The organism is Streptomyces sp. RPT161, assembly GCF_027533845.1.
In the GTDB taxonomy this organism is placed as follows: Bacteria; Actinomycetota; Actinomycetes; order Streptomycetales; family Streptomycetaceae; genus Streptantibioticus_A; species Streptantibioticus_A silvisoli_A.
The window spans coordinates 1-114,883 of sequence record NZ_JAPZVN010000007.1 but is presented as its reverse complement, the minus strand read 5'-3'; the positions used below and the strand labels follow the sequence as shown (position 1 = coordinate 114,883).

Annotated in this window: 100 protein-coding genes (1 of these 100 cut by a window edge); 36 read left to right on the top strand and 64 right to left on the bottom strand. The window is 71.5% G+C overall.

The window, feature by feature from the left end; translation table 11 throughout:
* The 4 genes from O5O46_RS16690 to O5O46_RS16675 form a co-directional block, all read right to left on the bottom strand.
* A protein-coding gene (locus O5O46_RS16690; RefSeq protein ID WP_269856405.1) for a DUF6397 family protein crosses the window boundary here: on the bottom strand, positions 1-837 show its 5' portion. Its footprint begins 78 nt before the window's first position; the window shows 837 of its 915 coding nt (coding positions 1-837); it begins with the start codon at positions 835-837; the stop codon falls past the left edge of the window.
* Positions 838-1,174: 337 nt separating this feature from the next.
* Entirely contained in the window at positions 1,175-1,519 is a 345-nt protein-coding gene (locus O5O46_RS16685) for a DUF742 domain-containing protein (RefSeq protein WP_333482388.1), read from the bottom strand.
* Between the two features lie 63 nt (positions 1,520-1,582).
* A complete protein-coding gene (locus tag O5O46_RS16680; RefSeq protein ID WP_269856224.1) occupies positions 1,583-2,008 on the bottom strand; it encodes a roadblock/LC7 domain-containing protein in 426 nt (141 codons plus the stop codon).
* Positions 2,005-4,473 carry a sensor histidine kinase gene (locus O5O46_RS16675; protein ID WP_269856223.1) on the bottom strand — a complete coding sequence of 823 codons (2,469 nt, stop codon included), beginning with the start codon at positions 4,471-4,473 and terminating at the stop codon, positions 2,005-2,007. The genes O5O46_RS16680 and O5O46_RS16675 overlap by 4 nt, the downstream gene beginning before the upstream one ends.
* A 305-nt stretch (positions 4,474-4,778) precedes the next feature.
* Between O5O46_RS16675 and O5O46_RS16670 the strand changes: the two genes are divergently transcribed.
* From O5O46_RS16670 to O5O46_RS16660, 3 genes are all read left to right on the top strand, one after another.
* Positions 4,779-5,381, top strand: coding sequence for a class I SAM-dependent methyltransferase (locus O5O46_RS16670; RefSeq protein WP_269856404.1), 603 nt, complete (start codon positions 4,779-4,781; stop codon positions 5,379-5,381).
* Between the two features lie 322 nt (positions 5,382-5,703).
* Entirely contained in the window at positions 5,704-6,429 is a 726-nt protein-coding gene (locus O5O46_RS16665; protein ID WP_269856403.1) for a hypothetical protein, read from the top strand.
* Positions 6,430-6,759: 330 nt separating this feature from the next.
* Positions 6,760-7,194 (top strand): ribonuclease, encoded by a 435-nt coding sequence (locus tag O5O46_RS16660; protein WP_269856222.1) that lies wholly within the window; start codon positions 6,760-6,762, stop codon positions 7,192-7,194.
* An 81-nt stretch (positions 7,195-7,275) separates the two neighbouring features.
* Here O5O46_RS16660 and dmpI read toward each other — a convergent pair whose 3' ends face one another.
* Positions 7,276-7,458, bottom strand: coding sequence for a 4-oxalocrotonate tautomerase DmpI (gene dmpI / locus O5O46_RS16655; RefSeq protein WP_269856221.1), 183 nt, complete (start codon positions 7,456-7,458; stop codon positions 7,276-7,278).
* 116 nt (positions 7,459-7,574) lie between these two features.
* Positions 7,575-8,486, bottom strand: a complete 912-nt coding sequence (locus O5O46_RS16650) for a LysR family transcriptional regulator (protein WP_269856220.1) — start codon at positions 8,484-8,486, stop codon at positions 7,575-7,577.
* 120 nt (positions 8,487-8,606) lie between these two features.
* Between O5O46_RS16650 and O5O46_RS16645 the strand changes: the two genes are divergently transcribed.
* Positions 8,607-9,155, top strand: coding sequence for an NUDIX domain-containing protein (locus O5O46_RS16645; protein ID WP_269856219.1), 549 nt, complete (start codon positions 8,607-8,609; stop codon positions 9,153-9,155).
* 5 nt (positions 9,156-9,160) lie between these two features.
* Here O5O46_RS16645 and O5O46_RS16640 read toward each other — a convergent pair whose 3' ends face one another.
* Positions 9,161-10,288, bottom strand: coding sequence for a HoxN/HupN/NixA family nickel/cobalt transporter (locus O5O46_RS16640; protein WP_269856218.1), 1,128 nt, complete (start codon positions 10,286-10,288; stop codon positions 9,161-9,163).
* Positions 10,289-10,441: 153 nt separating this feature from the next.
* Positions 10,442-11,158 (bottom strand): FadR/GntR family transcriptional regulator, encoded by a 717-nt coding sequence (locus tag O5O46_RS16635; RefSeq protein ID WP_269856217.1) that lies wholly within the window; start codon positions 11,156-11,158, stop codon positions 10,442-10,444.
* Between the two features lie 116 nt (positions 11,159-11,274).
* On the opposite strand from O5O46_RS16635, the gene O5O46_RS16630 reads away from it, so the two are divergent.
* Both O5O46_RS16630 and O5O46_RS16625 read left to right on the top strand, forming a co-directional pair.
* Positions 11,275-11,769 carry a gluconokinase gene (locus tag O5O46_RS16630; RefSeq protein ID WP_269856216.1) on the top strand — a complete coding sequence of 165 codons (495 nt, stop codon included), beginning with the start codon at positions 11,275-11,277 and terminating at the stop codon, positions 11,767-11,769.
* Positions 11,770-11,806: 37 nt separating this feature from the next.
* Positions 11,807-13,207 carry a GntT/GntP/DsdX family permease gene (locus tag O5O46_RS16625; RefSeq protein ID WP_269856215.1) on the top strand — a complete coding sequence of 467 codons (1,401 nt, stop codon included), beginning with the start codon at positions 11,807-11,809 and terminating at the stop codon, positions 13,205-13,207.
* A 36-nt stretch (positions 13,208-13,243) separates the two neighbouring features.
* Here the strand turns inward: O5O46_RS16625 and O5O46_RS16620 are convergent, their stop codons facing one another.
* Entirely contained in the window at positions 13,244-14,575 is a 1,332-nt protein-coding gene (locus O5O46_RS16620) for an enolase C-terminal domain-like protein (RefSeq protein ID WP_269856214.1), read from the bottom strand.
* Between the two features lie 81 nt (positions 14,576-14,656).
* On the bottom strand, positions 14,657-15,421 hold the full coding sequence (locus tag O5O46_RS16615; RefSeq protein ID WP_269856213.1) for an SDR family NAD(P)-dependent oxidoreductase: 765 nt from the start codon (positions 15,419-15,421) through the stop codon (positions 14,657-14,659).
* Positions 15,422-15,583: 162 nt separating this feature from the next.
* On the opposite strand from O5O46_RS16615, the gene O5O46_RS16610 reads away from it, so the two are divergent.
* Positions 15,584-16,612 carry a phosphotransferase family protein gene (locus O5O46_RS16610; protein WP_269856212.1) on the top strand — a complete coding sequence of 343 codons (1,029 nt, stop codon included), beginning with the start codon at positions 15,584-15,586 and terminating at the stop codon, positions 16,610-16,612.
* 5 nt (positions 16,613-16,617) lie between these two features.
* Complete coding sequence (locus O5O46_RS16605; protein ID WP_269856211.1) at positions 16,618-17,826, top strand: acyl-CoA dehydrogenase family protein; 1,209 nt, start codon at positions 16,618-16,620, stop codon at positions 17,824-17,826.
* A 129-nt stretch (positions 17,827-17,955) separates the two neighbouring features.
* Here O5O46_RS16605 and O5O46_RS16600 read toward each other — a convergent pair whose 3' ends face one another.
* The 4 genes from O5O46_RS16600 to O5O46_RS16585 are packed head-to-tail and all read right to left on the bottom strand — an operon-like array spanning position 17,956 to position 22,058.
* Entirely contained in the window at positions 17,956-18,942 is a 987-nt protein-coding gene (locus O5O46_RS16600) for an NADPH:quinone oxidoreductase family protein (RefSeq protein ID WP_269856210.1), read from the bottom strand.
* An 18-nt stretch (positions 18,943-18,960) separates the two neighbouring features.
* Entirely contained in the window at positions 18,961-19,557 is a 597-nt protein-coding gene (locus O5O46_RS16595) for a TetR/AcrR family transcriptional regulator (protein ID WP_269856209.1), read from the bottom strand.
* Between the two features lie 60 nt (positions 19,558-19,617).
* Positions 19,618-21,279, bottom strand: coding sequence for an AMP-binding protein (locus tag O5O46_RS16590; RefSeq protein WP_269856208.1), 1,662 nt, complete (start codon positions 21,277-21,279; stop codon positions 19,618-19,620).
* On the bottom strand, positions 21,276-22,058 hold the full coding sequence (locus O5O46_RS16585; RefSeq protein WP_269856207.1) for an SDR family oxidoreductase: 783 nt from the start codon (positions 22,056-22,058) through the stop codon (positions 21,276-21,278). Before O5O46_RS16585 ends, O5O46_RS16590 begins: the two co-directional genes overlap by 4 nt.
* A gap of 198 nt (positions 22,059-22,256) precedes the next feature.
* On the opposite strand from O5O46_RS16585, the gene O5O46_RS16580 reads away from it, so the two are divergent.
* On the top strand, positions 22,257-23,462 hold the full coding sequence (locus tag O5O46_RS16580; RefSeq protein ID WP_269856206.1) for a hypothetical protein: 1,206 nt from the start codon (positions 22,257-22,259) through the stop codon (positions 23,460-23,462).
* Positions 23,463-23,529: 67 nt separating this feature from the next.
* Here the strand turns inward: O5O46_RS16580 and O5O46_RS16575 are convergent, their stop codons facing one another.
* Complete coding sequence (locus O5O46_RS16575) at positions 23,530-26,346, bottom strand: penicillin acylase family protein (protein WP_269856205.1); 2,817 nt, start codon at positions 26,344-26,346, stop codon at positions 23,530-23,532.
* Positions 26,347-26,554: 208 nt separating this feature from the next.
* Between O5O46_RS16575 and O5O46_RS16570 the strand changes: the two genes are divergently transcribed.
* The 3 genes from O5O46_RS16570 to O5O46_RS16560 all read left to right on the top strand — a co-directional run bounded on the left by O5O46_RS16570 (position 26,555) and on the right by O5O46_RS16560 (position 28,485).
* Positions 26,555-27,166, top strand: coding sequence for a hypothetical protein (locus tag O5O46_RS16570; RefSeq protein WP_269856204.1), 612 nt, complete (start codon positions 26,555-26,557; stop codon positions 27,164-27,166).
* Positions 27,167-27,348: 182 nt separating this feature from the next.
* Positions 27,349-27,810 carry a MaoC family dehydratase gene (locus O5O46_RS16565; protein ID WP_269856203.1) on the top strand — a complete coding sequence of 154 codons (462 nt, stop codon included), beginning with the start codon at positions 27,349-27,351 and terminating at the stop codon, positions 27,808-27,810.
* Positions 27,811-27,873: 63 nt separating this feature from the next.
* A complete protein-coding gene (locus O5O46_RS16560) occupies positions 27,874-28,485 on the top strand; it encodes a TetR/AcrR family transcriptional regulator (protein ID WP_269856202.1) in 612 nt (203 codons plus the stop codon).
* A 25-nt stretch (positions 28,486-28,510) separates the two neighbouring features.
* Here the strand turns inward: O5O46_RS16560 and O5O46_RS16555 are convergent, their stop codons facing one another.
* A complete protein-coding gene (locus tag O5O46_RS16555) occupies positions 28,511-29,662 on the bottom strand; it encodes an acyl-CoA dehydrogenase family protein (protein ID WP_269856201.1) in 1,152 nt (383 codons plus the stop codon).
* Positions 29,663-29,723: 61 nt separating this feature from the next.
* On the opposite strand from O5O46_RS16555, the gene O5O46_RS16550 reads away from it, so the two are divergent.
* Positions 29,724-30,356 carry a TetR/AcrR family transcriptional regulator gene (locus O5O46_RS16550; protein WP_269856200.1) on the top strand — a complete coding sequence of 211 codons (633 nt, stop codon included), beginning with the start codon at positions 29,724-29,726 and terminating at the stop codon, positions 30,354-30,356.
* A gap of 116 nt (positions 30,357-30,472) precedes the next feature.
* Here O5O46_RS16550 and O5O46_RS16545 read toward each other — a convergent pair whose 3' ends face one another.
* Both O5O46_RS16545 and O5O46_RS16540 read right to left on the bottom strand, forming a co-directional pair.
* On the bottom strand, positions 30,473-31,555 hold the full coding sequence (locus O5O46_RS16545; protein ID WP_269856199.1) for a zinc-binding dehydrogenase: 1,083 nt from the start codon (positions 31,553-31,555) through the stop codon (positions 30,473-30,475).
* A 47-nt stretch (positions 31,556-31,602) separates the two neighbouring features.
* The gene (locus O5O46_RS16540; RefSeq protein WP_269856198.1) at positions 31,603-33,021 is read right to left on the bottom strand and encodes an aldehyde dehydrogenase family protein; all 1,419 of its coding nucleotides are present in this window, start codon (positions 33,019-33,021) and stop codon (positions 31,603-31,605) included.
* Positions 33,022-33,228: 207 nt separating this feature from the next.
* Between O5O46_RS16540 and hmgA the strand changes: the two genes are divergently transcribed.
* The 3 genes from hmgA (at position 33,229) to O5O46_RS16525 (ending at position 36,657) form a co-directional block, all read left to right on the top strand.
* A complete protein-coding gene (gene hmgA / locus O5O46_RS16535; RefSeq protein WP_269856197.1) occupies positions 33,229-34,575 on the top strand; it encodes a homogentisate 1,2-dioxygenase in 1,347 nt (448 codons plus the stop codon).
* A gap of 32 nt (positions 34,576-34,607) precedes the next feature.
* On the top strand, positions 34,608-35,357 hold the full coding sequence (locus O5O46_RS16530; RefSeq protein ID WP_269856196.1) for a GntR family transcriptional regulator: 750 nt from the start codon (positions 34,608-34,610) through the stop codon (positions 35,355-35,357).
* An 88-nt stretch (positions 35,358-35,445) separates the two neighbouring features.
* Positions 35,446-36,657 carry a type ISP restriction/modification enzyme gene (locus O5O46_RS16525; RefSeq protein ID WP_269856195.1) on the top strand — a complete coding sequence of 404 codons (1,212 nt, stop codon included), beginning with the start codon at positions 35,446-35,448 and terminating at the stop codon, positions 36,655-36,657.
* 315 nt (positions 36,658-36,972) lie between these two features.
* On the opposite strand, the gene O5O46_RS16520 is transcribed toward O5O46_RS16525, so the two are convergent.
* Both O5O46_RS16520 and O5O46_RS16515 read right to left on the bottom strand, forming a co-directional pair.
* Positions 36,973-37,233 (bottom strand): hypothetical protein, encoded by a 261-nt coding sequence (locus tag O5O46_RS16520; RefSeq protein ID WP_269856194.1) that lies wholly within the window; start codon positions 37,231-37,233, stop codon positions 36,973-36,975.
* Positions 37,234-37,396: 163 nt separating this feature from the next.
* On the bottom strand, positions 37,397-38,194 hold the full coding sequence (locus O5O46_RS16515; protein WP_269856193.1) for an SGNH/GDSL hydrolase family protein: 798 nt from the start codon (positions 38,192-38,194) through the stop codon (positions 37,397-37,399).
* Positions 38,195-38,369: 175 nt separating this feature from the next.
* Between O5O46_RS16515 and O5O46_RS16510 the strand changes: the two genes are divergently transcribed.
* From O5O46_RS16510 to O5O46_RS16485, 6 genes are all read left to right on the top strand, one after another.
* Positions 38,370-38,744: a hypothetical protein gene (locus tag O5O46_RS16510; RefSeq protein ID WP_269856192.1), complete on the top strand. Its 375-nt coding sequence runs from the start codon at positions 38,370-38,372 to the stop codon at positions 38,742-38,744.
* On the top strand, positions 38,741-39,841 hold the full coding sequence (locus O5O46_RS16505) for a GNAT family N-acetyltransferase (protein WP_269856191.1): 1,101 nt from the start codon (positions 38,741-38,743) through the stop codon (positions 39,839-39,841). Before O5O46_RS16510 ends, O5O46_RS16505 begins: the two co-directional genes overlap by 4 nt.
* A 550-nt stretch (positions 39,842-40,391) precedes the next feature.
* Positions 40,392-41,240, top strand: a complete 849-nt coding sequence (locus O5O46_RS16500; RefSeq protein ID WP_269856190.1) for a glycosyltransferase family 2 protein — start codon at positions 40,392-40,394, stop codon at positions 41,238-41,240.
* Positions 41,237-42,289, top strand: coding sequence for a glycosyltransferase (locus O5O46_RS16495; protein WP_269856189.1), 1,053 nt, complete (start codon positions 41,237-41,239; stop codon positions 42,287-42,289). The genes O5O46_RS16500 and O5O46_RS16495 overlap by 4 nt, the downstream gene beginning before the upstream one ends.
* Positions 42,286-43,098: a polysaccharide deacetylase family protein gene (locus tag O5O46_RS16490; protein ID WP_269856188.1), complete on the top strand. Its 813-nt coding sequence runs from the start codon at positions 42,286-42,288 to the stop codon at positions 43,096-43,098. The genes O5O46_RS16495 and O5O46_RS16490 overlap by 4 nt, the downstream gene beginning before the upstream one ends.
* A complete protein-coding gene (locus O5O46_RS16485; protein WP_443072550.1) occupies positions 43,091-46,753 on the top strand; it encodes a lipopolysaccharide biosynthesis protein in 3,663 nt (1,220 codons plus the stop codon). The genes O5O46_RS16490 and O5O46_RS16485 overlap by 8 nt, the downstream gene beginning before the upstream one ends.
* 14 nt (positions 46,754-46,767) lie before the next feature.
* On the opposite strand, the gene O5O46_RS16480 is transcribed toward O5O46_RS16485, so the two are convergent.
* The gene (locus O5O46_RS16480; RefSeq protein WP_269856187.1) at positions 46,768-48,156 is read right to left on the bottom strand and encodes a xylan 1,4-beta-xylosidase; all 1,389 of its coding nucleotides are present in this window, start codon (positions 48,154-48,156) and stop codon (positions 46,768-46,770) included.
* A gap of 125 nt (positions 48,157-48,281) precedes the next feature.
* On the opposite strand from O5O46_RS16480, the gene O5O46_RS16475 reads away from it, so the two are divergent.
* On the top strand, positions 48,282-49,403 hold the full coding sequence (locus tag O5O46_RS16475; RefSeq protein ID WP_269856186.1) for a DUF5925 domain-containing protein: 1,122 nt from the start codon (positions 48,282-48,284) through the stop codon (positions 49,401-49,403).
* 35 nt (positions 49,404-49,438) lie between these two features.
* A complete protein-coding gene (locus O5O46_RS16470) occupies positions 49,439-50,851 on the top strand; it encodes a CoA transferase (protein WP_269856185.1) in 1,413 nt (470 codons plus the stop codon).
* Between the two features lie 6 nt (positions 50,852-50,857).
* Here O5O46_RS16470 and O5O46_RS16465 read toward each other — a convergent pair whose 3' ends face one another.
* The 3 genes from O5O46_RS16465 to O5O46_RS16455 are packed head-to-tail and all read right to left on the bottom strand — an operon-like array spanning position 50,858 to position 53,824.
* Positions 50,858-51,229, bottom strand: a complete 372-nt coding sequence (locus tag O5O46_RS16465; RefSeq protein WP_269856184.1) for a GntR family transcriptional regulator — start codon at positions 51,227-51,229, stop codon at positions 50,858-50,860.
* The gene (locus O5O46_RS16460; RefSeq protein WP_269856183.1) at positions 51,226-52,245 is read right to left on the bottom strand and encodes an NUDIX domain-containing protein; all 1,020 of its coding nucleotides are present in this window, start codon (positions 52,243-52,245) and stop codon (positions 51,226-51,228) included. The genes O5O46_RS16465 and O5O46_RS16460 overlap by 4 nt, the downstream gene beginning before the upstream one ends.
* Positions 52,246-52,294: 49 nt before the next feature.
* On the bottom strand, positions 52,295-53,824 hold the full coding sequence (locus O5O46_RS16455) for a carboxyl transferase domain-containing protein (protein WP_269856182.1): 1,530 nt from the start codon (positions 53,822-53,824) through the stop codon (positions 52,295-52,297).
* A gap of 235 nt (positions 53,825-54,059) precedes the next feature.
* Between O5O46_RS16455 and O5O46_RS16450 the strand changes: the two genes are divergently transcribed.
* Positions 54,060-55,007, top strand: a complete 948-nt coding sequence (locus tag O5O46_RS16450; protein WP_269856181.1) for a lytic polysaccharide monooxygenase auxiliary activity family 9 protein — start codon at positions 54,060-54,062, stop codon at positions 55,005-55,007.
* A 40-nt stretch (positions 55,008-55,047) separates the two neighbouring features.
* Here the strand turns inward: O5O46_RS16450 and O5O46_RS16445 are convergent, their stop codons facing one another.
* From O5O46_RS16445 to O5O46_RS16435, 3 genes are all read right to left on the bottom strand, one after another.
* Positions 55,048-55,899: an esterase/lipase family protein gene (locus O5O46_RS16445; RefSeq protein ID WP_443072556.1), complete on the bottom strand. Its 852-nt coding sequence runs from the start codon at positions 55,897-55,899 to the stop codon at positions 55,048-55,050.
* A 211-nt stretch (positions 55,900-56,110) separates the two neighbouring features.
* Positions 56,111-57,202 (bottom strand): DNA polymerase Y family protein, encoded by a 1,092-nt coding sequence (locus tag O5O46_RS16440; protein WP_269856180.1) that lies wholly within the window; start codon positions 57,200-57,202, stop codon positions 56,111-56,113.
* Positions 57,199-60,627 carry a DNA polymerase III subunit alpha gene (locus tag O5O46_RS16435; protein ID WP_269856179.1) on the bottom strand — a complete coding sequence of 1,143 codons (3,429 nt, stop codon included), beginning with the start codon at positions 60,625-60,627 and terminating at the stop codon, positions 57,199-57,201. The genes O5O46_RS16440 and O5O46_RS16435 overlap by 4 nt, the downstream gene beginning before the upstream one ends.
* Positions 60,628-60,843: 216 nt before the next feature.
* Between O5O46_RS16435 and O5O46_RS16430 the strand changes: the two genes are divergently transcribed.
* Positions 60,844-61,350, top strand: a complete 507-nt coding sequence (locus O5O46_RS16430; RefSeq protein ID WP_269856178.1) for a GNAT family N-acetyltransferase — start codon at positions 60,844-60,846, stop codon at positions 61,348-61,350.
* Positions 61,351-61,403: 53 nt separating this feature from the next.
* Entirely contained in the window at positions 61,404-61,904 is a 501-nt protein-coding gene (locus O5O46_RS16425) for a GNAT family N-acetyltransferase (RefSeq protein WP_269856177.1), read from the top strand.
* Here O5O46_RS16425 and O5O46_RS16420 read toward each other — a convergent pair.
* The 9 genes from O5O46_RS16420 to O5O46_RS16380 form a co-directional block, all read right to left on the bottom strand.
* Positions 61,878-62,510, bottom strand: coding sequence for a cytochrome b/b6 domain-containing protein (locus O5O46_RS16420; RefSeq protein ID WP_269856176.1), 633 nt, complete (start codon positions 62,508-62,510; stop codon positions 61,878-61,880). The genes O5O46_RS16425 and O5O46_RS16420 overlap by 27 nt on opposite strands.
* Positions 62,494-63,210, bottom strand: a complete 717-nt coding sequence (locus O5O46_RS16415; protein ID WP_269856175.1) for a molybdopterin-dependent oxidoreductase — start codon at positions 63,208-63,210, stop codon at positions 62,494-62,496. Before O5O46_RS16415 ends, O5O46_RS16420 begins: the two co-directional genes overlap by 17 nt.
* A gap of 182 nt (positions 63,211-63,392) precedes the next feature.
* Complete coding sequence (locus tag O5O46_RS16410; RefSeq protein ID WP_269856174.1) at positions 63,393-64,466, bottom strand: S1 family peptidase; 1,074 nt, start codon at positions 64,464-64,466, stop codon at positions 63,393-63,395.
* Positions 64,467-64,799: 333 nt separating this feature from the next.
* Entirely contained in the window at positions 64,800-65,777 is a 978-nt protein-coding gene (locus O5O46_RS16405) for a slipin family protein (RefSeq protein WP_269856173.1), read from the bottom strand.
* A 154-nt stretch (positions 65,778-65,931) separates the two neighbouring features.
* Positions 65,932-67,023 (bottom strand): S1 family peptidase, encoded by a 1,092-nt coding sequence (locus O5O46_RS16400; protein ID WP_269856172.1) that lies wholly within the window; start codon positions 67,021-67,023, stop codon positions 65,932-65,934.
* Between the two features lie 161 nt (positions 67,024-67,184).
* Positions 67,185-68,522, bottom strand: a complete 1,338-nt coding sequence (locus tag O5O46_RS16395) for an NtaA/DmoA family FMN-dependent monooxygenase (RefSeq protein ID WP_269856171.1) — start codon at positions 68,520-68,522, stop codon at positions 67,185-67,187.
* Positions 68,519-69,541, bottom strand: a complete 1,023-nt coding sequence (locus O5O46_RS16390; RefSeq protein ID WP_269856170.1) for an LLM class flavin-dependent oxidoreductase — start codon at positions 69,539-69,541, stop codon at positions 68,519-68,521. Before O5O46_RS16390 ends, O5O46_RS16395 begins: the two co-directional genes overlap by 4 nt.
* A gap of 79 nt (positions 69,542-69,620) precedes the next feature.
* Positions 69,621-71,585 (bottom strand): FAD/NAD(P)-binding protein, encoded by a 1,965-nt coding sequence (locus O5O46_RS16385; RefSeq protein ID WP_269856169.1) that lies wholly within the window; start codon positions 71,583-71,585, stop codon positions 69,621-69,623.
* 401 nt (positions 71,586-71,986) lie between these two features.
* A complete protein-coding gene (locus O5O46_RS16380; RefSeq protein ID WP_269856168.1) occupies positions 71,987-73,261 on the bottom strand; it encodes a DUF5685 family protein in 1,275 nt (424 codons plus the stop codon).
* Positions 73,262-73,682: 421 nt separating this feature from the next.
* Between O5O46_RS16380 and O5O46_RS16375 the strand changes: the two genes are divergently transcribed.
* Complete coding sequence (locus tag O5O46_RS16375) at positions 73,683-74,126, top strand: cell division protein SepF (RefSeq protein ID WP_269856167.1); 444 nt, start codon at positions 73,683-73,685, stop codon at positions 74,124-74,126.
* Between the two features lie 209 nt (positions 74,127-74,335).
* Here the strand turns inward: O5O46_RS16375 and O5O46_RS16370 are convergent, their stop codons facing one another.
* Together O5O46_RS16370 and O5O46_RS16365 are read right to left on the bottom strand one after the other, a co-directional pair.
* Positions 74,336-75,571, bottom strand: coding sequence for an acyl-CoA dehydrogenase family protein (locus O5O46_RS16370; protein ID WP_269856166.1), 1,236 nt, complete (start codon positions 75,569-75,571; stop codon positions 74,336-74,338).
* A 60-nt stretch (positions 75,572-75,631) separates the two neighbouring features.
* Complete coding sequence (locus O5O46_RS16365) at positions 75,632-77,272, bottom strand: MFS transporter (RefSeq protein WP_269856165.1); 1,641 nt, start codon at positions 77,270-77,272, stop codon at positions 75,632-75,634.
* 541 nt (positions 77,273-77,813) lie between these two features.
* Between O5O46_RS16365 and O5O46_RS16360 the strand changes: the two genes are divergently transcribed.
* Positions 77,814-78,854, top strand: a complete 1,041-nt coding sequence (locus O5O46_RS16360) for a phosphatase PAP2 family protein (protein ID WP_443072549.1) — start codon at positions 77,814-77,816, stop codon at positions 78,852-78,854.
* Between the two features lie 85 nt (positions 78,855-78,939).
* Here the strand turns inward: O5O46_RS16360 and O5O46_RS16355 are convergent, their stop codons facing one another.
* The 4 genes from O5O46_RS16355 to O5O46_RS16340 all read right to left on the bottom strand — a co-directional run bounded on the left by O5O46_RS16355 (position 78,940) and on the right by O5O46_RS16340 (position 82,392).
* Positions 78,940-79,155 carry an I78 family peptidase inhibitor gene (locus O5O46_RS16355; protein WP_269856163.1) on the bottom strand — a complete coding sequence of 72 codons (216 nt, stop codon included), beginning with the start codon at positions 79,153-79,155 and terminating at the stop codon, positions 78,940-78,942.
* A 317-nt stretch (positions 79,156-79,472) separates the two neighbouring features.
* Complete coding sequence (locus tag O5O46_RS16350) at positions 79,473-79,883, bottom strand: DUF779 domain-containing protein (protein WP_269856162.1); 411 nt, start codon at positions 79,881-79,883, stop codon at positions 79,473-79,475.
* A complete protein-coding gene (exaC, locus tag O5O46_RS16345; RefSeq protein ID WP_269856161.1) occupies positions 79,883-81,406 on the bottom strand; it encodes an acetaldehyde dehydrogenase ExaC in 1,524 nt (507 codons plus the stop codon). The genes O5O46_RS16350 and exaC overlap by 1 nt, the downstream gene beginning before the upstream one ends.
* Before the next feature lie 293 nt (positions 81,407-81,699).
* Positions 81,700-82,392, bottom strand: a complete 693-nt coding sequence (locus O5O46_RS16340; protein WP_269856160.1) for a LysM peptidoglycan-binding domain-containing protein — start codon at positions 82,390-82,392, stop codon at positions 81,700-81,702.
* Between the two features lie 511 nt (positions 82,393-82,903).
* On the opposite strand from O5O46_RS16340, the gene O5O46_RS16335 reads away from it, so the two are divergent.
* Together O5O46_RS16335 and O5O46_RS16330 are read left to right on the top strand one after the other, a co-directional pair.
* Positions 82,904-83,707, top strand: a complete 804-nt coding sequence (locus O5O46_RS16335; protein WP_269856159.1) for a hypothetical protein — start codon at positions 82,904-82,906, stop codon at positions 83,705-83,707.
* Between the two features lie 157 nt (positions 83,708-83,864).
* Positions 83,865-84,197: a hypothetical protein gene (locus O5O46_RS16330; RefSeq protein ID WP_269856158.1), complete on the top strand. Its 333-nt coding sequence runs from the start codon at positions 83,865-83,867 to the stop codon at positions 84,195-84,197.
* A gap of 27 nt (positions 84,198-84,224) precedes the next feature.
* Here the strand turns inward: O5O46_RS16330 and der are convergent, their stop codons facing one another.
* From der to O5O46_RS16310, 4 genes are all read right to left on the bottom strand, one after another.
* Positions 84,225-85,682, bottom strand: a complete 1,458-nt coding sequence (der, locus tag O5O46_RS16325) for a ribosome biogenesis GTPase Der (RefSeq protein ID WP_269856157.1) — start codon at positions 85,680-85,682, stop codon at positions 84,225-84,227.
* Between the two features lie 43 nt (positions 85,683-85,725).
* Complete coding sequence (locus O5O46_RS16320) at positions 85,726-86,313, bottom strand: lysophospholipid acyltransferase family protein (protein WP_269856400.1); 588 nt, start codon at positions 86,311-86,313, stop codon at positions 85,726-85,728.
* 68 nt (positions 86,314-86,381) lie between these two features.
* Positions 86,382-87,065 carry a (d)CMP kinase gene (gene cmk / locus O5O46_RS16315; RefSeq protein WP_269856156.1) on the bottom strand — a complete coding sequence of 228 codons (684 nt, stop codon included), beginning with the start codon at positions 87,063-87,065 and terminating at the stop codon, positions 86,382-86,384.
* 86 nt (positions 87,066-87,151) lie between these two features.
* Positions 87,152-88,237, bottom strand: a complete 1,086-nt coding sequence (locus O5O46_RS16310) for a prephenate dehydrogenase (RefSeq protein WP_269856155.1) — start codon at positions 88,235-88,237, stop codon at positions 87,152-87,154.
* A gap of 88 nt (positions 88,238-88,325) precedes the next feature.
* On the opposite strand from O5O46_RS16310, the gene O5O46_RS16305 reads away from it, so the two are divergent.
* Positions 88,326-88,688, top strand: coding sequence for a DUF952 domain-containing protein (locus tag O5O46_RS16305; RefSeq protein ID WP_269856154.1), 363 nt, complete (start codon positions 88,326-88,328; stop codon positions 88,686-88,688).
* 82 nt (positions 88,689-88,770) lie between these two features.
* On the opposite strand, the gene O5O46_RS16300 is transcribed toward O5O46_RS16305, so the two are convergent.
* The 9 genes from O5O46_RS16300 to O5O46_RS16260 form a co-directional block, all read right to left on the bottom strand.
* Complete coding sequence (locus tag O5O46_RS16300; RefSeq protein ID WP_269856153.1) at positions 88,771-89,796, bottom strand: pseudouridine synthase; 1,026 nt, start codon at positions 89,794-89,796, stop codon at positions 88,771-88,773.
* On the bottom strand, positions 89,796-90,437 hold the full coding sequence (scpB, locus tag O5O46_RS16295) for an SMC-Scp complex subunit ScpB (RefSeq protein ID WP_269856152.1): 642 nt from the start codon (positions 90,435-90,437) through the stop codon (positions 89,796-89,798). The genes O5O46_RS16300 and scpB overlap by 1 nt, the downstream gene beginning before the upstream one ends.
* On the bottom strand, positions 90,430-91,584 hold the full coding sequence (locus O5O46_RS16290) for a segregation and condensation protein A (RefSeq protein WP_269856151.1): 1,155 nt from the start codon (positions 91,582-91,584) through the stop codon (positions 90,430-90,432). The genes scpB and O5O46_RS16290 overlap by 8 nt, the downstream gene beginning before the upstream one ends.
* A 128-nt stretch (positions 91,585-91,712) precedes the next feature.
* Complete coding sequence (locus tag O5O46_RS16285) at positions 91,713-92,318, bottom strand: hypothetical protein (RefSeq protein WP_269856150.1); 606 nt, start codon at positions 92,316-92,318, stop codon at positions 91,713-91,715.
* The gene (locus O5O46_RS16280; protein WP_269856149.1) at positions 92,303-93,376 is read right to left on the bottom strand and encodes a ParA family protein; all 1,074 of its coding nucleotides are present in this window, start codon (positions 93,374-93,376) and stop codon (positions 92,303-92,305) included. The genes O5O46_RS16285 and O5O46_RS16280 overlap by 16 nt, the downstream gene beginning before the upstream one ends.
* A 437-nt stretch (positions 93,377-93,813) precedes the next feature.
* On the bottom strand, positions 93,814-94,929 hold the full coding sequence (ald, locus tag O5O46_RS16275) for an alanine dehydrogenase (protein ID WP_269856399.1): 1,116 nt from the start codon (positions 94,927-94,929) through the stop codon (positions 93,814-93,816).
* A 221-nt stretch (positions 94,930-95,150) separates the two neighbouring features.
* Positions 95,151-97,199, bottom strand: coding sequence for a tetratricopeptide repeat protein (locus O5O46_RS16270; protein ID WP_269856148.1), 2,049 nt, complete (start codon positions 97,197-97,199; stop codon positions 95,151-95,153).
* A 222-nt stretch (positions 97,200-97,421) separates the two neighbouring features.
* Positions 97,422-98,051 carry an NUDIX domain-containing protein gene (locus O5O46_RS16265; RefSeq protein WP_269856147.1) on the bottom strand — a complete coding sequence of 210 codons (630 nt, stop codon included), beginning with the start codon at positions 98,049-98,051 and terminating at the stop codon, positions 97,422-97,424.
* 89 nt (positions 98,052-98,140) lie between these two features.
* On the bottom strand, positions 98,141-99,847 hold the full coding sequence (locus O5O46_RS16260; protein ID WP_391858257.1) for a CTP synthase: 1,707 nt from the start codon (positions 99,845-99,847) through the stop codon (positions 98,141-98,143).
* A 560-nt stretch (positions 99,848-100,407) separates the two neighbouring features.
* Between O5O46_RS16260 and O5O46_RS16255 the strand changes: the two genes are divergently transcribed.
* Complete coding sequence (locus O5O46_RS16255; protein ID WP_269856146.1) at positions 100,408-102,228, top strand: glycoside hydrolase family 15 protein; 1,821 nt, start codon at positions 100,408-100,410, stop codon at positions 102,226-102,228.
* A gap of 42 nt (positions 102,229-102,270) precedes the next feature.
* Here O5O46_RS16255 and O5O46_RS16250 read toward each other — a convergent pair whose 3' ends face one another.
* The 7 genes from O5O46_RS16250 to O5O46_RS16220 form a co-directional block, all read right to left on the bottom strand.
* Positions 102,271-103,404 carry a glycosyltransferase family 4 protein gene (locus tag O5O46_RS16250; RefSeq protein ID WP_269856145.1) on the bottom strand — a complete coding sequence of 378 codons (1,134 nt, stop codon included), beginning with the start codon at positions 103,402-103,404 and terminating at the stop codon, positions 102,271-102,273.
* Positions 103,405-103,667: 263 nt separating this feature from the next.
* Positions 103,668-104,489: a hypothetical protein gene (locus O5O46_RS16245; RefSeq protein ID WP_269856144.1), complete on the bottom strand. Its 822-nt coding sequence runs from the start codon at positions 104,487-104,489 to the stop codon at positions 103,668-103,670.
* 301 nt (positions 104,490-104,790) lie between these two features.
* On the bottom strand, positions 104,791-106,509 hold the full coding sequence (gene recN, locus O5O46_RS16240) for a DNA repair protein RecN (RefSeq protein ID WP_269856397.1): 1,719 nt from the start codon (positions 106,507-106,509) through the stop codon (positions 104,791-104,793).
* Between the two features lie 302 nt (positions 106,510-106,811).
* Positions 106,812-107,723: an NAD kinase gene (locus tag O5O46_RS16235; RefSeq protein ID WP_269856143.1), complete on the bottom strand. Its 912-nt coding sequence runs from the start codon at positions 107,721-107,723 to the stop codon at positions 106,812-106,814.
* A complete protein-coding gene (locus O5O46_RS16230) occupies positions 107,720-108,535 on the bottom strand; it encodes a TlyA family RNA methyltransferase (RefSeq protein WP_269856142.1) in 816 nt (271 codons plus the stop codon). Before O5O46_RS16230 ends, O5O46_RS16235 begins: the two co-directional genes overlap by 4 nt.
* Positions 108,536-108,542: 7 nt before the next feature.
* Positions 108,543-108,959, bottom strand: a complete 417-nt coding sequence (locus tag O5O46_RS16225; protein WP_443072548.1) for a hypothetical protein — start codon at positions 108,957-108,959, stop codon at positions 108,543-108,545.
* Positions 108,952-109,740, bottom strand: a complete 789-nt coding sequence (locus O5O46_RS16220; RefSeq protein WP_269856141.1) for a histone — start codon at positions 109,738-109,740, stop codon at positions 108,952-108,954. The genes O5O46_RS16225 and O5O46_RS16220 overlap by 8 nt, the downstream gene beginning before the upstream one ends.
* 240 nt (positions 109,741-109,980) lie before the next feature.
* Between O5O46_RS16220 and O5O46_RS16215 the strand changes: the two genes are divergently transcribed.
* Complete coding sequence (locus O5O46_RS16215) at positions 109,981-110,328, top strand: sterol-binding protein (RefSeq protein ID WP_269856140.1); 348 nt, start codon at positions 109,981-109,983, stop codon at positions 110,326-110,328.
* 15 nt (positions 110,329-110,343) lie between these two features.
* Here O5O46_RS16215 and O5O46_RS16210 read toward each other — a convergent pair whose 3' ends face one another.
* Positions 110,344-111,375, bottom strand: a complete 1,032-nt coding sequence (locus tag O5O46_RS16210; protein ID WP_269856139.1) for an HAD hydrolase-like protein — start codon at positions 111,373-111,375, stop codon at positions 110,344-110,346.
* A gap of 99 nt (positions 111,376-111,474) precedes the next feature.
* On the opposite strand from O5O46_RS16210, the gene O5O46_RS16205 reads away from it, so the two are divergent.
* Positions 111,475-112,803 carry a DUF1015 domain-containing protein gene (locus O5O46_RS16205; protein ID WP_269856138.1) on the top strand — a complete coding sequence of 443 codons (1,329 nt, stop codon included), beginning with the start codon at positions 111,475-111,477 and terminating at the stop codon, positions 112,801-112,803.
* 56 nt (positions 112,804-112,859) lie between these two features.
* Here the strand turns inward: O5O46_RS16205 and O5O46_RS16200 are convergent, their stop codons facing one another.
* The gene (locus tag O5O46_RS16200) at positions 112,860-113,777 is read right to left on the bottom strand and encodes a tetratricopeptide repeat protein (protein ID WP_269856395.1); all 918 of its coding nucleotides are present in this window, start codon (positions 113,775-113,777) and stop codon (positions 112,860-112,862) included.
* Positions 113,778-114,110: 333 nt separating this feature from the next.
* Here O5O46_RS16200 and O5O46_RS16195 point away from each other — a divergent pair, with 333 nt between their 5' ends.
* Positions 114,111-114,881: a hypothetical protein gene (locus O5O46_RS16195; RefSeq protein WP_269856418.1), complete on the top strand. Its 771-nt coding sequence runs from the start codon at positions 114,111-114,113 to the stop codon at positions 114,879-114,881.
* The last annotated feature ends 2 nt before the right edge of the window (positions 114,882-114,883 follow it).

Below are 114,883 nucleotides of genomic sequence, written 5' to 3'. Positions count from 1 at the left end.
CCGCAGCCATGGCCTACGCGACGAACCCGCGCGCTCCAGCGGCGCCGGCCCGTCCGGCGGCAAAGGCACCGGGGGTGCGGTGCGCGCCCTGTCCAGCGCATGCCCCAGGCAGAGCCTGGCGAACAGGATCTCCTCTGGGTCGTCGGCCGTCAGATGGGACTCGATCACCGCACGCGGGGCGTAGATCCCCGGCCTGCCGGGCGACAGAGTCGGTAGCAGTTGGCGCAGACGCTCCCGCTCCCGGCGATCCGGCACCTCCCGCGCCGTTTGCTCCGGGCCGAGCAGCGCCGCCCACACGGCCGCCTCCTGCCAGGCATCGGTGGCATCGGCGACCAGCCGTTCGACACACCGGGACCGCCAGCCGCGCGCCCGTAGATCACCGCCCGTCTCGATACGCGCCCGCAGTTCAGCTGGCAGCCGTCGCCCCAGCAGGTGGCGGTTGAGCGCACCGAACTCCGCTACCTCGCAGGCGAGGTAGAGCCACACCACGACCTGGTACCGGTTGACGTACCAGCGCGCCGGACGGAAACAGCCCGCTCTGGCCAACTTGCCGAACCGGTCCCGGCTGACGCCCAGCAACTCCGCGCCCGCTTCCGTTCCGACCAGGCGCAGCCTGTCACGCAACGTGTCCGGAAAGCCGTCCTCGGCGCGCAGACGCTCCAGTTCCGTCCGGCTCACCATCCGGTGTTCGCCCAGCGCTCCGCGATGCTCGCCCGGCACCGTACGTACCTCACCAAGCTGCACCGCCAACTCGAACTCCCTTTGGTTCAGGCCCAGTTCATCTCGTGCGACGGAAGGACCACACACGGTATCCGGCCACTCCCCCGTGATCCCCATCTGCTGCCCAGCGACGCCCATGACGAATCCCCCTTTTGTCGGCCGTTCCCCAACGACCCCTCGATCACTGTCGGTAACCACGATAGCCCCGTGCGTGGACAGCGCGGCGAGCCTGTGGATAACTCGAATCCGGCGCGCGACGTCGGTGCGTTCACGCGTCACGCGCACATCGATCGGAGCGGCGAGGGGCCACGTCGAGTACGGGCAGCGTCGCGGCCCAGCGAGCGGTCACCCGAACCACCGCACACGGCGCTCCCAAGGCGACAGCGGCCTGGCAGGGCGAAACGGACTGGAGGAAGCACGGAGAGCCCGCTCCCTCGGCTGAACTCGCCTACGTCTAGAGGGACTTCAGCCCATCGATGACATGCCGCAGCACGCCGACATCCGGCTGCTCACCCGAGATGTCCGGTGGGACCACATGGATGCGCCCCGCATCCAGCAGGTCGCCGAGCAGAACACGGACCACCGCTACCGGAAGGTCCGCCTCGGAAGCCAACTCGGCGACCGAGCGCGGCTGCCCCACACACCGTTCCAGCAAGGCGAGGTGGTCCTCGCCGAGGGCATCGCCGCACGCCTCGGTCCCGGTCCCGGGATCGGCGGCCAGGACCGTGATCAGTTCGATGTCGGCCGCCGCCGCGTCGGGCTGGGTGCGCCCGCGGGTGACGGTGTAAGGGCGGACCATCGGCCCTGCCTCGTCGTCGTACCAGAGCGCGCCCGATTCACCCGGCAGCCGGTCCACCTCGGGTCACGTCCCGGCGGGGTCGTCGGTGGCTCGGGGGGCGACGCCGAGGTGTTCGCCGACTCGGTGCACCAGCAGCGTCATCTCGTAGGCTATCTGCCCCACATCGGCCCCGGCGCCGGTCAGGACGGACAGACAGCTTCCGTCGCCAGCGGCGGTGACGAAGAGGAACCCGTCGTCGAACTCGATCATCGTCTGACGCACCACCCCGGCCCCGAAGTGCAGCCCGGCGCCCTTGGCCAGACTGTGGAAGCCGGCCGAGACTGCCGCCAGATGCTCAGCGTCCGCTGCCTCCAGATCGCGGCTGGCGCCCGTCACCAGCCCGTCACTGGACAGGACCAGGGCGTGCTTGACGGACTCGACACGATCGGTCAAGTCGTCCAGCAGCCAACCGAGTCCGGCCCGGTCCCCCGAGGTGGTGGCACTGTTCACGGTGATCCCCCGTCTTCTTCTCTCGACTTCTGTACGGCGGCCAGCCCCGAGCGCCCACGGGCGAGGCCTCGTGCGTAGGCCGCGTAAGTGGAACGAGCCGCCTCTGGCGATCGTTCCCTGTCCGTCCCGACTGTCACGTCTTTCCCGTCCACCCCAACTGTCCTGTCTGTACCGTGCCCCTGGGACTCCTCGCCGGTGAAACCAGGGTGGTCGTGCACGGTTCGCTCATGAGTGGGCGGCTCGTCGTGCAGACGCCGCGCCGGACCGCCCTTGGGCACCCGTCCCCTGGGTACCCGTAGCGGCAGCCCGGCCGCGGTGGTGGTGCGGGTGTCCGGTGCGCTGGCCCTCGCTGCGGCTGGCACGGCCACAGGCTGACGGCCCCTGCCCTCGCGCGCGCCGTCCCTGACGCGGCTCGTGCGATCACCCTCCCCGCCGACGCGTTCGCCCTCCCGTACGACAACTTCCCCCGCGCCACGCTCTTTCACACGACCCGCGCGCACACCGACCGTTTCCAGCCGTTGCTCCGTACCGTCCGGGCTCTCCCGATGCTCCTCGGCCGGAGCCAGCAGTTCCAGGGGCAGCAGGACGACGGCGGCCGTGCCCTGTTCCTCGGTGCGGTGCAGCGCGACCCGCACACCATGGCGGGCCGCGAGCCGTCCCACGGTGAACAGGCCGAGCCGGTCGGTCTCCGGCAGGTCAACGGTGTCGGCGGCGATGCGCAGTTCCTGGTTGGCCTCGGCGACGCGCTCCACGCTCATGCCCAGACCGTGGTCCTCGATCCGGATGGCCAGCCCGTCGGAGACCTCCTCGCAGCCGACCTCCACGCTGGTGTTCGGCGGCGAGAAGGCGGTGGCGTTCTCCATCAACTCGGCCAGCAGATGCAGCACATCGGCGACCGCGGCACCCGCCAGGGCCGTCCTGGGCAGCCTGTGCACCACGATCCGCCGGTAGTCCTCCACCTCGCCGACCGCCGCCTGGACGACCTCCACCAGCCGTACCGGCCGCCGCCACGCCCGCCCAGGAGCGTTACCGGAGAGGATCAGCAGCCCCTCCGCGTGCCGCCGCATGCGCGTCGTCATGTGGTCGAGCCTGAACAGGTCGGCGAGTTCCGCCGGATCCTCGGTGCGCCGCTCCATGGCGTCCAGCAGCGTCAACTGCCGGTGCAGCAGCACCTGGCTGCGCCGGGCCAAGGTGGTGAAGACCGCGGAGATCCCGCGCCGCAGCCGGGCCTGCTCGACCGCCGCGCCCACCGCCGCCCGCTGTGCCACTCCGAACGCCCTTCCCACCTGGCCGATTTCGTCGTCGCCGAGTTCGTCGTCGGTGAACTGCCCGGTGTCGTCGGCGCCGGTCACGTCATCGACGGGGGCACCCTCCCGCAGCCGCCGCATCACCTCGGGCAGCCGCCGCCCCGACAACTCCTGGGCGGCGTCCCGCAACGCGGTGAGCCGTCCGGCGATCTGGCGGCTGATCCGCAGCGAGATCAGCAGTGAGCCGACGACCGCGCCGAGCCCGGCGAGGCTGACGCCCGCGGCCCTGGCCAGTACGGTCATGCCCTGGGTGTGCGCCTCATCGCCGACGTGCCGGGCGGCCTGGTCGTCGATGGTCTCCAGTTGCGCCAGCGCGGCGTCCGCGGTCTGCCGCCACTGCTGGACGCCGAACCCGGTGGCGACGGTCAGCGGGGCCGCGGTACGGGCCGACTCCTCCAGGGAGTACAGCGACCAGCCGACACTGCCGTTCTCGAACTCCTGGAGCTTCGCGCTGTCGGCGGGCGGCAGTTCGGGCGCGTAGATCTCGTGCAGCAGTTTGCGGCCGTCAATGGTGCCGATCAGGTCGCGGTACTGCCCGTCGGTCATGCCGTTGGCGGCGCGACCGCCCGCGACCATGGCGTCCTCCTGGGAGAGCAACTCACGGGCCCTGGCGAGTTCGACCACCACCGCTCCCATCCGGGCCACTTCACCGGTCTGGAGCTCGGTAAGGGACCCGCACAGCCGGAACCCCGGGTCGATCAGCGCCGAGTAACGGTCCAGGATCTGCGACCAGTTGGTGCGCCGCGCGGTGACCTGTTGCCGTAACCGGCCGAGTCCGTCCACCCCGTTGAGCAGGTCGTCGACGCGCGCCTTCTGGTCGGCGGTGAGGGTGGGACTGTGACGGCGCCACCGGGTGTGGTCGCGCAGCACCGCGAGGCGCTGATCCGTCGCCCGCTGCGCAGCGACCAGTTGGCGGGCTTCCCTGGTGCCGCCGGACGCCACGTACTCAACGGCGGTGCGGCGCTCCTGTTCAAGCCCCTCCACCAGCTCGGTGGTCGGCGTGCCGTAGTAGTGGTACGCCGCGGAGACCCGGATGAGCGCCCAGGCACCGCGTACGGTGGTGAAGGAGCTGTACGTCCACAGCGCGGCGAGCGAGACCATGGGCACCAGGAGCAGTACCAGGAGCTGCGTGCGGATGGTGCGGGGGCGCAGGCGCATGGTCGGGAGGATCCTCGGTAGCTGGCGGCGCGCGGAACGAGCGGAGCCGCCGCCCCACGGGTTCTTCGCGGGTTCATCACAGACCCGCCACAGGCCGGGGTGCCGCGTGCGGTACCGGGTCCGTGCGGGACCCGCACAGTCTGGTACGGACTTCCCCTTGGAACCCCGTGACTGTGACATGTCACAACTGATCGTCTCGTCGGCGGGACTCGTCACACTCGTCCGAACACGTTCGGCCGTCGCCTGATCATGGCAGCATGAGGCCCGCAGCCGACCGCGAGGAGCCGACCGCCATGCCCCACGACATGAACAACGACCCGGCGAGCGTCCGGGCGTTCTTCGGCGGCAAAGCCGACACCTGGGACAGCAAGTACCCGGACGACACGCCCGTTTACGAAGCGGGCGTCGCCGAACTGGGGCTGCGCACCGGGCAGTCGGCTCTCGACGCGGGCTGCGGCACCGGCCGGGCACTGCCCGCACTGCGCGCCGCCGTCGGCGCGAGCGGCGTCGTCATCGGTGCCGACCTCACTCCCGAGATGCTGAGCGCCGCAGTACGGGCCGGACGCGACCGCGTCGCGCTGCTCGTGGAGGCGGACGCGGCCCGGCTGCCGCTGCGCGACGGCCGCCTCGACGCGGTCTTCGCCGCCGGGCTCGTGCACCACCTGCCCGATCCGGCGGCGGGGCTGCATGAGTTCGCCCGGGTGTGCCGCCCCGGGGCGCGGCTCGCCCTCTTCCACCCCATCGGGCGCGCCGCACTAGCCGCCCGCCGGGGACACTCCCTGTCCGACGACGACGTACGCGCCGAACCCAACCTGCGCCCGCTGCTGGCCGCCACGGGCTGGCGGCTGACCAGGTACGACGACGCCGAGGACCGCTACCTCGCCCTGGCCGTCAGGCTGGACGGCTGACCCTGCCCGGCTCGCGGCAGGCAAGCCTCGGCCACCGGAGTACCGGGGGCGGCGGCATGGGCGCGCCGGGCCCGGCGTCCCCTTGACGCGGACCCCGCGGAACAGGCGGACGAAGTGACCACGGCGCGGCACGGCCAGCAGGCCAGCTGTGGCGGGGCTCGGGGATGAACGGTTCCCCCCGGAGTGGAGTCGGCGGCTCATTAACCCTCGACTCCGCTGTTACCTGCTGGTTAAGGTGCGCGGACGACTCTGGCGGACGGACCACGACCGGGAGACTCAGGTGTCCGGAGACGACGACGCGCTCTATGTGCTGACGGCCGTGATGTTGACGCCCGCGCAGTTCCCCGGCGCGCTTGGCGACGACTATCCGGCGGCCTGCGCGGCACTCGGTCTCCGGCCGGTCACCAGAGGGTACGGGCTGGTGCTGGGCCAGGACGGCAACGGTGCGCGGTGGACGGTGGTGACCCGTGACACCGCGCTGGTCGCGCTGGCCATCGCCACCTGGGACTGCGGGATGGCGTACGACCTGTCTCCCGGCGATCGGGACATCGTCGTCTCACTGCCCGGCTGGCCGCTGACCCTGGCCGTCTCGGCGCCGGGGCTGGCCGAGCCGCACGACCCGCCTCAGGAGGAGGGTGACCGTCCGCCGCTCGTACCGCCGGACACCGAGCAGTGGGGGCCCGCCCAACGTCGCCTGGGCGCCGACGAGATCGCGTTGCGGTGGCACACCTGGCGGTCGCAGGTCGACGACGAGGACTTCGCGGCACCCGGCGAGGGGCGCAATCCCGCGGTACGTCGTGTGCTCGCCGAGGCCCAGGCGTACACGGACGACCCTCCGCCGCCGGGCCGCATACGGTCCTCCTACGCGGAGGGCGGGGCGCGTTCACTGCGCGCGGACGGCCCGGGGTGGAGCATCGTCGCAAGGACGGACGACATCGCCTTCGTACTGCTGGACGACAAGCCGGGCGAGGTACTGCCCGTCGGGCGGGGGCCCGAACTGCCCGCCCTCCTTGAGGCGTTGGACAAGCTGGCGGTTCGAATCGACTGAGTGGCGAGCTCTCCGGGGCCTCGCCCCCGGAACCGGCCTCGGTGCCCGCATCCTCAACTTCCTGCAACGCTTGCCTGGCTGACTTGGCATCACCTGTGCGCCGACAACATCAGCCGCGCCGATCCGCAATGCAATGTCCGAATCGGTGTACGTTCGCCACGGCTCAACCGGAGCCGTTTGATTCGCCTTACCGGCACGTTGCCCACCCGACACCTGGTCAACACCCGCTCTACACAAGTCCATCACACCGCAGACTTGTCAGGTAAACGTCAAGTGAATCCTCACGCGAGACACTTTTACGCCACCCATACGCCACTCCACACTGGCCATATGCGAATGCCTCTACGCGCGTTGCTTTCCCGCGGTTCCGCGATGATCCTCGCCGGAACGATCATTCTCGGCCCCACCACCGTGCTGGCCGGACCCGCGCAGGCGGCCACCGCCGCGCCCGCCGCCTCGACCGTGGCGGTGCAGCCCTTCGACGTCGGCACGGTGTGCCAGTCCGCCCTGCCCAGCCAGGCCGACGACACGCTCAACCTGATCGCCCAGGGCGGGCCGTACCCGTTCTCCAAGGACGGTGAGGTCTTCGACAACCGGGAGGGCGTCCTCCCGTCGGAGTCGTACGGCTACTACCACGCGTACACCGTGATCACCCCCGGCGCGAGCACCCGCGGTGCCCGCCGCATCGTCACCGGCGACGACGGCACCGACTACTACACCGCCGACCACTACGCCTCGTTCAGCCAGATCGACTTCAGCTGCTGAAGTACCTGTCCCCCCACACGCCCGAACGGGTCTGTCCGACTGATGAGCATCAGGCGGCCAGACCCGTTCTGATGAGCGGCCTCACTTGTCGGCGGTGAGTTTTCCGCCCGAGCCCCAGCTGTCGGCGGGCGTCTCCTGGATCCAGACGGACACGGTGTCGGCCGGAACCTGGTAGGCGTCGACGAACGCGTCCGTGATCCGGCGCACCAGGTCGCGCTTGAGCTCGACGCTACGGGGACCCTGCTGCACGATGACGTTGGGCATGGCGTGCTCCTTCAACTCCCCCGGTGGCTTCCGGCTGTTCCGGGCCGCTCACCGGCATGGCCCCAGTTCATCGCGGCGGACGACCGGCACCAAGGCGCATCCGGCACTCACCGCGATCAGTGGACGTGATCGTCCGTCCAGCGCACACGCGCCCGTGCGCACGCCTCCAGCAGGGCCTGCGCATGCCGTGGCGGCCGGGCGCGGGGCAGCACGAGTCCGGTGGTGATGGTCAGCCCCGGTGACCTGAACGGCACGAACGCCACCCTTGGTGCCCTCAACTGGGCGGCGTGCGCGGCGTACACCACGGTCCACATGGGGGTCCCGGAGCCGATCGCCGCCAGGGTGTCCTGCAGCGCGGTGCTGGGTGGCCCGGGGATCGGCTCGAACCCGGCGTCCCGGCATGCGGAGAGCACCAGGTCCACCAGGGGCGGGTTGTTGCGGCGCGCGGTGAGCCGCAACGGCAGCGCGGCCAGTTCCTCCCACGGCAACTCGTCGCGGACGGCGAGCGGGTGTGCCGCGGGAAGCACCGCGACGAGCGGCTCCTGCCAGACCGGGACGATCCGCAGCCGCTCGTCCTCCTCCTGCTCACCGCGCACGAAGGCGGCGTCCAACGCGCCCTGCGCCACCTGTTCCAGGCGCTCCCTGGTGGGCACGTAGCGCAGGTCGACACCGGCTTGCGGAACGAGTTCGCCAAAGGCGGTCAGCACATCGTCCAGCCGCTCCCCCATACCCGTGCTGGTGCCGATCCGCAGGCTGTCCCGCTGGACCGCCAACTCCTCGGCCACGACCGCCCGCGCCCGCTCTGCTGCGGCCAGCACCGCCCGTGCCTCCGGCAGCAGTCGGGTACCGGCCGGAGTCAGCCGTACGTGCCGGGGCGAGCGGTCGAAGAGTTCGACGCCCAGTTCACGTTCCAGCCGCCGGATCAGCTGACTGACCGCGGGCTGCCCGATGTGCAGCCGTTCCGCCGCGCGACCGAAGTGCAACTCCTCGGCGACGGCGGTGAAGTACTGGAGCTGGCGTATTTCCACTGTCGGTTCCTCTGGTCAACGGCTGGTCGGCGCTGGTGTCCTGGTGGGTGTGCCGGACGCCACCGACCGTACGTGCCGAGGTTGCGCCAGCCGCGGGGGCCGCTCTGCTTGGATGGCGTCATGGCTGTTGAGGGACGCTCGGCGGACGAGTTGCTGGACATCGTGGACGAGAACGACCGTGTGACGGGGCAGGCGCCGCGCGGTGAGGCGTACCGGAAGCGGTTGCGGCACCGCTGCGTCTTCGTGCTCGCCCGCGACCCCCAGGGGCGGATCTTCGTCCATCGCCGCACCCCGAACAAGCTTGTCTTTCCGTCGCGTTACGACATGTTCGTCGGTGGCGTGGTCGGCGCGGGCGAGAGCTACGACGAGGCGGCGCTGCGTGAGGCCGAGGAGGAGCTGGGCGTCCAGGGGCTGCCGCAGCCGTCGCCGGTGCTGCAGTTCCTGTACGAGACCGCCGAGCACACCTGGTGGTCGAGGGTCTACGAGGTGGAGTGCGCCCTACCTGTTCATCCGCAGGCCGAGGAGGTCTCCTGGCACACCTTCCTCACCGAGGAGGAGTTGGAGCGCAGGCTTCCGGAGTGGGAGTGGGTGCCGGACGGCCTGGAGGCCTACCTCCAGCTCCAGGCCGTACGCAGCGGAGAGGGCGCGGTCGGCGGCAGCGCCGACTGAGCCGGCTAGTGCGCGGGCTCCTCGGCGGCGCGCATACCGTGGTCCCACTTCTCCTCGATGCGGGCGAACTTCCATACCGCGAGCGCCACGACCCAGGTGACCACGAACAGCCCGACGATCCAGAAGCCCACGGTGTTGAGGTCGACCGAGCCGACCCAGTCCCAGAACGGGCCGGTCAGCGAGAGCTTGTCGCCGAGCAGGCCGAGCAGTTCGACGCCGCCGATGATCAGCGCCACGGCGATCGACAGGCCGGTGATGGTGAGGTTGTAGTAGACCTTGCGGACTGGCTTGGAGAAGGCCCAGCCGTAGGCGAAGTTCATGAACGAGCCGTCGATGGTGTCCAGCAGCGACATCCCGGCCGCGAACAGCACCGGCAGGCAGATGATCGCGTACCAGGGCAGCCCGGAGGCGACCGAGCCCGCGGCCATCACAAGGAGGCTGACCTCGGTGACGGTGTCGAAGCCGAGGCCGAACAGGAAGCCGATCGGGTACATGTGCCAGGGCTTGCGGACCGCGCCGGTGGTCTTGCCGAGGATCCTGTTCATGAAGCCGCGCTTGTCCAACTGCGCTTCCAGTTCGGCCTCGTCGTACTCCCCGCGCCGCATGCTGCGGAACACCCTGACCAGGCTCATCAGGACCACCAGGTTGATGGCGGCGATCAGCACCAGGAAGAAGCCGGAGACCAGGGTGCCGATCAGGCCGCCGACGTTGTGCAGTTGGGAGTTGTCGTCGGCCAGGCCGGTGCCGACGGCCTTGATGCCCAGTGCGAGCAGGAAGGTCAGCCCGAAGACCACGGAGGAGTGGCCGAGGGAGAACCAGAAACCCACCGACAGCGGCCGCTGGCCGTCGGCCATCAGCTTGCGAGTGGTGTTGTCGATGGCCGCGATGTGGTCGGCGTCGAAGGCGTGCCGCATGCCGAGGGTGTACGCGGTCAGCCCGGTGCCCAGTCCGAAGGCGCCGGTGCCGAGCTTGTAGTGCTCCGGAGCCACGAAGGCGGTCAGGATGCCGAAGCCGACGATGTGCAGCAGCAGGATGAACCCGGCCATGCCGCCGAGTCGCGCCCACTCGGCGCGGGTCAGCGACTGGCGTATTCGACTCAGGGACGGGGCTGGCTGGATACCGGTCGTGGCCATGGGTCGGTCCCCCTGTGCGTCGGTGCGTACGGTGCGCGAGCGCGGCTCCTGCACAGCTCGGCTGCCGTCAGGGCGCTGTCGACATTGAATCGCTGCTGCACATTACCTGCAATAACGAGCTACTGGCAGCACCGGGGGCGCGTTGGGGCGCTGTCAGGGCGCGAGGATGTCCAGTTCACGCAGTGCGCCGACACAGATCTCCCGCATCAGCCGCTCCGCGACCTCGGCGTCCCTGGCCCGTACCGCCTCGGCGACCTGGACGTGCAGGGTGACGGCCGCCGGGTCGGGGGCGCTGAACATCACATGGTGCTCGGTACGGCCGGTGAGCACCTCGGCGACCACATCGCCGAGGCGGGCGAACATCTCGTTGCCGGATGCCTCAAGCACCACCCGATGGAAGGCCACGTCGTGCACCAGGTACTCGCGCAGGTCCCCGGCCCGGCCCGCGGCGGCCATCTCAGCGGCGAGCGCGGTGAGGCTGCCGCACTGGCCGGGGTCAGCGGCCACGGCAGCGAGCCCGGCGGCGACCGGTTCCACGGCGGTGCGCAGCATGGTCAGTGAGCGCAGTTGGCGCGGCCGGTCGGGTCCGGCGAGGCGCCAGCGGATGACGGCGGGGTCGAAGACGTTCCACTCCTCGGTGCGGCGCACGGTGATACCCACCCGGCGCCGGGTCTCGACCAGGTGCATCGCCTCCAGGACCCGGACGGCCTCGCGGACGACGGTGCGCGAGACGCCGTAGCGCTGTTCCAGTTCGTCGATGCGCAGCACGGTGCCCGGCGGATACTCCCCGGAGGCGATGGCTGGGCCGAGTTCGGCCAGTACGCGGGCGTGCAGACCGCCTTCGCCCGGCCGGGCTTCCTGCTGAGGCATGGGGGACAGCTTATTCCGTCAGCACTCTCGTATGACTTTTATGTCACAGGCTCTTGAATAAGTAGTACCTATGGCGTTTATTGAACGCGTCATTCAGAGGAAGAGGTTTCACGCGGATGTCACACATGGTCGTCGTCATGGGGGTGTCCGGTTCGGGCAAGTCCACCGTGGGCGGACTGCTCGCGGAACGGCTGGGAGTCCCCTACGCCGAGGCGGATGACTTCCATCCGCCCGCCAACATCGCCAAGATGTCGGCCGGACATCCGCTGGACGACGCCGATCGGGCGCCCTGGCTGGACGCCATCGCCGCCTGGATCACCGATCGCGGCCGCGAGGGCGGAGTGGTGAGCTGCTCGGCGCTCAAGCGCAGCTACCGCGACCGGCTGCGGGCCGCCGCGCCCGACCTCTTCTTCGTCCACCTCGACGGGCCACCGGAGTTGATCGCCTCGCGGCTCGCGGCGCGCATGGAGCACTTCATGCCCGCCGGGCTGCTGCGCTCCCAACTCGAAGCACTGGAACCGCTGGAGCCCGACGAGGCCGGCGCCGTGATCACCATCGACGGCGGCCCGGCACAGATCGCCGAGCGGGCGTTCGCCGCCCTGCCCGACTAGCCCGACCCTCCCCGTCCCCGCGTCCTACGGAGTTCTCATGCCCGCACTCAGCGTCGAGCTGCTGGCCGCGACCCCGGCCCCGCCGCCGATCACCAGCGCAGGTGACACCCAGCTCGGCATCGCCGCGCTGGCCGGCATCGCCGTGATCGTGCTGCTGATCACCCGCTGGAAGATGCACGCCTTCCTGGCGCTCACCATCGGCTCCGGCGTGCTCGGCGTGGTCGCCGGAGCACCGCTGGCGAAGGCGATCACCAGCTACACCACCGGCCTCGGCGCGACGGTCGCGAGCACCGGTGTGCTGATCGCGCTCGGCTCGATACTGGGCAAGCTGCTGGCCGACTCCGGCGGCGCCGACCAGATCGTCGACACCGTCCTGGCCAGGACCGGGGAGCGGCGGCTGCCGTGGGCGATGACGCTGATCGCGGCGCTGATCGGGCTGCCGCTGTTCTTCGAGGTGGGGATCGTGCTGCTGATCCCCGTCGTGCTGCTGGTCGCCCGGCGCGGCAACCAGTCGCTGATGCGGGTGGGCATTCCGGCGCTGGCCGGTCTTTCGGTCATGCACGGTCTGGTGCCACCGCACCCCGGGCCGCTGGCCGCGGTTGCCGCGATCCACGCGGACCTGGGTACGACGCTGGCGCTCGGCGTGCTGGTCGCGATCCCGACGGTGATCATCGCCGGTCCGCTGTTCGGGCGGATCGCCGACCGGTGGGTCGAGGCCACGCCGCCGGAGAACCTGACGCCCACCCGGGCCTCCGACGACCTGGCGCGACGGCCCGGATTCGTGCCGACGGTGTGCACCATGCTGCTGCCGGTGGTGCTGATGCTGGCCAAGGCGCTGGTCGACGTGCTGGTGAAGAACCAGGGAAGCCTGGTCTACCGGATCTTCGACGTGATCGGCACTCCGCTGGTGGCCCTGCTGGCCGCGGTGGTGCTGGCCATGTTCACGCTGGCGCGCCCGGCCGGGTTCTCCAAGGAGCGCATCTCCGCGACCGTTGACCGGTCGCTCGGCCCGATCGCCGGCATCGTGCTGATCGTCGGTGCGGGCGGCGGGTTCAAGCAGGTGCTGGTCGACGCCGGGATCGGCCAGATGATCCTCAACTGGTCGCACGGCTGGCACATTTCGCCGCTGCTGCTGGCGTGGCTGATCGCGCTGCTGATCCGGGTCGCCACAGGCTCGGCGACCGTGGCCACGATTTCGGCTGCCGGACTGGTCGCCCCACTGGCCACGGGGATGAGCACGACGCACACGGCACTGCTGGTGCTCGCGGTGGGCGCCGGTTCGCTGTTCTTCTCCCATGTGAACGACGCGGGCTTCTGGCTGGTCAAGGGGTACTTCGGGATGGACGTCCCGCAGACCCTGAAGTCCTGGTCGGTGATGGAGACGGTGATCTCCGTGGTGTCGATCGTGTTCGTGCTGGCGTTGTCAGTGGTGTTGTGACTCCCCGGGGTGTGGGGCGGTCGCCCCGCACCCCGGCTACCAGCGAGGTACGGCGGGGGTGGTCCAGGCCGGGTCGGCCTTGCGCATGGCGGCGGAGTCGTCGCGGTCGCGCAGGGCGCCGTCGTCGTCCAACCACCGCTGGTGCAGGGCCTTCAGGGCGGTGCGGTCGAGTGCCACGCCCAGGCCGGGGGCGTCGCTGACGGTGAGACGGCCGCCGTGGAAGGTGTGCCGGGCGGTGATGACGTCCTCGGTCTGCCACGGGTAGTGCGAGTCGCAGGCGTAGCCGAGGCCGGGGACAGTGGCCGCGACATGGGTCATCGCGGCCAGGCTGATGCCCAGATGGGTGTTGGAGTGCATGGACAGGCCCACTCCGAACGTCCGGCAGCCGGCGGCCAGTTCCCGGGTCCGGCGCAGCCCGCCCCAGTAGTGGTGGTCGCAGAGCACGACCTGGACGGCGCCCCTGGTGAACGCCTCGGGGATCTCGGCGAACGTCGTCACGCACATGTTCGTGGCCAACGGCATCCCCGCGGACTGGGCCACCCGCGCCATACCGGCGGTGCCGCTCGTCGGGTCCTCCAAGTACTCCAGTGTGCCGACGAGTTGACCGGCGACATACCGCGAGGTCTCCACCGACCAGGCGCCGTTGGGGTCCAGCCGCAGCGGACGCCCGGGAAACGCCCGGGCCAGCGCGCGGATGGCGGCGATCTCGTCGTCGGGCGGGAGGACGCCGCCCTTGAGCTTGAACGAGGCGAAGCCGAAGTCCCGTACGAAGCGCCGGGCCTGGGCCACGATCCCCTCCGGGTCCAGCGCCGCGCCCCAGTCGTCCAACGGCGCACCGCTGACCGGGTGTTCGGCCCAGCGGTAGAACAGGTAGGCGCTGTACTCCACCCGGTCCCGGACCTTCCCGCCGAGCAGGGCGTGCACGGGGACGCCGAGCGCCTTGCCGAGGGCGTCGAGGCAGGCGACCTCGAAGCCGGAGACAACGGACAGCCGCAACTTGTGGGCCGTCCGCACCCCGCGCAGCCCACCGGTGTCGACGGAGTCGGACACCCCCTCCGGCTCGCCGCACACCGTCTCGGCCAGGGTGAACAGGCCGTTCAGATGCATGACCGACTGCCCGGGCAGGGCGTCCGCCAGCGGACGTGCCAGGTCCAGATAGCAGGTGTCGCCGTACGTCTCGCCGACACCTGTGATGCCGTTCGCCGTGACCACCTCGACGATCAACCGCGGGGTGTACGGCTGGTGGACGCCCTGGGTGTTCAGCAGCGGCGGATCGGCGATCAGCACCGGGGTCAGCCGTACCTCGGCGATGGTGAGCGCCGAGGTACCCCCGACAGCCGTCTGTATATGTGAATGACGTTCACCCATAGAGCCAGAGGCTAGGCGCCTCCCGAAGTGGGCGTCAATGGCACCCACTTAATGCGCGCCTCCACCCGGTGCCGCACCGCCTTACATGTGCGTGCCGCCGTCCACCCTGATCTCGGTGCCCGTGATGAAGGCGCCGTCGTCGGACGCCAGCATCGCGACGACCGAGGCCACCGTCTCCGGCGGCGCGAAGCCCTCGCCGACCGCCGGGAGCAGCTTGGACAGCAGGCTCCAGTCGGTGTCCTCCGGCAGACCGGGGTCGGCGGTCATGCCGGACTGGATGCTGCCGGGCGCGACACAGGCCGCGCGCAGGCCCTGCTTGCTGTACTCCAGCGCCAGCGCGTGGGTGAAGGACTGGATGCCGCCCTTGCTGGCCGCATAGGCGGCCATGTACGGGTGCGCGAACGAGGCGGAGGTGGAACTGAAGTTGATGACCACGCCCCGGCCGCTGTCCAGCAGGGCGGGCAGTGCGGCGCGGGTGACCAGGAAGGTGCCGGTGAGGTTGACCCCGATGATCCGGTTCCAGAACTCCAGCGTCATCTGGTGGGTGTGCGAACTGCGCAGGATTCCGGCCGCGTTGACCACGACGTCCAGGCCGCCCAGACCGGACACCGCGTCGCCGACCACCCGCTCGACGGACGCCTCGTCGGCGATGTCCAGCGCGACGGTGGTCAGTCGCGCCGCCAGCCCGTCGGCCTCGGCGCGCTCCGCCGTCCGCTTCAGGCCGTCCTCGCTGATGTCGGCGGCAGCCAGGGTCGCCCCCTCGGCCAGCAGCCGTAGCGCGGCCGCCTGCCCGATGCCTGACCCCGCCCCGGTGACCAGCACTTTCCGCCCGTCGAATCGGTTCATCGCGTTCCCTCCCTGTGGCCGGATACCGGCCACCCCAATCGGCTCGATCTTGATCGCGGCACGAAGGTAGCGGATGCCCGCGAGACTTAGAACACGTTCTCTTCACCGCCCTTACGGCGATCCCCTCTGGACGCCATACCGACTGGTCGGCATGATGGCCGGATGACCACGACTGACAATCCCCCCGGCCTGGATCTGGAGCGGTTGCGCGCATACGTGGACCGCGAGCGGCCGGGCCTCGTCACCGGACCGCTCACCGGGCGGCTGATAGAGGGCGGTCGCTCGAACCTCACCTACGCCGTGACCGACGGCGTCTCCCGCTGGGTGGTGCGCAGGCCGCCGCTCGGACACGTGCTGGCCACCGCGCACGACATGGGGCGCGAGTTCACCGTACTGACCGGACTGCACCCCACACCGGTACCGGTGCCGAGGCCACTGCTGCTGTGCCGGGACGAGACGGTGCTCGGGGCGCCGTTCTACGTGATGGAACACGTCGACGGAACGCCGTACCGCACCGCGGCGCAGCTCGCCCAGATCGGCCCCGAGCGCACCCGCGAGGTGGTGCTGGGCCTGGTCGACACGCTGGTGGACCTGCACGCCGTGGATCCGGCCGGAGCCGGGCTGTCGGACTTCGGGCGCCCGGAAGGCTTCCTGGAACGGCAGTTGCGCCGCTGGGACAAGCAACTCGCCGCCTCCCGCAACCGGGAGCTGCCCGGCATCGACGAGCTGCGGGACGGGCTCGCCACCCGGCTGCCGGCCTCCGGCGCGCCCACCGTGGTGCACGGTGACTACCGGCTGGACAACGTACTGGTCGGCCCGGACGGCCGGATCCGCGCGGTCCTCGACTGGGAGATGTCCACCCTCGGCGATCCGCTCACCGACCTGGGTCTGCTGGTCATGTACAGCGAGCGGCTGCCGGTCGAGGACTCTCCGGTCGCCACCACCAGCGGCGCCCCCGGCCACCCCGAACCCGCGGAACTCGTCGCCCGCTACGCGGAGCGCTCCGGACGGGACGCCTCCGCGGTCGCCTGGTACACCGCGTTCGCCTACTTCAAGCTCGCGGTGATCCTGGAGGGCATCCACTACCGCTTCACCCTCGGCCAGACCGTGGGCGCGGGCTTCGACCGCATCGGCACCCTGGTCCCGGCCTTCATCGACCGTGGGCTCACCATCCTCAGCGAGAAGGACTGAACGGCATGGACTTCGGATACGACGCGCGCACCGAGGAGTTGCGGCGGCGACTGCTGGCCTTCATGGACGAGTTCGTCTACCCGGCGGAACCGGTCTTCGCCCGGCAGCGCGCCGAGGCGGACGACCCCTGGTCCCCGCCTCCGGTGGTGGCGGAGCTGAAGGCCGAGGCCCGTGAGCGCGGCCTGTGGAACCTGTTCCTGCCGGGCGAGAGCGGCGGCGGACTGACCAACCTCCAGTACGCGCCGCTCGCCGAAATCACCGGCCGCAGCCCGCACTTGGCGCCTCCCGCCCTCAACTGCGCCGCCCCCGACACCGGCAACATGGAGGTGCTGAACGAGTTCGGCACCGAGGAGCAGCGCAAGGCGTGGCTGGAACCGCTGCTCGCGGGCGAGATCCGTTCGGCGTTCGCGATGACCGAGCCGGATGTCGCCTCTTCTGACGCGACGAACATCGAAACCCGGATCGAGCGTGTCGGTGACGAGTACGTCATCAACGGCCGCAAGTGGTACATCTCCGGGGCGATGAACCCCAACTGCCGGATCTTCATCGTCATGGGCAAGACCGATCCGTCGGCGGACCGGCACCGCCAGCAGAGCATGGTCCTGGTGCCACGGGACACACCCGGTGTCGAGGTACGGCGCGGAATGCGGGTGTTCGGCTACGACGACGGTGACCACGGCGGCCACGCCGAGGTGGTCTTCCAGGATGTGCGCGTACCGGTGACGAACCTGATCGGCGAGGAGGGCGGCGGCTTCGCCATCGCCCAGGCCCGGCTCGGCCCCGGCCGGATCCACCACTGCATGCGGCTGATCGGGATGGCCGAGCGGGCGGTCGAGTTGATGTGCCGCCGCGCCGTGGCCCGGTCCGCCTTCGGCAAGCCGATCGCCGCGCAGGGCGTGGTACGGGAGTGGATCGCCGAAGCGCGGGTGGAGATCGAGCAGTTGCGGCTCCTGGTGCTGAAGACGGCGTGGCTGATGGACACGGTGGGCAACCGTGGGGCCCACACCGAGATCCAGGCGATCAAGATCGCAACTCCGGCGGCCGTGCAGCGGATCGTGGACCGGGCGATCCAGGTACATGGGGCGGCCGGGGTCAGCCAGGACTTTCCGCTGGCGGAACTGTGGGCCGCGGCGCGGACGTTGCGGCTGGCCGACGGGCCGGACGAGGTGCACAAGAGGTCGCTGGCGCGCCGGGAGCTCCAGCGGTACGTGTGACTCCCGCCCGTCCGCCCTTTTCCGGGGGGCTTCGCCCCCCGGGCCGTCCCGTCGCCGCCGCTGGCGCGGCTTGTCCTCAGCCGCCGGACGGGCTCATTTTCAGAGCTCGTCCGGCGACTGAGGAGACAGTCAGGCCGTGACGATGACCAGGCGGCCCGTCGTCGTGCCGTCGGCCACCCGTTGTACGGCGTCCGCCGCTGCCCCGAGCGGCAGACGCTCCGTGACCAGCGGCTTCACCTTCGACCCCGCTGCCAGGCGGGTCAGTTCCCGGTGGCAGTGGTGGATCGCCGCCGGGTCGTGGGTGTTGTACAGGCCCCAGTGCAGGCCCAGGATCGAGTAGTTCTTGACCAGGGCGTGGTTGAGGCCGGGGGTGGGGATGGTGCCGCTGGTGAAACCGACCACCACGATGCGGCCCTCGAAGGCGACGCACTTGGTGGAGCGGGCGTACGCCTCGCCGCCCACCGGGTCGTAGACCACGTCCGCGCCGCGCCCGCCGGTCGCCTCCTTGACGACGGCGACGAAGTCCTGCGTACGCCGGTCCACCACGACGTCGCAGCCCAACTCGGCGGCCACGGCGGCCTTCTCCGGGCCGCCCACCACGCCGATCACCGAGGCGCCGGCGGCCTTGCCCAGCTGTACGGCGGCGCTTCCGACGCCGCCCGCCGCCGCGTGCACCAGCAGAGTCTCACCGGCGCGCAGCGCCGCCCTGCGGTGCAGCCCGAACCAGCCCGTCTGGTAGCCGATGTGCAGCGCGGCGGCCTCGGCGTCGTCGAGGGACTCGGGCGCGGGCAGTACGGTCGCCGCCTTGACGACCGCCAGCTCGGCGAACGCCCCGCCGGGCGGCGTGGCCGGGGCGATCACCCGGGCGCCGGGCTGGAGTCCGGTGACACCAGGGCCCAACTCCCGTATCTCCCCGCACAGTTCGACGCCGGGGGTGAACGGCGACTCGGGGCGGATCTGGTACTGGCCCCGGCACAGCAGTGCGTCGGGGAAGTTCACGTTGGCGGCGCGCACCCGCACCAGCACTTCACCGGGCCCGGGTACCGGGTCGGGGACCTCTTCGAGGCGCATGGCCTCCCGCGGCTCCCCGGTCTCGTGTACGCGCCATGCCTTCACAGGGGGTTCTCCGTAACCTCAGGGCCGCCGTACCGAGTACAGCAGCAGATCTGCGAACTCCGAGGCCACCTGGGCGGCGGACAGCGGTCCGCCCTCGCGGTACCAGGTGCCCAGGTGGTGGACCGAGCCGAAGAAGTAGTCCACGACCAGGTCGGGGCGCAGCTCGGGGCGGAAGGTGCCCTCCCGCTGCCCCTCCTCGACCAGTGCGCGGAACCGCTCGTGGTAGCGGCGGCGTTCGGCCCGAACCGCCTTCTGCTTCTCCGGGCTGAGCTGGTGCATCGACCGGAAGAAGATCTTGGTGTCGTCCAGGTTCTCGATGCTGGTCACCACGACGTCGGCGGCGGCGCGGTGCAGCCGCTCGGTGACCGTCCCGGTACCGGAGGCGATCTCCTCCAGTCGTTCGGTCTGTAGTCGCAGTACCCGTGCGTACACCTCGTGCAGCAGGTCGTCCTTGCTGCCGAAGTAGTGGTAGAGCGCGCCCTTGGTCACCCCGGCGGCCTCCACGATCTCCTGGACGGAGGTGCGGTCGAAGCCCCGGTCGGCGAAGAGGCGGGTGGCCTCGGCCAGCAGCCGTTGCGGAACCGTGGCCGCCTTGGTGTCGCCGCCGTCTGCCATGGCCGTTCCCTTCCTCTGCGTACCCGCGAATGGACTGCCAGCGTACCGACCGGTACGCGGCTAGCCGCGCCGTTGACCTGGTAGCCCGCGCAGCTCACGGCGCAGGATCTTTCCGCTGGTGTTCTTGGGGAGTTCGGCCAGGAGCTCGACCTCGCGCGGGTACTTGTACGCCGCGAGCCGGTCCTTGCAGTACGCCACCAGTTCGCAGGAATCCACCGAAGCACCGGGTTTGAGGCTGACGTACGCCTTGACGGTCTCGCCGCGGTAGGGGTGGGGTACGCCGACGACGGCCGCTTCCCGTACCGCCGGATGGGTGTAGAGCACGTCTTCGACCTCGCGTGGCCATACCTTGAATCCGGAGGCGCTGATCATGTCCTTCTTGCGGTCCACGACGTAGAGCCAGCCCGTCTCGTCCATGAACCCGATGTCGCCGGTGCGCAGTTCACCGTCCGGAAGGGTGGCGGCCGACTCCTCGGGCCGCCGCCAGTAGCCGGGCACCACCATGGGGCCGCGCACCGCGATCTCGCCGTGCTCGCCGAACGGCACGTCGCCGCCGGTCTCGTCGACGATCCGGATCACGGTGTCGGGGCCCGGCACGCCCACCGCCAGCGTCCCGGAGACCGGATCGACCGGGGCCTCCTTGCCCGGCGGCACGCTGGCGCAGGCGCCGGTGCACTCGGTGAGCCCGTACCCGTTGCGCACGTAGTGGCCGTAGCGCCGCCGGAACTCCTCGACCACCGCGGGCGGCAGCGGTGCGCCGCCGGAGCTGAGCCACCGGAAGGAGGCGAAGTCGTCGGCACTGGTGTCCGGCCGGGCCATCAGCGCGATGTAGGCGGTGGACGGCCCGACCATGTAGGCGGGCCGGTGCTCGCGGATGGCGTCGAGCACCACGCCCGCCTCGAACCGGTACGCCATGGCCAGGGTGGAACCGCCGGTGAGGGCGGCGGCGAGTTGCGAGACCATCCCGCTGATGTGGAACAGCGGCGCCAGCGCGAAGATCACGGCGCCGTCGGGCAACTGGAGGATCCGGCACTGGCGTTGGGCGTTGTAGGCCATGTTGCCGTGGGTGTTGCGCGCTCCCTTGGGCACTCCGGTGGTGCCGGAGGTGTAGGTGATCAGCGCGGCGTCGTCGGGGCCGAGCGCCGGTTCGGGCACCGGTGTGCCCGCCGAGGCGCGGGCGGCCAACAGGTCGGTGGCGTCGTCGGGATGGCTCCCGGCATCGGTCGGCAGCACCCGGTGGTCGTCTCGGCTTTGCAGGTCCAACTCGCTCGTGGTCAGCGCGATGTGGACCGCCGAGTCGGCGACGGTCTCCCGGATGTACGCGCTCCAGCCGCGCTCATGGCAGACCAGCGCCGTCGCCTGGGCGTCCCGCAGCACGTGGCCGAGTTCCCGGCTCTTGTACATGGGGCTGACCGGCACCGCGATGCCGCCCGCCTTCCAGGTGGCGAGCAGTGCGAGGACGAACTGCGGGGTGTTCTGCAGCGCGATCGCGGTGCGGTCGCCGGGCCGGAAGCCGTGTGCCAGCAGGTGGTTGGCGATGCCGTCGGAGAGCGCGTCGGCCTCGGAGTAGGTCAGCCGTCCGTCGAAGTAGACGAGTGCGGTGCGGTCGGGGACGCGCCGGGCCGACGCACGGAACGCGTGCAGCATGGTGGGCGGCGGATCGACCGGGGCGATGTGTTCGGCGCTGAGGTGCTGGAGCCAGGGTTTGTCCGCGTACCTCACGCCTCACCGTCCTCCAGGTGCCGCTGCAGCTTGTTCATCCCGCCCAGCCAGCGGTCCGGGTCGCTTGCGCGGTTGGTGTAGAACTGGGCGACTTCCGGGTGCGGCAGGATCAGGAAGCGGTTGTCGGCGATTCCGGCGAGCACGGCCTCGGCCACCTTCTCCGGCTCGATGGCCGTGGGCGCGAGCACCAGTTGCCCGGCGGCGCCGGTGCCGTCCAGCATGTCGGTACGCACGCCCTGCGGGCAGACAGCGTGCACCTGGACGCCGCGGTGCCGGTAGGTCAGCGAGAGCCACTCGGCGAAGGCGAGCGCGCCGTGCTTGGTCACCGAGTAGGGGGCCGCGCCGATCATGGTGAGCAGTCCGGCGGCGGACACCGTGGCGACGAACCTGCCCTGGCCGCGCTCCAGCCACTCCGGCAGCAGTGCCCGCGCGGCGCGCACATGGGCCATCACGTTGACGTCCCACGCCAGCGCCCAGTCCTCCTCCGACGCCTCGGGGCCGCCGCCGGTCGGTACGCCCGCGTTGGCGCAGTAGACGTCGATCGGCCCGTCAAACGCCGTGCGGGCCTTCCGGATCAGTTCGCCGACCCCGTGCTCGCTGGCGGCGTCGCCGGGGACGGCCACCGCGCCCAGTTCCTCGGCGACGGCCCGGGCGGCGTCCGCGTCCAGGTCGTTGACCACCAGGCGGGCGCCCTCCGCGGCGAATCTGCGGGCCAGGGCAGCGCCGATGCCGCGTCCTGCGCCGGTGACCACAATCCGTGTGTCCTGGTGCGCGCCCACGCCGGAGTCCCTTCGGTTGGTCGGATCTGCGACTAGCGCTCGCATACTAACCAGTCGGTATGGGATCGGGAAGGGGTGGGATTCCCGGACAGCTGGCCGGAACAGTATCTTCCGGCGGTAATGGGTGTAGCTCACACTGGCCAGGGGGACGCTGGGGGGCGGCGGGGAAGAACGGCAGGGGGCGAGCCGATGGGGGCCATGGGTGTCGATCCGTACTGGACGGTGACCTTCGACGCGGAGGGCAGCGCCGACCCGGAACAGCGTGACCGGCTGATACTGGGCGCTGCCGGGGCCGGGATCACGGATCTGATCGTCTTCGCGCACGGCTGGAACAACGACCTCGCCACCGCGGTCCGCGTGTACCGCCGCTTCTTCACGCCCTTCCCCGCGTTGCTGGAACGCGGCCGCCGGGACGCGGTGGTGGGCTACGCGGGCGTGTACTGGCCCTCGTTGCGCTTCACCGAGGAACCGCTGGTGGACTACCGGCCGTCGATGCTCGCCGAGCAGGCGGCGAACCTGGCGGTCCAGCGCGGGTTGGACAAGGACACCCTGGACGGTCTGCTCGACCTGTTCCCCTCCCGGTCCAAGGAGCTACGGCGCATGGCGGCGCTGCTTCGGGAGCGGCCCGCCTCATCGGGCCGGCTCACCGAGTTCTTCGAACTGGCACGGCGGTTCGCCCCCGATGCCCGGCTGGCGATACTCACCGGTGACGTCGAGCGGATCTGCGAGGAGTTCGCGGCGGCGCTGGAGAGCACCGGTGCGGAGACGGTTCCGATCGCTCGCGAGGGCGCTTCGGACGCCGCGTCCTTCCGCCGGTGGAGCGGCGCCAGGGAGGTGCTGCGCCAGCTCGCCTACTACCGGATCTGCCGCCAGGCCGACCTCATAGGCGAGATCGGGCTGGCCGAGCTGCTCGACCAACTCGCCGACGTGGCGCCACGGGTGCGTGTCCATCTGCTCGGTCACGGCTTCGGCGCGCGGCTGACGCTGTCCGGGGTGCGGGCGGCCGGGGCGTTCGCCGCCTCGGTGACGCTGCTCCAGGGCGCGGTCACATCGGACGCGCTGCGCGGCACCCGGCAGCGGGTCAACGGGCCGCTGGTGGTGTGCCATTCACGGTACGACGACGGGCTCGGCACGCTGTATCCGCTGGCGTGGCGCACGTCCGGCAGCACCGGCAGTCCGGCCGCGGTCGGGTACCACGGACTCCCCGCGGGAAGCGACGCCGTCCGCCGCACGCTCGCCGAGACCTCTCCGTCGGCCGGGCGGGACTTTCCGGAGTCCGGGCTGGTGAGCGTGGACGTCTCCGGTGTGGTGCGGCGCGGCTACCCGCCGATGGGCGCGCACATGGACATCTGCCACGCGGGTCTGGCCCGGTTGGTGCTGCTGGCCGGACGGATAGCGCATTAGGCCACCCACGCGCTGAGCGGCGTGCGCTCCCGTAAACCACGGGAGCGCACGCCGTTGGAGTGAACTCCTAGCGATGGCTGGGGAATTCGACCACCTGCTGGTAGGTCGGGCGGTTCTGCCAGGAGATCCGGTCGTCGGTGACGCCGCCGAGCGGCCGCTGAAGGATGGAGTCGGCGCACCACTGGTCACCCGCCGAGCAGCCGGTGCCGTCGCCCGGGTAGACCTGGTTCGCCGGGGTGGCCACGGCCTGCTTGAGGGTGTCCAGCAGCGTCGACTGGCAGGCGGCCAGATCGCCGTTCCCGCAGTACTTCTCGGCCAGGCCGCCCTGGACCGGCCTGCCGAGCACCGCGCGCAGGTCCTTGTCCACGTACGACCACCAGCCGAACTGGAAGGAGCTTCCGGCATGCGATCCGGTCGGACCGTGCCCGGCCGACGGTGATTCGTCCACGCCCAGGTTGGCGGTCAGCGCACTGTACAGGTCACTGCCGAGACCCGGCTCGAACTCGCCCTTGACCAGCAGCGGCCACCAGGCGTCCATGATGCGGATCGCGTCGGAGTCGGCATAGGTGTGGGAGCCGGACGAGGTCTCCTTGCGCTTGGCACCGTCGTTGCTCCAGTTCGCCAGTTCCTGTACCGCGTTGGCGAGTTGGGGATCGGTGACGGGCTTGCTGCGCAGTACCGCGAGCAGTTCGGGAAGCACGTCCTCGCCGCGCAGGTCGGTGACGGCCGCGTCGGCCATCGCCTGGGTGAGCGAGGCACGGGTGACGCCGCCCTGCCCGACCAGTCGCTTGACCCGGTCGTCGAGCAGGTTGACGCGGTGCACCGAGCCGTTGCCGAACCCGGACGAGCTGTAGCCCTTGGCCTGCTTGTTGTTCCAGGACACGTAGTAGTCCTGGTCGACGGACTGCGGGTGCTGCGACGGCGGGGTGGCCGCGGAGGTGTTGTCGGCCGGGTCGAAGCCCTGCCACTCGTACTGCTGCTCCGCGAGCACCGGAAGTGAGGGGTCCACGTCCGCGGCCCGCACCGGGTTGGTGCCCGAGTTGTAGTAGGCGATGTCCCGGGAGTCCGCGTAGAACCAGTTGAACGTGTAGTTGATGTGCTGCGCCGCCTGCTGGAAACTCTGGGCGTCGTGCACGAACCCCGGGTCGTTGAGCATCTGGAAGCCGATGATCGAGTCGGCCTCGTGCTGGTAGGAGCTGCGCAGCGAGGTGTACGCGACGGGCTTGCCGCCGACCGTGGCGCGTGCGGTCACCAGGCCGTACTTCGTGCGGTAGACCTGCATCCGGTACGAGCCCGCCGCGGTGGAGTCGGCGATCGTCGGCGACCAGGCGTCGGTGCGCTCGATCTTCTCGAACGGCACGCAACTTCCATGCCACAGGTAGGAGTTGGACTGGAGGGTGGGCTTGTTTCCGCTGGGGTCGCACAGTTCGACGGCGTAGGTGTCGATGACGTCCTGGCCCGCGGAGGTGGCGCTCCACGCGTAGTCCTGGCCGCGGCCGAGTTCGACGTACATGCTCAGGCCCGCGAAGGCCGCGCCGCGGGCACTGATGCCGGGCCCCTGCAGTTCCTCGCGCATCAGCAGCTGCGGCGCGAAGTAGCCGGTCTGCGGCCCGAAGACGGCGACGGGATGACCGCTGGCGGTGTACTTGCCGGAGACCAGCAGCGCGTTGGACATGCCCTTCTTGGGCGTGGAGAACAGGTTGCCGGGCAGTACGCCGTTGTCGAAGATGCCCTGCAGCGGCCGCAGCTTCGCAGGAACGCGTACCGGAGTGCGCGCGGAGGCCCCGCTGCCGGCGGCTGAGCCGGTGCGGTCGTAGACAAGCGGTTCCGGGACGACGGAACCGGGGTCGGGCAGCGCCTCGCCACGCGGATGGTCGGGCTGGTCCGCGTAGGGGAAGCTCTGCCCGTCGTGCAGGGTCAGCACCGCCTCCGGGTCGTTGCGCTCGCGGAACGACTCCCAGACCTGGGTGCCCTTGACGACCCCGTACTTGTTCTGGGCGGCCTGTAGCGCGAGCGCCGACTGGACCTGGCCACCGCCGCCCGAGCCGAACAGCGCGCCCACCACCGCGCCCAGCGCTATCAGGTCGGTGAGCTTGAACGGCTCGATGTCCCCGGCGTTGGTGATGGCGTTGACGTGGCCGGTGAGGTCGTACTCACCGGGGAAGTACCGGCCCGGTTTGGCCTGGCCGATGTAGGCGTTGATGCCGTCCACATAGGACTGCGCGTCGGCGAGCGCCTGTTGGCCGCGGGCGCCGTTGGTCTTGGCGATGCGGTCCACCTGGGCCTGTAGGTCGGCCTCGGTGTAGGGGGCGGCGCTGAAGAACTGTTGCTCCAGTCCCTGGTTGGCGGCGGCGCCACCGGCGAAGGAGGTCAACTCGCCGCGGCCGACGTGTCGGAAGAGGTCCATCAGCCACAACCGGTCCTCGGCCGCCGCGTACCCGGCCCCGAACTCGGTGCCGGAGCGGGTGGTGCCCTGGATGTGCGGGACGCCGGTGGCCTTGTCACGGGTGATGGTGACGTCGGAGCGCGGCTGCTGCACGGATTCGACCTGGTCGGACGGGACGCCGAACGAGGAGCTGTTGTAGAAGTCGCCGAGAGTGGCGTCGGTGAGCGAGCCGTAGCCTGCGGGTAGCGCACCATAGGTGCCGAGTTGGTCCTCGGTGTGTGCGGGATGGGTGCCGAACAGTTTGTTGCCGAGGATGTCGGCGAGAGTGGCGTTGCCGTTCTCGCCGGGCGGAAGGATGTCGTCGCACTGGCCCTGGCAGTAGTCACCGCCGGAGTCGGCGGCGACCGCCGCGTGCGGAACGGGTCCGGTCAGGGTGACGCCGAGCGCGAGCAGCGTGGTCGCCGCCACGGTTCTGAGAGTGAGGGTGCGTCGTCGCATTCCTGCTCCTCCCTGGGGGGAATGCGACGGAGGTTACCGTCGGTAGGGCTATGCGGGAAGATGAGCAGCCGTCATGTTCCCGATCTCGGCTGGATCTACGGCGTTCCTCTCCACAACTCCTTCACCAGGGGAGCCAATCACGGGCCCGGTACGTCCATTCCATAGCGCCACGAGGTGTTGTGGTCCACTGTGACGGAGGTGGTACGAGATGGCCGGGTTCCGCAGTCTCGCGAGACGGGTACGCGATCCGCGGCTGATAGACGCCGAGCAACGCACCTCGCTGCGGCGGTGCCTTGAGCGGTTCGCGCCGTACGGCCACCGGGCGACCTGGCACCACCTGTGCCTGCGCGCCGGTATCGCACCCGACGACCGACATCCACGCCAAGCGCAACTCATGGCAGCGCTTGAGGAGTTGGAGGAGGCGAGAGCGGTATGGCTGGGCTATGAGGCGGAGTTCGCCGCCCGCCGCAAGCGCGAGAAGTACGACGGCATCCGCCGTCCCACCAGCCTTGACGACTGGCACCGGCGCACCTGGGGTGGGAACGGGGTCGCCTGGTGCGACGATCCGGCCGTCCATCCGGCGGGGCGGCTCGCCGATGTGCTGCGTCGACTGATCACCGCCCTCGACTCGGCGCCCGGCGACTGCTGCCCGGTGTGCGGCGCGACGCGCATCGTGTGGCGGGAGGGCCTGCGCCACGATCCGGCCGCGGGACCGGTGTGCACGGAGTGCGGCATCGTGGTGCCGGTGCCGGTGCTGCGTCCCGAAGCACTGTCGGCGGCGCGGGCCGTCGCGTGGGAGAGCCGGTACGCGGTGCGGTGAGCCCGCTGCCGTCCGCGGCCGGTGCGGGCCGCGCCTGTTGAGCCGTCTCGCCGTCGCGGGCGGGTCCGCCACCGCGGCGGCGAGCGAGCACTTCGGCCACGTTGACACACGACCTTCGGCCAACCATGCTGAGCAAGCGCTTAGACAGCACGCTCCGACGCCAAGCATATGGGAGGCAACAGATGTCGCAGGCCAGGGTCTTCGCTTCGGTCGACGAGCTGCGGACGGCCGTCGGGGAGGAACTGGGCCAGACGCCGTGGATCGAGGTCGACCAGAAGCGGATCGATCTGTTCGCCGAGGCGACCGGCGACCACCAGTGGATCCATGTCGACCCGGAGAAGGCCGCGCGGGGGCCGTTCGGCACCACCATCGCGCACGGCTATCTGACGCTCTCCCTCATCCCCTCACTGATGCCGGAGCTGATGCGGGTCGAGGGGGTGCGGATGGGGGTCAACTACGGGGTGAACAAGGTGCGCTTCCCCTCCCCGGTGCCGGTCGGCTCCCGGCTGCGCGCGTCCGCGGTGATCGCCGAGGTGGGCGAGGTGCCGGACGGCGTGCAGCTGGTCACCCGGGTGACGATCGAGCGGGAGGGCGGAGACAAGCCGGTGTGTGTGGCGGAGACGGTGGCCCGGTTCTACCTCTGAGGCGCCGGACGCCCTCGCCGGAAGGCGGCTAAGCGGTTGCTCAGGGGACGGTAAGGTGTCCGCATGGATGCGGAGGCGACGGACACCGAGGCGTGGAGTGACATCACCCCGGACGCGGCGAGGCGGTTGGTGGTCGCCGCCGTCGAGGCCTTCGCCGAGCGCGGGTACCACGCCACGACGACGCGCGACATCGCCGGGCGCGCCGGAATGAGCCCGGCCGCGCTGTACATCCACTACAAGAACAAGGAAGAACTGCTCTACCAGATCAGCGGCGTCGGCCACCGCCGTGCCCTCACCCTGCTACGGCAGGCCGCCGAGGGCGGTGGCACCCCGGCCGAACGGCTGCGCACCGCGGTGCGCTCCTTCGTCCGCTGGCACGCCGAGCACCACACCACCGGCCGGGTGGTCCAGTACGAGTTGGGCGCGCTCGGCCCGGAGCACCACACGGAGATCGTCGGACTGCGCCGGCTCAGCGAGGCGACGATGCGCTCGATCATCGAGGACGGCGTGCGCTCCGGCGACTTCGACGTGCCCGACGTCTCCGGTACGACGCTCGCGGTGCTCTCCCTGTGCATCGACGTTGCCCGCTGGTTCAACCCGGGCGGCCGCCGCACCCCGGACCAGATCGGCGAGCTGTACGCCGACCTGGTGCTGCGCATGGTCCGCCCCGAGTAGCGGACCCGCGCGAACCGGCCCGCGGCTAGAAGGCGGAGACGCCCGTCAGGGCGCGGCCTATGAGGAGTTTGTGGATCTGGGTGGTGCCCTCGTAGAGGGTCATCACCCTTGCGTCGCGCAGGAGTTTGCCGACCGGGTACTCGTCGATGTAGCCGTAGCCGCCGAAGACCTGGAGGGCGTTGTTGGCGCAGCGCACCGCCGCCTCACTGGCGTGCAGCTTGGCGATCGAGGACTGGGTGGCGAACGGCAGACCTCGGTCGATGTGGTCGGCCACCTGCCAGGTCAGCAGGCGGGCGGCGGCCACGTCCACGGCGATGTCGGCGATCAGCTCCTGCACCAGCTGGTGCCGCGCGATCGGCGCACCGAACTGCTCGCGCTGGCCCGCGTACTCGACCGCCGCGTCCAGACACGCCTGCGCGATCCCCACGCAACCGGCCGCCACCGACATCCGCCCCTTGGCCAGCGCGGACATGGCGACGGCGAACCCCTTGCCCTCCGGCGCCAGCATCGCGCTGGCCGGCACCCGCGCGCCGTCGAGCACGATCTCGGCGGTGGCCTGGCCGCGCAGCCCCAACTTGCCGTGGATCTCCCGGCGTTCCACGCCGGGGGTGTCGGTGGGCACCAGGAACGCGCTGATGCCCTTGTGGCCGGGTTCCGCCCCGGTGCGGGCGAAGACCAGGGCCACGTCCGCCCAGGTGCCGTTGGTGATGAACATCTTGCCGCCGGTGATGGCATAGCCGTCACCGTCGCGCACCGCCCTGGTGGTGAGGTTGGCCGCGTCGGAGCCGGTGCCCGGCTCGGTGAGGCCGAAGCAGCCGACCGCCGCACCGGAGCAGAGCCGGGGCAGCCACTCCCGCTTCTGCTCCTCGCTCCCCCAGGCCGCTATGGACTTGGCCACCAGGCCGAGCGAGACCGAGACGATGCCGCGCACCGAGGAGTCACCACGCCCCAACTCCTCGGTGACCAGGCAGTACGCGAGGTGGTCGCCGCCCGAACCGCCGTACCGCTGCGCGATCGTCATGCCCAGGAAGCCCAGGTCGCCCAGCTTCTTCACGATGCCGCGGTCGACCCGCTCCGCCCGGTCCCAGGCCGCCGCGTACGGCGTGACCTCGCGGTCCACGAAGTCCCTGGCGAGCTGCCGGACGGCGGCCTGTTCCTCGTTCAGCTCAAGGTCCACGGGCGCATCCCTCATAAATTAGCGCTGCTAGTTTTTCTTGGCGGCCTCTACTATGTGCCGCATGGCACGCCCCCGCAAGCCCCTGCTCAGCCGAGAGCGCATCGTCGCCGCGGCGCTGGCGCTGGTGGACGAGGAAGGGCTGCAGGCGGTCTCCACCCGGCGGCTCGCCGCCGAACTCGGGGTCAGCGGGCCGTCGTTGTACAACCACTTCCGCACGAAGGACGAGATCCTGGACGCGGTCGCGGACACCGTCGTGGCGCAGGTGGACCTGTCGATGTTCGACGACGGCACGCGGTGGACGGACGCGCTGGTGCGCTGGGCGCGCTCGTACCGCGCGGCACTCGCCGCGCATCCGCACATCGTGCCGTTCCTGGCCCAGGGGCCCGGCCGCCGGCCGGCCGGACTGCGGCTGGCGGACGCCGTGTTCGGCGGCATGGTGAACGCCGGCTGGCCGCCCGGGCACGCCACCCGGATCGGCGCGATGATGCGGTACTTCGTCGCCGGATCGGCGCTGGGTTCCTTCGCCCGGGGGTTCGTGGACGACCCGACCGCGTACGACCCGGACGACTATCCGCACCTCGGCCAGGCCCATCTGCTCCCCGAGCACCAACAGCGGGTGGACGAGGGCGCGTTCGAAACGGGCCTGCGCGCCCTCGTGGACGGCCTGGCAATCCAGTACGAGCGGCTGCGCTAGCAGCCGCGTCGGGGTCGCGGGCTTGCCCCGGGAAGCATCCCCCGCGGCGAGCGACCACGCCGAGGCAGACCGCCGGTGCGAACCGCCCGCACCCCCGTCTGCCCCACGGCGAGCGTCTAGAAGACCACCAACGCGCGCCCACCGCGTCCCTGGAGCATCGCGTCGAACGCGGCGGGGATCGCGTCCAGCCCGATCCGGTCGGTCACCATCGCGGACAGGTCGAGACCGCCGGTGCGAACATGTTCGGCGAGGACCGGCAGGTCCTTCGCCGGGTCGCTGTTGCCGTAGACGCAGCCGGTCAGGGTGCGGGCGAAGTGGAAGATCTCCAGGGCGCTGAAGGTGACCTGCTGCTCCGTGCCGCCGATGCCGACCACCGTGGTCCGGCCGCCGCGCCGGGTGGCGGACCAGGCGGTACGGATGGTGTCGGCGCGGCCGACACACTCGATCGCGGCGTCGACCCCGTGCCCGCCGGTGAGCTTGCGGATCCGCTTGGCGGTGTCGTCGGCGGCGAGCACGAAGTCGGTGGCGCCCGCGGCCCGCGCCAACTCCTCCTTGCCCGGGGCGACATCGACCGCGATCACCGCACCGGCCCCCGCGATCCTGGCCGACTGGAGCACCGCGAGGCCCACCCCGCCGACGCCGAAGACGGCGACCGTCTCCCCCGCCCGCAACCGGGTGGCGTGGTGCACCGCCCCGTACCCGGTGAGCACGGCGCACCCCAGCAGCGCGGCCTCGGTCAGCGGCACCCCGTCCGGCAGCGGCAGCACCGCGCCCGCGGACACCACCGTCTCCTCGGCGAAGACCGCGGTGCCCAGCCCCGGGTACAGCTCGGTGCCGTCCGCCGCGCGCACCGCGTACGGAGCCGCCGCCCCCGCCGAGGCGTTGGCGCACAGCCACGGCTCGCCCAGTCCGCAGAAGTGGCAACCGCCGCAGGACGGCGCCCAGTTGAGCACCACCCGGTCCCCCACCGCGACACCGGCGACATCCTCGCCCACCGCGGTGACCGTACCCGCGCCCTCGTGGCCGAGCACCGCGGGAACGGGTTGCCGCAAGGTGCCGTTGGCCAGCGACAGGTCGGAGTGGCACACCCCGGCCGCGGCGAGCCGGACCCGTACCCGACCGGGGCCGGGATCCGGCAGGCCGATCTCGGCGATCTCCAACGGTGCTCCCACGGCGGGCAGTACGGCGGCGCGGACCACGGTCTCTCCTCGGTGAACCACTCGGTTGACGACGCGACGACGGATGATCAGAACTGCAGGGACTTGGTCTGGAGGAACTCCGCCAGTCCGTGCGAGCCGAGCTCCCGCCCGACGCCGGACTGCTTGTAACCGCCGAACGGCGCGAGGGGGTTGAACCGGCCGCCGTTGATGTCCACCTGGCCGGTCTCCATGCGCCGGGCGAACGCCACCGCGGCCGCCTCGTCCTGCGACCACACCGCCCCGGCCAGGCCGTAGACCGTGCCGTTGGCGATCTCCAGGGCGTGCTCCTCGTTCTCGTACCGCATGATCGACACCACCGGGCCGAAGATCTCCTCCTGGGCGATGGTCATCTGCGGTGTCACGTCGGCGAACACGGTCGGGCGGACGAAGTATCCGCGCTCGCGCCCCTCCGGCGCCTCGGGCCCGCCCGCGACCAGCCGTGCGCCCTGCGCGACGCCGCCGGCGATGTAACCGCGCACCCGCTCCCGCTGTCCGGCGCTGACCAGCGGGCCGAGCCGGGTGTCCGGGTGCGCGGGGTCACCGGGGACGTACTTGGCCGCGGCGGCCCTGGCCAACTCGACCGCCTCCTCGTAGCGGTCGGCGTCGACCAGCATCCGGGTCCAGGCGCTGCACGTCTGACCGGAGTTGGCCATGACGTTGGCGATGCCGACGTTGACCGCGCGGCCCAGATCGGCGTCCGGCAGGATGACGTTGGCGGACTTGCCGCCGAGTTCCAGCGCCACCCGCTTCACCGACCGGGCGGCGGCGGCCGCGATCAGCTTGCCGACGGCGGTCGAGCCGGTGAACGAGACCAGGTCCACGCCCTCGTGTTCGGCCAGCGCCTGGCCCGCCACCGGGCCCAGACCGGTGACCAGGTTGAACACCCCTGCCGGGAAGCCCACTTCGTGCACCGCCTCGGCGAACAGCTGGGCGACCAGCGGGGTGTCCTCGGCGGGCTTGAGCACGACGGTGCACCCCGCGGCCAGCGCGGGCACCACCTTGGCGACGATCTGGTGCAGCGGGTAGTTCCAGGGGGTGATCGCCCCGACCACGCCCACGGGTTCGTGGTGGACGACGGAGTTGCCGACCTTCTCGGTGAACTCGTAGGTCTCCAGCAGCCGGGCGTAGGAGGCGGCGACCGAGGTCGGCATGCCGGTGTGGACCTTGCCGCTGAAGGTGAGCGGGGCGCCGAGTTCAGCGGTCACGGTCCGGGCGATCTCCTCGCGACGGGCGCCGAGCCGTGCGGTGAGCGCGCCGATCCGTGCGGCGCGCTCGGCGGGCGGCGTCTCCGCCCAGCCGCGGAAGGCGGCGCGGGCGGCGCGCACCGCGGTGTCCACGTCCTCGGCGTTGCCGGCCGGTACCGAGCCGATGGGCCGCTCGTCCGCGGGGTTGACCACCTCGATCCGGCCCTGGCCCGCGGCGCGCCGCCACTCGCCGTCGATGTACATCCCGTCGTGTGCCTGCACGTCGTTGCCCTCCCGGATTCCACGCCGTCGGCCGGGCCGCCGTGGCGGCGGTGGTCGGGCGACGGGTGGGCGGATGCGGATGCCTGTACCGCTCAAACTAACGGCGCTAGTTACCGCGGCACCAGCATGCCCGGGGTGATTGACGGCACGCCGCCTGAATCCTACGGTCATCCATAGGATTCAGTACTCGGAGGGCGGGAGCACGGCATGGGCGGCACGCAGGACGGGAAAGGGAACAGCGACGTGGAGGCGGCCCGCAAGGCCGCCGAGGCGCTCGCCTACTCCTCCGGCTTCGGCAACGAGCACGCCAGCGAGGCGGTACCGGGCGCACTGCCGGTCGGCCGCAACTCACCGCAGCGCGCACCGCTCGGGCTGTACGCGGAGCAGCTGTCCGGCAGCGCCTTCACCGAGCCGCGCCACCACAACCGGCGCAGCTGGCTCTACCGCATCCGGCCCTCGGCCGCGCATCCGCCGTTCTACCGGATCGACAGCAGGCACCTGCGCAGCGCGCCGTTCACCGAGAGCGTGCCGGACCCCAACCGGCTGCGCTGGAGCCCGCTGCCCGTTCCACAGGAGCCGACCGACTTCCTGGACGGCCTGGTGACCGTCGGCGGCAACGGCGATGTGCTGCAACGCAGCGGAATCGGCATCCACTGGTACGCGGCCAACCGCTCCATGACCGACCGGGTCTTCTCCGACGCCGACGGCGAGCTGCTGATCGTCCCGCAGCGCGGCGGGCTGCTGCTGCGCACCGAGTTCGGGCTGCTGCGCGCCGAGCCGGGACACATCGCGCTGATTCCGCGCGGGGTGCGGTTCCGGGTGGAACTGCTGGACGCCGACGCGCGCGGTTACGTCTGCGAGAACTACGGCCAGCCTTTCCGGCTGCCCGACCTCGGCCCGATCGGCGCCAACGGCCTGGCGAACGCGAGGGACTTCCTGGCCCCGGTCGCCGCGTACGAGGACCGGGAAGGGCCGGTCGAGGTGGTGAACAAGTTCGGCGGCAACCTGTGGACCGCCGCCTACGACCACTCCCCGCTCGACGTCGTCGCCTGGCACGGCAACTACCTGCCGTACGTCTACGACCTGCACCGGTTCAACGTGATCGGCTCGATCTCCTACGACCACCCGGACCCGTCCATCTTCACCGTGCTCACCTCGCCGACCGACACCCCGGGACTGGCTGGTGTGGACTTCGTGGTGTTCGCACCGCGCTGGCTGGTGGGCGAGGACACCTTCCGGCCGCCGTACTTCCACCGGAACGTGATGAGCGAGTTCATGGGCCTGGTGGAGGGCGCGTACGACGCGAAGGCGGAGGGCTTCGTGCCGGGCGGCTCGTCACTGCACAACATGATGTCCGCGCACGGTCCCGACCGGGAGACCTTCGACAAGGCCAGCGCCGCGGAGCTGAAGCCGCAGAAGGTCGACGACGGACTCGCGTTCATGTTCGAGACCCGCTGGCCGGTGGTACCGACCGCGCAGGCCCTGCACGCGGACCACCGCCAACAGGACTACGACGCGGTGTGGCAGGGTCTGGAACGACACTTCAGGGCCTAGCCACCCGCGAACCCACGTACGCCGGAGCGGACTTGACCTCTTTCGCCCCCGATTCGATCACCCTGAACCGCAAACTCCCGTTGTGGTACCAGGTGTCGCAGTCGCTGCGCGCCTCGATACTCGGCCGCAGCGCGGACGCGCCGCTACGGCTGCCGACCGAGGACGACCTCGCCGCGCACTACGGGGTCAGCGTGCTCACCATGCGGCAGGCGCTCAAGTCCCTTGAGGAGGAGGGGCTGATCAGCCGCCACCGGCGGCGCGGCACCTTCATCGAACCGGGGGCCCGGCGGGGCGCGCCGGTCCGGCTGCTGGGTTCCGTCGACGCGATCGTGGCCCAGCAGTCGGGCATGCGGGCCACGATCCTCGGCCATGGCGCGGTGCCGGTCCCCGCCGAGATCAGCGAGCACTTCCCCGACGCTACCGAGCTGGTCTCCTACCGCAGGCTGCGCCGGGACGACAGCGGTGAACCGACCAACTGGGCGGACAACCACGTCCTTCCGGAACTGGCCGCCCGCATCGACCTGGCCGACCTGGAACACTGGCCGATGACCAAGGTGCTGCGGGACCGCCTCGGGGTACGGATCAGCCGGATCACCGACACCGTGGAGGCCAGGCTGGCCGACCCGGAGACCGCGCGACTGCTGGACGTACCGCTGTGCAGCCCGATCCTGCACTACACCGGGATCACCTACGACGACGAGGGCCGTACGGTCGACGTGGTGCGCATCCACTACCGCGGCGACCGGTTCTCCTTCTCGGTCACCATGGAGGCGCGGTACTGATCCGCCCTGCGGCGACACCCGGGTCCGGCGTGCCGCCCTGGGGAGCCTGGGGCCATCCCCCGGGAAAGCGCGGCCCGGTCCCACTACCATGCGTGCGGTGAGCGACGACGCGCCCCTGCTCGACGACCTGATGCCGTGGTCCACCGCGCCGCCGCGGTTCGGCAGGAGCTGGGTGCTGGCTCCGGACCCCCGGTCACTGCGAGCCCGTTGGGACACCCTGCTGCGGGCCGGTACGGCGAAGCAGCGCGACGCGCTGTTCCACCCGACCCGGGCACGCAGCGTGCACAGCACGGTGGCGCAGCTTCCGGGCCATCCGGCGCCGACGGGCACGCTCGCCGAGGAGCAGGGTCCGTGCCCCGAGCCGCTGCGGGTGCTGCACGGGCCGTACGACCAGCAGTGGCTGATCCCCGACCACCGGTTGCTGGACACCGCGCGGACCGAGCTGTGGCGGGTGGCGGACGAGCGGCAGGTCTTCGCCGTCGAGCAGGCGCACGTACCGCAGGTGCCCGGCCCGGCGGTGGTGTGCAGCACGCTGCTGCCGGACGGCCACTCGCCCGCCGGGCGCCCCGGCCGGATCCGCCCGCTGTACCGCCGTCCCGGCGGGGTGGAGCCCAATGTCGCCCCCGGGTTGCTGGACCATCTCGGCAAGCGGTGCGAACGGCAGGTTTCCGCCGAGGACCTGCTGGCGTGGATCACGGTGTGTGCCCGGCAGTCCCCCATGGGTCGCGTGGTGCCGCTTCCGGCGAACGGTGAACTGTGGGACGTCGGTGTGGAGTTGGGGCGCACAGCGCTGGACGTGCAGACCCGTGGCGCGCGCAGCGGGGTACGGCCACGACTGCCCGGCGGCCGACGGCCGTATGTGCGCGCGCCGTTGCCCGCCCGGCCGGACGCGCTGCGGTACGACGAACAGGAGGAAGCGCTGCTCGTCGGCGAGGGGCGCATCTCACCGGTACCCCGCGGCGCCTGGGAGTCCCACGCGGGTGGCGTGCGGGTGCTGGAGGCGTGGTTCGAGGCACGTGCGGGCGCCGCCGAACCCGGCACGCTGGCGGCCATCGGGCCGGGCGCGTGGCTGCAGGAGTGGACCTCGGACCTGCTGGAACTGGTAACCGTACTGGCGCTGCTCTCGGAACTGCGAACGCGGCAGACGGCGTTGGCCGCCGCTCTCGACAAGGGCCCGCGCACGGGTAAGGCCGAGCTGCGCGCCGCGGGCGTACTCCCCGTTCCGGCCTCGGCTCGCCGCCCCGCCTCCGTGCTCGATCACCCGGAGGAAGGGCCTGGCGGCCAGTTCGCCCTCCTCTAGCGGTTGCCTACGCCGCGTACCCGTTGAGGATCCGGCCCAGTACGCGCTCGAACGTCGTGTCCGGCTCGGTGGGCGCGGGTGCGGGCCGCCGCCAGGTGGGGATAGGCGCCGCTCCCCAACTCCCTTGCCGGGTGGGCCATGCGGGGCGGTTCGCGCGCAACGGCCGGTGAGCGCGCGGACAGGGATCACTCGGGTGATGCCCGCGCCGCGCGGTACCGGCGCCCCCTGCCGGGTTGGGGCGCCGGATGGCCTCGGGGAAGGGTGCGCCGGTCGGACCGAGGGGCACGGGGTCCCGTCGGTCCGGTCGGCAGCGGGTCAGCCGCGGCTGCCGAACAGCGACCGGCGCAGCCGGCGCAGCGGCGCGAACAGCGAGACGCGGGCGCCGCGGTTCTCCCTGGCCGGGCAGGTGTCCCGGGCCGTCAACTCACGCATCAGCAGTGTGGCGTCCGCGGTCTCACGCTGCGGCACGACGGGGCCGCCGAGCACCGCCAGATGACGGTCAAGACGCGCACTGGTCGCGCTGCTCCCACAGTTGATCGCAGGCACACGTGGCCTGCTGCGCACTATTTGCTCCATTACTTCTCCCCACCCGTACGAGGCACCCGGCCCGGGCAGCGTAACCCTATCGCCCCGCCGCGTCACCCGCGCATCCACGGCCTCGGATTCACCTGCCGAACAGGCGTGTTGCCACCCGGCGCCGCGCGTACACACGGTAGTTGACCGAGTGCCGATGCCAATGTCAGCCAGCCACCGCGGTGAACACCGGAAGGTACCCGTGCGACTGTCCCGCCGCCGTCGGGTGGTACGAATCACCGACCGGAAGCGTCACGCTGTGCAGCCAGGGGTCCTGGCCGCAGATCTCGTGCGCGGCGAAGACTCCGCGAACGTCACCGAAGGCGAAGCCGTGCGCGGCCGCGCGGTCGGCGATGACGGAGTCCAACTGGTCGATCCCCGCGTCGATGGCCGTACGTTTGGCCTCCCCCAGCCCGGCCAGACAGCCGCCGCCGCGTTGGTAGAAACGCGGATAGCCGAGCACCACCACCCGCGCGTGCGGCGCCCGGGCGCGGATCGCCGAGTAGACGGTGTCCAGCAGTCCCGGCAGGGAGTCGCGCACGAAGCCGCGGGCCCGGTCCACCCGCTGGACGCAGAGCAGGTCGGCGGAGAGCGCGCAGGTGGCCATCACCTGCGCGAAGCCCGCGTCATCGCCGCCCACCGTGATGCTGACCAGACCGGTGGCCGAACGCAACGACCCCAGTTGGCCGTTGAGGACGTCCACCGTGGTGGCTCCGTCGCAGGCGGTGAAGGCGAACGACGCGGGAGCGGCGGCGGCCGCCCACAGCTCCGGATAGGCACGGGTGCTCCGGCGGCATTCCCCGCTGGCCGCGATGGTGCCGCCCGCGCCCACCCCGGCGGAGTACGAGTCGCCGAGCGCCACATAGCCGGGCCCGGCCGCGCCCGCGCCGCTCGTCCCCCAAAGACTGAGGGCCGCGATGAGGGGCAGGGCGGACAAGGTGGCGACAAGCCGGGTGATCCTCATGGAACCTCTCTCGACGGCGTGTTTCTGCCGCGTCCGTCGTAGCAGCGGACGGCCCACCGCGGCGGTACCCCGCCCGGAGATTCCCCCGATCGGTGATGGTGTGTCCCAAGAGGCCCGGACTGCTTGACGGGCTGCCGGGACTGCGCAACATTGAAGCCCGGGGGGCAAGTCGCCAATGCATCCAATTGCCAGGGAATCTCTGCCACTTCTCGCTGGTGCCGCCGTCGGCACGGGAGTGGCCGGCGCCGCGCTCGTACTGGCCGACATCAGTTCGCCGCTGCGCGCACCGTTCACCTTCTTCTTCCTGATCGTCGCGCCGGGGGCCGCGCTCGCCAGCACGCTGCGCAGCCTTGACCCGCTGACCCGGGTGGTGGTCGCCGTGATCGGCTCGATCGTGCTGGACCTGCTGGTCGGCCAGGTGATGCTGATGCTGCACCTGTGGTCGATCCGCGGCGGGGTGGCGGTGGTCGCGGCGTTGAGCGCGACGCTGTTCCTGCTGCCACTGGCCCGGCACGGCTACGGAGTGACGGTGCGAAGGCGCGATCCTTGACATCCCGGATACGCGTCCTGCGCCCCGCCGAGCTGACCGAGGCCGACCGGGCGGCCTGGACCGGCCTCCAGTCACGGGCCTGGGTCTGCGGCAGTCCGGCGCTCGCCAGTCCCTTCCTGTCCCCGGAGTTCACCCTGGCGGTGGACCGCTTCCGGCGCGGGGTTCGGGTGGCGGTGGTCTACGAGGACGGCGAGCCGGCCGCGTTCTTCCCCTTTCAGCGCACCGTGCTGGGGGTGGGTCGGGCGGTCGGCCTCGGGCTGTCCGACTGCCAGGGGCTGGTGCACCGGCCGGGTTTCCAGTGGGAGGCGCGGGAGCTGCTGCGCGCCTGCCGGCTGGCGATCTGGGAGTTCGACCACCTGGTGGAGGGCGAGAAGCCCTTCGAGGTGGGCGCCACCGGCTCGTTCCCGTCTCCGGTGATCGACGTGGAGCAGGGGTACGAGGCGTATCTGGGCTATCTGCGCTCCCACGCGCCGAAGTTCGTGCGCACCACGCTGGCCAAGGAGCGCAAGCTGGAGCGGGACGCCGGCGGGCTGCGGTACGTGCACGACGAGCGTGATCCGGCCGCGCTGCGCACGTTGATGGGCTGGAAGTCGGCGCAGTACCGCAGGACCGGGCGGAGCGACCGGTTCGCCCGGCCGTGGATCGTGCGGTTGGTGGAGCACCTCTTCAACGTCCGCGGCGAGGACTTCGCCGGACAGCTCTCCGTGCTCTATGCGGGCGGTCGTCCGGTGGCGGCGCACTTCGGGTTGCGATCCGACCGGGTGGTCGCCTGTTGGTTCCCGGCGTACGACACCGCGTTCGGCAAATACTCGCCGGGCCTCGCGTTGCATCTGAGAATGGCCGAGGCGGCTGCGGCGAATGGTATCTCCTACCTTGATCTCGGCCGCGGTGAAAAAGAATACAAAGAGTCGCTCAAAACGCGTGAACTTTCGGTCAGCGAAGGTTGGGTGACAAGGCGCCATCCGGTCGCCATCGGTCACCTGGTCAGGCGTGCGCCGGTGCGGGCGGCCCGCAACGCGGTGTTGGCGCGCCCCCAACTCCTGGGCCGCGCCGATCAGTTGCTCAGACTGCTGGGGCGGCTGCGGACCGAACGGTGACGCGCCCCCGTGCCACCGTACGCATCCAGCGCTCCTTCGCGCCGGATCGTGGCGACTTCGCGTACAACCCGCTGCCCAGCTCATTTGTCCAGCGAGTCGAAAGGAATGATTCGCTTCCCCGCAAGTTCGATCACTGAGGCAAGATCAAAAGGACAGCCGCGTAGTATTTTCCGTCAATTGTGAATCACGACGCCGGGTCTTGCCTTAGAGTCCTAATCATCAATACCGTCGGACATCCACCCGCATCAGCCATCAGGGAAGGGCGGCCCTAGGAGACCTCAGGGGAGGGGGCTCAACAGGCCGCGATGGAACCGGTGCGGGGCGCGGTAGGGGGGTGCCGTGCTCGGACACTGCGCATGTGCCGAGCCGCGCACCGCGCGGCCGGTCACGTACGCCAACTCACCAGGCTCGCAAGGCGCCAGACCCGCCCATGGGCGATACCGCCCTGGGCGAAGTCGGCATGGAGCAGGTGAGACCCCCCTTTCGAACCGGACCCACGACACGGGCCGCCCGGCGCGGGCGGTCGACCGGACGAGAGGGAAACGGACTCATGAGCTCGTTTGTTCAACCGGCCGTACCCGGACCATCGCTAAGTTCGAACCCACCAACGGACCGCTCCACCGTCGCAGCTGCGGCGAAGTTCCGGCCGATCTCCACACACCTGGCGATCACCCCGCCGGTCAGCGTCGTCATCCCGGCGATGAACGAGGCGGAGAACCTTCCCCATGTGTTCGCCACGCTCCCGCCCTGGATCCACGAGGTCGTCCTGGTCGACGGGCACTCCACCGACGACACCGTGAAGGTCGCCCGTGAACTGTGGCCTTCGGTGACCGTCGTCGAGCAGCGCGGCCGCGGCAAGGGCGATGCCCTGATCAGCGGCTTCGCCGCGGCCACCGGCGAGATCATCGTGATGGTGGACGCCGATGGCTCGGCCGACGGCAGCGAGATCGTCAGCTATGTCTCCGCCCTGGTCTCCGGGGCCGACTTCGCCAAGGGCTCGCGCTTCGCCAACGGCGGTGGCACCGACGACATGACCCCGATCCGCAAACTCGGCAACTGGGTGCTGTGCGCACTGGTCAACGCCAAGTTCGGCGCCCGCTACACCGACCTGTGCTACGGCTACAACGCCTTCTGGAGACACTGCCTGGACCACATCGCGCTGGACTGCGCCGGTTTCGAGGTGGAGACCCTGATGAACATCCGCGTGGTCAAGGCCGGCCTGAAGGTACAGGAGATTCCCAGCCATGAGCATCTGCGCATCCACGGCGCCAGCAACCTGCGGGCGGTACGGGACGGTCTGCGCGTGCTGAAGGTCATCCTGCGGGAGCACAGACCCCGTCGGCTGCGCTCCCGCCCGGCGATGCTGCCCGCCAGCGCCAGCCTGGGGGAGGGTTCTTGAGCACGGAGACCGTCTCCGTGGTGATCTGCGTCTACACCGAGGACCGCTGGGGCGACATCCTCGCCGCGGTGGCCTCGGTGCGGGCGCAGAGCCTCCCGGCACACGAAACACTGCTCGTGGTGGACCACAACCCCACGCTGCTGGCCCGGCTGCGCGAGCGGTACGCGGACGACCACACCGTCAGCGTGCTGCCCAACGCCGGGCCCCGCGGCCTGTCCGCGGGCCGCAACACCGGAATCACCGCGTCCAGCGGCTCGGTCATCGCGTTCCTGGACGATGACGCGGTGGCCGAACGGGACTGGCTGCGGCACTTCGTGGCGGCCTACGAGGACCCGCGGGTGATGGCGGTGGGCGGCAGGACCATGCCCGCCTGGGCGTCGGGACGCCGCCCGGGGTGGTTCCCGCGCGAGTTCGAGTGGGTGGTGGGCTGCACCTATCTGGGCCTGCCGCCCGGCCGGGTGCCGGTGCGCAACGTGCTGGGCGGAAACGCCTCGTTCCGGCGCACGGCGTTCGACGCCGCTGGCGGCTTCGCCACCGGGATCGGCCGGGACGGCGACAAGCGCCCGCTGGGCTGCGAGGAGACCGAGCTGTGCATCCGGCTGCGGCGGGCCCGCCCGGACGCGCTGCTGCTGCTCGACGACCGCGCGGTCATCCACCACCGGGTGCCACCGGCGCGGGAGCGGTTCGGCTACTTCCGCACCCGCTGCTACGCCGAGGGCCTGTCCAAGGCACTGGTGGCCCGCAGCGTGGGCACCGAGGCCGGGCTGGCGACCGAACGCCGGTACGCCACAAGGGTGTTGCCGTTCGGAGTGGCCCGCGGCGTACGGGACGCGCTGCTCGGCCGGGTCAGCGGCCTGGCCCGGGCCGGTGCGATCGTGGCCGGGCTGGCGACGACGGCGGCCGGATACGCCGTCGGCACCGTACGGTCCCGCAACGGCGGCCGGTTCGTCATCCCCGTGGCGGAAGCGCAGGGCACGGATCCCGGGAGGGCCGACGCGCCTCGGGAAGCCCCACACAGCGGACAGCACAGACCGGGAGCGGTGGCATGACCACAGGTGGGGTGCCCATCTTGATGTACCACGCGGTCGCCGACGCCCCGGCGAGGGCCGCGCGTGGGCTTTCGGTGACGCCGTCGGCGTTCGCCGAGCAGATGGAGTTGCTGGCGGAGCGCGGCTTCACACCGCTCACCACCCGGCAGTTGGCCGCCGTCTGGCGGGACGGACGGCGTGCGCTGCCCGAACGCCCGGTGCTCATCACGTTCGACGACGGGTACGAGGGCGTGCACCGGCACGCGCTGCCGGAACTGCGGCGGCACGACTTCGCGGCGACGCTGTTCACCTCGACCGGCTGGGTGCGCGGGCGCGGCACGCAGGACCAGGCTCCGGGGGCGCTGGACACCATGCTGGACTGGGACCAGGTACGCGAACTGGCGGCGTCCGGGGTGGAGATCGGCGGGCACAGCCACAGCCATCCGCAGCTGGACCAGCTCTCCGACGAGCGGCTGTGGTTCGAGGTGCTGCGCTGCAAGGAGATCCTCACCGAGGAACTGGACGCCCCACCTGTCTCGTTCGCCTATCCGTACGGCTACTCAAGCCAGCGGGTGCGGCGCATGGTGCGCACCGGCGGGTTCGGCATCTCGCTCGCCGTGGGCAACCGGCTGGCCTCCCGGGCACAGGGACCGTACGCGCTGCGCCGGGTCACCGTGCGCCGGTCCACGTCCATAACCGAGTTCGAACGACTCGTCGAGGGCCGCGCCGTCGCCCGGAACTTCGCCAAGGACCGGGCGTTGACAAAGAGTTATGCCATGGTGCGCAGAACCCGCCGAGCACTGGGGAAGGTACGCGGAGCCCGTGTCTGAGACGACCACCCAGGAGACATCCGGTACGAGCGCGACCGGCCAGGGGGCACCCCGCCGGGCAGCGGCGGGCCCCGGGGTCGCCGCCGAACCACCGCCGAAACGCGGTCGGTTGCGGCTTCCCGGACGGCGCGGCGGAGGCGATCCGCTGTTCCGCAACGCCTACGCGCTGATGCTCAACACCGGGGTCTCCGCGGTGCTCGGGCTCGGCTACTGGCTGGTCGCCGCCCGCTACTACAGCGATGACGCGGTGGGCCGGGGCTCGGCCGCGATCGCGGCGATGAAGTTCCTCGCCGGGATCACCGCGGTCACCCTCACCGGTGCGCTGGCCCGGTTCATCCCGGTCGCGGGCAGGCGCGCCTCGCGGCTCATCTCCGGTACGTATCTGGCGAGTTCACTCGTGGTGGCGGTCGCCGCGGGGGTGTTCCTGCTCACGCTGGGGTGGTGGGGTCCCTCCTACCACTTCCTCAGTGGGCTGGTGCCGGGGCTCGCGTTCGTCGGGTCCGTGGTGGCCTGGTCGGTGCTCACTCTTCAGGACGGGGTGCTGACCGGGCTGCGCAGCGCGGTGTGGGTGCCGTTCGGCAACACGGTGTTCTCCACCGCCAAGCTCGCCCTGCTGGTGGTGCTGGCCGCGGTGATCCCGGCGACCGGGGTGTTCGTCTCCTGGGTCGCGGCGATCGCGCTGTCCGTACTGCCGTTGGGCTGGCTGGTCTTCCGCCGGCTGATCCCGCGCCATGTCAAGGCGACGCAGGACAGGACGGATCCACCGTCGGCGCGGGAGATCGGGCGGTTCCTGGCCGGGGACTACACCGGCTCGCTGTTCGCGCTGGCCGCGCTCTACCTGGTGCCGGTGATCGTAGCGGCGCGGATCAGCGCGGAGGACAACGCCTACTTCTACATCACCTCCACCATCGGCGGCACGGTCGACCTCCTGGCGATCAACATGGGCGCCTCGCTCACCGTCGAGGGGGCGCACGACCCGTCGCGGATCGCCGAGAACTGCCGGGCGGCGCTGCGCCGGATGGCCCGCATCATGATTCCGATCTGCATGACACTGGCGGTCTTCGCACCACAGATACTGCATGTCTTCGGTGCGGGATACGCGGCCAAGGGCGGGCCGCTGCTGCGTTTCATGGCGGTCGCCTCGCTCACCCGGGTGCTGTTCGAGGCGTACTTCGGGGTGCTGCGGGCGCAGAGCCGAACCTCGCGGATCGCGATGCTCCAAGGGCTGCTGTGCGCACTGGTGCTGGGATCGACGCTGCTTCTGCTGCCGCCGCTGGGCATCGTCGGTGCGGGTGTGGCGGAACTGGCCAGTCAGACGGTGATCGCGGTGATCGCCTGCTTCGGCCTGGCAAGGATCCTGCGCGCCCCGGCTCCGGCCTCCTCCGCCGCGCCTCCTCCAGCGGAAGCGCCGCAGGAGGCCCCGCTGGACACCGACACACTGGTGTTCGGCACCCGTTGGGCACTGCGCGCCGCGGTCGACCAGGACACGCTGCCACTCGGCGTCCGGTTGGACTTCGACCATCTGGAGCGGCGGCCCTACGTCCTCCCGCAACCGCAGACGCACCAGGAGTCGCGCGCCGAGGGGACCACCCCGCATCCGGTGTCGGCGCCACCGCCCCCGCAGCCCACCGAGCGACCGCGGGTTCCGTTGCGGGACCGGATGGCGGACTGGTCCTGGGCCGCGTTCGGCGGCTGGCTGGCGCTGGTCGCGGCGCTGGCACTGTACTGGCTGCCGCTGCGCGGGATGGACGACGCCTCGCTGGACCGGATGACCGGCCTGGGCCTGGTCTCGGTACTGCCGCTCCGCACACTGGTGGGCGCGGCCCTGCTCGTGCTGGCGTTCTGCTGGGCGCTGGCGCTGCCCCGATGCCGTCCCTGGCTGCTACTGGCCGTGCTGCTGGCGACCGTGGTGTCGCTGCACGCCGTGCCCGCGGTACTGGAGGCGCAGCCGCGCTTCCCGACCGCCTGGCAGCACGCGGGGTTCATCGAGTACGTCAACCGGACCGGCCACGCGGTCCCGTATCTTGACGCGCGTTTCTCCTGGCCGGGGTTCTTCGCGGGCGTCGCACTGGTCACCAAGGCCTGCGGGATCAGCGATCTGTCCGAGGTGCTGCGCTGGTGGCCGCTGGCGGTCGAACTGCTCTATCTGGCACCGCTGATGCTGCTGCTGCACGCGATCCGGGCGAGTTGGCGAGCCAAGTGGTGCGCCGCCTGGCTGTTCGTGCTGTGCGGCTGGGTGGGCCAGGACTACTTCTCACCGCAGTCGGTCAACTACCTCTTCTACATCATGTTCGTGGCCGTACTGCTGGTGTGGTTCCGCTCCCCCCAGACCGGGGGCACGGGGCGGATGCCGGGTGAGGCGCAGGCGCGTCCGGCGGGCCGGGCCGACCGGGTGGTGCTGCTCGGCGTCGCGCTGGCGCTGTTCGCGGCGTCCGTGGTCAGCCACCAGCTCACCCCGTTCGTGATGCTGGGGGTGGCCGCCGCGCTGGTGGTCTGGAAGCGCTCGACACTGTACGGGCTGCCGCTGCTGTGCGGGGTCATGGTGGTGGCCTGGGTCGGCTTCCTGGCCGAGCCGTACTGGTCGGGGCACTTCAACGACCTCTTCGGCGGCCTGGGTTCGCTGGGCGGCAACGTCTCCTCCAGCGTCTCCGGACGCATCCAGGGTGGCTCCCCCACGCACAAACTGGTGCTGTACTCAAGAGTGTTGCTCGCGGTGGCGGTGCTGGCGCTGGCCGCCTTCGGCTGGCTGCGCAGGCGGCGTTCCGGAATCAGCGACCGGGTGCTGCTGATCCTGCTGCTGGTGCCGTTCCTGGGGTTCGGCATGCAGTCATACGGCGGTGAGATGGCGCTGCGGGTCTTCCTGTTCGCGCTGCCGGGCGCGAGTGTGCTGGCGGCGCTCGCGTTCTTCCCGCGCACCTCGACGGAGCGCTCGTGGACCGGGCTGACGGCGCTGCTGCTGGCGGGACTGGTGTTGATGGGCGGGTTCCTGGTGGCCCGCTGGGGCAACGAGCCGTTCGAGCGGGTGCGCACCGGCGAGGTGGCGGCGCTGGACTACGTCTACGGCCATGACTCGCCGTCCGCCCGGCTGTTGTGGCCCAGTAAGGACCCGGCCAACGATCCCACGCCCAACCTTCCGTGGATGGCCCGGGACATGGAGAAGGTCGACTACCGCGGGGTGCTGGCCCCACGTGATCCGTCGCGGGTCGGCGCCATGGTCGCCGACCTGAAGGCGGCGGGGCCGCAGTCGTACCTGCTGATCACCTCCGGTACCGCCGGCTATCTGCAGTTGGACGCGGGCTACCCGGCCGACTGGCGCACCCGCGTGGTGGCCGCCCTGAACGCCCGCTCGGACGTTCGGGAGGTGATGTCCAACCCGGACGCCGCCGTCTACCAGTTGGCGGCACCGCCCAAGGGCACGGTGCCGCGCCCGGTGGTCGGCAAGGTCGGCCCGGTGGTGACGTGGACGCGTTGGACCGTGGTGGGCGCGATCGCCGCGGTACTGCTGGTGGTACTGCTCGGCGCCCGTGAGGTGGTACGGGTCGTGGTGCCGGAGTACCGGCGGCGGCGCGGCATGAAGGTGTCCTTCTACCTGGCGCTGCCACTGCTCTTGGTGTTCCTCGCCTCCCTGGCGGACCGCTTCGCCACGTTGAGCTGAGGTGCCCGACGCGCTCACCGTGTGGGCCAACTGACCTCGTAGGGCGTCAGGTTGACGGTCGTGCCGTCGATGTGGGCGGCGGTCTGCTGGTCGGTGGTGTTCACCGCCAGCAGCGTCCTGCCGCTCTCCAACGCAATGACGTTGGCGTTGTCCACGGCGGGAGTGCTCAGTTGGGCGCCGGGCGGGAAGGCGGCGGCGAACCGGCGCAGCAGGTCCAGCATGGGCAGCGGGGTTCCACCCCGCTGGTCGGCCTCGGTGCCGGTCCACAGGCAGCCTGAGCAGTCACCGCTCTCGGACTCCGGATTCCAGTAGAACGCGGTGTCCGTGCCCCCCTCGGCCAGCTGCATCATGGCGGTGGCCTGCACCGCCATCAGCCGGTTCTCCGGCCAGACGGTGTGGTCGGGCTTGACGTACCACTCCGCCCACCACAGGGGCAGCCCGGTGTCCTGGCGCAGCCATCGGCTCAGGTCGTGGAACTTCTGGGTGGCGTTGAAGTCGTCGGGCACCAGGGCTCCGTCATGGGTGGTGCTCGATCCGTCGACCACCAGGAAGTCCGCGCCCGCCTTGTTGCGCATCCAGTAGTCAAGCGCGTCGAGGACGCGCTGGTCCAGGCTGCCCCAGGGGCCGCTGACCGAGGAGGCGTTGTCCTTGGTACCGGGTGGGACGCTGTCCATGTTCAGATACGGGCCACCCACCAGGTTCTGCGGGTTGACGGCCTTCACGGCCCGATAGACCAGGTTGTACAGGCGCGTGTAGTCCTCGTAGTCCCAGCGTTGCGCGCTGTCGTTCCAGAAGCCCTTGAACTCGTTCCACACGATGAAGTCGTGCACGTCCGGATAGCGGTGGGCGACCTTGGCGGCCAGGTCCGCGAAGTCCGCGTAGTGGTCCGGGGTGGGCGCGGCCTCGATGCGCGACCAGTCGGTGGTGCCGGAGGTGCCGCCCTTCATCCAGTCGGGGGCGCAGCACAGGGTGATCACGGGCGTGCCGCCGGTCCTGCGGATCAGGGCGATGCGGCTGTCCAGTCCGCTGAAGTCGTACCGGCCGGGCGACGGCTCGGGGTTGTCGGAGCCCCAGCCCATGATGGCCTGGTTCTGCGGCAGCGGCTGGGCGGCCAGCAGTTTGTCGGCACTGCCCTCGGCGGCCGCGGTGCCCCGGTCGGCGCTGAACTCGGTATGGGTGAAGCCCCAGCCGAGCCGGGCGCTGGGCGGCGCGCCGGTGCCGGGGTCGCCGTAGACGCCGGGGGCGGGAGTGCCGGTGGAGCGTTCCGCGGCGCCGTGGCCCGTGGTGCCGAACATGGTCAGCAGCAGCCCAAGTCCCGCCATCGCGACGGTGAACAGCACGATGACGCGTTGCCACCCAGCACCTAAGAGGCCGAACCTGCCAGCCGCATGACGAGCGCTCACCTTGGCACTGTAAGGCCGAGAAGCATGCGTAACGACCGTTTTGGTAAACCCTGTGAGGGTTTTCCTTGTCGATCACCCGCGAAAATACCGCGCGACTCCGCCCCTTCTGCCGGATCATGGGCGTCATGTCCGCGATGAACCCGCCCGATGACCGCCTACCCGACGCGGCGCTGCCCATCCGGCTGAACACGGCGGGCAACGACTCGCCGTCCGACATCGTGGACGCCATGCTGCTCGGCCGGTTCGCCTCCGGTGCCCAGCCGTACGCCCGCGGCCACTCGGTGCAGCGGGTCAGGTCGGGGGTGACGCTGCTGCCGAACGGTGCGCGGGTGTTGCGGTCGGCGGCCGAGAAGGACCGCCGCGCGGTGCTCGCCGAGGGCGACGGCTGGACGGTCCTGGTGTCCCGGTGGAAGCGCGGCGCGGACGTCACGGTCACCGCGGTCGAGGACGAGCTGGCGCGGCGGATCCTCGACGAGGCGCTGGAGGATGCCGAGGACGAGCCGGAACCGCGGCCGGAGTTGGTGCAGATGGGCTTCTGGCACTTCTCGCACCGCCGCGGCCCGGTCCGGCACACCCGCGCCATCAGCGCGTCGAGTTGGGCGGAGGTACGGGGCAACTACACCGCGACGGTGGCCGAGGCGATGGACAGCCTGATGAAGCTGACACCGGACGGCATCACCGGTCGGCTGCTGCTGCTGCACGGGCCGCCGGGCACCGGAAAGACCTCGTGCCTGCGCACCCTGGCGCGGTCCTGGCGGGAGTGGTGCCAGGTGGACTGCGTGCTCGACCCCGAGCGGCTGTTCAACGATCCCGGCTATCTGATGGACCTGGCCATCGGCGAGGACGACCACGAAGCGCACGACCGGGCCGCGCCGCGCTGGCGGCTGCTGCTGCTCGAGGACTGCGACGAGCTGATCCGCGGCCAGGCCAAGCACACCGCGGGCCAGGCACTGTCCCGGCTGCTCAACCTGACCGACGGGCTGCTGGGCCAGGGCCGCAACGTGCTGGTCGGCATCACCACCAACGAGGAGTTGGATCGGCTGCATCCGGCGGTGGTGCGGCCCGGCCGCTGCCTGAGCCGGATCGAGGTGGGTCCGCTGACCCGCGAGGAGGCGATCGGCTGGCTCGGCACGTCCCAGGGCGTGGGCCGCGAAGGCTCAACCCTCGCGGAACTCTACGCGCTTCGCCGCGGCACCCCGCTCCTGCTGCCCAACCAGGCCGAGGCGGCCGACGGCCTGTACCTGTGAGGCGGAACCATGATGGGCCGGAGCATCATGGCTGAATGACGCATGATTCTCAGAACGCCGCCGAGCAGGTCTGGGCGGCCCTAGGCGGCGCACCGGAGTTGCTGGAGCGGGTGTCGTACGGCAGGCCCAGCGCGGGGTTGCCCGCACGGCTGCCGGTACGGGAGTTGGCCCGGGGAACCGTCGCCGCCTGCTCGCTGGCCGCCGCGGAGTTGGCGGCACGCCGCAGCGGCCGCCCGGTACCGGCGGTACGGGTGGACGACGGTGCGGTGGCCACGGCGTTCACCAGTGAACGGCATCTGCGCATCGACGGTCGCGCGCCCGTCAACTTCGCGCCGCTGTCGGGCTTCTGGCGCACCCGCGACGGCTGGGTGCGCACCCACGCCAACTATCCGCACCACCGCGCCCGGTTGCTCACCTCGCTCGACATTCGCGACAAGGGCGAGGACAAGGAACTGGCCGAGCAACTGGCCAGCGCGCTGGAGAAGTCGGTGGCGCAGGAGGTGGAGGAGCGGGTGTACGCGGCGGGCGGACTCGCCGTCGCGGTGCGCACCCCCGAGCAGTGGGCCGAGCACCCGGCGGGCCGTGCGGCGGCAGCGCAGCCGCTGGTGCGCGTCGAGCGGTTGGACGGTGCGCCCCGGCGGCCGGTACGTCCGCTGCCCGAGGGGGCGCTGCTGCCCGCCGCTGGGGTCCGGGTGCTGGATCTGACCCGGGTGATCGCCGGGCCGGTGGCGGGCCGGACGTTGGCGCTGCTCGGCGCGGACGTCCTGCGGGTCGACTCGCCTCGGCTGCCGGAATCGGCGGACGCCCACGCGGACACCGGCTTCGGCAAGCGGTCGACCCGACTCGACCTGGCACACCAGCCGGACCGCGCGGTCTTCGAGGAACTGCTCGACACCGCGGACGTCGTGATCACCGGCTATCGTCCGGGCGCCCTGGCCCGGCTCGGCCTTTCGGCGGCGGCCCTGCGGGAGCGCCGACCGGGGCTTGTCGTCGCCGAGTTGAGCGCCTGGGGCGATCAGGGGCCGTGGGCGCAGCGGCGCGGGTTCGACAGCCTGGTGCAGGCGGCGAGCGGTATCGCCATGGTGGAGGCGGGGCCGGATGGCCGTCCCGGTGCGCTGCCCGCGCAGGCCATCGACCACGGCACCGGACATCTGGTGGCGGCCGCCGTGCTGCGCGCGCTCACCGAGCGGCACGACGCGGGCGGCGGTGCGCTGTTGCGGTTCAGCCTGGCTGCGACAGGCCACTGGCTGACGCACGGCCTGACCGCCGAGCCACCAGGCGACGAGGCCGGGTACGAACCGTACGATCCAGCGCGTCATCTCGCGCGGGCTGATGCGCCGATCGGCCGTCTCGTCCATGCCCTCCCCCCGGTGTCCTTCGCTGGCGGCCCGGCCACCTGGGCTTCCGCGCCTGGCCGTTGGGGCACGGACGAGCCCGTCTGGGCCTAGCCGCCGCTATCCGTAGACGGCACGCAGCGCGTCCTCGATGGCGGCCAGGGCGGCGCGGCGGTCCAGGCCGAGGTGGTGGGCGCGCTGTGCGTACTCCGCCGCCGCGGCCGCCACCTGGCGCTGCGCGGCGTCGCCCGCGGCGGCGATGAACGTGCCGTGCCGACCGCGGGTTTCGATCACGCCGTCCGCCTCCAGTACGCGGTAGGCCTTGGCCACCGTGTTGGCCGCCAGCCCGAGGTCCTCGGCGAGGCCGCGCACGGTGGGCATCCGGTACCCCACCGGGAGCGCACCGCGACGGGCCTGGGCGGCGACCTGTTCCCGTACCTGCTCGAACGGCGCGGCGGCCGAGTCGGGATCGACGCTGATCTTGAGTGTCACGTACGGTCTCCAGCTGGCTGTGACGGTCGTGTGTCGGGTTCATTGTGCGGCAACACCACCGCGCGGCCCGGGCTTCGCGGTGGGTACCCGATCGAGTCGCCCGCGTGGTGCCAGTGCAACACGAAGCGGTCTCCCGCCCGATAGGCGTCAACGCCCGCTCTGCAGTACGCGACCATGTCGTCCGGCAGCGCGTCGAGCTCGAACCACTCGACGCCCGCGCACTTGTGCGGCTCGCGGTTGGCCACCTCCCCGCTCCACCGGCGCGCCTCGAAGAACCACCCGGTGCGGGCGGTCCCGTTCGGCGCCCGGTGCTGCATCACCAGCGCGACCCGCAGATCCGCCGGATCGATGACCACTGCGATCTCCTCGAACGCCTCGCGGATCATCGCCGTTCGCACGTCCTCGCCGTCCTCGACATGGCCGCTGGGCGCGTTCCACAGCCCGTCCGCGTAACCGGTGTTGGAACGGCGGGCGAGCAGCACCCGATTTTCCTGGCGGAGTATCAGGTGTACGTCCACGATCTCGGCGTGCCGTCGCGCCGGGGCGGTGCGGATCACGGCGGCGTACCCCTCGTTCGAGGTCCGGCCACCCCACAACAGCGCGTCGTGGCCCAGCTGTTCGACGTGTGTGTACGAGGCGAGCGGGGCGGCGAGTTCGGCGAGGGTGTCGGCCGGGATGCCGCCGGGATCCCCCTTCTCGATCAGCACCAGCCGCCCCGCTGGCCGCAGCAGCCGCGTCCAGCGGAGTAGTGCCGCCGCCGGATCCGGCACCGTGCACAGCACATGCCGGGCCAGCACCGCGTCGAACCGCCGCTCGGCGGGCGGCTCGACCGAGGTCACCCGGTGCCCCAACTCGGCTGCCAGCAGCGCCAGTTCGTTCGTCTCACGGCCCAGGACGAGCACATCGCCCGCGCGGTCCGGCAGCCAGCCGCGCAACCGTGCCGCCCACGCCCGCCGCGCGGCGGGATCACACCCCTCGCACTCCATCGCGCACACTCCAGTACTCTGCGTAGTCATGCCGGGATCTTCGCACCCGCCACTGACAACCGGCCCTGACCGGGGGAGTTCACCCCAGGCCCAGGCTCCTGTAGCGGGCCCGACGGGCGGCCAGCCGGTCCTCGTCGTCCATCGCGCGCAGCGCGTTGAGTTCGGCGCCGAGGATGTCGCCGAGCCCGGCCAGGAACGGTTCCGGGGCATCGGCGGCGTCCGGGACCTCCTCCACGATGCGGTCCACGATGCGGTGCGACCGCAGGTCGGCGGAGCGGACGCCCTGTCTGTCGGCGACCTCGTACGCGCGCTCGGTCGTCCGGTACAGGATCGCCGAGGCGCCCTCCGGCGGGAGCGGGGAGAGCCAGGCGTGCCGTGCCGACAGCACCCGGTCCGCGGGCAGCAGGGCGAGCGCGCCGCCGCCCGCGCCCTGGCCGAGCAGCAGGCACAGGGTGGGTGCAGGAAGCGTCACCAGGTCGGCGAGGCAGCGGGCGATCTCTCCGGCGAGGCCGCCCTCCTCCGCCTCCTGGGAGAGGGCGGCGCCCGCGGTGTCTATGACGGTGAGCAGCGGAAGGCGGAGTTCTGCGGCGATCCGCATACCGCGCCGTGCCTCACGCAGGCCCGCCGGGCCCAACTGCGGGCCGTCCGGGCCGTGTCGGTCATGGCCGAGCACCACGCACGGCGCGGACCCGAACCGGGCGAGCGCCAGCAGCAGGCCGGGGTCATGCTCTCCCGCGCCGGTGCCGCTCAGCGGTGTGACGGCGCGGCCGCCGGTGCGCAACAGGGCACGCAGGCCCGGGCGTTCGGGCCGCCGCGAGCGGCGGATCGATTCGGCGGTGGGCGGCGCGGGGGGCGCGTCGGACGGCGCGGCCTCCGATTCCTCGGACGGCGCCGCCCCCGATTCCACAGTATGCGGCGCGTCCGACAGCCGCTGTTGCTCCCGGCCCCCGCACAGCACGTCCAACGCCCGCGCCGCGGCCCCCGCGAGTTGCTCGGCCGGAAGGACCGCGTCCAGCAGTCCTTGCGCCATCAGGTTCTCGGCGACCTGTACGCCCTGGGGGAACTCCTCCCCGTAGAGCGCCTGATGGACCCGGGGGCCGAGGAATCCGATCAGCGCACCGGGCTCCGCCGCGGTGACGTGGCCCAGTGAGCCCCAGGACGCCAGTACTCCCCCGGTCGTCGGATGCCGTAGATAGACGAGGTAGGGCAGGCCCGCCGCCTTGTGGTCGGTGACGGCGGCGGCCACCTTGACCATCTGGAGGAAGGCGATGGTCCCCTCCTGCATGCGGGTTCCGCCGGAGGCCGGGGAGGCGAGCAGCGGCAGCCCCTCCCGGGTGGCGCGTTCCACCGCCCGTACCAGCCGCTCGCCCGCCGCGACCCCGATCGAACCGGCCAGGAAGCCGAACTCGCACGCCACCAGGGCGACCCGGCGGCCCTTGATCCGGCCCTCGCCGGTCACTACCGACTCGTCCAGGCCGGTGCGCTGCCGGGCCCGTTCCAGGTCTGCCCGGTAGTCGGCGTCGGCGGGGGCGGGGACCGGCACCGGTTCGTCCCAGCTGCGCCAGGTCCCGGGGTCGACGACGGTCTTGAACAGGTGCAGTGCGGTCATGGCATCACCCTGCCATGACCGCGCTTCCACGGTGCCTGGAGTGGGCGGCATGCGCCGGGAGTGGCACGGCGCCGCCGCCGCGGCGGGCGCTCGCCGCTTCCTGTGTCCGCGCTTAGCGCCGCCTTAACGGGCCCGTAAGTCGCGGATCCGGCGGATGGACGGCACTAACGTGCAGGTCTCTCCCATTGTGCTGCCGCCTCCAGGGCAGCCTCCCCCACCAACAGGAGAAGCCATCATGCCCATACGCCGTAAGGCCGCCATCGCCGTTGTCGTCGGGTCGCCGTTACTGTTCATGGCGTTGACCGCGACACCGGCCAGGGCGCACGGTTCGTTGGACAAGCCGGTGAGCCGGGTGCTCGCCTGCTACCAGGAGGGGCCCGAGCACCCGGTCTCGGCGGCGTGCCGGGCCGCGGTGGCGGTCGGCGGTACGCAGGCGCTGTACGACTGGAACGCGGTGCGGCTCGGCAACGCGGGCGGCCGCAGCAGGCAGATCATCCCGGACGGGAAGCTGTGCAGCGCCGGTGTTGACGAGTTCAAGGGGTTGGACCTGGCGCGCGCCGACTGGCCCGCGACGCCCATGAGCGGCGGTCCGTTCACGTTCTCCTACAAGGCGACGGCCGCCCACAAGGGCACCTTCGCGCTGTACATCACCAAGGACGGATACGACCCCACCAAGCCGCTGAAGTGGTCGGACCTGGAGGACCAGCCTTTCGCCACGGCCACCAACCCGCCACTGAGCGACGGCAGTTACACCTTCAGCGGCAACGTGCCGCGGCGCACCGGGCGCCATCTCATCTACAGCGTCTGGCAGCGCTCGGACAGCCCGGAAGCCTTCTACACCTGCTCGGACGTGGTGTTCGGCGGCGGAAAGCAGGGTGGCGCCGCGCCCGCCGCCTCCGCGCCGAGCGACCGCCAACTGGCCGCGGGCGCCGCGAGGTCCTCGATGAAGGACATGCCGGGCATGCGCCCCGCCGCCAACCGGCCCGTCCCCAACGGCTCGGCCGGCAACCGGCCCGTCCCCAACGGCTCGGCTGCCGAGCCGCGCGGCACGTCCCTTGCCGAGACCGGGAGTTCCGGCGGCACCATGGCGCTGGGCCTCGGTGGCGCCGCCGCCGTCGCGGTCGGCTGCGTGGTCGTGCTGACCGGCGCTCGGCGCAGGGCTGGAGGCCGCAACCGCTCATAGCGGTTGCGGCCTCCAGGTCACCAGTGGTTCGTCCGCGGTGTCAGGACAGGCAGGTGGTGCGGGTGGCGTGCGCGGGGTCGAGGGCGTTGGCCGTCTCGTGGAACGCCACCCGGTCCATCAGGCCGATCGTCACATGCTCGGAGAGGTCGAGTGGGCACAGGTCCTGGACCAGCACGTTGTGCACGTCGGGGCCGTTCAGGAACTGCGAGGTGTACGGCGTGACGACCTCGTCGTACTTGGTGGCGATCACGGTGTAGTGCACTCCGGGGACGGTGTCGCCGCCCGCGTTGAGCTTCTGGATGAACGGCGATCCTGCCACCTGGTCGGTCAGCCCCGGGGTCTTCTCCTCCAGCCACTTGGCGGCGCCGGGGAAGTAGGGCAGCAGCTTGGTCAGGCCGTCCAGGGTCGTCCCGTGGTTGGAGGGGGCGATGCCGACCAGGGTGTCCACCTTCGGGGCGCCGCCGAGGAACTTCAGGTAGTAGCGCGGCAGCATGCCGCCCTGGGAGTGGCCGACCAGGTCCACCTTCTGCGCGCCGGTGGCGGCCAGCACCTTGTCGACCTCGTCGGCCAGCTGCTGTGCGGACTGGGCGATCGGTCCCAGTCCGTCGAAGACGGGCACTCCGGGCAGTTGTCCGTAGTCGAAGGAGAAGACGCAGTACCCGCGGTTGACCAGGTACGGTGCCAGCGCCAGCCAGTTGTCCGTTCCGTTGCCCAAGGTGCCGTGCACGAGTACGACCGGCCGCTGGTGGTCGGCCGACGGCTTGCAGTCGTAGTTGTTCCATCCGCTGGTCGGCGCGTCGTCCGCCGCCGCGGGGGTGGCCACGGCGGTGGCGGCCGCGAGCACCAGTGCGGAGATGAGGCCGACGGTCCGGCTCCGACGCTTCAGGGGCAGCTTCAACGTGGTCTCCTCACAAATCAGGCAGGGCTGAGGCAGGGAAGGACTCCCGAGTTGACGCTTTGTGATCCGGACCACAAGATGCTGCGTGAAGCTATAGTTACGGGCAAGTAACAACACTCGCTAGTTTCGCGTCGGTAAAGAATTGGCCAGGGCTTAGCGGAACTGTCACTGCCGGTTGGTCACTTGCCCCCCTGCCGCCGCGCGGCTACGCCACGCCGAGTACCGCCGCCGGACCGAGCACCCCTGCGCCGAAGCGGGCGCGGGCGCGGTCAGTGGCCTCCTCTATGCGGCGGGCCTTGTCGTCATCCGCGTCCAAGGTGAGCTGGTGGGCGGCGAGTTCGGCGGCCGTGAGGCCCTCGGCGCGCAGCGCCACCGCCCGCACCCGGGCGCGTTGCAGCCCGAGCGCCGTGTACATGCGGTACGCGGCGTCGGTGAGCGCCGCGGTGTGCCCGGTCGGCTCGGGCAGCGCACGGGTTCGGGTGGTGGTCGAGCGGTCGGCGTAGCGGACGGTGAGGGTCAGGGAGCGGGCGACCTGGCCCGCGCCCCGTAGCCGCGCGCCCAGTTCGTCGGTGAGCGACAGCAGTGCGCGGCGGTGCCGCACCGGGTCCAACTCGTCGCGGTCGAAGCGCCGTTCACCGCCTATGGAGCGGGCCGGCGCGTTCGGGGTGACCGGTGTCGGATCGATGCCGCGGGCCCGCTCGTACACCCGGCGCCCGGCGCTCACGCCGAGGATCCGTTGCAGGGTGCCCAGCGGTACGGCGGCGATCCGGCCGACGCTGTCCAGCCCGTAGTCGCCGAGCAGCCGCGCCGTGGCGGGCCCCACGCCGTGCAGCGCGGCGGCGGGCTTACCGGCGAGGAAGGCGGCGACCGCGTCCGGCTCGGCGGACAGCGCGCGCACCGCGCCCCGCTGACCGTCGTACGCGACCATCCTGGCCAGCACGGGGTTGGCGGCGACGCCGATGGTGCAGTCCACGCCGTGGCGGGCCAGCGCCCGCACCCTGATCAGGTCCGCCAACTCCTCGGCGGTGCGCCCGAAGTAGCGCAGACTGCCCCGCACATCGGCGAGCGCGGCGTCCGGCGGCAGCGCCTCCACCACCGGTGTGATCTCACCGAGCAGGGCGAGCAGCGCCCCGTAGGACTCCTCGCTCAGGGCGGCGCCCTCGGCGGAGTGCAGATGGACGTACAGCACATGCGGCACGTCCCGCGGTGCGGACACCAGGGTGAGCCGTCGCCCGGCGCCGGTTGCGGGCGACTCGGTGAACCGGGTCACCGCATCGTATACCTGACGCCCAGTCATCCCGCGCTCCCCGGGCTTGAGTGCCACAACTTGCGGCCGGTGGCGGCGCCTTCGCCGGGCGGCTGGAGGTCGGCCCACGGGTGAAGCTGGTAGCCGGTGGGCAGGTGGATTCGGCGGCCGTCGGCGCCGTCCGTGTCGTCCCGCGGCCCCGCCACCGCCGCCAGCCGCTCGGAGACCGCCGCGAGCCCGCCTTCCCCGCGCAGTTCGGCCAGTTCCGCGAGGTTCCACGCGGCGGCACCGACCACGCTGAGGCTGCGCGGGCCGCGCCGCTGCACCACCCCTCGCACCAGCAGCAGCCAGGAGTGGAAGACGGTGTGCGCGCAGGCGGCGTGGCTGTCGTCGAAGAAGGCGAGGTCGACCAGGCCGGTGCCGTCGTCCAGGGTGGTGAAGATGACACGGCGCCCGGAGCGGATCGGCGGGGTCTGGGTGGCCGCCTTCGCCCCGGCGACGAGGACGGTCTCACCGTGCCGCACCGCGCCCAGCCGGTTCGCCGGGACCACTCCCAACTCCCCCAGGAACGCGCGGTGGTCGTCCATCAGGTGCCGCGAGGAGTCCATGCCGAGCACCCCGAGTTCGGCGCTCAGCCGTTCGCCGTCGTCCATGTCGGGCAGTCCGGTGCGGGCCGCGCCGGTCCCCGTCTCCCCGGCGGGCAGCGGGAGTTGGCCGTCCCGGGCGGACCTGCCGCCGCGGTGCAGCTCGGCGGTCTGGAGCAGCAGGTCCCGCCGGTTCTGGCCGAAGGCGTCCAACGCGCCGACCCTGACCAGCCGTTCGGCGACCGGGCGGCTGGGGCGGGCCCGCTGCCACAGGTCCGACAGCGAGGAGTACGGCTGCCCGGCGACCAGGCGGGCGGCCTCCTGCTCACTGATGCCGTGCACCTCGGACAGCGCCAGCCGCAGACCCCACTTACCGGACACCAGTTCGATTCGATAGTCCACACCGGACCGGTTCACGTCCAGCGGCAGCACCGGCACCCCGCGCCGCCGCGCGTCGGCGAGCAGCAGCCGCTTGGGGTACATACCGGGGTCGTGGGTGAGCACTCCTGCGTAAAAGGCCGCCGGATAGTGGGACTTGAGCCAGGCCGACTGGTAGGTCGGTACGGCGAAGGCCACCGCGTGCGCCTTGCAGAAGCCGTAGGAGCCGAAGGCCTCCAGGATCTCCCAGGTGTGCCTGATGACCTCGGGCGAGTAGTCCCGGCCGCGCGCCCGCGCGGTGAACCAGGCCCGCACCCGTCCCTGGAGGTCGGGGTCGGACAGCGCACGCCGCTTCTCGTCGGCCTCGTCCCGTTCGCAGCCGGTCATGATCCGCATGATCTCGATCACCTGCTCATGGAAGACGACAACTCCATAGGTCTCCTTCAGCACTTCCGCCAGGTCGGAGTGCGGATAGCGCGGCTGCCTGCGGCCGTGCCTGGCCTCGATGAAGGGGCGCACCATGTCTGCCGCCACCGGGCCGGGCCGGAACAGCGAGATGTCGACCACCAGGTCGTGGAAGGTGCTGGGTTGCAGCCGTCCGATCAGATCGCGCTGGCCCGGCGACTCGATCTGGAAGCAGCCGAGCGTCTCGCTGGACCTGATCAGGTCGTAGGTCGCGCGGTCGCCGGGCGGTACCGCGCCCAGGTCGATCCGCTCGCCCGAGGCCCGCTCCACCTCCTTGATCGCGTGCGCCATCGCGGACTGCATTCGCACCCCGAGCACATCGAGCTTGAGCAGCCCGAGTTCCTCCACGTCGTCCTTGTCGAACTGGGACATCGGGAGGCCCTCGCCGCTGGTCGGCATGACCGGGGTGCGGTCCAGCAGTCCGGCGTCGGAGAGCAGCACTCCGCACGGGTGCATGGCGACCCCGCGGGGCAGCCCGTCCAGCGCCTCGACCAGCTCCCACATCCGCCCGTACCGGTCCGCGTCGATCCCCCGCAGCTCGGGGAGTTCGGCGAGCGCGGCACGGGCGTCTCGGGCCCGGATGTGCGGGAAGGACTTCGCCAGCCGGTCGGTCTCCATCGGGTCCATGCCGAGGGCGGCGCCCACGTCCCGTACGGCGTGCCGGACCCGGTAGGTCTCGGGCATCGCGACGGTCGCCACGCGGTCGGCGCCGAAGCGGTCGAAGATCGCCCGGTAGACCTCCAACCGCCGGGCGGACTCCACGTCGATGTCGATGTCGGGCAGCGCGGCCCGGCGGTCCGACAGGAAGCGCTCCATGAGCAGGCCGTGCTCCACGGGGTCGGCGCCCGCGATTCCCAGCAGATGGTTGACCAGGCAGGACGCGCCCGAGCCGCGGGCGGCGACCCGGATGCCGAGGGCCCGGGTGTCGTCCACGACCTGGGCGACGGTGAGGAAGTACCCGGCGTAGCGCAGCCGTTGGATGATGCCCAGCTCGTGTTCCAGCCGGTTCCAGTGCTTCCGGCTGCGGTCGTATCCCCTGACCACCATGGCGGCGGCGCAGCGGGACCGCAGCACCCGGTCGGCACTGCGGTCTCCCGCGCCGACCAGGTCCGGCTCGGGGAGGTGCACCCGCCCCATGCCGAGGTCGTCCGCCGGGTCGACGGCGCACTGCGCGGCGGTGCGCGCCGTCTCGTCCAGCAGCCGGTACGCGACGGCACGGCGGTATCCGGCGGCCTCGGCGATCCGCTCGGCGATCCTGACCATGGACGCGGTGTCCTTGAGCCAGCGCTCTCCGGTGTCCAGCGACTCCTGCCTGTGGTTGTCGATGGGCACCAGCAGGCGCGCCGCGTCCAGGACGTCCGCGACCTCGCCCTGCCCCGGGTCGGCGTACCGCACGGCGTTGCTCAGCACCGGCCGCACCCCCTGCTCGGCGGCGAAGCCGAGGGTACGGGCGGCAAGGCGCAGCGAGCCGGGGCCGGTGCCGTGCCGTCCGTGGTACGCGGCCTCCAGCCGCAGCGCGTCCCCGTACACCTCCCGCCAGGGCGCGAGCAGCCGGGCGGCCCGGTCGGGCCGGCCGGCGGCCAGTTCCCTGCCGACCCCGGAGTCGGCGCCCAGCAGTACGGTCACCCCTTCGCCGGTCAGGTCCTGCCAGGTCAGCCGGGGCCGCCCGGGGGCACGGTGGGCTGCGGAGACCAGTCGGCACAGCGCGGCCCAACCGGCCGCCCCGTCCCGGGCCAGGAAGATCGCGCGCGGCGCCGACTCGTCGACGAAGGCACCGCCCCGTGCCGGAGCGGGCCGCCGCGCCGCGCTGTCCGCGGTGCCCTGCTCCGGCACCTCCGGCACGGCGAGCCCGGCCCCGAAGACCGGCCGCACCCCGACCTTCCGACACGCCCCGGCGAACCGCACCGCCCCGGCGACGGTGTCCCGATCGGTCAACGCCAGCGCGTCCATCCCCCGCTCAGCGGCGCACTCCGCCAACCGCTCCGGGTGACTGGCCCCATACCGCATGGAAAACCCGGAGAGGGCGTGCAGGTGTGTAAAGCCAGCCATGCACACCTCCCGCTTCCCACTCGCGCCCCTCCCTCCGCTTCCGCCCATCGGGCCTTCTCAGGTCCACCTTAAACCAGATTTCGAATGCCCGTTCGAACATATGGTGTGGTGTTCGCAAGCCGCGAAAGCGACAAAACATCCCGGCGGCGAGGAGTCGATGTCAGACCCGTGTGATGTGATCTCCCACAGCGGCGGCGTTCGGACGGGGGTGGCGAGATGGCGGAGCGGACTCGCGGTGTGCGGGTGCGGATCGAGCCGTGGGGAGAAGGTGATCTCGAACTGCTGCGGCGGCTCAACGCACCGGAGATGACCGAGCACCTCGGGGGCCCGGAGAGCGCGGAGCAGGTCCTCGCACGACACGAGCGGTATGTGCGGACCGGCGGGATGTTCCGGGTGGTGCTGCCGCACGGCGAGCCGGTCGGCAGTGTCGGGTACTGGGAGCGGCCGTGGCGGGAGGGGACCGTGTACGAGACCGGCTGGGGGGTGCTGCCGCCGTTTCAGCGGCGGGGCATAGCGGCCGCGGCCATGGCGGCGGTCGTGGACCGGGTCAGGGCGGAGCGGAAGCACCGGTACCTCCACGCCTTCCCGTCCGTCGGCAATCCGGCGTCGAACGCCCTGTGCCGCGGGCTCGGCTTCTCGCTGCTGGGCGAGTGCGACTTCGAGTACCCCCCGGGCAGCACCATGCGGTGCAACGACTGGCGCCTGGACCTCGCCGCCGGGTGATGCCACCGCCACGGCATGGAACCGCCGTCCGCCACCTTCGCGTCTCGACGGCCATGGATGCGGCGACCGTCATCAGGACCGCGGCCATCGGCGACCTGGACGCCATGGTCGATGTGCACACCCAGGCGCGTACCGCGTACTACCGCGCGGGCGGACTGGCCGACGCGGAGTTCGCCGACCCGGCCGAGCACGCGCAGCGGATCGCCGGATGGCGGCAGGCGATCGGCGGCGGGCGGCACCTCACGTTGTGCGCGGTGCGTGGCGAGCGGGTGGTGGGGGTGCTGTCGATGGGGACGCCGAACGAGGGGGTCTGCGAGCTGTACCAGATCCATGTGCGGCCCGGTAGTTGGGGGTTGGGCATCGGCGGCCGGTTGCACGCGGCGTATGTGGCGGCGCTACGGGACGCGGGTGCGCCGTACGGGCGGCTCCGCGTCTGGGAGCGCAACGCCCGTGCCCGGGCGTTCTACGCCCGCCACGGCTGGCGGGCCGACGGGCAGCGCGCGCCCGGGCCGGGCGGCACGGAGTACCTAGGGATGCGGCTCGCCGCCGGGTGACTCCTTCTCCCACAGCGGATGTTCACGACGCGCCCAGGCCCGCGCCACCCAGCCGGTGCGCATGCCCCGGCGGGCTTCCGGGTCATGGGCCGCCATCCAGATGTGCCCCAGCACCAGGATGGCGATGACCAGCGCCAGCCAGTCGTGCACGAAGGTGGCACCGGTGCGCCACACCAGTGGGGCGAGATGGGTGAACCACATCATCAGGCCGGTGCCGAGCATCACCAGTACCGCCCCCGCGACAAGGGCCGCGTACAGCTTCTGCCCGGCGTTGAACTTGCCCGCGGGGACCGGGCGCGGGACCGTCCGGTACCGCAGTGCGGCGCTCAGCCAGCGCCGGTCGTGCGTGTTGAAACGGTTCAGGCGGCGCAGGTCGGCGCGGACGGCCCGGAAGGCCAGACCGGCGAGCAGGGGCAGCGGCAGCAGCAGCCCCGTCCACTCGTGCACGGTCACCAACAGCCGTCGGCGGCCGACCAGTTCGGCGAGCGCGGGCAGGTACAGGAAGGCGGCGGTGATCAGCGCGATGCCCATCAACACGGCGGTGGTGCGGTGGATCCAGCGCTCCGCGGTGGTGAAGCGGCGCAGGGCTTCAGGAGGTTGGGACATCGGTGCGTCCGTTCGACCGGCCCACCCAGGCGTCCACGTCGTACCCGTAGTGCTCCCAGTAGCCGGGCTGCACACGGTCGGTGAGGGTGATCCCGGACAGCCACTTGGCGGACTTGTAGAAGTACATGGGCGCGGCGTACAGCCGTACCGGGCCACCGTGCGCGGCGGTCACCGGCTTGTCGTCCATCTCGTAGGCGACCAGCATGTCCGGCCGTCCGGCCTGGTCCAGGGTGAGGCTCTCGCTGTACACCCCGTCGAAGCAGGTGAAGCGGAGCGCCTTCGCCTCGGGCCGCACACCGACCGCCGCCAGCAGGTCGGCGAGCCGCACCCCGGTGAACGCGTAGTGCGGCACCCGCCAGCCGGTCACACACTGCACGTCCCGTACCAGCCGGGTCCGCGGCATGGCCTGCAACCGCTCCAGGGTGTAGGTGGTCGGGCGGTCCACCAGGCCGTCCACGGTCAGCCGGTAGTCGGCGGCCGAGCGGTGCGGTATCGAGTCGGCCACCGAGTAGAAGCGGAAGCCCTGGCCGCCGGGCAGCAGCCCGGACAGTCCGGTCGGGTCCTTGGCCGTGACGGACGCCAGCAGGTTGTCCAGCCCGTTCTGCAGATACCCTCCGGCGGCCACCCCCGCCGCGCCGAGCCCGAGCATGCCGAGCACTACCCGCCGCCCGACGGGTGCGCCGCTGCCGTCCTTGCCCATGTTTCGATTCGACCACCAGTACCCCCACGGTGACCAGCGGAAACGGCCACCGTCACAGATCCGTAAGCTCTGGACCGCGCACGAGGGGCCGCCCGGCACGCCGAAGGCCGCCCGCACAACGTGCGCACGGACGGCCTTCGACGGGTGGGGGGATCACAAGGGCTCGGGGATGGTGCGGGTCCTTACGGGATGGTCGCGCCCTCGGCGCTCAGTGCCGCCGGGACCGGCTGGAAGAACGTCTCACCGCCGGAGGTGCAGTCGCCGCTGCCGCCGGAGGTCAGACCGAGGGCCGCGTCGCCGTCGAACAGCGCACCGCCGCTGTCGCCCGGCTCGGCGCAGACGTTGGTGTCGATCAGGCCGGAGACCGTGCCCTCCGAGTAGTTGACGGTGGCGTCAAGTCCGGTGACCGAGCCGTTGTGCAGGCCCGAGGTGCTGCCGCTGCGCTCCACCTGCTCGCCGACGGTGGCGTCGGCGGCGTGGGTGATCGTCTGCTGGTTGCCATCGTAGGTGTCGACCGCGCTGGTGTGGTCGCTGTTCGGGTCGTCGTACTGCACCAGCGCGTAGTCCGTGCCGGGGAACTGCGAGTCGACGGTCTGCCCGACCTCGGAGCCGCCCTGGCTGTCGGACCAGGTCTGCGAGGCGTTGCCGCAGTGTCCGGCGGTCAGGAAGTACGGGGCACCGTTCTTGGTGACGTTGAAGCCGAGCGAGCAGCGCACCCCGCTGCCCCAGATGGCGTCACCGCTGAGGATGTACGGCTTGAACGGGGACTTCGCCTGCCGGAACGTCACCTTGTCGCCGAGTGACCTGACGGCCTTGTCCAGCCTGTTCCGGTTGGCTCCGGTCACGGTCGGGTCCGCGGTGACCACGACCTTGTCGCTGCGCGGGTCCACCGACCAGGCGGTGCCGGGTATGCGGGCCTGCTTGTTCAACGTGACCGTGGTGGCGTGCAGTTGGGCGGTGGAGTACTTGACGGTCCTGGGCACCGCACCGGCGGCGCGCACCGCGTCGGCGTCCGAAGGGCCGGTGACGTTGACGACGAGCCGCTTGGCCTGGGCGTCGTAGTACGAACCGGCCGCACGGTCGCCCAGATGGGTCGCGAGGGTGGAAGCGAGCTTGACGGCGGTGGCCTGGTTCAGGGCCGCCGGAGCGGCGGTGGCCGCGTTGGCGTTGGGCAGCAGGATGGCGCTGGCCGCGAGCGCGGCAACTCCCGCGCCGGCGAGGGCGATACGTCTGGTGGGAATACGCCGGTTGCTCAACTCGAACCTCCTGTGGGGGGTTGGGCTGCCGACCTGGTGGCCGAGCCCGGAGGAGTTGCAGGGATGAGTCGTGTGCATGCCAAGCTGCGCCGACGAGTATCCCGATACCACTTGATGACATGCAAGGTCCAATTCCGGTCTACGCCAAGGCTGGAATCCCCCACCACGAACACGCGGATCGCCCCCCGTACCCCTTTTGGGCGCGCGAAAGCCCCGCCCCTACCACCACGAATCGGCCACCTATGAAGAAGCTGTGAGAATCCTGTGACAGTAAGCGCTGTCCTATAAGCGCTGACCGTGTCCGGTTAACGGTCAACGGCTGGGCGCCAGGTCCTACTTCCCGTCCTCCGTGACGGTTCCGGCGTCCGGCTCGGCCTCGCCCAGCCGGACCTCGGGCAGCTCGCCGTCGGACAGTTCGGCGGGCTGCGCCTCAACCGACGGCTCCACACCGGGCGGTTCGCCGGGGATCTCGTTCGCCGTGGACGGCTCGGGCATCACGACGGACGACGCGGCGGGCGCCGACGCGGGGGCCACGGCAGCCGCCGCGTCCTGCTGCGGGTTCTGCGCGGCTCGCTCCAGAAACCTCAGCAGCTCCACCGGGAAGGGCAGCACCAGCGTCGAGTTCTTCTCGGCGGCCACCGCCGTCACCGTCTGCAGCAGCCGCAGCTGGAGGGCGGCGGGCTCATGGGACATCGCCGCGGCGGCCTGCGCCAGCTTCTTCGACGCCTGCAACTCGGCGTCCGCGTTGATCACCCGGGCCCGCCGGTCCCGGGCCGCCTCGGCCTGCCGGGCCATCGACCGCTTCATCGTCTCGGGCAGCGAGACGTCCTTGATCTCCACCCGGTCGATCTGGATGCCCCAGCCGAGCGCCGGACTGTCGATCATCAGCGCCAGGCCCTCGTTCAGCTTCTCGCGGTTGGAGAGCAGATCGTCCAGATCGCTCTTGCCGATGATGGAACGCAGCGAGGTCTGCGCCACCTGGAGCACCGCGAACCGGTAGTCCTCGACATTGATGATGGCGTCGCGGGGGTGGAGCACCTTGAAGTACACCACCGCGTCGACGCGCACCGTGACGTTGTCCCGGGTGATGCCCTCCTGGGCCGGGATGGGCATCGTCACGATCTGCAGATTGACCTTGCGCAGCCGGTCGACGACCGGCACGATCATGGTGAACCCGGGCCCGCGCAGCTTCTCGTGCGCATGCCCGAGACGGAACAGCACCCCGCGCTCGAACTGCTGGATGACGCGGGCGCCCGCGAGAAAGTACACCACGCCGAACGCCAGCACCGCCGACACCACGTCCACGACCATCACGGCCCCCTGCCGTCGCCGTACCAGCCAACCGCGGGCATCGTGAGATGTCCTCGTACCTCACGGTACGCCTCACGGCGGCAACCGTCAGTGGGACGCACACCGCCGACCGGTCGGCTACTCCTGGTAGTCGACCGGTCGGCGGTGGTGACCGCTAGCCGATGCTCGCCCCGTAGTGGCCGAGGGCCTCGGTCACCGGCTGGTAGTACGTCGTACCGCCCAGCAGGCAGTTGCCGCTGCCGCCGGAGGTCAGGCCCAGCGCGGTGTCCCCGGAGTACAGGGCGCCGCCGCTGTCGCCGGGCTCGGCGCAGACATCGGTCTGGATGAGGCCGGAGACGACGTCGCCGTTGCCGTAGTCGACGGTGGCGTTCAGCCCGGTGACCTCCCCGCTGTGCACGCCGGAGGTGCTGCCCCGCCGCTTGACCGGTTCGCCGACGTACGCGTCGGCGGCCCTGGTGATCACCTGGCCGCGGACCGCCCCCGGATGGGACGGCGTGGCGTTGGCGTACCGCACCAGTGCGTAGTCGTGGCCGGGGAAGGTGTAGTCGACGGTGGTGCCGACCAGCTTGGACTGTCCGGGGTCGGCGAACCACTGGGCGGCGACCTTCCCGCAGTGCCCCGCGGTGAGGAAGTAGCGCACATCGCCCTTGTGGACGTTGAAGCCGACCGAGCAGCGGAAGCCGCCGCCGTAGATGGGGTCGCCGCCGGCGAGCAGCCGGTCGAACCGCCCGTCCACCCGCCGCACCCGCACCTCGTCGCCGTACCGGGTGGCGGTGGCGCGCAGCGCGGCGAGCTGTGCGCCGCTCACCGTACGGTCGGCACTGACCACGAGTTGGTCGCTGCGCGGGTCCACCGACCAGGCGGTGCCCGGGATGTCGAGGGAGCGCAGGCGCGCTCCCACCGCGTCCAGTTGTGCCGTGCTGTGTCTGACGAGTCGGGCCCGCGCTCCGCTGGCCCGTACCGAACGCGCGGCGGCTTCGGAGGTGACGTTGACGACGGTGGTCCGGTCGGCGTTGTCGTAGTACGAGCCCGCGGTCGCCGTGCTGCCGAGGGCGCCGGCCAGGGCGGCGGCGGAGGCCGGCACGTCGGAGTACTCCGGGGCGGCCCCGGCGCTGTCGGCGGCGGGCAGGGCGATGACTCCGGCGGCCAGCAGTGCGCAGGTGACGGCCGTGGCGAGGGCACGTCTTTCGAGTCGGGGGCGGTGGTGGACGGGGCGGCGGTTGTGGACGCTGCGCTTGATCCTCACTCATGCCTCCTGTGCGGTGGAGAGCGCTGTCGCGGAGTATCCGGACGCCCCAACTCCCGCACAAGGGCGCCTTTTTGGACATGGCATGGCATGTCCTCCCAACCGTAGGGGCCGTCGGCACGGCCCCCGGCGTCAGTTCGCCGACCGATTTTGACGCGATATCAGTGGTTGTCCAATCCGGTACCATCCTCCGACTCTGCGGGCTGCCGCAGCCCGAGGTGCTCGCGCAGTGTGCTGCCCTCGTACTCCGTACGGAACGAACCGCGCTCGCGCAGCAGCGGGACCACGCGGTCCACGAACTCGTCGAGTCCGCCGGGGGTGAGGTGCGGCACCAGGATGAAGCCGTCGCAGGCGTCGGTCTGTACGAACTCGTCCAGCGCACCCGCCACCGTCTCCGGCGTACCGATGAAGGACTGGCGTCCGGTCACCTCGATGACTGTCTCCCGTATAGACAACTGCTTCTGCTCGGATATCTCGCGCCACTTGGCGGCGGTCGCCAGCCGGTCTCCGTGCCGTACCCGGCCCATCGTCACCTGGCCTTCCGGCTCCGGATCGACGTCGGGGAACGGGCCGTCCGGGTCGTATCCGGACAGGTCGCGCCCCCACACCTGCTCCAGGAAGACGATCGCGGTCTGCCCGGAGACCTGCTGGCGGCGGATCTCGACCGCCCTCTCCGCCGCCTCGGCGTCGGTGTCCCCGAGCACGAAGGTCACCCCGGGCATGATCTTCAGGTCCTCCGGCCGCCGCCCGTACCGCGCGAGGCGGCCCTTGACGTCCGCGTAGAAGGCGCGTCCCGCCTCCAGCGTGCCGTGCAGCGTGAAGATGACGTCGGCGGCCGAGGCGGCGAACTCGCGGCCCTCGGCGGAGTCGCCCGCCTGGATGACCACGGGGTGGCCCTGCGGGGAGCGGGGCACGGTGAACTCACCGTGGATGTCGAAGTGCCGGCCGTGGTGTACGAACGGCCTGGGCTCCTCGTCCAGCGGCCAGGAGTCCCACAACTCCCGTGCGGTGGCAAGGAATTCGGCGGCCCGTGTATAGCGGTCCGCGCGGTCAAGATATCCACCGCGCCGGAAGTTCTCCCCGGTGAACGCATCGGAGGAGGTCACCACGTTCCATGCCGCGCGCCCCTCACTGAGGTGGTCCAAGGAGGCCAGCCTGCGGGCGAGTTCGTAGGGCTCGTTGAAGGTGGCGTTGACCGTGGCGGCGAGCCCCAGCCGCTCGGTGACGGCGGCGAGCGCGGCGAGCACGCTGATCGCCTCGGGCCGGCCGACCACGTCCAGGTCGTGGATGCGGCCCTTGTGCTCCCGCAGCCGGAGCCCCTCGGCGAGGAAGAAGAAGTCGAAGGTGCCGCGCTCGGCGGTCTCGGCCAGGTGCTGGAAGGAGGAGAAGTCGATCTGGCTCCCCGAGCGCGGGTCCTGCCAGACGGTGGTGTTGTTGACACCGGGGAAGTGCGCGGCCAGATGCATCCGCTTCCTGGCGCGGTGTACACCGCTGGTCATCGGGAAGCCTCCTGCGGGCGAGCGTAGCGGTTGGAAGGTCGGCGCAGGCCGAGGTGGTCGCGCAGGGTGTCACCGGGATAGAACCGCCTGAACAGGCACCGCTGTTGCAGCAGCGGAACGGTGGCGTCGACCAGTCGTCCAAGGTCGCGCAGCGGTGCCGTGGGACGGATGTGGAAGCCGTCGGCCGCGCCGTCGCGGAACCAGTCGGCGATGCGCTCCGCGAGCCGCACCGCGTCCGCCGGGTCGATCAGCTGGACCTGGATCGAGGCGAGTACGGTGAGCCGGTCCGGGTCGCGTCCGGCGCCGGCGGCCAACTGCCGTATGGTGCGCCGGACGATGCGGGCGGTATCCAGGTCCTCGGTCCTTATATATATGACGTCCGCATGGCGCGCCGCGAAGGCGTGTACGGCCTCATCGGTGGCGTCCACGGCGATCACCGGGCGCCCCTGCGGCGGCCTGGGCACTATGGACGGGCCGCGCACCGAGAAGTGCTCGCCGACGAAGTCGACGTAGTGCAACTTGTCGCGGTCGACGAAGCGTCCGGTCGCCACATCGCGGATCTCCGCGTCGTCCTCCCAGCTGTCCCACAGCCGGGCCACCGCATCGGCGACCTCGTCCGCCTCCCGCCACAGCGCGACCGGTGGTGCGACCGGGCGGCGTCCCACATGGCCCGCCTCGGCCTCGGTCGCCGAGACCCGCACGGTCCAGCCCGCGCGGCCCCGACTGACCCAGTCCAGGGTGGCCAGGCCGGCGGACACATGGAACGGCTCGGTGTGCGTGGTGGTGACGGTCGGCACCAGTCCGACCCGCTGGGTTCTCGGCGCGACCCTGGACAGCACGGTGAGCGCGTCGAGCCGTCCCGTGCCGGGCGCGGGCGGCGCCAGGGAGTCGTCCAGGGTGACGAAGTCCAGCGAGCCGCGTTCGGCGAGCCGGGCCAACTCCACGTAGTACGCGGCCTGGTACTGGTCGGGGGCGTCGATGGCGGCGGCCAGGTGCAGCGGCCGGGTGGGGGCAGGCATCGTTGTCTCCCCTGGTCAGCGGCGCGCGGCGGCGGCCGGGTCGGTCAGTGGCATGGGGTTTCCTTCGAGTTTGAGGCGTTCAGGCACTGAGCCGTGCGGTGCCGGGCCGCTCGCCGAGGAAGGCGAGGACGGCCCGGGCCGTGGCGTCGTTCTGCCGGAACGCGGGGGCGTTGGTTCGGGGACGGGCGAAGGCCGCGTAGGCGCGCCCGTTGGTGTGCGGGCCGAGGGCGAGGCGGCGCGGGTGCGGGCGCCCGTCGCGGCCGATGAGGCGGGCGTCGGCCGGGTCGACCGCGAGCAGGCCGGTGGGCAGCAGGTGGTCGCCGTCGCACAGCATCTCCTCGCCGCCCGCGCCGTCCTCGGCCAGCGAGCGCAGCAGCCGGTCGCGGGAGCGGTGCACCGAAGGCCCCGGCAGCCGCGCCTCGACCAGCGCCGTCGCCTCAACCGTGCCGGGCACGCCGGGACTTGAGGCCCGGAACACCCCGCGCTCGCGGTCCGCCTCGACGGTCAGGCCTGCGCCGAGGAACCGTACGGCCCCGGCCCGGGACAGCGCCAGCAGTTGCCGCAGCCGGGGGGCGGGCGGCCCGGAGGCGTAGTAGCTGAAGAAGCCGTGCCACCAGCCGTCCAGGTCGGCGATCCGGGAGCGGGCGGTGAGCCTGCCCGAGCCGATGATCCGCACCAACTGCCCGTAGACCGCCAGCAGGGCGAGGAAGACCGCGAGGTCCGGGCTGTGCCGGGGGTCGGCGCGGCGGTCGAGGTCGGCCTGGATGTAGTCGCACAGGTAGCGCTGGAACGATTCTTCGTCCGGGAAGCGCAGTCCGGACAGCGGATGGTCCAGGGCGTCCGGGTCGAACCGGTCGGCGGGGTCCGGCACTCCGTCGTTGACCAGCGCGTCCAGTTCGGCGCTGGCGGGCGCGGCGGCGGCGTACTTCTCCTCGAAGTCCGGCCAGTTGACCCGGGTGCGCTCGGGGTGGGCGGTGAACAGCCGGTGGTAGAAGGCGTAGCCGAGTTCCTTGGCGATCAGCGGCCACACATCGCGCCGGAAGTCCAACCGCCCTGGCCCGGCCAGCAGTTGGTCGACGGCCGCCGGGCCGAAGAAGCGCGGCAGCGGGGTGCGCTCCCCGGTCCAGCCGTAGCCGATCTTCGAGTGGTACGGGACACCTCGCCGCGAGCCGACGTGGAGCAGCGGTTCACGGCCGGAGGGCCGGTACGTCAACCGCCCTCGCGCGTCGCTCTCGTAGCGTCCGCCGCGGCCCTCGGTGAGCAGCACCATCAGGTCGATGAAGGCGAGTCCGAAGCCGCGCACGATGACCGTCTGGCCTGGGCGCAGCGCGGACAGGTCGGTGTCGGCGGTGTACGCGGGCGGCAGGTGGACCAGGCCGTGGCGAGCGGCGAAGGCGGACAGCGCGCGCTGCTCCGGGTCCGGTTCGGAGTCCAGGTGGCCGAGGGCCAGCACCACCAGGTCGGCGGTGAGCGGGGCGGCCACCCCGTCCAGCCAGACCCGCTGGCGGCCGTCGAGCGGCCCGGTGACCCGTACCGCGCGGTACGGGTGCCGGTGCACCCTTACCCCGGGCGGCAGCGCGGCCACCGCCTGTTCGTACACCCAGCCGAGGTAGGCGCTCTGCACCCGCCTGGACGGGAAGCCGTCGGCACGCAACCCCCCTATCTCCTCGGCGAGTTCGGGTGGCGGACTGATGCTTCCCGCCCTGACCCGCTCGGCCCACTGGGCCAGTGAGGGGCCGGGGCGGATCGGCCCGGCGCACTCCACGGACTCGTCGAGGAACATCGTGACGTCCTCGGCCATGGAGTTCATCCACAGCAGCGGTGACTGCTCGTATCGCCAGACCCGTCCGGCGCCTGCCGGGTACGGGTCCACCATGTGGATGTCGAGGCGTGAACCGCCATATATATCAGGCGCGTTGGCCGCTATCCGTTCCAGCAGCCCGGTACCGCGCGGTCCGGCGCCCACGATGACGAGCGACGGCACGGAGGCGTCCGGCTGCCCGGGACGCGCGGGATATGGCGGGGAGTCAGAGGGCACAGGCATGTGAAGGCTCCGTGGCATACGGGTGGAAACTGCACGGGAACTGCCTTCACACGGAAACCGCGCCCCTCAACGCGGTCCGGCCGTCACGACATGGCGACGGCCTGGCTTGAGGCTAAGCCCGTCGTGCGGGCCACTGTCAAGCCTGTCCGAAAGGTGAGCACCGCGTCTCATCTTGGTTGACGGGCACGCGCCGGACTGTTCCACTGTGCTCATGCGTTCCCATCAGCCGGTCACCCGCGACCACATCGACTTCGGTCGAGTGTGGTCCGCCTCGTGTTGCCGCTGACCTGGTAGCCGACCGCGTAGACGGCCCGAACTCCCCTTGATCCGCCCATGTTCCGGGCAGCCCGTCGCTTCGCCCCGGCTACCGCAGGACGCTTCGCACGCCTTCACACCGTTCGTCAGTTGCAGCCGCTGCAGCACTCCACACACTGGCAGCACTCGCAGGAACACTCGCAGCATTCACACGCATCACAGCAGTCGCAGTCACAGTCGCCACGGCACCAGCCCTGCCTCGGCTGCCCGGTCCACGGGTCGTGGTACGGGTCGCGGCAGCACAACTGGCATGTGCAGCAAAGCCCGGTCCAGATCGCGCAGCCGGTGAACCAGTCGCGGCGGCGTGGCGGCTCCGGCGGCGGGAACCCGCCGCCGGGCCCGCCCGGCGCGTAGGGATTCTGGTACGGGTCGCCGTGCGGGTTCTGGTACGGGTTGCCGTGCCGCGGGCCGCCGTACGGGTACTCCCGCGGCGGGCCGTACGGGCCGTACGGGCCGCCGGGCGGCGGGTGGGAGCCTTCCACGGGCGGCGTCGCGCAGCGGTGTCCCAGCGTCCCGAAGGCGCGGTCCACCGACCTGGGCAGCTCATGGACGAGCAGCACGTGCGCCAGCCTGGCGTCGGTGAACTCCACCTCGCGCAGCGCGAGTCGCACTCCGTGCACCGCGTCGTCGCACAGCCGCCGCGCCTCGGCGAGGCTGGTTCCGGTCGCGGTCAGCGGGTTCCAGGCGCCGGACCGCTGGTCCGCCGTCAGATCCTGGACGGCGTCCAGCAGATGCGCGAGCCGGCCGAAGAGTCGTCCGGCCTCGGCGAGCGGGGCGCGGTTGCCCGGCCGTCCGGCGAGCACCGCGGTGTGCTCGAAGGCCGCGGCGGTGGCCGTCTCGGCGGGCTCGGTGACGGCCAGCAGCGGGGTGCCGGGGCCCGCCAGCGCCTCGATGCCGGTCTGCCGGTCCACCGCGTCCACCAGGACCGCGGTGTCGAATCCGATTCCGGCGCCGACGGAGGCGCCCCTGCGGTCCCAACTGCCCGCCACCCGGCGGGCGGCGGCGGCCACCGGGCGACGCCCCAGCAGCCCGTCACGGTCGGCGATGTGGTCCCGTACCTTCGCCGAGGCCAGGACGAGGGAGACCGCGGCGGCCAGTCGGGCGCCCTCGCCCTTGGCCACCGGGGCGGTGCGCATGCCGCGCAGCGGGCAGGGTCCGGCGGTGCGCCGCCAGTCGCCGGAGCGCTGGGACTGCGCCTCTACCAGGACGGAAATGATCAGCCCGTCGTAGTTGGTGGCGACCCGGGCCAACTGTCCGTGGTCGTCGCGCAACGCGAGGCACAGGCCGCACAGATGGGCCGTCCACGAGGTGGCAAGGCCCTCGGACAGCCGGTGCCGACACGGCCGTATGATCCCGAACAACTCTCCCCCATCAGCCAAAAAGGCACAGTCAACCGCGCGCATTTTTGATCGCGAACAGTCACAACTGGTCGTCGCCGGTCGTGATCGGCCCGTCATGCTACCGGCCACCCGGAACGTGGCCGCGCACGGGAGTGAACCCGGCCCAAGGCGGGAAGGGAAACGCCCGGACGGGCACGAAGGACGGCGATCGATGAGCCATACGGACGCGCACCGTCACCCCGCCGAGAGGCTTGACGGTGGCTTCCTTGCACACCGTCACAATCCGCATTCCTACGATTACCTGACGCATCGCCATGTGCGGCTGTTGCACCAGAACCGTCACGAATCCCCAGTACGGCGGCTTTCCACTTGGCGCATCATCCGCATCATGGACGACCATAGGAGGGCGGACGGTACGGACCGCGCGTGAGAGGAGGCGTCCATGGGTTCGGTGCGGAAGGCCAGCGCATGGCTTGGACTCGTCGACGAAGGCGACGACGAGCGCTACTACGACGAGGAGTACACGGACTACACCGAGGGGCCCGAGTCCAGCGAATGGGTCACCGACCCGCGGGTGCGGGTCGCCGCGGTCAGCGCCGAGGAGCAGGGCCAGCGGATCGCCACGGTCACCCCGGACGGCTTCCGGGACGCGCGCGGCATCGGTGAGTTGTTCCGGGAGGGCGTGCCGGTGATCGTCAACCTCACGGCCATGGAGTCGGCCGACGCCAAGCGGGTGGTGGACTTCGCGGCAGGTCTGACCTTCGGCCTGCGCGGCTCCATCGAACGGGTGGCGACCCGGGTGTTCCTGCTGACCCCCGCCGACTACAGGGTGGTTGACGGTGCGGCGGGCAGCCGCTCCTCGGACGGCTTCTTCAACCAGAGCTGAAGGGGCAGGCCAGGGGGCCTGCCCCAAAGGGGCTCGGGGCTCGCGCCGCCGCGCCCACCGCGGGTCGTGGCCGCTTCGGCACCGCCGGTCCCCGACGCGCGGCCACTCACCGTCCCGGCGCCAGAATGCCCCGAGACGGCACCCGCGGTACCCGTCCGCCCGGGGCCCCGGGGTCTTGCCCCGGGATTGAGCCCCGCGCCCCCGCAGACCTAGCGGAACGCGTCCAGTCCGGTGAGGGCCTTGCCCAGGACCAACTGGTGCATCTCCACGGTGCCCTCGTACGTCAGGACACTCTCCAGGTTGGTGGCGTGCCGCATCACCGGGTACTCCAGCGAGATCCCGTTGGCTCCCAGGATGGTGCGCGCGGTGCGGCAGATCTCGATCGCCTCGCGCACGTTGTTGAGCTTGCCGAAGCTGACCTGCTCCGGGCGCAGCCGCCCGGCGTCCATCCGGCGGCCGAGGTGGTGGGCGAGCAGGATGCCCTTGTGCAGTTCGACGGCCATGTCGGCGAGCTTGGCCTGGGTGAGCTGGAAAGCACCGATCGGACGGCCGAACTGCTCCCGTGACCTGGCGTAGTCCAGCGCCGACTCGAAGCAGCTGCGGGCCGCGCCCATCGAACCCCAGACGATGCCGTACCGGGCGTGGCTCAGACAGCTCAGCGGCCCGCGCAGCCCGCTGACCTCCGGCAGCACCGCGTCGGCGGGCAACCGCACGTCGTCCAGGACCAGTTCACTGGTGACCGAGGCGCGCAGGCTCCACTTGTGCCTGATCTCCGGCGCGGAGAAGCCGGGTACGTCGGTGGGGACGACGAAACCGCGGATGCCCTCGTCAGTACGGGCCCAGACCACCGCCACCCCGGCCACCGAACCGTTGGTGATCCACATCTTGCGCCCGGTCAGCACCCAGTCGGTGCCGTCCCGCTTGGCGTACGTGGTCATCCCGGCCGGGTCGGAGCCGTGGTCGGGCTCGGTCAGGCCGAAGCAGCCGATCACCTCTCCGGCGGCCATCCGCGGCAGCCACTCCCGCTTCTGCGCCTCGGAGCCGTAGCGGTGGATCGCGTACATCGCCAACGAGCCCTGGACCGAGACCAGCGAGCGGATCCCGGAGTCAGCGGCCTCCAACTCCAGGCAGGCCAGCCCGTACTGGACGGCGCTGGCCCCGGCGCAGCCGTACCCGTCGAGGGACATGCCGAGCGCCCCGATAGCGCCGAGTTCGCGGGCCAGCTCGCGGATGCCGGGCAGTTCACCGCGCTCGTACCACTCGGCGATGTTCGGCAGCACCCGGTCGGCGGCCCAGCGGCGCACCGTCTCCCGCACCGCGCGGTCCTCGTCGCTCAGCAGGTCGTCGAGACCGAGCGGGTCGAGCGGGTCGAAGGACGGCGGCGCGCCGCCACTGCGGCCCGCCCGGCCACCGCCCTCGAACGAGGAGCCGCGCTCCACTGCCATACCGGTGCTCCTTGGGACGGTCGATCGTCGCTGATCGATCTTTCCTGGTCGCCGCTGACGCTACGGCCGCGTCCGCCCGTCGTAAAGACCCTCAAGGTCAGCGCCCTCGGCCTGCGCGCACGCCGTCGTCTCGGCGCTACGCGGCAGGCGGAGCGCGACGAGCGCGCCGAGCAGCAGCAGTACGGCGCTGGCGGACAGGGTGAGGTGCAGCCCGTGCACGAAGGAGCCGCGGGCTGCGGAGCGCAGTGCCTCGCCGGTACCGCCGCCGATCCGGTCGGCCACCTCGTACGCCTCGCCGAGCGAGTGCGCCGCCTCGTTGCCGGCGGCGGCCGGAACGCCGGGGACGCCGTGGACGCCGGGCGCGTACCCGGCGTTCATCACGCTGCCGAGCAGTGCGATGCCCGTTCCGGCACCGAGTTGGTAGGAGGTCTCACCGATCGCCGCGGCCCCGCCCGCCTGGGCTGCCGGGGCGTCGCTGAGCATCGACTCGTACGCCCCGAACAAGGTGGTCTCCAGCCCGAAGCCGAGGGCGACGAACGCGGTGGTGAGCAGCCAGGGGCGGTCGTGCTGTCCCATGACGGTCAGCGACAGCACGGCGCAGGCGGTGAGCACGAAGCCGAGGCAGACCATGAGCCGCGGCCCGAGCCGGTGCAGCAGCCGCGATCCGGCGAGCCCGGCGGCCATCGCGGCGAGGGTGAGCGGCAGCAGCCGCAGCCCGGTCTCCAAGGGGGCCAGGCCGAGCACCAGTTGGAGGTACTGGACGGCGATCAGCTCAAGGCCGACCAGCGCCAGCATCGCCAGCACGATGCAGCCGACCGAGGTGCTGAACGCGGGCCTGGCGAACATCCGCATGTCCACCAGCGGGTGCCGCAGCCCGCGTTGCCGTCGTACGAACAGCCAGAGCAGTGCCACCCCCACCAGCAGCGGAACGATCACCACCGGCTGGTACGGCGTGGCGCCGCCGCCGAGCCGCTTGACGCCGAGGATCACCCCGAGGATGCCCAGCGCCGCCATCCCGGCCCCGAGCACGTCCCACGGCCCGTCGTGCGCGCCGGTGGACTCCGGCAGCAGTCGGCGGGCAACCGGCCAGAGCACCGCCAGCAGCGGAATGTTGACCAGGAAGACCGAGCCCCACCAGAAGCGTTCCACCAGGAAGCCGCCGAGCACCGGTCCGACCGCCGCGCCGACCGCCGCGATCGCGCTCCACAGACCGATGGCCAGCGCGCGTTCCCTGCGGTCGGGGAAGACCTGCCGCAGGATCGACAGCGTGGCGGGCATGATCATGGCGCCGCCGACGCCCAGCAGCGCGCGGGCCGCGATCAGCACGGCCGGGGTGGTGGCCAGCGCCGCGACCGCGGAGGCGGCGGCGAACAGCCCGTAGCCCACCAGCAGCACCCGGCGGCGGCCGACGCGGTCTCCGAGGGTGCCGAAGAGGATGAGCAGGGAGGCGGCGGCGAGCGGATAGGCGTCGACGATCCACAGCAGGGCTATCGCGCTGGGGCGCAGGTCCTCGCTGAGCGAGGGGACCGCGACGTGCAGCACGGTCGCGTCGAGCGCGACGAGCAGCAGGCTGACGCAGAGCACGGCCAGGATCGTCCAGCGGTTGGCGGGGCCGGTAGCCCCGCCGGTGTCCGGACGCGGCCGTCTGGCCCGTGGGACTGCGGCCGCCGTCGGGGTGCCGACCGTGGTCGTCCCCGTCATCCATGCACCTCCACTGGTGTGCGCTCGCGCCCCGCGTGCGACGCCGCCCGGCGCCCGCGCCCGGTTGGCCGCGGCACCCGGCGAAATGGGGCGGGTGAGCCGCCAGGGTACGCGAGTGGGAGGGCCCGGCTTCCGGCGCAGGACGCCTTCCCGGCGCGACCATCGGCTTCCGGCCAGCGGTGGGGGTGCGCGGCGGGTGGCCTTGGTCACACTCAGGAGTCACCCCGCCGCCCCCGCACGTTGACCCGGTGTTGGCCTTCCCAGGTTAAGGATCTTGAAACGGAACGCGACCAGCGCCCAAACCTGACGGCGCATCAGATTTAACCTGGCTCCGGAAAATCACCCGTCCCCATTCCGGGGATTGCGCGGAAAACAGCGGACTGAAATTCGGAACACCACCGCAACGGCACCGCTCAACCACGTCCAGAAGAAGTGGAAAATGTGAGCTGCCCGACATCCGTGACTGTTGCCACATCACATCGTCATCACAAAAAGGCCCGTTCGGCCAAACACAGCCGTCACACGCTGTAACGTCGATTGTGTGCGTACTGACCGAATCCTCGCCGCCCCGGCGCCACGGCTAGAGCCGCCGCGGCCGGGCGACCACGAGGTCCCAGGGATGAGCCGGACACGCCGGGTGCTGTTCGGCACCACCACGGTGGCCTACGCGGCCATAGTCGCGGCCGTGCTCGGCACGTCCCGGCTGGTGCGGCTGGACTGGCAGGTCATGCTGTTCCGGCCGTACAAGCAGTGGCCCCAATTCCACGCGTTCCTGGACTACTTCGTGGTCCTCGGGCAGCGCGGCCCGACAGCCGTGATGGTCGCGGCGTGGCTGGGCTGGCGCACCTGGAAGCAGCGCTCCCTGCGCCCGCTGCTGGTACTCGGCACCGCGCTGCTGCTTCTCAACATCACGGTGGGCGCGGTCAAGTACGGCCTGGGCAGGCTCGGCCCGCACTACGCCACCACGATCGGCTCCGCCGAACTGTTCAAGGCCGGCGACATATTTCCCTCAGGGCACACCGCGAACGCGGTGGTGACCTGGGGGATCCTTGCCTATCTGGCCACCACGCCGCGGGCCAGGCGGGTGCTGTCGGTGGTCAGCGCGATGCTCTCGCTGGGCGTGGGCATGACCACGATCTACCTCGGTACGCACTGGGTCAGCGATGTGCTCAGCGGCTGGTGCGCGGGGCTGCTGGTGCTGCTTGCGCTGCCCTGGTTCGAGCCGCTGATCAGCCGCGCCGAGCAGTGGCTGCTGGTGAAGTGGACGCAGTTGCGGTCCCGTTGGCTGCCGACGCCGGTCACGGTCTCGCCGATCGCCGCCCGCTCCGGCGTCATCCCGCCGCGCGACGCCGCGGACGACGCCCCGCTGCTCCAGCCGGTCGGCGCGGGCGCCCCCGCCCGCCCCACCGCCGCCACCGCCACCGCGACCGCCACGGCCTCCAGGGCGGCGCACCACGGCATGCGCGGCCACATCGCGCGCCATGACCGGGCGACGGTCCCCGCGCCCGGCAACCGCCGCCCACCGCACGTCGAGCGGGCGGCCCACCCGGCCACCCATCGCGGCCGGGGCAACCAGGGCTGAGCCGAAGGACGCAGCACACGAGAGGTCGACGGCCCGCGGGGAGCGGTACGCACAACTCCCCCGCGGGCCGTCGGCGTGTTCGGGCTCAGCCCGCCCAGCAGCGGGTCACCACGCCGTCCTGGACCGTGAGGTTCAGCCGCCCGGCGAGGTACTCCAGGGTGATCACCGCGTCCGGTGGCAACGCCCGTACCGTCGTCCAGCCGTGCCGGGCGGCGGTGCGCTCGGCCTCCTGCGCGGGCATGCCGACGTACTGACCGAGGTCGTCCTCGGGGACCGGACCGGGGGTCGGTGAGGGTGCCATGTCCGCCACCGTACGGCCCCTCGGCTGGCGCCGCCGAGGGGCGGACCGGTGGCATCGTCACGCTTCTGTCACAGTGCGCGTCGCGGTGTTTGCCGCCCCGGCGCCCCTCACTCAGCGCCGCCGCGCCCTCCGCGAAAAACACCGCCACGCCCGCCAGAAATCATCCGTGCACCGGCCAGCCGGTTTATCCGGAAGGCTGTTGCCAGCACCTGCCACGCAATTTCAGAAGGGCATGCGGAGTTAATCGCCAACACCAAGCGGAATGGCTGGAACGGAACCCACTATTCCTCCACACCGCCCCCTCGCTGTTCACGTGTTCACAACGCGGACCGGCCCTGGGCAGGCCGCCCGCCCAGCGCGGCAAGCTCCTCATCGGTCAGCAGCCGCGACCGGATCAGGAAGCGGTGGCCGGTGGGCGCCTCCAACGAGAACCCGCTGCCGCGCCCCGGCACCACGTCGATCGTCAGATGCGTGTGGCTCCAGTACGCGAACTGGTCCCGCGCCATCCAGACCGGCACCGGGACCGTGCCGGGCACATCGAGGTCCCCCAGGTGCACATCGGCCTCCCCGACGAGGAACTCCCCCGCCGGGTAGCACATCGGCGAACTGCCGTCGCAGCAGCCGCCCGACTGGTGGAACATCAACGGGCCGTGCGACTCCGCGAGGCGGCGCAGCAGCCGCGCCGCCTCCTCGGTGCACCCGACCCGGCACGCCTTGGCCGTGCCCATCAGAACAGCCCGAGCCCCTGCGGGGCGTAGCTCACCAGCAGGTTCTTGGTCTGCTGGTAGTGGTCCAGCATCATCTTGTGGCCCTCCCGGCCGATGCCGGAGTTCTTGTAGCCGCCGAAGGCCGCGTGCGCGGGGTAGGCGTGGTAGCAGTTGGTCCACACCCGGCCGGCCTGGATGGCGCGACCCGCCCGGTACGCGGTGTTGCCGTCCCTGGTCCACACGCCCGCGCCCAGTCCGTACAGCGTGTCGTTGGCGAGCGAGATCGCCTCGTCGAAGCCCTCGAAGGGGGTGACCGCGACGACCGGGCCGAAGATCTCCTCCTGGAAGATCCGCATGCTGTTCTGGCCCTCGAAGATCGTCGGCGCCATGTAGTAGCCGCCGGAGAGCTCACCGCCGAGGTCGACGCGTTCGCCACCGACGAGCAGCTTGGCGCCCTCGGCGGCGCCGATGTCGACGTAGGAGAGGATCTTCTCCAGCTGGTCGTTGCTGGCCTGGGCGCCCACCATAGTGTCGGTGTCCAGCGGGTTGCCCTGCCGGATGGAGCGGGTCCGCTCCAGGCAGTCGCTGAGGAAGCTGTCGTAGAACGCCTCCTGGATCAGCGCCCGGGACGGGCAGGTGCACACCTCGCCCTGGTTGAGGGCGAACATGGTGAAGCCCTCCAGCGCCTTGTCGTAGAACTCGTCCGGCTCGCGCGCCACGTCCGCGAAGAAGATGTTGGGGCTCTTGCCGCCCAGCTCCAGGGTGACCGGGATGATGTTCTGGCTCGCGTACTGCATGATCAGGCGGCCGGTGGTGGTCTCCCCGGTGAAAGCCACCTTGGCCACCCGGGAGTTGGCGGCCAGCGGCTTGCCCGCCTCGACGCCGAAGCCGTTGACGACGTTGACCACGCCAGGCGGCAGCAGGTCCTGGATCAGCTCGATCAGCACCAGCACCGAGGCCGGGGTCTGCTCCGCGGGCTTGAGCACCACCGCGTTGCCCGCCGCGAGCGCGGGCGCCAGCTTCCAGGCAGCCATCAGGATCGGGAAGTTCCACGGGATGATCTGGCCGACCACGCCCAGCGGTTCGTGGAAGTGGTAGGCCACGGTGTCGTCGTCCAGCTGCGCGATCGAGCCCTCCTGCGCCCGGATGGCGCTGGCGAAGTACCGGAAGTGGTCCGCGGCCAGCGGAAGATCGGCGGCGAGCGCCTCCCGGATCGGCTTGCCGTTGTCCCACACCTCGGCGACCGCGAGCTGGGTCAGGTTCTGCTCGATCCGGTCGGCGATCCTCCCGAGCACCGCGGCCCGCTCCGCCGGTGCGGTACGGGCCCAGGCGGGCGCCGCCGAGTGGGCGGCGTCCAGGGCGAGTTCGATGTCGGCGGCGGTGGAGCGGGCGACCTCGGTGAACGTCTGTCCGGTGACCGGGGTCGGGTTCTCGAAGTACTGGCCGGCGGCGGGGGCGGTCCACTCGCCGCCGATCCAGTTCTCGTACCGGGAGCGGAAGGTGACGGCGCTGCCGGGTGTGCCAGGTGCCTGATAGACCGTCATACGGCTGCCTCCTTGGGGGTTCGGGCGCGCGGGGCGGCCCGGACGTTCCTGGATGGAGCGACGTTCCTGGGTCGACCGCACGCTACCCCCGGTCCGCCGCCTCGGCCATGAGCTGGTACGGATCGCGCCAAGGGACGGTTCGCCGACGACCGGTCGGCGCTACGGGAGTTGAGCGCTGACCCGCCCCCGGGGCGGTACGGCGCCGCAGGACCCCGGCAGACAAGTCGCTCGCCGTCGCGGTGGGTTCGTACCCCCGCGACGGCGAGCGGATGTGGCGATTCCAGCCGGACGGATCAGACGTTGAGGCGCTCTCCCGGCATGATCAGGTTGGGGTTGTCGCCGATGGCCTTCTTGTTGGCGGCGTACAGGTGCTGCCACGTGGTGCCGTGGGCCGCCGCGATGCCGCTGAGCGTGTCGCCGGAGGCGACGGTGTAGTCGCCGTGGCCCGACTCGGTGGTGCGGGTGGCGGACCTGGTGGTGCTCGGCGCTTCCTCGCTGCGCTCGGTGGGCGCCGGCTTGTAGGTCTTGTGGCCGCTGGTGTGGCTCGCGCCGCTGGACCGCGGCGCCGACTCGGTGGGCGCGCCGCCGTACGCCCCGGCCTGGGACGAGCAGACCGGCCAGGCGCCCCAGCCCTGTGCGGCCTGCACCCTGCTGGCGACCGCGATCTGCTCCGAGCGGCTGGCCTCGCTGGCGTTCGGCGCGTAGTTCGTACCGCCGTAGGCGGCCCAGGTGCTGGCGCTGAACTGAAGGCCGCCGAAGTAGCCGTTGCCGGTGTTGATGTGCCAGTCGCCGCCGCTCTCACAGCTCGCGATGCGGTCCCACACACCAGAGTCGGCGGCCTGCGCCTGCCCCGCGCTGACCGCGACCGCGGCCAGGGGTGCCACGACAGCCGCCCCCGCGAACATGGCGGCCCGCGCCCTGCGGCGCAGCCCGGTCGCGGTGTTGGACGTCACTGCGTGCTTGCGGCGCTCCGGATGTCCGGACATGAATCCCCTTCTCAACGGACCCGGGCTTCCCCCTGTCGTGCCAACGGGACGTTCACCGGACGCGTTCGCGCCCCGTGCCCGTCCCGCCCGTCCGCCGACCGCGCTGACGCGCCGTCATCCTCCGTGCGGACTGCCCGGGCGGTGCTCTGTGCACACGGCCGCCGAATCTAGGGAGCACAAGCCGCTGATATCAACCAATGCCCGTTCTGCCCAGGCCAGTTGGCTGTTACCAGAGGTAACAGCCGCTGTTTCGCGCCGCTTTGATGGCGTTTCATCCCGATACCGCGCAGCGGAACGCAACCTTCCTGTGAGGTTCTTCACGCGTTCACAAGCGTGTACAACGTCACAAGATCTACACGGAGTAAGGGATTCCGGGAGGCCGATCACCCTACGCATACGACTAGTTGAACCCGCCCCAGTCCGCGCGTGACCCCTGCCACAGATGGCCCGTTGTCACTGCGAGCCGGGAAACTCCGGGCTCGCGCCGAACGCACCCCCGAGGAGTCACCCCGTGCCGCCCATGCTCGATGTCAGCGACGATGTACGCGCCGAGATCGGCGACGAGGAGGCCGCCCGCCTGGCGTCAGGCGAGAACGCACCTGGCCCGTACGACTGCACCTCCTGCCGCACCCCCGGCAACACCGACCATGAACGCACCAGCACGGTGCTGTTCGTCGGCGAGGAGACCGCGGTGCTCGCCTTCGCGCACGCCAGATGCATCCCGTCGCAGGTCGTACCGGTCTCCGAGGAGCAGCTACAGGTCGCCGTGCGCAGCATCACCGGCGAGACCACCGCCACCGAGCCGCCGCAGCAGCCGCCCGCCTCAGTCCAGCCGACCCCTGAGGAGCAGGCCGTCCTGGGCATCACCTGCGGTCTGGTGCTCTGCCAGGACAACCTGCACCCGGCGCTGGTGGTCGAGCCCACCAGCCCGGTGGCCCGCCCGGGCAACTCGTCCCACGACGAGTTCCTGGTCCTGCTCGGCGAGGCGGGCTTCCACCCGGTCGGCAACCTGGAGATCCCGCCGCCCGAGCTGGCCGGCTGGTCCGTGCTGATGGCGATGGGCAAGCTGCACGCCGTCCTCCAGGGCAGCCCCAACGCCGCCAACGCCTCCGCCTGGTGGCAGGCGCACCAGCCGCTGCCGGTCAGCGAGGGCTGGCGCAGCGCGGCCAACCGCAGCAACAAGGTGTTCGTCTACGCCGCGCCGGCCGGCACCATCGGCCGCCAGCCGCGCGAGGACCTGTTGCGCGACGCGCTGGACCGGGCGGCGAGCACCGGTCGGCTGGTCGGCGGCACGATGCCGCTCGCCGGTACCTGAGCCAGCCGATCGCCACGAAGGCCGGAGTACCCCGTTCGGGGGTACTCCGGCCTTCGTCGTGCCCGATTGGCCCTCGTCATACGACTTTTGCCTAGGGAAGGGTCATTTCGCCCCGTACGGCCCGCATCTCGGACGTACGGGAATCGTTGGTACATACGTGCACACCTATGACACCTTCTCCCGAGTCCCGTACCAGAGCCACATCCCGCCGATGCGCTCGCCGCACGACTCGCTCGCGGGCTCGGCCACCCCGATCTACGACGCGCTGTACTCCGAGTACCGACGGATGTTCCGGGCGCTGCCAGGCGACCGCACCGGCGAGGAGGAACTCCAGTTCGACGACGGTCGCCCCTGGCCGCAGCACGAACAGCGGGCCATCACCCAGTCCTACGGCCGCTACCGCGGTCAACTGCCCGCCGCGCTGCCTCCGGGGCAGTCCAATCCGTCCGGGGCCATCGCCCCGTACGACAACCGGATGCGCGGGCGCTGAACGGCGCCCGCGCATCGCGGGGGGCGGCTACTTCTTGCGCCCGCGCTTCTCGCGCACCCGCACCGAGATCTGGATCGGGGTGCCCTCGAAGCCGAACTCCTCGCGCAACCGGCGCTCGATGAAGCGGCGGTAGCCCGCCTCCAGGAAGCCGGAGGCGAACAGTACGAACCGCGGCGGCTTGGTCCCGGCCTGCGTGCCGAACAGGATGCGCGGCTGCTTGCCGCCGCGGATCGGGTGCGGATGCGCGGCGACCAGCTCGCCCAGGAAGGCGTTGAGACGGCCGGTGGGAATCCGGGTCTCCCAGCCCGCGAGCGCGGTCTCGATCGCCGGAACGAGCTTTTCCATATGGCGCCCGGTGAGCGCTGAAACGTTCACCCGGGGCGCCCACTGGACCTGCACCAGGTCCTGCTCGATCTCCCGCTCCAGGTAGTACCGGCGCTCCTCGTCCAGCTGGTCCCACTTGTTGTAGGCGATCACACAGGCCCGGCCCGCGTCGACCGCCATCGAGACGATCCTGGTGTCCTGTACGGAGAGCGTCTCGCTGGCGTCGACCAGGATGACCGCCACCTCGGCCTTCTCCAGGGCCGCGGCGGTGCGCAGCGAGGCGTAGTAGTCGGCGCCCTCGGTGAGGTGGACACGACGGCGGATACCCGCGGTGTCCACGAACTTCCAGGTCTTGCCGCCGAGTTGGATCAACTCGTCCACCGGGTCGCGGGTGGTGCCCGCGAGTTCGTTGACGACCACCCGCTCCTCGCCCGCGACCTTGTTCAGCAGCGAGGACTTGCCGACGTTCGGCCTACCGATCAGCGCCACCCGGCGCGGCCCCCCGAGCGCCTCGCCGAAGGTCTGCGCGGGCGCCTGTGGCAGCACCTCCAGCACCGCGTCCAGCAGGTCACCGGTGCCGCGGCCGTGCAGTGAGGAGACCGGGTACGGCTCACCGAGGCCGAGCGACCACAGCATGGCCGCGTCCGCCTCACCCGAAGGGCCGTCGACCTTGTTGGCGCACAGCACGACCGGCTTGCCCGCCCGGCGCAGCAGCTTGACCACCGCCTCGTCGGTGTCGGTGGCGCCCACGGTGGAGTCGACCACGAACACCACCGCGTCGGCGGCCTCGATGGCGAACTCGGCCTGCGCGGCGACCGAGGCGTCAATGCCGAGGACGTCCTGCTCCCAGCCACCGGTGTCGACGATCTTGAAGCGGCGGCCGTTCCAGTGGGCCTCGTAGGTGACCCGGTCCCGGGTGACGCCCGGGCGGTCCTCGACCACCGCTTCTCGGCGCCCGATGATCCGGTTGACCAGGGTCGACTTGCCCACGTTGGGACGGCCGACCACGGCCAGCACCGGCAGCGGGCCGTGTCCGGCCGCGGCCAGGTCGTCGGCCACCTCTTCGAGGTCGAAGCCCTCCTCCGCCGCCAGCTCCATGAACTCGGCGTACTCGGCGTCGCCGAGCGCGCCGTGCTCGCCGTACTCGTCTGTGGTGTCCATGAAGTCTTTCCTCGTCATCCGTCAGCGAAGTGTTCGGGGTTCCTCAGTCGCGCCCGGTGGCGCGCCTGGCGTATTCCAGATGGGCGGTCAGCTGCTTCTGGATGCGGGCGGTGGCGGTGTCCAGCGCGCTGCGGGTACGGCGCCCGGTTCCGTCGGTCGGATCGAACGGGTCACCGAAGACCACGTCGATCCGGCTGCGCAGCGGCGGCAGCGCCGGGATGAGCCGTCCGGCGCGTGCGCTGCCGAGCACCGCCACCGGTACCACCGGCGCGCCGGTGCGCACCGCGAAGTAGGCCAGCCCGGACCGCAATTCGGCGAAGTCGCCGGCGCCGCGGGTGCCCTCGGGGAAGATCCCCAGAACCCCACCGCGCTCCAGGACACCGAGCGCCGCGCTGATCGCGGCCCGGTCGGCGCGGCCGCGGTCCACCGGAAGCTGGCCGATGCCCCGCAGGAACAGACCCAGCGGGCCGACGAACGCCTCCTGCTTGACCAGGAAGTGCACCGGCCGCGGCGCGGTGCCGATCAGCATCGGGCCGTCGACGTTGTGGGCGTGGTTGCCCGCGAGGATGACCGGACCGCTGGTCGGGAACCGCCAGGCGCCGAGCACCCGGGGCCGCCAGCCGCCGTTCATCAGGCCGATGCCGATCCCGCGGCCGACGGCCGCGCCGCGTGGACCGGGGGTCGCGCCGTGCGTGCGCGTCACCGAGCCGCTCGCTTCTCCTCGATCAGGGTGACGACGCACTCGATGACCTGGTCGAGGGTGAGGTCCGTGGTGTCGACCTCGATCGCGTCGTCCGCCTTGGCCAGCGGCGAGGTCTTACGGCCGGAGTCGGCCGCGTCCCGCTTGACCAGCGCGGCCTGGGTGGCGGCGAGGTCGGCCGCCTCCTTGCCGTTCAGCTCGCCGTTGCGCCGGGCCGCGCGCGCCTGGGCGGAGGCGGTCAGGAAGATCTTCACGGTGGCGTCGGGCAGCACCGTGGTACCGATGTCCCGGCCCTCCACCACGATCCCGTTCGGCGCCGCGGCGGCGGCCGAACGCTGGAGCTCCACGAGTCGGGCGCGCACCTCGGGCACCGCACTGACCGCGCTGACCGCCGCGGTGACCTCCTGGGTGCGGATCGGGCCCGCGGCGTCCGTGCCGTCGACCGTGATGGTCGGGGCGGACGGGTCCGTACCGGAGACGATGGTGGGCTTGTCGGCGGCGGTGGCCACCTCGGCCGCGTCGTCGACGTCTATGCCGTTGCTCAGCATCCACCACGTCATCGCCCGGTACTGGGCGCCGGTGTCCAGGTAGCTCAGGCCCAGCTTGGCCGCGACCGCCTTGGACGTGCTCGACTTACCCGTGCCGGACGGGCCGTCGATGGCGACGATCACCGGAGTTTCCACAGCTGGGGGACCTTCCTCGTGCACGGGTGGGAGCAGAACGCCAACGACAAGGTTACCGGCCGCGCGGGCGGTGCCGTCCCGTCGGCCTACTGCCTGATCGACCAGCCGCGCTCGCGCAGCGCGGCGGTGAGCACCGGCACCGCCTTCGGCTCCACCATGAGTTGCAGCAGACCCGTCTGCTGGCCGGTGGCGTGCTCCACGCGCACGTCCTCGATGTTGACCCCGGCCGCACCCGCGTCGGCGAACACCCGGGCCAGTTCGCCGGGCTGGTCGCCGATGAGGACCACCACGGACTCGTACACCGTGGGCGCCGCGCCGTGCTTGCCGGGCACCCTTACCCGTCCGGCGTTGCCGCGCCGCAGCACCCGCTCGATGCCCGCCGCGCCGTCCTGCCGCTTGGCCTCGTCGGCCGACTGGAGGGAACGCAGCGCCTCCACCGTCTCCCCGAGGTCGGCCGCGACCTCGGCGAGCACATCGGCGACCGGCCCGGGGTTGGCGGAGAGGATGTCGACCCACATCCCGGGCTCGGATGCGGCGATCCGGGTGACATCGCGGATGCCCTGGCCGCACAGCCGCACCGCGGACTCGTCGGCGTGCTCAAGGCGGGCCGCCACCATGCTGGACAGCAGCTGCGGGGTGTGTGAGACCAGCGCCACGGCGCGGTCGTGCGCGTCGGCGTCCATCACCACCGGCACCGCACGGCACAGCGCGACCAGTTCCAGGGCCAGGTTGAGCACCTCGGTGTCGGTGCCGCGGGTCGGGGTCAGCACCCACGGGCGGCCCTCGAACAGGTCCGGGGTCGCCGCGAGCGGTCCCGACCGCTCCCGGCCCGCCATCGGATGCGTGCCGATGTACTGCGACAGGTCGCATCCGAGCGCCTCCAGATCGCGCCGCGGACCGCCCTTGACGCTGGCCACGTCGAGGTAGCCGCGGGCCAGCCCGGCACGCTGCGCCTCGGCGAGCGTCGTGGCGACGTGCGCCGGAGGTACCGCGATGATCGCCAGGTCCACCGGTCCCTGCGGTGCGTCGGTGGTTCCGGCGCCGAGCGCGGCGGCGGTACGGGCGGCGTCCGGGTCGTGGTCGCTGAGGTGGACGGTGACCCCACGGCTGGCCAGGGCCAGGGCGGCGGAGGTGCCGATCAGTCCGGTGCCGATGACGGCGGCGGTTCGCATGGCGCCATTTTTCCACTGCGCCGTTCCGGGGGTCGTTTCGGTCCTACCCACGCGGGCTTCGGGCGCCGCGTCCGGTAGAACGGTGCGCATGATCTTCCATGTGGTCCCGCTGGACGACTGGCTGCGCGTCCCGGAGCGGCCGTACGCGCCGCCGTCCCTCGCCGAGGACGGCTTCGTGCACTGCTCGCCCGACGAGTCCACGGCGCTGGCGGTGGCCGACTCGTTCTACCGGGACGCGGTCGGCCCGCTGATGGTGCTGCTGATCGACGAGGACGCGCTGGACTCCCCGGTGCGCTGGGAGCCACCGGCGGGCACGCCCCCGCCGGGCACCGCGCCCGCGGTCCTCTTCCCGCACGTGTACGGCCGGATCAACCGCACCGCGGTCGCCGGAATGCTGGAGGTGGAACGGGACGCCGAAGGACGGGCCCTCAGCCTCAAGCTCTGGTCCTAGCCGGACGGGCTCGGCCGGTCCTTCGCCGGGGCGCGGCTTGGCCGCGGGGCGAACCCGCGGCCCGGCGCGCCCCGGAGGCGTCCTACAGGCCGACCTCGTTCATCAGCATGCCGACCTCGGTGTTGGTCAGCCGGCGCAGCCAGCCGGACTTCTGGTCGCCGAGCGCGATCGGGCCGAAGCGGGTGCGCACCAGCTTGTCGACGGGGAAGCCCGCCTCGGCGAGCATGCGGCGCACGATGTGCTTGCGGCCCTCGTGCAGCGCGACCTCGACCAGGTAGTTCTTGCCGGTGTTCTCCACCACCCGGAAGCTGTCGGCGCGGGCGTAGCCGTCCTCCAGCTCGATGCCTTCCTTCAGCCGCCGGCCCAGGTCGCGCGGGAGCGGGCCCTGGATGGCTGCGAGGTAGGTCTTGGTGACGCCGTAGCGCGGGTGGGTCAGGCGGTTGGCCAGCTCACCGTGGTTGGTGAGCAGGATGATGCCCTCGGTCTCGGTGTCCAGTCGACCGACGTGGAACAGCCGGGTCTCGCGGTTGGTGACGTAGTCGCCGAGGCACTGGCGGCCGTCCGGGTCCTCCATGGTGGAGACCACGCCGGCGGGCTTGTTGAGCGCGAAGAACAGGTACGCCTGGGTGGCCACGGTGAGCCCGTCGACCTTGACCTCGTCCTTGTCCGGGTCGACGCGCAGGCCCTGCTCGGTCACGATCCTGCCGTTGACCTCCACCCGGCGCTGCTCGATCAGCTCCTCGCAGGCGCGGCGGGAGCCCATGCCCGCTCGGGCCAGCACCTTCTGCAGCCGCTCACCCTCCTGCTCGGCGCCGGGGAAGGTCTTGGGCAGCTTCAGCTGCGGCTTGTCGTGCCGGGCGCGGTTGCGCTCCTCGATCTGGGCGTCGTACTCGCGCGGCCGGGCCGGGGCGCTCCTGCGGCCCTGGGCGGCCTTCTTGCCGGCGCCGGGCTTACCGCCCTGCCTGCCGGATCCGGCGGTACCGTTCCCGCCCACGTCGTAGCGGCGCTCCTCGGGACGGGGGCGACCGGCGCGCTTGGACTTGTCGTCGCGCTGGTTGCCCGCTCCCCGGTAGTTCCGGTTTCCGCTGTTCCTGCCGCTGCTTCGCATCAGTGTTCCGTACTCGAGGTCGTGTCGGGTGCGTCCGGGTCGAACGACGGAACCCCCTCCTGGGACTCCGCTTCGACGGCGTCCGCCTCCGGGAGGAACGGAGCGAGCTCGGGCAGCTCGTCGAGGCCGCGCAGGCCCATCCGCTCCAGGAAGTAGTTCGTCGTCCTGTACAGGATCGCACCTGTCTCGGGTTCCGTCCCAGCCTCCTCCACCAGACCGCGCTGGAGCAGGGTGCGCATCACGCCGTCGCAGTTGACCCCGCGCACCGCGGAGACCCGGGAGCGGCTGACCGGCTGGCGGTACGCGACCACCGCGAGGGTCTCCAGCGCGGCCTGGGTGAGCCGGGCCTGCTGGCCGTCGAGCACGAACTTCTCCACCGCGGGCGCGAACTCGGGCCGGGTGTAGAACCGCCAACCGCCCGCGACCAGCCGCAGTTCGAAGCCGCGCCGGTCACGTGCGTACTCGTCGGACAGCTCGCGCAGCGCGTCGGCGACCTCGCGGCGCGGCCGTTCCAGCACCTTGGCCAGGTGCTCCTCGGTGGCGGGCTCGTCCACCACCATCAGCACCGCCTCAAGCGCCGGCTTCACGTCGAGGTCGGCGACGGACGGCGGTGCCGCGGGCGCCTCGTGCTGCTCAGTCATCGCGGCCATCCTTCCCTACCCCCGGTTCCTGGTCGAACTCGTCGGTGACCAGCGGCTGTCCGGTGCCCTCGCCGCCCGTCCAGCGGACCTGGAGGACGCCCAGCGCCTGCTCCTGGTCCAGGGCGACCGCCTTCTCCCGGTACAGCTCCAGCAGCGCGAGGAAGCGTGCGACCACGGTGAGGGTGTCGGCGGCGTCGACGGTCAGTTCCCGAAACGACGCCGCGCCCAGCTCGCGCAGCCGGGCGATGACGATGTCCGCCTGTTCGCGCACGCTGACCAACGGCGCGTGGATGTGCTCGACGTACACCGTCGGCCGGGGCTTGGGCTGCATCGCCTTGACGGCCAGCTTGGCGAAGCCCTCCGGGCCGATGCTGAGGGCCACTTCGGGCAGCAGCTCCGCGTGGTGCGGCTCAAGACCTACGGTACGCGGGTAGCGCAGCCCCTCGGCTGCCAGGCGGTCGGCGAGGATCTCCGAGATCCGCTTGTACGCGCGGTACTGGAGCAGCCGGGCGAACAGCAGGTCGCGCGCCTCCAACAGGGCCAGGTCGGCCTCGTCCTCGACCTCGGCCGCGGGCAGCAGCCGCGCCGCCTTCAGGTCCAGCAGGGTGGCCGCGACCACCAGGAACTCGGTGGCCTGGTCCAGGTCCCACTCGGCGCCCATCGCGCGGATGTGCGCGATGAACTCGTCGGTGACCTTGGACAGGGCGACTTCGGTGACGTCCAGCTTGTGCTTGGAGATCAGTTGGAGCAGCAGGTCGAAGGGGCCCTCGAAGTTCTCCAGCCGAACGGTGAACCGGCCGTCCGGGGCGGCCGGTTGGGCATCGCGGGAGGCCTCCGGTGCGGCGGGGGCGGGCAGTTCGACGGGGTTGGAGGGCGGTTCCGCCGCGGTGGGGGGCGTCGGTTCCGTGGTCCCGGGAGATACGGGTTCCGGTGCGGTCGGGGGCGTTCCGGGGGGCGTCGGGTCCGGTGCGGTCGGAGGCGCCGCTTCCGTGGGGCTCGCCTGCTGCGGAACGGTGTCCGTCGCCCGGCCCGCTTCCGTCGGCGCAAGCGGCTCGGCCAGGGCGGTGCCGGAGTCGGCATGCGGCGGGGCCTGGTGCGCCGCTCCTCGGCCCAGCGGGCGGCGGGCGGGGCGGTCAGCTGCGGTCATCGTGTTCCAACAGGGCGGAGCGGGTGGGCGGCCGAACCGGCACCCTACCCAGGTTCGCCCCGCGATGTCGCGTTTCGCGGTGGGGTCCGGCGGCCAGCCCCCGGAAAACCTCCGTACCGCCCAGCGCGTCAGCGTCCGCGCAGGCGGCGGACGAGGATGCTCGCGTCTCCGCGCGATTCCAGGTCGGCCAGCACCACGGCGACCGCCTCACGCACGATACGGCCGCGGTCCACGGCGAGGCCGTGTTCACCGCGCAGCACCAGCCGGGCGTGTTCGAGGTCCATCAGCTCCTCGGCGGAGACATAGACCGTGATCTTCTCGTCGTGCCGTTCCCGGCCGCTGGGACGGCGGTTGGGCGCGCCGCGCCGCCGACGCTCCGGCGCTGGGTGCTCCTGCGGTGGGCGGCGCTGCGCCGGGGTGGTCGGGCTGGGCGCCTCGGGCGCGTCGGAACGTGCGTGTTCGGCCGCGGTCGTGGCGTTGGGGGCGGGCTGCTCGCGGCGGGTGCGTTCGGTGTGTTCCGCCGTGCCGTCGCCGTCGGGCGCGTCCTCGTCCGTGTGGCGCGCGGCGGCGGTACCGTCCTCGTCGGCCGCCGGTACCGGGCGCAGCCGGTCGGCGGACGGGGAAGCAGTGGCGTCACCGTTGTTGTGCTGCCGGGGAGTTGACGGCTGCAGCGCCATTCCCCCGGTGGTACGGAACAGTTCGTCGGCTCCGGGCAGACTCACTCGGCGTGGCACCGGGCGAGCACCTCCCTGGCGAGCTGTCGGTACGCGGCCGCGCCAACGGAGTTGGAGGCGTAGGTCGTGATCGGCTCGCCGGCCACCGTGGTCTCCGGGAAGCGGACGGTGCGGCCGATGACGGTGTGGAACACGTGGTCGTCGAACGCCTCGACGACGCGGGCCAGCACCTCGCGGCTGTGCACGGTGCGCGAGTCGTACATGGTGGCCAGGATGCCGTCGAGTTCGAGCTCGGGGTTGAGCCGTTCGCGGACCTTCTCGATGGTCTCGGTGAGCAGCGCGACTCCGCGCAGCGCGAAGAACTCGCACTCCAGCGGAACGATCACCCGGTGCGCGGCGGTCAGCGCGTTGACGGTCAGCAGACCGAGGGACGGCTGGCAGTCGATGATCACGTAGTCGTAGTCGGCGACGAGCGGCTTGAGCGCGCGCTGGAGTGTCGACTCGCGGGCCACCTCGGAGACCAACTGCACTTCGGCAGCTGACAAATCGATATTGCTGGGCAGCAGGTCCATCCCGGGCACGGCGGTCTTCAGCAGCACCTCGTCGGCGGCCATGCCGCGTTCCATGAGCAGGTTGTAGACCGTCAGGTCCAGCTCCATGGGGTTGACGCCGAGGCCGACGGAGAGCGCGCCCTGCGGGTCGAAGTCGACGAGCAGGACCCGGCGCCCGTACTCGGCGAGCGCGGCACCCAGATTGATGGTCGAGGTGGTCTTGCCGACCCCGCCCTTCTGGTTGCACATCGCGATGATCTGGGCCGGTCCGTGCTCGTTCAGCGGGCCGGGGATGGGAAAGTACGGCAGCGGGCGGCCGGTTGGGCCGACGCGCTCACGGCGCTGCCGGGCGGCGTCCGGGGCGAGGGTGGCCGCGTACTCGGGGTCCGGCTCGTATTCCGCGTCCGGATCGTAGAACTGACCGTCCTGAAGGTCTTCCTCGTATGACGACATGGCGTGTGTTGCTTGCGTCTCCGTGCTCGAATCGGTCCGGCGTGCCTCGAAGGTGCGGACGGCAACGGAACCAACGGCTCCAAGTCCAACCGGGCTCGGACCCTGAACGGTCATTCCTGGTTGACCACCCCCGGGAGCAAATGTCGACTCATTCACAAGTCGTCTTACCTCCTTGGTGACCAGGAAACTTCTCAATAGGTCAGCGTGACACCATGCCGACGGTTGGCGACTCTATGGCGTGTCGGCCGTTCGCAGCAACACAATCCACCGGACACGGCACGATGTGTCGGCAACCGAACACCCCGATGTCAAGGGCGTAAGGAGCGCAACCGGGATCTTTCGTGGGTGGGCGAAACGGTAAAACAGTTATGTTCCGGGCCAGTTACGCTATCAACGAAACCATCCCCACAAAGCCCATGGGAAGTGGACCGGCCGGACCTTGTTGGACAAGGCCCGGCCGGTGACACGGTTTTGATGCAGGTTGACGGGATGTGCTCGCCAACTGACTGCTACTGCAAGCCCCGACAGCAGCCGGGGCCGAGGGGGCGTGGTCAGCCCAGCAGCGTGCTGAGGTCGATCGACTCCAGCCCGTGCGCCTCGGCGACGGACGGGTAAACGACCTGGCCCTCGTGGGTGTTGAGGCCCTTGGCCAGCGCGGCGTCCCGGCGCAGCGCCTCGCGCCAGCCGCGGTTGGCCAGCTCGATGATGTACGGCAGCGTGGCGTTGGTGAGCGCGTTGGTGGAGGTGTTGGCCACCGCGCCCGGCATGTTGGCGACGCAGTAGAAGACCGAGTTGTGCACCTGGAAGGTCGGCTCGGCGTGCGTGGTGGGACGCGAGTCCTCGAAGCAGCCGCCCTGGTCGATCGCGATGTCGACGAGGACGGAGCCCGGCTTCATCCGCGAGACCATCTCGTTGGTGACCAGCTTCGGCGCCTTGGCGCCCGGGATGAGGACCGCGCCGATGACCAGGTCGGCGTCGAGGACGGCCTTCTCCAACTCGTAGGAGTTGGAGACGACGGTCCTGACCTTCGTGCCGAAGATCCGGTCGGCCTCGCGCAGCTTGTTGATGTCGCGGTCGAGCAGGGTCACGTCGAAGCCCATGCCGACGGCGATCTGCGTGGCGTTCCAGCCGGAGACGCCACCGCCGATGACGACGGCCTTGGCGGGAGCCACACCCGGGACACCGCCCGGCAGCACGCCGCGGCCGCCGGAGTGGCGCATCAGGTGGTAGGCGCCGACCTGCGGGGCGAGTCGACCCGCGACCTCGGACATGGGGGCGAGCAGCGGCAGCGCCCGGTTGGCCAGCTCCACGGTCTCGTAGGCGATGGCGGTGGTGCCGGACTCCAGCAGGGCGTCGGTGCACTCGCGGGAGGCGGCCAGGTGCAGGTAGGTGAAGAGGGTCTGGTCCTTGCGAAGGCGGTGGTACTCCTCCGCGATCGGCTCCTTGACCTTCAGCAGCAGGTCCGCGGTGGCCCAGACCTCGTCGGCGGTGCCGAGGATGCGCGCGCCGGCCGCGAGGTACTCCTCGTCCGTGATGGAGGAGCCGGTGCCGGCGCCCTGCTCAACGAATACCTGGTGCCCGTTGCGCACCAACTCGTGCACCCCGGCCGGGGTGATGGCGACCCGGAACTCGTTGTTCTTGACTTCGCGGGGGATACCGACCTTCACGTCGATCACGGTCCTTGGCTCAGAAAGAGATGCAGATGCCTGTCCGGACATGGCGCGCTATAACGTCACACGCCGGACCTGACCGCGTTGCCCGCGGCTGGGTCAAGTCTAATGAAGGAAGACGCGCTGTCTAGCCTTACAAAGTGACTATTTTCGCCGACGGCATTGGCAGATTCGTAGGTGTGGTGGTCCGGTTACGGACGGACACTCCCCCGGCCGGATCACTGGTCACCGGGGCCACCACGCTCTGGTCCACGGTCCAGCAACTCCTCCGCCGCCGCCCGCTGCAACCTCGCCCCGGCCGGATCGCCCAGCCGTTCCAGGGTGTCGGCCATCCGCAACAGCACCGTGCCCTCCACCGGCGCGTCCGCCGCCTGCCGCGCCCAGTGCAGTGCGTCCCGGTAGGTGCGCAGCGACTCCTCCGGCTGCCCGGCGACCTCCTGCACCCCGGCCGCCTCGCCCAACGCCATCGCGTACCCGGACACGTCACGCAGTCTGCGGTGAGCGGCGCCAGCCGCCCGCCACTCGCGCAGCGCGGCCGGGTACTGACCGGTGCGGGTGTGCAGCCGCGCCAGCCGGGCGTGCAGCCTGGCCTGCTCGGCGAACTCGCCCCGGGACTGGCGCAGCGCGAGCGCCCGGCCGTACCAGTCCGCCGCGCGCTGCGGATCGTCCAGTTCCAGATAGCTGTCGCCCAGCGCCTCCAGCGCACGGCCCGCGGCGAAGCCGTCGTCGCCGGACCTGGCGGCGTCCAGTGCGGTGCGGTAGCGCTCCAGTGCCTGCTTCGTTCGCCCGGCGGCGGTGTCCAGATCGGCGAGGTTGATCAGCGCGGCGGCCTTCTGCCGAGGCAGCGCGCGCCGCTCGGCGACTTCCAGCAGCAGACCGTGCAGCTCGTACAGCTCCGGCAGCGCCTCGGTGTCGGCGCGGTGCGCGTCCAGCGCCCTGATCAGCCCGGCGATCAACCGCTGTGCCAGCGTGTCGAGTTCACCGTCGGCCACCGCGGCACGCGCGGCGGCCAGCAGCACCGGCAGCCGCCCGGCCAGCCAACCCGCGGCCACCGCGGGCGAGCCGAACCGCAGCGGCCGGGGCAGTTCCTCGACCTTGCGGCGGGCCGGCGAACCGACCGGTTCCGCGGCGGCCCGGCAGGACTGCAACCGCCGCACGGTGCGCTCCAGCATCCTGGCCCTGGCCAGCCGTACCTCGGCCGGGCGTTCGTCCGCGTCCAGCCGCTCCCGTAGCAGCGGGCGCAGGCAGCCCGGAACGCGGTACGGCGTGTCCTCCTCGGTCAACTCCCTCGGGCCGAGCGGGACTTCCGGGTTCAGCAGTCCGTAGTCGAGCAGTTCCCGCAGCACCGCCTTGGCGGTGCTCAGCGGGAAGCCCGCCAGCGCGGACGCGGTGTGCGCGTCCACCACGCCGTCCGGCGCCAGCGCCAGCAGCCGCACCAAGCGGGCCACCGGTTGCGGCAACCCGCTCAGCACCAACTGGAAGGCCTGGTCGACGGGCGTCCGGGGGGCGCCGTCCCCGGGAAGCGCGTGCAGCGCCTTGACCGCGTCGGTCACCGACATCCCCGGCCGGGCGGTGAGCCATCCGGACGTCAGCCACAGCGCGGTGGGATCGCCCCCGCACTCCGCGGCGAGCGCCTCGGCGGCGGTGGGGTCGCAGGTGACCCGCGTGGAGCCGACGAGCGCGGCGAGCAGTTCGACCGACGTGGCGGAGTCGAGCCCGCCCAGGGTGCACGGCCGCACATCCGGGATCGCCGCGAGCGGCCCCTCGGAGGTGGCGATCACCAGGCCGCCGCCCGGCGGCAGCAACGGCAGCACCTGGTCGGCGGTCACCACGTCGTCCAGCACCATCAGCGCCCGGCGCCCGGCGAGCGCGGTACGCAGCACGGCGACCGGATCCTCGGCCTCCGCCGCGCCGTCCGCCACGGCACCGGTCTCGCCCAGCGCCCTCAGCACGGTACGCGCGACGCGGATGGACGGCACCGGCTCGCCGTCACCGCCGGTCAGCCGTACGAAGTACCGGCCGTCGGGGTACTGGTCGGCGACCTCGTGGGCGAGCCGCACGGCCAACGCGGTACGGCCGGAGCCCGGGCGGCCCGCGACCAGCAGCACCCGACAGCCACCGTGGTCCTTGCCGCGCAGCGCGGCGAGCCCGGGGCGGCCGATGTCGGCGCGCAGTTCCCGTAGCTCACGGCGGCGTCCGACGAAGTACGACGGCACCGCGGGCAGCGCACAGGCTCCTGTCCGTACGGTCAGCGCGCGATCCGCCACGGGGCCACACTCCCGTTTTCTGTGTCACGCGGCGCATGCCGCGCGTACACAGGAGGATACGAGCCCCTTCCCGGGGCGTTCGCCGCAACCCGCTGTGATGATCACTCCATCGGATCATGGGGGTTCATGCCCAGCGCCACCTGCGGGTGATCTCGGATTGTCGGGGGCTTCGCCCGCTCGGCACCCGGGAGGGACGTCGAGGGCTTCGCCCTCGAACCCCCGTCAGAACGGGCGGGCGGGCCACGGGGCATCGGCTGGGCGCAGGGCGTCCACACCGTCGCCGTTCAGCACCGCCTGGAGGGCCAGGACGCCAACTGCCAGGCAGGAGTTGTGGAGTTCACCAGCGATCACCCCGCGCACCAGCTCGTCCAGCGGGACCCGGGCGTACTCGAACTCGGCCTCCTCCGCCGAGGCCGCGAACCGCTCGCCCTCGGCGTCCGCGAGATCACGGGCGAGGAAGATCCGGATCGCCTCGGTCGAGCCGCCCGGCGTGCTGTAGATGTCCACCAGCACCCGCCAGTCCGCCGCCTTGACGTGCGCCTCCTCGTACAGCTCCCGCTGCGCGGCGTGCAGCGGATGCTCGCCGGGCACGTCCAGCAGCCCGGCCGGAAGCTCCCACAAGCGCTGCCGCACCGGATGCCGGTACTGCCGCAGCACCAGCACCCGGCCGTCCCCGTCCAGCGCGACGACGGCGACAGAGCCGGGGTGGGTCTGGTAGTCGCGTCGGGCGGTGCTGCCGTCGGGCATCGTCACCAGATCGCTGCGCACACCGGTCACCCGGCCGGTGAAAGGAGTCTCGGTGGCCGAAACCGGCCACTCCTCGGAGATGTCGTGGATAACGGAATCATGCATGGATCTTCGGTTCCTCCGCGATCGGGGTGGAACGGCGGTGCCGGGGCGACCACGCGTACGTGGTCACCCCGGCACCCCGTTCGATCGGGTCAGGCCTTCGCCTTGGCCTGCTCCTTCACCGGCCCGGTGACGGCGTCGGCGCCCTGCTGGCGGCGGACCGCCGCCGCGACCAGGCCCGCGAACAGCGGGTGCGGACGGGTCGGCCGGGACTTCAGCTCCGGGTGCGCCTGGGTGGCGACCAGGTACGGGTGCACCTCACGCGGGTACTCCACGTACTCCACCAGCTTGTTGTCCGGCGAGGTGCCGGAGAAGAGGATGCCGGCCTTCTTCTCCAGCTCCGCGCGGTAGGAGTTGTTGACCTCGTAGCGGTGGCGGTGCCGCTCCTCCACATACGGCTCGCCGCCGTAGACCTCGCGGACGATGGAGCCCTCGGCCAGCTTGGCCGGGTAGATGCCCAGCCGCATGGTGCCGCCCAGGTCGCCCTTGCCCTCGACGATGTCGAGCTGCTCGGCCATCGTGGAGATCACCGGATGCGCGGTCGCCGAGTCGAACTCGGTGGAGTTGGCGTCCTTGATCCCGGCCAGGTTGCGGGCCGCCTCGATGACCACGCACTGCAGGCCGAGGCACAGACCCAGCAGCGGGATCCTGTTCTCCCGGGCGTACGCGATGGCCGCGACCTTGCCCTCCACACCACGGTCGCCGAAGCCACCGGGCACGCAGACCGCGTCCACGTCCGCCAGCTGCCGCTCGGCACCGGCCGCGTCACGGCAGTCGTCCGAGGTGACCCACTTGACCTTCACCCGGGTGTTGTTGGCGAAGCCGCCCGCGCGCAGCGCCTCGGTCACCGACAGATAGGCGTCCGGCAGGTCGATGTACTTGCCGACCAGCGCGACCGTCACCTCGTGGGCGGGGTTGTGCACCCGGTCCAGCAGGTCGTCCCACTGCGTCCAGTCCACGTCCCGGAACGGCAGGTCGAGACGGCGCACCACATAGGCGTCCAGGCCCTCGCCGTGCAGCACCTTGGGGATGTCGTAGATCGACTTGGCGTCGATCGCGGCGACCACCGCGTCCTCGTCCACGTCGCACATCAGCGAGATCTTGCGCTTGATGGCGGTCGGCACCTCGCGGTCGGCGCGCAGCACGATCGCGTCCGGCTGGATGCCGATGTTGCGCAGCGCCGCGACCGAGTGCTGCGTCGGCTTGGTCTTCAGCTCGCCGGACGGGCCGATGTACGGCAGCAGGGAGACGTGCACGAAGAACACGTTGTCCCGGCCTACCTCGTGCCGGACCTGGCGCACCGACTCCAGGAACGGCAGCGACTCGATGTCGCCGACGGTGCCGCCGACCTCGGTGATGACCACGTCGACGTCGTCGGTGGCCATCCGCCGGATCCGGGACTTGATCTCGTTGGTGATGTGAGGGATCACCTGCACGGTGTCGCCCAGGTACTCACCGCGCCGCTCCTTGGCGATCACCGAGGAGTAGACCTGGCCGGTGGTGACGTTCGCCGAACCGTCCAGGTCGACGTCGAGGAACCGCTCGTAGTGGCCGATGTCGAGATCGGTCTCGGCGCCGTCGTTGGTGACGAACACCTCACCGTGCTGGAACGGATTCATCGTTCCGGGGTCGACGTTCAGGTACGGGTCGAGCTTCTGCATGGTGACCCGCAGGCCGCGCGCCTTGAGCAGGGCGCCGAGGCTGGAGGCCGTCAGCCCCTTGCCGAGCGACGAGGCCACACCCCCGGTGACGAAGATGTGCTTGGTCGTCTGGTTTTTGCCAGGATGAGGCAGTGCCAAGAGGGGGCTCCCGTGGTCGCGAGGTGAGGATCGACGGCCCGGTGTGGGGTGGAGCCGTCGAGGCGGTTCAGTGGTTCAACCCACCGGCCCACGGGCTACCAGCGTATCAGCGGCTGGGCCCGACCGCGTTCGGCGGCACGGGAGCCGCCCTCGCGGACCGGACGCGTACCGGCGCGGGCCGCCGCCCGAGGCGCACCTCGGCTCACCGCCGACCGGGGTGTCGTTCACGGCGTGCGGTCACCTTGTCGCGCTGGGCGCACGGCTCACCCGACCGGCCGAAATCGGCCGTCACGAGAACGCACGCGCCCCCCGTCCAACGTCGTATTCTGCTCGGACACTCTCTTCTGCCGTCGGGTTCGGCGCAGGAAGGGGCCATAGCGAGCCGGCCGGCACGGCATCATCCCCGCCCGCTCCCGAACCGTGACACCGCCCCACGCGTATAACCACCAAAGGGGCGCATCACGGGACAAGGGGGCACCGGAGCCAGGTTCGTCGAATACGCCAGACCTGGAATTCGAACGTCCCTCGGGACGGTTCAAGCTGTTCGACTGGAGATGTACGTGGCCGGGCGCATCGAGGACTACGCACTCATCGGCGACATGCAGACCGCCGCCCTGGTCTGCCGGGACGGCACGGCCGACTGGCTGTGCCTGCCCCGTTTCGACTCCCCCGCGGTCTTCGCGGGGCTGCTCGGCGACGATGAACACGGCTACTGGCGGCTCGGCCCGGCGTATCCGCAGGGCACGCAGCCGCCGACCGCGACGCGCCGCCGATACCGCGGTGACTCCCTGGTGCTGGAGTCGGAGTGGGACACCCCGCGCGGCACGGTGCGGATCATCGACTTCATGCCGCCGCGTGACGGCGCCCCGCAGCTGATCCGGATCGTGGAGGGGGTCAGCGGCCGGGTGCCGATGCGCTCCGCGCTGCGGATGCGCTTCTCCTACGGCGCGGTGGTGCCGTGGGTGCACCGGGTCGACGACCCGCAGGCAGCCGAGGGCCGCACGGTCGCGGTGGCCGGTCCCGACTCGGTGTGGCTGGACACCGAATGCCCCACCTACGGCAAGGACTTGACGACCTTCGCCGACTTCACCGTCTCCCCCGGCGAGCGGATCGCGTTCACCATCAGCTGGCAGCCCTCGCACCACCAGCCGCCCGCGATGCCGGACCCGGAGGCCTCCCTGGAGGCCACCGAGCAGTTCTGGCGCGACTGGGTCGACCACTGCACGTACCACGGCCCTTACCGGGACGCCGTCGTCCGCTCGCTGATCACGTTGAAGGCGCTGACCTACGGACCGACCGGCGGGATCGTCGCCGCGCCCACCACCTCGCTGCCGGAGGACATCGGCGGCGTACGGAACTGGGACTACCGCTTCACCTGGCTGCGGGACGCGGCGATCACCCTGTCGTCGCTGCTGCGCACCGGCTACCGCGAGGAGGCCCGCGCCTGGCGCGAGTGGCTGCTGCGCGCGGTGGCCGGCGACCCGGAGAACCTGCAGATCATGTACGGGATCGCGGGCGAACGGGAGTTGGGCGAGACCGAGCTGACCTGGCTGCCCGGCTACGAGGGCTCCCAGCCGGTACGGGTGGGCAACGGCGCGGTGCGCCAGCTCCAGCTCGACGTCTACGGCGAGGTCAGCGAGGCGCTGCACCTGGCGCTGATGACCGGTCTGGCCCGCAACGACTACGCGAGCCTGCTCCAGCTGAAGCTGATCCGGTACCTGGAGGACCACTGGCAGGAGCCGGACGAGGGCATCTGGGAGGTGCGCGGGCCGCGCCGCCACTTCGTGCACTCCAAGGTGATGGCCTGGGTCGCGGTGGACCGCACGGTCAAGCTGATCGAGTCCGGCGAGGTGGACGGGCCGCTGGAGCGCTGGCGCGAGCTGCGCGACGAGATCCACCGGGACGTGTGCGAGAAGGGCTACGACAAGGACCGCAACACCTTCACCCAGTCCTACGGCTCCAGGGAACTGGACGCCTCGCTGCTGCTGATCCCGCAGGTCGGCTTCCTGCCGCCGGACGACAAGCGGGTCATCGGGACCATCGAGGCGATCCAGAAGGAGCTGACCGTCGAGGGCGGCTTCGTGCTGCGCTATCCGACCGAGGGCGCGCACGCGGGCGTGGACGGACTTCCTGGCGACGAGGGCGCGTTCCTGGCCTGCTCGTTCTGGCTGGCGGACGACCTGGCGATGATCGGCCGGGTGGACGAGGCGCGGCAGCTGTTCGAGAAGCTGCTGTCGCTGCGCAACGACCTCGGACTGCTCGCGGAGGAGTGGGACCCCAGGCTGCAACGGCAGGTGGGCAACTTCCCGCAGGCGTTCAGCCACGTGCCGCTGATCGACACGGCCCTGCGGCTGACCGCCTCCGGCGCGTACGGGGGCTGACCCTGCTCGCGGCCGGCCCCGTACCCGCGCAGCGGCCGGAGGCTAGCCCGCCCGCAACTCGTCGTAGACGCTGAGGACTTGGGCGACGGTGTCGTCCTCGCTGGGCCAAGTGGCCGCCTGTACCCGACCTTCGGCGGCCAGTCGGGCTCGGCGGTCCGGGTCGGCGAGCAGTGTGGTGACCGCCCGGCCGAATGCCCTCGCGTCGCCGTGCGGCACGAGCGCGGCGGCGTCGCCGACCAGTTCGGGGATGCCGCCGACCGCCGTGGCGACCAGCGGCACCCCGGCGTGCAGTGCCTCCTCGGCGATCAGCGGCCGGGACTCCCAACGGCTGGGCAGCACCACCAGATCGGCCGCCGCGAGGAGTTCGGCGATGTCGTCGCGCCGCCCCAGCAGCCGGACCGGCAGGTCCTCCGTGTCGATCCGGTGCTGTAGCGCCGGTCGGCAGCCGCCCTCGCCCGCGACGGCGACCAGCGGCGGCGGTTCCAGGAACCGCCAGTCGCGGGCGGCGTCCAGCAGCAGGTCGTATCCCTTGTGCGGTTCCAGTCGGCCGACGGCCAGCAGCAACGGCCGGTCCACCGCGCCGAGTTCGGCCCGCCGCTTCTGCCGGGCGCACTCCGGGTCGGCGCCGGGCCGCTCCGGATCCAGCCGCGGTCCGGGCAGCGCGACCGGTGCCAACCGGGCATCCCGGGCGCCCAACCTCCGTACCTGGTCGACGAGTTCGGACGAGGTGCCGAGCACCACGGTGGCGGCCCTGGCCACCCGTCGTTCCAGCAGCCGCAGCAGGCCCGCGCGGCTGCCCGAGGCCGGCTCGGCGCCGTGCCAACTGACCACCAGCGCCGGGCGCCTGGGCGCGGGGACGGCCAGCGAGGCCAGCAGAGCCGCGCGCAGTCCGTGCGCGTGGATCACATCGGCGCGGGCACAGGCGGCCCGTAGCGCGGCGACGGCCAGCGCGTCGGCGCGCGGGGACGGCCTGCCACCGATCTCCACCGGGGTGTACCGGGCGCCGGTAGCGGCGAATCCGTACGCCTCCGCCGCCTCGGCCGGTCCGCACACCGTCACGTCCACCCCGCGTGCCACCAGCCCGCCGGCCAGCGAGCTGACATGCGCACCGGCCGTCGCGCCGAGCACCTGCACGGCGTGCAACGGCCCGTACGACGGGGTCTGACTGCTGCTCACGCGGGGTACGGCTCCTGGGTCGGTGGCATGCTTCGCTGGTTGAACGTACGGAACGGTGACGTGCGCACACCCGTTCACATCTGGGTGTTCCTGTGCGGACGGGTTGATCGGCGTTCGGGTTCGCGGGCTTGCGGTTCCAGGATGCCAGCAGGGGCCGACAGTACGAGGGCCGCTCCCCCGCTGGTGGGGGTACGCGGTGGTACGGGATCACCCATATGAGTGGGTGTGGGGCCAGCCGTCGCCTTAATGGTGAAAAGCCACCGTCAGCACGGAAGACGCCCCCAGGTGTCAACTTCCCGTATTCCAGGGGCAGTCCACAGCGCGTCGCCGTAACTCACCCGGTCGCCGACCGCCGCCAGCGCGACCAGCACCGCCGCGTGCAGCGCCCGGCCGGTGCGGCCGTTCGCGGTCACGATCGAGACACCGAGCGCCGCGCCCAGCGCATGGGCGCCCGCGTCACCGAGCATGGTGCGTTCCCGGAGGTCGTCCGCGAGCACCGCCGCCGCGGCGGCCACCGGCGCGACGGCCAGCGTGCCCGCCGGGCCGCCCCGCAGCACCCCGGGCGCACCGGCGGCGAGCACCGCCTTGGCCGCCCGGCCCGGTGCGACGTCCAGCAGGTTCACCAGATGCGCGCCGCCCGCGACGACCACCCCGGCCAGCGCCACGTCCACCGGCCGTCTGGCGATCAGCGCGCCCGCGGCCAGCCCCGCCGCGCCGATCCCCAGCAGTTTGACGGCGCCCGAGGTGACCCGGCCCTCGGCGAGCGCCCGCAGATGGGCGCGCAGGCCGCGCTCGGCCGCCGACCCCGCCTGGTCGTCGTAGGCCCCGCAGGCCGCCGCCGCGGCGGTGGCCAGCAGCGCGGCGGCACGGGTACGCGGCGGCAGGCCCGGGGTCACCGCGGTGGCCAGCGCCACCCCCGCGGCCACGGCCAGCCCGCCATGCAGGTCCACGGTGCGGCCCGCGTGGTTCTTCCGCTGCCAACGGGCCGAACCGCCGGGCGGCTTGGCCCGCAGCGTCCGGTAGACGCCTCGTGTGGCGCCCGCCGCCACGAGCGCGCCCGGTACCCGCCCCGAGCTGAACACCATGGACCCCCTCCGCTGACTGCTTCTCGACCACCCCCGAGCGGCCACCCCCATTGTCCGCCATCCGCCGCGGTCGCTTCGCGTAGGCACGGGCGGCGTGGCGGGGTACACCGCCACGCCGGGCGGCTCCCCCCAGGGCACGGGAGGCGAGGGCGCCGCTCCGCGCCGGTCGGGGTCGCGCACCGCCGCGGAGTCCGCCGCCCGCGCCGTCGGCGCCGGGTACGGGTGGTGCCGGGTACGGGTGGTGCCGGGTGCGCCGCCCGCGCCGGTGGTGGTCACCCTCCGTCCCGGGCGGTCGCTCCGGTCACCGCCCGGCGCGCGCCGCCTCCAGAAGTTCCTCCGCGTGGGCGCGGGCGGTGTCCGAATCCTCCAACCCCGCCAGCATTCGCGACAGTTCGCGGACCCGCTCCTCACCGTCCAGCACCCTGACGCCGCTGCGGGTCACCGAACCGTCATTCGTCTTCTCCACCAGCAACTGCCGGTCGGCGAAGGCCGCCACCTGCGGCAGGTGCGTTACCACGATGACCTGCGCGGTCCTCGCCAGTCTGGCCAGCCGGCGGCCGACCTCCACCGCCGCCTTGCCGCCGACGCCCGCGTCCACCTCGTCGAACAGATACGTAGGCACCGGATCGGACCCGGCGAACACCACCTCCACGGCGAGCATCACCCGCGACAGCTCACCGCCCGAGGCGCCCTTGGCGATCGGCCGCGCCGGTGCTCCCGGGTGCGGGGCGAGGTGCAGTTCCACCTCGTCGGCGCCGTTCGCCCCGAAGGCCACGTTCCGGCCGCCGACCTCGATGCCGTCCGGATCCTCGACTTGGTGGATCTCCACCGTGATACGGGCATGCGTCATCGCCAGCTCGGCCAGCTCGGCGGTCACCGCCTGGGCGAACCGATCTGCCGCCGCCGTCCGCGCGTCCGTCAACGCCTGTGCCAGCTCGCCGAGTTCGGCCCGCAGCGCGTCACGTTCCGCCGTCAGCGCCTCGATCCGGTCGTCGTCACCGTCCAGTTCGGCCAGCCGCGCGGAGCCCTGCTCGGCCCAGGCCAGCACCGAGGCGATGTCCTCGCCGTACTTACGGGTGAGATGGGCCAGCACCGAGCGCCGCTCCTCGACCGCCGCGAGCCGCCGCGGATCCGCGTCCAGGTTGTCCGCGTAACCGGCCAGCTCGCCCGCCACGTCGGCCAGCAGGATCCCGATCTCGCTCATCCGGTCGGCCAGTGCGGCGAGCGCCGGATCGTGTGAGCGCACGGACTCCAGGGCCCGGCTCGCCCCCGCCACCAGCGTGGTGGCGTCCACGCCCTCGGGATCCTCCGGGTTCCCGGCGAGCGCGGTGTGCGCGGCGGAGGCCGCCGACGCCAGCGCCTCCGCGTGGCCCAACCGCTCCGCCTCGGCGGCGAGTTCGGCGTCCTCGCCGGGCAGCGGCTCTGCGGCGGCGATCTCGTCCAGGCCGAAGCGCAGCAGATCCGCTTCCTGCGCCCGCTCCCGTGCCTTGGTCGTCAGGGTGTCCAACTCGGCGCTGACATCACGCAGCCGACGGTAGGCGGACGCGTACTTCGCCAGCGGTACGGCGACCGCCTCGCCCGCGTACCGGTCCAGCGCCGCCCGCTGCCGGGCGGGACGCAGCAGGCCCTGCTGGTCGGTCTGGCCGTGCACCGCGACCAGGTCGTCGGCCAGCTCACCGAGCAGTGCGGCGGGTACGGAACGGCCGCCGACGTACGCGCGGGACCGGCCCTCCGCCGAGATGGTCCGGCTCACCAGCAGCGCGCCGTCATCCAGCTCGGCCCCGGCCTCCTCGGCCCGCACCGCCGCCGGCGCGTCGGGGGCCACGGTGATCCGCCCCTCGACGACGGCCGACTTCGCGCCGATCCGCACCAGCGCGGCATCGGCACGGCCGCCGAGCAGCAGGCCGAGGCTGGTGACGACCATCGTCTTGCCCGCGCCGGTCTCGCCGGTCACCGCCGTGAAGCCCGGTGACAACTCGACCACGGCATCGTCGATGACGCCCAGGGAACGTATCCGCATCTCCTCCAGCACGGGTCTGAGGATACGGCTCCGCCTGGGGTGCGTGGGGGTACGCCCACCCTCCCCCCCCGTTGCCCCCACCGCTGGCTTGACGTTGCGCACTGTGCTTTCGGGGGGCGGGGGCGGGTCGGGGGTGTCTCCTCGCTCCAGGTTGACTCCACGGTTGCGGTGCTTCGCGGGGTCGCTGCGGGGACACCCCCGACCCACCCCCTTACCCCGGTTCCTGCGCTTGCGGGTGGATAGGGGGGAAGAAGGCGGCCGGGGTCGCCCCGAAACGCCTTCTCACCGCCGACCGGCCTGCGCTATTGCGGTGCGCCCCGCCAACCGGCCACCGGCAACGCGAACTTGGCGACGAGCCGATCGGTGAACGAAGCGTGGTGCAGCCGTGCCAACCGCACCGGCACGGCCCCTCGCCGTACCTCGACCCGCGCCCCCGCTGGAAGCGGAACCGTGCGACGACCGTCACACCACAGCACGCCGTGCGGCGTCTTCGGCTGGACCTCCACAGCCAGTACCGAACGCGGTGACGTCACCAGCGGTTTGGCGAACAGCGCGTGGGCACTGATCGGCACCATCAGCAGCGCCTCCACCTCCGGCCACACCACCGGCCCCCCGGCCGAGAATGCATAAGCGGTCGAACCAGTCGGCGTCGCACATACCACACCATCGCCACCGAAGCCGGTCACCGGCCTCCCGTCCACCTCCGTGACGACCTCCAGCATCCGCTCCCGTGCCGCCTTCTCGACCGACGCCTCGTTGAGCGCCCAGTCGGTGTGCACCACGGTGCCGTTCTCCCGGACCAGGACGTCCAGCGTCATCCGCTCCTCGACCTCGTAGGCCCGGGTGACCACCCGGTCCACGACCTTGTCGAGGTCGTCGCGCTCGGCCTCCGCCAGGAAGCCCACCCGTCCGAGGTTCACCCCGAGCATCGGCACCCCGGACGCCCGCGCGAACTCCGCACCGCGCAGCAGCGTTCCATCACCGCCGAGCACGATCAGCAGCTCACAGCCGTCCACCGCGTCCTGCCGGGACTCCACCACGTCCACCGACGGCGGCAACGGCAGATCGACCGCCTCCTCCGCGAGGATCCGTACGCCTATCCCGCAGCGCAGCAACCCCTGTACGACGCGCTCGGCACTGCGCACGGCCGCCGGACGTCCGGTGTGCGCCAGCAGGAAGACGGTGCGTTCACCCGACGTATTCGATCCGCTCAACGAGGCCCCTCCGCTACGGCTCGATCCACATCCGCCGGGTCGAGTTCTGGCGCCCCGGCGCGCAGCCACAGAAAATATTCGACATTGCCCGACGGCCCGGGCAACGGGCTGGCGGTCACCCCGAGCACCCCGAGCCCCAGCTCGGCCGCCTGCGCGGCCACCCCCCGCACCGCCTCGGCCCGCAGTTGCGGGCTCCGTACCACCCCACCGCTGCCCAGCCGCTCCTTGCCCACCTCGAACTGCGGCTTGACCATCAGCACCAGGTCCGCGTCCGGCGCACTGCACCGCACCAGCGCGGGCAGCACGAGCCCGAGCGGGATGAACGACAGGTCGCCGACGACCACGCCCACCGGCTCACCGTCGATCTGCTCCAGCGTCAACTCGCGTACGTTCGTACGGTCCTTGACGGTGACCCGCTCGTCGCTCTGCAACGACCAGGCGAGTTGACCGTAGCCCACGTCCACCGCGACCACGTGCGCCGCCCCGGCACGCAGCAGCACATCGGTGAAGCCGCCGGTCGACGCCCCCGCGTCCAGGCAGCGGCGGCCCTCGACGCTCAGTCCTCGCGGGGTGAACGCGGCCAGCGCGCCCGCGAGTTTGTGTCCGCCACGGGACACGTACTCGGGGTCGCTCTCGTCCTTCGCGACGACCAGTGCGGCGCTGGTCTCCACCTGGGTGGCGGACTTGGTGGCGGTGCCCCCACCCACGGTCACCCTCCCCGCGGCGATCAGCTGGGCGGCGTGCTCGCGCGACCGCGCGAGTCCACGGCGTACCAGCTCCGCGTCGAGGCGCCGTCTTGCCTGTCCTGCCACGCTCGGTTCAGCTCCTGTCCTCGTGTCTCTGGTTCGGGCCGGGCGGCCCTGGCCGGGAATCAAGTGCGGTGAGGGTGTCCCGCAGCCCTCGGTGTACATCCTCGTACACCTCGATGTGCCCCTCGGTGGGCAGGTCGTCCGCATCCGCCAGCCGTTCCAGCAGCGCGTCCACCTCGGCGTTCCCGGTCGGTTCGACGGTGACCCCGAGGGGTTGGACGGACGGTTCCGGATCGGCGTCGGCGAATGGCCGGGGCGCGGTGTCGGGGGATAGCTCCGGGGGCCGGGCCGCGGTGTCGGAAGACCGCTCCGGTGGCCGGGCCGCGGTGTCGGGAGACGGCTCCGGTGGCCGGGCCGCGGTGTCGGAAGACCGCTCCGGTTCCGTTGCTCCCTCGGCGGGCTCCTGCATGGACGGCTGGTCAGCCATCTCCCGGCCCTCCGCTTCCCTTCGCCTGCGGCGACCTCGCTGCCGACTTCTTCGCGGTCGTTGTCTTTTTGGCCGCGTTTGACTTCTTTGCGGGCGTTGACTTCTTTGCGGGCGTTGTCTTCTTCGCCGTGGTTGCTTTCTTGGCGGCGGTTGTCTTCTTGGCCGCGGTTGTCTTACCGGTGGTCGTTGTCGACTTCGGTGTCGCCTTCTTGGTGGCGGTCTTCTTCGCGGCGGTCTTCTTCGTTGTGGTCTTCTTCGCCGCCGTCTTCTTCGCGGGAGCGGTCGCCTTCTTCGTCGGGGTGGCGGCCTTCTTCGTCGGGGTGGCGGTCGCCTTCTTCGCTGCGGGAGCCGCCTTCTTCGGCGTCTCCGGCGTCCGCTCCTCGTCCACCCGCACGCGCTCGCGCGGTGTGGCCGGCTCGGCCGGGGCAGCCGGCTCCTCCGGCTCGCCCTCCAGGCTGCGTACCCGGCGCTCCAGCGCCTCCAGGATCACGCCGACCTTGGTCACCTCGTCCGCGAGACGGCTGACCCGGACCATCGTCTTGTCGGCCTCTTCCCTGATCAGGCCGAGCAGCAGGTCACGATTGGCGCGTCCGGAGGCGACCAGCTCGTCCGCGAGCGTCTGTACCTCCGGCGGAATCCGCTCGCCGATCTTCTTCTGGAGCGTCTCCACGTCTATCCCGGCTTGGTCCAGAAGTTCCCGAGCCGCTCCCGCCGCCCGCTGTCGGGTGGCCTCGGTCAAGCCTCCCGCGATCTGCAGACAGGTGCGCAGCGCGTCACGCAATGCCCTCACTCCTCGCCTCGCCATCGACGCCGATGGTCATGACGCTACCCTGTGCCACCCCGCTTCCGTCGTGCGGAAGCCCCTGGAAATCCCCTGGAAGACGCGCGGAACCCCGATGGGGACCAAGAGGCGGTCACCGTCGGACCGCCGTGCCCGTCCACCGGTGTACGGTCGCCGGTACGTGCCCACACCACGGGCACCGCCGAAGCACGTACCAGCGATACAGGAGCAGCCCCGCCGATGGCGACCATCGAGGAGTGCCGCAGCGCACTCGACCGGCTGTCGGAGAGCCTCGCCCAGGCCGAGGGCGACGTACGCAGCGCCGCCGCCCTCGACCGGTCGTTGAGCTGCCGGATCACCGATCTCGACATCACCTTCATGGGTCGTCTCGCTGACGGCCACATCCGTGACGTGATCACCGTGCCGGGACCGCCGACCGAGCGCGCCCAGATCCGCCTGTCCATGGCGGGCGACGACCTGGTGGCACTGGTCAACGGCGACATCCACTTCGCCAAGGCGTGGGCGAGCGGCCGGGTCAAGCTGGAGGCCGGCCTGCTCGACCTGCTGCGCCTGCGTTCCCTCCTGTAGCACCCGGTTCCGGCGTCACAGGCCCAGCTGCCCCAGCGCCTTGCCCGCGTCCAGCTCACAGGCCGAGTCGCCCGCCGCCGTCCAGGCCGCCGCGCACAGCGCCCGCAACCCGTCGTACGGATCCCCCGCGCCCTCGACGCGCAGCCGGTCGCTGTCCGCCGACGCGGTCCAACCTCCGCACTGGAAGCCCTTGCCCTCGGGCTCGACGTCCGGCTGCGGGGTGAGCAGTCCACGCAGGTCAGCGGCCAGATACGTCGGGCGGTGCCGCGGCTCGGCCGCCACCAGCTGCGCCGGCGTGGTCACACCGGTGAACACGAGCAAGGAGTCCACCTCGCCGGCGTACGCGCCCTCGATGTCGGTGTCCAGCCGGTCGCCGACCACCAACGGCCGCCGCGCACCGGTGCGCAGGATCGTTTCCCGGTGCATCGGCGGCTGCGGCTTGCCCGCCACCTTCGGTTCCCCGCCGGTGGCGATGCGCACCACCGCCACCGCCGCGCCGTTGCCGGGCAGGATGCCGCGCGGACTCGGAATCGTCAGGTCCGTGTTGGACGCGTACCACGGGACCCCGCGCGCCACCGCCAGCGAGGCCTCCGCCAGCCGTCCCCAGGCCAGCTCGGGACCGCCGTAACCCTGCACCACAGCGGCCGGCTCGTCGTCCGCCGAGTCCACCGGCACCAGTCCGCGCTCCCGCAGCGCGACCCGCAGCCCCTCACCTCCGATGGCCAGCACCTTCGAGCCCGACGGCACCTCGTCCGCGATCAGCCGCGCCACCGCCTGGGCCGAGGTGATCACGTCCTGCGGCTGCGCCGGGACGCCCAGTTCCGTCAGGTGCCCGGCCACCGCGTCGGGCGTGCGCAGCGCGTTGTTGGTGACGTACGCGAGGTGCATACCGGCGTCGCGTGCGGCGCCCAACGACTCGACGGCGTGCGCGATCGCGGTGCCGCCCGCGTACACCACCCCGTCGAGGTCCAGCAGCGCGGTGTCGTAGGCCGTGTGCAACGGCCGCTCGCTACCGCTCGGCCGGGTCCGCGGGGTCTGCCGGTTCATCGCTTGTCGCTCCCTCGTGTCGCCGCGCACCGCGCGCGGTTCTGACGCATCTTCCCAACCGGTGATCACAGATCGCCGTCGGGCACATAGCATGCTCGGATGAGCACTCCAGGACCATCCGCGCAACCGCGCGGTCTACGGCTCGCGCCGTTCCGCGGCCTGCGCTACGTCCCCGACCGGGTCGGCAGCCTGTCCGCGGTCACCTCGCCACCGTACGACGTCGTGGTCCGGCCCGATGGACTGCACCAGTTGGAGACCGCCGACCCGCACAACATCGTCCGGTTGATCCTCCCGCAGTCCGGCGACCCCGCCGACCGCCACGCACAGGCCGCCCGCACCCTGCGCCACTGGCTTGCGGAGGGCGTGCTCGCCGCCGATCCGGAACCGGCGCTGTACGTGTACGAGCAGTACAGCGACGTCTCCGGCCTGCAACGCGGCCTGATCGGCGCGCTGCGGCTGACCACCCCCGACGAGCACGTCGTCCTGCCGCACGAGGACGTGATGCCGGAACCGGTCGCCGACCGGGCCGGGCTGATGCGGGCCACCGGCGCCAACCTCGAACCCCTGCTGCTCGCCTACCGCGGCGACGGGGGCGGCGACTACGACGGTTCCGGCGGGCACGGCGGCAGCGTCACCGCGCGGCTCGTGGAGCGCACCGCGCAGCAGCCGCCGCTGCTGACCACCACGACCGAGGACGGCACCCGGCACCGGCTGTGGGCGATCACCGATCCCCGGCAGATCGCCGCCGTCGACGCCGACCTGTCTCCCCGGCAGGCCCTGATCGCCGACGGCCACCACCGCTGGGCGACCTATCTACGGCTGCGCGACGAGCAGCGACGTACCGGTGCGACCGGGCCGTGGGACCACGGTCTGGTGCTCCTGGTGGACACCACGCGCTATCCCCTGCGGGTCCGGGCCATTCACCGGGTGCTCCAGCGGATGCCGGTCTCCCAGGCGCTGGCGGCGATACGGGACGTGTTCCAGGTCGAGACGGTGCCAGGGCCCCTCCCGGCCGCCCTGGACGTGCTGGCGGCCACCAGGAAGAGGGACGGAAACACCTTTCTCCTCGCGGGCGACGGCTCGTTCCACCTGCTCACCCGCCCCGACGAGCGCGTCATCGAGGAATCAGTGCCCGGCGACCGCCCCGAGGCCTGGCGCCGACTGGACGCCACCGTGCTCCACAGCGTCCTGATCGACCGCCTCTGGCAGGTGCCCGACGCCCCCGAGCACATCGGCTACGTACACGATGCGATGGCCGCGGTACGACAGGCCGAACGGCTGGGCGGCACAGCGGTGTTGATGCACCCGGTGCCCGAGGCGACCGTGCTGGAACTGGCACGGCAGGGCGTGATGATGCCGCACAAGTCCACCTCGTTCGGTCCGAAACCGGCTTCCGGTCTGGTGCTGCGCAGTCTTGAACTCGGCTGAACGCGGAAGGGCGCCCCGCCATGGCGGGGCGCCCTTCCGTCTGTTCCGCGGCTGGCTCAGGCCTGCTCGCCGGGCTCCTTGAACGGGTCGTCCAGGAAGGCGGACGGCGCCGCCTCGTTCTCCTTCGACTCCGACTCCGCGTGCGGTTCCGGTTCCGGATCGGTGTCCGTGGCCGGGGTCTCCTGCGGCTTCGCCTCAGCGGCGGGCTCGGCTTCCGCTTGCGGCTTGGCCTCGGCATCCGGGCTGGGGCGGTCGGCCTCGGGCTCGGTGGCCTCGTCCGCCTCTTCGGCGGACAGGTCGAGGGCGTCCACGAACTCGACACCGTCCAGCTCCGCGAGCCGGTCCGAGGCGTCCGTGGTGCCGCTCTGGTCGGCCTCCAGCGCCTTGCCGAACCACTCCCGGGCCTCGTCGGCGCGACCGACGGCCAGCAGCGCGTCCGCGTACGCGTAGCGCAACCGCGCCGTCCACGGGTGGACGGCGTTCGACGCCAGCTCCGAGCTCTGCAGCGTCACGACGGCGGCGTCCGCCTGGCCCATGTCGCGCCGGGCGCCCGCGGCGACCAGCCGCATCTCGACCTGGCCCGCCCGGTCCAGCCTCTGCACCTCCGGCTCACCGGCCATGGCCAACGCCCGCTCCGGGCGCCCGAGGCCACGCTCGCAGTCCGCCATCACCGGCCACAGCTCCGCGCTGCCCGTCATCCGACGTGCGGCCCGGAACTCTGCGAGTGCCTCGGAGTACCGGGCGGTCGAGTACGCCGCGAAGCCCATCGCCTCGCGGACGGCCGCCACTCGGGACGCCAGACGGAAGGCGACCTTCGCGTAGGCGTACGCCTGCTCCGGGTCGCTGTCGAGCAGCCGGGCCACCATGACCAGGTTCCGCGCGACATCCTCCCCGAGGGTCTTCGGCAGGCTCTGCAGCTCCTGCCGGACGCTCTTGTCGATCTCCTGGCCGGTCACGTCATCCGGGATCGGCAGCCGCTTGACGGTCTGACGCTCCTCGCGCGACTCGTCCCGGCCGCGGTTCTCGAACCGGCCGCGCCCCGGCGAGTAGGGGCGCCGCTCGCGACCCCGCTCATCGTCCTTGCGCCCGTAGCCGCCGCCACGGGCCCCGCGCTCGTCGTCACGCCGGGCGCCCGCACGGGGGCGCTCGTCGCGACGGTCCCCACGGCGGTCGTCACGGCGGTCGTCACGGCGCTCGTCCCGGCGGTCATCGCGGCGGAAGCCACCGCGCTCGTCATCACGGCGCGGACGGTCATAACGCGGACGCTCGTCACGGCGGTCATCGCGACGGTCGTCACGGGGACGGTCATGGCGGGGACGCTCGTCGCGACGGTCGTCACGGCGGTCGTCACGGGGACGGTCGTAACGCGGACGCTCATCGCGACGGTCATCGCGGCGGAAGCCACCACGCTCGTCGTCACGGCGCGGACGCTCGTCACGGCGGTCGTCACGGGGACGCTCGTCACGGCGGAAGCCACCGCGCTCGTCATCACGACGCGGACGGTCATAACGCGGCCGGTCCTCGCGACGGTCGTCACGGGGACGGTCGTAACGCGGACGCTCGTCACGACGGTCATCGCGGCGAAAACCACCCCGCTCATCATCCCGGCGCGGACGGTCGTAACGCGGACGCTCATCGCGGCGGTCGTCACGGGGACGGTCGTAGCGCGGACGGTCGTCGCGGCGGAAACCGCCGCGCTCGTCGTCACGGCGCGGACGGTCGAAACGCGGACGCTCGTCACGGCGGTCGTCGCGGCGGCCGCTGTCACCACGGCGGTCGTCACGCCCGTTGTCCCGCGACCGGTCGTAGCCGGGGCGGTCGTCCCGGCGGAAACCGCCGCGCTCGTCGTTACGGCGCGGCCCACCGCTACGGAACCCGCGCCGGTCGCCAGCGCCCGCGCTCCGCTCCCTGCGCTCGGGCCGATCCGAGCGGCCCTCGGACGAGTTGGACATCGACGTGACTCCTTGGTTCGTACTGCTGTAGTGCCAGTTTCTCGTACTCACGGGAAGACTGCGCACTCGGCGGAAAACAAAAAGACCCCCGGCCCCAGCTATCAGGCCGGGACCGAGGGTCCATAAGA

Coding starts and splice junctions, on each gene's coding strand:
- O5O46_RS16615 (WP_269856213.1), bottom strand. CDS start 15,421: ATGAACCGATTCGACGGGCGGAAAGTGCTGGTCACCGGGGCGGGGTCA.
- O5O46_RS16605 (WP_269856211.1), top strand. CDS start 16,618: ATGGACTTCGGATACGACGCGCGCACCGAGGAGTTGCGGCGGCGACTG.
- recN (WP_269856397.1), bottom strand. CDS start 106,509: ATGCGGATACGTTCCCTGGGCGTCATCGACGATGCCGTGGTCGAGTTG.
- O5O46_RS16595 (WP_269856209.1), bottom strand. CDS start 19,557: ATGGCAGACGGCGGCGACACCAAGGCGGCCACGGTTCCGCAACGGCTG.
- O5O46_RS16620 (WP_269856214.1), bottom strand. CDS start 14,575: ATGGGTGAACGTCATTCACATATACAGACGGCTGTCGGGGGTACCTCG.
- O5O46_RS16425 (WP_269856177.1), top strand. CDS start 61,404: ATGGATGCGGCGACCGTCATCAGGACCGCGGCCATCGGCGACCTGGAC.
- O5O46_RS16405 (WP_269856173.1), bottom strand. CDS start 65,777: ATGGTCGTGGACGTGGTGTCGGCGGTGCTGGCGTTCGGCGTGGTGTAC.
- der (WP_269856157.1), bottom strand. CDS start 85,682: ATGGACACCACAGACGAGTACGGCGAGCACGGCGCGCTCGGCGACGCC.
- O5O46_RS16385 (WP_269856169.1), bottom strand. CDS start 71,585: ATGCCTGTGCCCTCTGACTCCCCGCCATATCCCGCGCGTCCCGGGCAG.
- O5O46_RS16430 (WP_269856178.1), top strand. CDS start 60,844: ATGGCGGAGCGGACTCGCGGTGTGCGGGTGCGGATCGAGCCGTGGGGA.
- O5O46_RS16455 (WP_269856182.1), bottom strand. CDS start 53,824: ATGACCGCACTGCACCTGTTCAAGACCGTCGTCGACCCCGGGACCTGG.
- O5O46_RS16305 (WP_269856154.1), top strand. CDS start 88,326: ATGATCTTCCATGTGGTCCCGCTGGACGACTGGCTGCGCGTCCCGGAG.
- O5O46_RS16640 (WP_269856218.1), bottom strand. CDS start 10,288: ATGGCCACGACCGGTATCCAGCCAGCCCCGTCCCTGAGTCGAATACGC.
- O5O46_RS16645 (WP_269856219.1), top strand. CDS start 8,607: ATGGCTGTTGAGGGACGCTCGGCGGACGAGTTGCTGGACATCGTGGAC.
- O5O46_RS16460 (WP_269856183.1), bottom strand. CDS start 52,245: ATGACTACGCAGAGTACTGGAGTGTGCGCGATGGAGTGCGAGGGGTGT.
- O5O46_RS16370 (WP_269856166.1), bottom strand. CDS start 75,571: ATGGCAGTGGAGCGCGGCTCCTCGTTCGAGGGCGGTGGCCGGGCGGGC.
- O5O46_RS16245 (WP_269856144.1), bottom strand. CDS start 104,489: ATGGTGTTCAGCTCGGGGCGGGTACCGGGCGCGCTCGTGGCGGCGGGC.
- O5O46_RS16490 (WP_269856188.1), top strand. CDS start 42,286: ATGACCACAGGTGGGGTGCCCATCTTGATGTACCACGCGGTCGCCGAC.
- hmgA (WP_269856197.1), top strand. CDS start 33,229: ATGGGCGGCACGCAGGACGGGAAAGGGAACAGCGACGTGGAGGCGGCC.
- O5O46_RS16450 (WP_269856181.1), top strand. CDS start 54,060: ATGCCCATACGCCGTAAGGCCGCCATCGCCGTTGTCGTCGGGTCGCCG.
- exaC (WP_269856161.1), bottom strand. CDS start 81,406: ATGACGGTCTATCAGGCACCTGGCACACCCGGCAGCGCCGTCACCTTC.
- O5O46_RS16420 (WP_269856176.1), bottom strand. CDS start 62,510: ATGTCCCAACCTCCTGAAGCCCTGCGCCGCTTCACCACCGCGGAGCGC.
- O5O46_RS16570 (WP_269856204.1), top strand. CDS start 26,555: ATGGCCGGGTTCCGCAGTCTCGCGAGACGGGTACGCGATCCGCGGCTG.
- O5O46_RS16580 (WP_269856206.1), top strand. CDS start 22,257: ATGGGTGTCGATCCGTACTGGACGGTGACCTTCGACGCGGAGGGCAGC.
- O5O46_RS16375 (WP_269856167.1), top strand. CDS start 73,683: ATGGGTTCGGTGCGGAAGGCCAGCGCATGGCTTGGACTCGTCGACGAA.
- O5O46_RS16300 (WP_269856153.1), bottom strand. CDS start 89,796: ATGCGAAGCAGCGGCAGGAACAGCGGAAACCGGAACTACCGGGGAGCG.
- O5O46_RS16520 (WP_269856194.1), bottom strand. CDS start 37,233: ATGGAGCAAATAGTGCGCAGCAGGCCACGTGTGCCTGCGATCAACTGT.
- O5O46_RS16675 (WP_269856223.1), bottom strand. CDS start 4,473: ATGCGCCTGCGCCCCCGCACCATCCGCACGCAGCTCCTGGTACTGCTC.
- O5O46_RS16565 (WP_269856203.1), top strand. CDS start 27,349: ATGTCGCAGGCCAGGGTCTTCGCTTCGGTCGACGAGCTGCGGACGGCC.
- O5O46_RS16435 (WP_269856179.1), bottom strand. CDS start 60,627: ATGGCTGGCTTTACACACCTGCACGCCCTCTCCGGGTTTTCCATGCGG.
- O5O46_RS16670 (WP_269856404.1), top strand. CDS start 4,779: ATGAACAACGACCCGGCGAGCGTCCGGGCGTTCTTCGGCGGCAAAGCC.
- O5O46_RS16310 (WP_269856155.1), bottom strand. CDS start 88,237: ATGCGAACCGCCGCCGTCATCGGCACCGGACTGATCGGCACCTCCGCC.
- O5O46_RS16365 (WP_269856165.1), bottom strand. CDS start 77,272: ATGACGGGGACGACCACGGTCGGCACCCCGACGGCGGCCGCAGTCCCA.
- O5O46_RS16440 (WP_269856180.1), bottom strand. CDS start 57,202: ATGACTGGGCGTCAGGTATACGATGCGGTGACCCGGTTCACCGAGTCG.
- O5O46_RS16475 (WP_269856186.1), top strand. CDS start 48,282: ATGTCCGCGATGAACCCGCCCGATGACCGCCTACCCGACGCGGCGCTG.
- O5O46_RS16225 (WP_443072548.1), bottom strand. CDS start 108,959: ATGGCTGACCAGCCGTCCATGCAGGAGCCCGCCGAGGGAGCAACGGAA.
- O5O46_RS16210 (WP_269856139.1), bottom strand. CDS start 111,375: ATGAACCGGCAGACCCCGCGGACCCGGCCGAGCGGTAGCGAGCGGCCG.
- O5O46_RS16280 (WP_269856149.1), bottom strand. CDS start 93,376: ATGACCGTTCAGGGTCCGAGCCCGGTTGGACTTGGAGCCGTTGGTTCC.
- O5O46_RS16625 (WP_269856215.1), top strand. CDS start 11,807: ATGCCCGCACTCAGCGTCGAGCTGCTGGCCGCGACCCCGGCCCCGCCG.
- O5O46_RS16560 (WP_269856202.1), top strand. CDS start 27,874: ATGGATGCGGAGGCGACGGACACCGAGGCGTGGAGTGACATCACCCCG.
- O5O46_RS16350 (WP_269856162.1), bottom strand. CDS start 79,883: ATGGGCACGGCCAAGGCGTGCCGGGTCGGGTGCACCGAGGAGGCGGCG.
- O5O46_RS16355 (WP_269856163.1), bottom strand. CDS start 79,155: ATGGCACCCTCACCGACCCCCGGTCCGGTCCCCGAGGACGACCTCGGT.
- O5O46_RS16195 (WP_269856418.1), top strand. CDS start 114,111: ATGGCGGGGACGCTCGTCGCGACGGTCGTCACGGCGGTCGTCACGGGG.
- O5O46_RS16500 (WP_269856190.1), top strand. CDS start 40,392: ATGAGCTCGTTTGTTCAACCGGCCGTACCCGGACCATCGCTAAGTTCG.
- O5O46_RS16415 (WP_269856175.1), bottom strand. CDS start 63,210: ATGGGCAAGGACGGCAGCGGCGCACCCGTCGGGCGGCGGGTAGTGCTC.
- scpB (WP_269856152.1), bottom strand. CDS start 90,437: ATGACTGAGCAGCACGAGGCGCCCGCGGCACCGCCGTCCGTCGCCGAC.
- O5O46_RS16510 (WP_269856192.1), top strand. CDS start 38,370: ATGCATCCAATTGCCAGGGAATCTCTGCCACTTCTCGCTGGTGCCGCC.
- O5O46_RS16320 (WP_269856400.1), bottom strand. CDS start 86,313: ATGAACGGCGGCTGGCGGCCCCGGGTGCTCGGCGCCTGGCGGTTCCCG.
- O5O46_RS16290 (WP_269856151.1), bottom strand. CDS start 91,584: ATGACCGCAGCTGACCGCCCCGCCCGCCGCCCGCTGGGCCGAGGAGCG.
- O5O46_RS16685 (WP_333482388.1), bottom strand. CDS start 1,519: ATGGTCCGCCCTTACACCGTCACCCGCGGGCGCACCCAGCCCGACGCG.
- O5O46_RS16340 (WP_269856160.1), bottom strand. CDS start 82,392: ATGTCCGGACATCCGGAGCGCCGCAAGCACGCAGTGACGTCCAACACC.
- O5O46_RS16515 (WP_269856193.1), bottom strand. CDS start 38,194: ATGAGGATCACCCGGCTTGTCGCCACCTTGTCCGCCCTGCCCCTCATC.
- O5O46_RS16575 (WP_269856205.1), bottom strand. CDS start 26,346: ATGCGACGACGCACCCTCACTCTCAGAACCGTGGCGGCGACCACGCTG.
- O5O46_RS16390 (WP_269856170.1), bottom strand. CDS start 69,541: ATGCCTGCCCCCACCCGGCCGCTGCACCTGGCCGCCGCCATCGACGCC.
- O5O46_RS16215 (WP_269856140.1), top strand. CDS start 109,981: ATGGCGACCATCGAGGAGTGCCGCAGCGCACTCGACCGGCTGTCGGAG.
- O5O46_RS16660 (WP_269856222.1), top strand. CDS start 6,760: ATGCGAATGCCTCTACGCGCGTTGCTTTCCCGCGGTTCCGCGATGATC.
- O5O46_RS16610 (WP_269856212.1), top strand. CDS start 15,584: ATGACCACGACTGACAATCCCCCCGGCCTGGATCTGGAGCGGTTGCGC.
- O5O46_RS16205 (WP_269856138.1), top strand. CDS start 111,475: ATGAGCACTCCAGGACCATCCGCGCAACCGCGCGGTCTACGGCTCGCG.
- O5O46_RS16470 (WP_269856185.1), top strand. CDS start 49,439: ATGACGCATGATTCTCAGAACGCCGCCGAGCAGGTCTGGGCGGCCCTA.
- O5O46_RS16635 (WP_269856217.1), bottom strand. CDS start 11,158: ATGCCTCAGCAGGAAGCCCGGCCGGGCGAAGGCGGTCTGCACGCCCGC.
- O5O46_RS16630 (WP_269856216.1), top strand. CDS start 11,275: ATGTCACACATGGTCGTCGTCATGGGGGTGTCCGGTTCGGGCAAGTCC.
- O5O46_RS16665 (WP_269856403.1), top strand. CDS start 5,704: ATGTTGACGCCCGCGCAGTTCCCCGGCGCGCTTGGCGACGACTATCCG.
- O5O46_RS16395 (WP_269856171.1), bottom strand. CDS start 68,522: ATGACCAGCGGTGTACACCGCGCCAGGAAGCGGATGCATCTGGCCGCG.
- O5O46_RS16550 (WP_269856200.1), top strand. CDS start 29,724: ATGGCACGCCCCCGCAAGCCCCTGCTCAGCCGAGAGCGCATCGTCGCC.
- O5O46_RS16525 (WP_269856195.1), top strand. CDS start 35,446: ATGCGTGCGGTGAGCGACGACGCGCCCCTGCTCGACGACCTGATGCCG.
- O5O46_RS16265 (WP_269856147.1), bottom strand. CDS start 98,051: ATGCATGATTCCGTTATCCACGACATCTCCGAGGAGTGGCCGGTTTCG.
- dmpI (WP_269856221.1), bottom strand. CDS start 7,458: ATGCCCAACGTCATCGTGCAGCAGGGTCCCCGTAGCGTCGAGCTCAAG.